At 44.0% G+C, this 115,343-nt stretch carries 85 protein-coding genes (2 of these 85 running past the window's edge); 67 read left to right on the top strand and 18 right to left on the bottom strand.

The features are described 5' to 3' along the window. The 6 genes from radC to H8S64_RS09955 form a co-directional block, all read left to right on the top strand. On the top strand, positions 1-303 hold the final stretch of the coding sequence (radC, locus tag H8S64_RS09980) for a RadC family protein (RefSeq protein WP_099291653.1). The gene continues 393 nt to the left of window position 1, outside the view; only the last 303 of its 696 coding nucleotides appear in the window; its start codon lies beyond the left edge, outside the window; its stop codon occupies positions 301-303. Positions 304-492: 189 nt separating this feature from the next. Then, positions 493-1,062 (top strand): nucleotide exchange factor GrpE, encoded by a 570-nt coding sequence (grpE, locus tag H8S64_RS09975; RefSeq protein WP_099291654.1) that lies wholly within the window; start codon positions 493-495, stop codon positions 1,060-1,062. A 17-nt stretch (positions 1,063-1,079) separates the two neighbouring features. Beyond that, positions 1,080-2,228, top strand: a complete 1,149-nt coding sequence (gene dnaJ / locus H8S64_RS09970; RefSeq protein ID WP_186975966.1) for a molecular chaperone DnaJ — start codon at positions 1,080-1,082, stop codon at positions 2,226-2,228. Between the two features lie 9 nt (positions 2,229-2,237). Next, complete coding sequence (locus H8S64_RS09965) at positions 2,238-3,182, top strand: LysR substrate-binding domain-containing protein (protein ID WP_099291656.1); 945 nt, start codon at positions 2,238-2,240, stop codon at positions 3,180-3,182. A gap of 23 nt (positions 3,183-3,205) precedes the next feature. Then, positions 3,206-3,781: a D-sedoheptulose 7-phosphate isomerase gene (gene lpcA / locus H8S64_RS09960; protein ID WP_099291657.1), complete on the top strand. Its 576-nt coding sequence runs from the start codon at positions 3,206-3,208 to the stop codon at positions 3,779-3,781. Between the two features lie 43 nt (positions 3,782-3,824). After that, a complete protein-coding gene (locus H8S64_RS09955; RefSeq protein ID WP_186975965.1) occupies positions 3,825-4,496 on the top strand; it encodes an inorganic pyrophosphatase in 672 nt (223 codons plus the stop codon). An 86-nt stretch (positions 4,497-4,582) separates the two neighbouring features. Here H8S64_RS09955 and H8S64_RS09950 read toward each other — a convergent pair whose 3' ends face one another. The 3 genes from H8S64_RS09950 to H8S64_RS09940 all read right to left on the bottom strand — a co-directional run bounded on the left by H8S64_RS09950 (position 4,583) and on the right by H8S64_RS09940 (position 8,137). Then, positions 4,583-6,118 carry a YifB family Mg chelatase-like AAA ATPase gene (locus H8S64_RS09950; protein WP_186975964.1) on the bottom strand — a complete coding sequence of 512 codons (1,536 nt, stop codon included), beginning with the start codon at positions 6,116-6,118 and terminating at the stop codon, positions 4,583-4,585. A gap of 72 nt (positions 6,119-6,190) precedes the next feature. Beyond that, a complete protein-coding gene (locus H8S64_RS09945; RefSeq protein WP_186975963.1) occupies positions 6,191-6,952 on the bottom strand; it encodes a UDP-2,3-diacylglucosamine diphosphatase in 762 nt (253 codons plus the stop codon). A gap of 24 nt (positions 6,953-6,976) precedes the next feature. Next, positions 6,977-8,137: a TlpA disulfide reductase family protein gene (locus tag H8S64_RS09940; RefSeq protein WP_099291661.1), complete on the bottom strand. Its 1,161-nt coding sequence runs from the start codon at positions 8,135-8,137 to the stop codon at positions 6,977-6,979. A gap of 171 nt (positions 8,138-8,308) precedes the next feature. On the opposite strand from H8S64_RS09940, the gene H8S64_RS09935 reads away from it, so the two are divergent. The 3 genes from H8S64_RS09935 (at position 8,309) to H8S64_RS09925 (ending at position 11,715) form a co-directional block, all read left to right on the top strand. Continuing rightward, positions 8,309-8,731: a hypothetical protein gene (locus H8S64_RS09935; protein ID WP_099291662.1), complete on the top strand. Its 423-nt coding sequence runs from the start codon at positions 8,309-8,311 to the stop codon at positions 8,729-8,731. 122 nt (positions 8,732-8,853) lie between these two features. Further along, a complete protein-coding gene (locus tag H8S64_RS09930; protein ID WP_186975962.1) occupies positions 8,854-11,139 on the top strand; it encodes a TonB-dependent receptor in 2,286 nt (761 codons plus the stop codon). 60 nt (positions 11,140-11,199) lie between these two features. Further along, positions 11,200-11,715, top strand: a complete 516-nt coding sequence (locus H8S64_RS09925) for a heavy-metal-associated domain-containing protein (protein WP_099291664.1) — start codon at positions 11,200-11,202, stop codon at positions 11,713-11,715. Between the two features lie 205 nt (positions 11,716-11,920). Here the strand turns inward: H8S64_RS09925 and H8S64_RS09920 are convergent, their stop codons facing one another. The 6 genes from H8S64_RS09920 to H8S64_RS09895 form a co-directional block, all read right to left on the bottom strand. Beyond that, positions 11,921-13,003, bottom strand: a complete 1,083-nt coding sequence (locus tag H8S64_RS09920; RefSeq protein WP_186975961.1) for a phosphotransferase enzyme family protein — start codon at positions 13,001-13,003, stop codon at positions 11,921-11,923. 34 nt (positions 13,004-13,037) lie between these two features. After that, a complete protein-coding gene (locus tag H8S64_RS09915; protein WP_099291666.1) occupies positions 13,038-13,940 on the bottom strand; it encodes a sugar phosphate nucleotidyltransferase in 903 nt (300 codons plus the stop codon). An 87-nt stretch (positions 13,941-14,027) separates the two neighbouring features. Beyond that, positions 14,028-15,350, bottom strand: coding sequence for a DNA recombination protein RmuC (locus tag H8S64_RS09910; protein ID WP_186975960.1), 1,323 nt, complete (start codon positions 15,348-15,350; stop codon positions 14,028-14,030). 40 nt (positions 15,351-15,390) lie between these two features. Further along, positions 15,391-15,954: a lipocalin family protein gene (locus tag H8S64_RS09905; protein ID WP_186975959.1), complete on the bottom strand. Its 564-nt coding sequence runs from the start codon at positions 15,952-15,954 to the stop codon at positions 15,391-15,393. Between the two features lie 209 nt (positions 15,955-16,163). Continuing rightward, positions 16,164-17,198, bottom strand: coding sequence for a dual-specificity RNA methyltransferase RlmN (gene rlmN, locus H8S64_RS09900; protein ID WP_186975958.1), 1,035 nt, complete (start codon positions 17,196-17,198; stop codon positions 16,164-16,166). Positions 17,199-17,325: 127 nt separating this feature from the next. Then, on the bottom strand, positions 17,326-17,859 hold the full coding sequence (locus H8S64_RS09895; protein ID WP_186975957.1) for an RNA polymerase sigma-70 factor: 534 nt from the start codon (positions 17,857-17,859) through the stop codon (positions 17,326-17,328). A gap of 220 nt (positions 17,860-18,079) precedes the next feature. Here H8S64_RS09895 and H8S64_RS09890 point away from each other — a divergent pair, with 220 nt between their 5' ends. From H8S64_RS09890 to H8S64_RS09730, 33 genes are all read left to right on the top strand, one after another. Next, entirely contained in the window at positions 18,080-19,309 is a 1,230-nt protein-coding gene (locus tag H8S64_RS09890; protein WP_186975956.1) for a FecR family protein, read from the top strand. A gap of 91 nt (positions 19,310-19,400) precedes the next feature. Continuing rightward, positions 19,401-22,868 carry a SusC/RagA family TonB-linked outer membrane protein gene (locus H8S64_RS09885; protein ID WP_186975955.1) on the top strand — a complete coding sequence of 1,156 codons (3,468 nt, stop codon included), beginning with the start codon at positions 19,401-19,403 and terminating at the stop codon, positions 22,866-22,868. An 18-nt stretch (positions 22,869-22,886) separates the two neighbouring features. Then, positions 22,887-24,851, top strand: coding sequence for a RagB/SusD family nutrient uptake outer membrane protein (locus H8S64_RS09880; protein ID WP_186975954.1), 1,965 nt, complete (start codon positions 22,887-22,889; stop codon positions 24,849-24,851). Positions 24,852-24,912: 61 nt separating this feature from the next. Continuing rightward, entirely contained in the window at positions 24,913-26,322 is a 1,410-nt protein-coding gene (locus tag H8S64_RS09875) for a DUF4959 domain-containing protein (RefSeq protein ID WP_222621172.1), read from the top strand. Between the two features lie 20 nt (positions 26,323-26,342). Beyond that, positions 26,343-28,031, top strand: coding sequence for a DUF4998 domain-containing protein (locus H8S64_RS09870; protein ID WP_186975953.1), 1,689 nt, complete (start codon positions 26,343-26,345; stop codon positions 28,029-28,031). A gap of 99 nt (positions 28,032-28,130) precedes the next feature. Then, the gene (locus tag H8S64_RS09865) at positions 28,131-28,787 is read left to right on the top strand and encodes a hypothetical protein (protein WP_186975952.1); all 657 of its coding nucleotides are present in this window, start codon (positions 28,131-28,133) and stop codon (positions 28,785-28,787) included. Between the two features lie 10 nt (positions 28,788-28,797). Continuing rightward, positions 28,798-29,430 (top strand): hypothetical protein, encoded by a 633-nt coding sequence (locus H8S64_RS09860; RefSeq protein ID WP_186975951.1) that lies wholly within the window; start codon positions 28,798-28,800, stop codon positions 29,428-29,430. An 83-nt stretch (positions 29,431-29,513) separates the two neighbouring features. Next, positions 29,514-30,110 carry a hypothetical protein gene (locus tag H8S64_RS09855; RefSeq protein ID WP_186975950.1) on the top strand — a complete coding sequence of 199 codons (597 nt, stop codon included), beginning with the start codon at positions 29,514-29,516 and terminating at the stop codon, positions 30,108-30,110. 23 nt (positions 30,111-30,133) lie between these two features. Beyond that, positions 30,134-31,747: a hypothetical protein gene (locus H8S64_RS09850; protein WP_186975949.1), complete on the top strand. Its 1,614-nt coding sequence runs from the start codon at positions 30,134-30,136 to the stop codon at positions 31,745-31,747. 8 nt (positions 31,748-31,755) lie between these two features. After that, positions 31,756-32,841 carry a TlpA family protein disulfide reductase gene (locus H8S64_RS09845; protein WP_186975948.1) on the top strand — a complete coding sequence of 362 codons (1,086 nt, stop codon included), beginning with the start codon at positions 31,756-31,758 and terminating at the stop codon, positions 32,839-32,841. A gap of 35 nt (positions 32,842-32,876) precedes the next feature. Then, entirely contained in the window at positions 32,877-33,962 is a 1,086-nt protein-coding gene (locus tag H8S64_RS09840) for a TlpA disulfide reductase family protein (RefSeq protein WP_186975947.1), read from the top strand. A gap of 114 nt (positions 33,963-34,076) precedes the next feature. Continuing rightward, positions 34,077-34,484 (top strand): LytR/AlgR family response regulator transcription factor, encoded by a 408-nt coding sequence (locus H8S64_RS09835; protein WP_186975946.1) that lies wholly within the window; start codon positions 34,077-34,079, stop codon positions 34,482-34,484. A 701-nt stretch (positions 34,485-35,185) separates the two neighbouring features. Beyond that, positions 35,186-35,803: a DUF6266 family protein gene (locus tag H8S64_RS09830; protein ID WP_222621171.1), complete on the top strand. Its 618-nt coding sequence runs from the start codon at positions 35,186-35,188 to the stop codon at positions 35,801-35,803. Positions 35,804-35,874: 71 nt separating this feature from the next. Continuing rightward, complete coding sequence (locus tag H8S64_RS22770) at positions 35,875-36,162, top strand: MerR family transcriptional regulator (RefSeq protein WP_186975944.1); 288 nt, start codon at positions 35,875-35,877, stop codon at positions 36,160-36,162. Further along, positions 36,147-36,521, top strand: coding sequence for a 3TM-type holin (locus tag H8S64_RS09820; RefSeq protein WP_186975943.1), 375 nt, complete (start codon positions 36,147-36,149; stop codon positions 36,519-36,521). Before H8S64_RS22770 ends, H8S64_RS09820 begins: the two co-directional genes overlap by 16 nt. 24 nt (positions 36,522-36,545) lie before the next feature. Continuing rightward, positions 36,546-37,145 carry an N-acetylmuramoyl-L-alanine amidase gene (locus H8S64_RS09815; protein WP_186975942.1) on the top strand — a complete coding sequence of 200 codons (600 nt, stop codon included), beginning with the start codon at positions 36,546-36,548 and terminating at the stop codon, positions 37,143-37,145. Between the two features lie 84 nt (positions 37,146-37,229). Further along, positions 37,230-37,856 (top strand): DUF6266 family protein, encoded by a 627-nt coding sequence (locus H8S64_RS09810; protein ID WP_186975941.1) that lies wholly within the window; start codon positions 37,230-37,232, stop codon positions 37,854-37,856. 424 nt (positions 37,857-38,280) lie between these two features. Next, the gene (locus H8S64_RS09805) at positions 38,281-40,008 is read left to right on the top strand and encodes a fimbrillin family protein (protein ID WP_186975940.1); all 1,728 of its coding nucleotides are present in this window, start codon (positions 38,281-38,283) and stop codon (positions 40,006-40,008) included. 149 nt (positions 40,009-40,157) lie between these two features. After that, positions 40,158-41,177 carry a class 1 fructose-bisphosphatase gene (gene fbp, locus H8S64_RS09800; protein WP_218014301.1) on the top strand — a complete coding sequence of 340 codons (1,020 nt, stop codon included), beginning with the start codon at positions 40,158-40,160 and terminating at the stop codon, positions 41,175-41,177. A 78-nt stretch (positions 41,178-41,255) separates the two neighbouring features. Beyond that, the gene (locus tag H8S64_RS09795; RefSeq protein ID WP_186975939.1) at positions 41,256-43,313 is read left to right on the top strand and encodes an acetate--CoA ligase family protein; all 2,058 of its coding nucleotides are present in this window, start codon (positions 41,256-41,258) and stop codon (positions 43,311-43,313) included. A 114-nt stretch (positions 43,314-43,427) separates the two neighbouring features. Beyond that, positions 43,428-44,114 (top strand): hypothetical protein, encoded by a 687-nt coding sequence (locus tag H8S64_RS09790; protein ID WP_186975938.1) that lies wholly within the window; start codon positions 43,428-43,430, stop codon positions 44,112-44,114. A gap of 74 nt (positions 44,115-44,188) precedes the next feature. Then, positions 44,189-44,824 (top strand): flavodoxin domain-containing protein, encoded by a 636-nt coding sequence (locus H8S64_RS09785; RefSeq protein ID WP_099291694.1) that lies wholly within the window; start codon positions 44,189-44,191, stop codon positions 44,822-44,824. 210 nt (positions 44,825-45,034) lie between these two features. Further along, positions 45,035-47,299, top strand: a complete 2,265-nt coding sequence (locus tag H8S64_RS09780) for a S9 family peptidase (protein WP_186975937.1) — start codon at positions 45,035-45,037, stop codon at positions 47,297-47,299. A gap of 169 nt (positions 47,300-47,468) precedes the next feature. Beyond that, positions 47,469-48,026 carry an RNA polymerase sigma-70 factor gene (locus H8S64_RS09775; protein ID WP_099291696.1) on the top strand — a complete coding sequence of 186 codons (558 nt, stop codon included), beginning with the start codon at positions 47,469-47,471 and terminating at the stop codon, positions 48,024-48,026. Between the two features lie 73 nt (positions 48,027-48,099). Next, entirely contained in the window at positions 48,100-49,260 is a 1,161-nt protein-coding gene (locus H8S64_RS09770; RefSeq protein ID WP_186975936.1) for a FecR family protein, read from the top strand. Between the two features lie 71 nt (positions 49,261-49,331). After that, on the top strand, positions 49,332-52,985 hold the full coding sequence (locus H8S64_RS09765) for a SusC/RagA family TonB-linked outer membrane protein (protein ID WP_255469499.1): 3,654 nt from the start codon (positions 49,332-49,334) through the stop codon (positions 52,983-52,985). Between the two features lie 11 nt (positions 52,986-52,996). Next, a complete protein-coding gene (locus H8S64_RS09760) occupies positions 52,997-54,388 on the top strand; it encodes a RagB/SusD family nutrient uptake outer membrane protein (RefSeq protein WP_186975935.1) in 1,392 nt (463 codons plus the stop codon). Between the two features lie 14 nt (positions 54,389-54,402). Further along, positions 54,403-54,609: a hypothetical protein gene (locus tag H8S64_RS09755; protein WP_099291700.1), complete on the top strand. Its 207-nt coding sequence runs from the start codon at positions 54,403-54,405 to the stop codon at positions 54,607-54,609. Positions 54,610-54,630: 21 nt separating this feature from the next. Further along, positions 54,631-55,917: a hypothetical protein gene (locus H8S64_RS09750; RefSeq protein ID WP_186975934.1), complete on the top strand. Its 1,287-nt coding sequence runs from the start codon at positions 54,631-54,633 to the stop codon at positions 55,915-55,917. Between the two features lie 3 nt (positions 55,918-55,920). Continuing rightward, positions 55,921-56,868: a hypothetical protein gene (locus tag H8S64_RS09745; protein WP_186975933.1), complete on the top strand. Its 948-nt coding sequence runs from the start codon at positions 55,921-55,923 to the stop codon at positions 56,866-56,868. Between the two features lie 83 nt (positions 56,869-56,951). Beyond that, positions 56,952-57,533, top strand: coding sequence for a 30S ribosomal protein S16 (locus H8S64_RS09740; RefSeq protein WP_186975932.1), 582 nt, complete (start codon positions 56,952-56,954; stop codon positions 57,531-57,533). 3 nt (positions 57,534-57,536) lie between these two features. Continuing rightward, a complete protein-coding gene (gene rimM, locus H8S64_RS09735; protein ID WP_186975931.1) occupies positions 57,537-58,061 on the top strand; it encodes a ribosome maturation factor RimM in 525 nt (174 codons plus the stop codon). A gap of 334 nt (positions 58,062-58,395) precedes the next feature. Beyond that, positions 58,396-60,957, top strand: coding sequence for an adenosylcobalamin-dependent ribonucleoside-diphosphate reductase (locus tag H8S64_RS09730; protein ID WP_186975930.1), 2,562 nt, complete (start codon positions 58,396-58,398; stop codon positions 60,955-60,957). Positions 60,958-61,185: 228 nt separating this feature from the next. Here the strand turns inward: H8S64_RS09730 and rnr are convergent, their stop codons facing one another. Further along, positions 61,186-63,468, bottom strand: coding sequence for a ribonuclease R (gene rnr / locus H8S64_RS09725; RefSeq protein WP_186975929.1), 2,283 nt, complete (start codon positions 63,466-63,468; stop codon positions 61,186-61,188). A gap of 239 nt (positions 63,469-63,707) precedes the next feature. Here rnr and H8S64_RS09720 point away from each other — a divergent pair, with 239 nt between their 5' ends. The 4 genes from H8S64_RS09720 to H8S64_RS09705 are packed head-to-tail and all read left to right on the top strand — an operon-like array spanning position 63,708 to position 71,473. Next, positions 63,708-65,156 carry a hypothetical protein gene (locus H8S64_RS09720; protein ID WP_186975928.1) on the top strand — a complete coding sequence of 483 codons (1,449 nt, stop codon included), beginning with the start codon at positions 63,708-63,710 and terminating at the stop codon, positions 65,154-65,156. Positions 65,157-65,198: 42 nt separating this feature from the next. After that, the gene (locus tag H8S64_RS09715) at positions 65,199-68,888 is read left to right on the top strand and encodes a SusC/RagA family TonB-linked outer membrane protein (protein ID WP_186975927.1); all 3,690 of its coding nucleotides are present in this window, start codon (positions 65,199-65,201) and stop codon (positions 68,886-68,888) included. Between the two features lie 13 nt (positions 68,889-68,901). Then, on the top strand, positions 68,902-70,449 hold the full coding sequence (locus H8S64_RS09710; RefSeq protein ID WP_186975926.1) for a RagB/SusD family nutrient uptake outer membrane protein: 1,548 nt from the start codon (positions 68,902-68,904) through the stop codon (positions 70,447-70,449). A gap of 1 nt (position 70,450) precedes the next feature. Further along, the gene (locus H8S64_RS09705) at positions 70,451-71,473 is read left to right on the top strand and encodes a hypothetical protein (RefSeq protein WP_186975925.1); all 1,023 of its coding nucleotides are present in this window, start codon (positions 70,451-70,453) and stop codon (positions 71,471-71,473) included. A 69-nt stretch (positions 71,474-71,542) separates the two neighbouring features. Here the strand turns inward: H8S64_RS09705 and H8S64_RS09700 are convergent, their stop codons facing one another. Beyond that, positions 71,543-72,511, bottom strand: a complete 969-nt coding sequence (locus H8S64_RS09700) for an NAD-dependent epimerase/dehydratase family protein (protein WP_099291712.1) — start codon at positions 72,509-72,511, stop codon at positions 71,543-71,545. Between the two features lie 109 nt (positions 72,512-72,620). Beyond that, positions 72,621-73,106: a ribonuclease HI gene (rnhA, locus tag H8S64_RS09695; protein ID WP_186975924.1), complete on the bottom strand. Its 486-nt coding sequence runs from the start codon at positions 73,104-73,106 to the stop codon at positions 72,621-72,623. Between the two features lie 90 nt (positions 73,107-73,196). Between rnhA and H8S64_RS09690 the strand changes: the two genes are divergently transcribed. Further along, positions 73,197-74,039 carry a helix-turn-helix domain-containing protein gene (locus H8S64_RS09690; RefSeq protein ID WP_186975923.1) on the top strand — a complete coding sequence of 281 codons (843 nt, stop codon included), beginning with the start codon at positions 73,197-73,199 and terminating at the stop codon, positions 74,037-74,039. A 67-nt stretch (positions 74,040-74,106) separates the two neighbouring features. Further along, positions 74,107-74,565 (top strand): DUF4405 domain-containing protein, encoded by a 459-nt coding sequence (locus H8S64_RS09685; protein WP_186975922.1) that lies wholly within the window; start codon positions 74,107-74,109, stop codon positions 74,563-74,565. An 11-nt stretch (positions 74,566-74,576) separates the two neighbouring features. On the opposite strand, the gene H8S64_RS09680 is transcribed toward H8S64_RS09685, so the two are convergent. Further along, positions 74,577-75,017, bottom strand: coding sequence for an N-acetyltransferase (locus H8S64_RS09680; protein ID WP_186975921.1), 441 nt, complete (start codon positions 75,015-75,017; stop codon positions 74,577-74,579). 456 nt (positions 75,018-75,473) lie between these two features. Between H8S64_RS09680 and H8S64_RS09675 the strand changes: the two genes are divergently transcribed. Further along, positions 75,474-78,221 (top strand): AlbA family DNA-binding domain-containing protein, encoded by a 2,748-nt coding sequence (locus H8S64_RS09675; protein ID WP_186975920.1) that lies wholly within the window; start codon positions 75,474-75,476, stop codon positions 78,219-78,221. Positions 78,222-78,287: 66 nt separating this feature from the next. Here H8S64_RS09675 and H8S64_RS09670 read toward each other — a convergent pair whose 3' ends face one another. The 4 genes from H8S64_RS09670 to H8S64_RS09655 all read right to left on the bottom strand — a co-directional run bounded on the left by H8S64_RS09670 (position 78,288) and on the right by H8S64_RS09655 (position 82,966). Further along, positions 78,288-78,605 carry a carboxypeptidase regulatory-like domain-containing protein gene (locus H8S64_RS09670; protein ID WP_186975919.1) on the bottom strand — a complete coding sequence of 106 codons (318 nt, stop codon included), beginning with the start codon at positions 78,603-78,605 and terminating at the stop codon, positions 78,288-78,290. Positions 78,606-78,616: 11 nt separating this feature from the next. Next, on the bottom strand, positions 78,617-79,024 hold the full coding sequence (locus tag H8S64_RS09665) for a carboxypeptidase-like regulatory domain-containing protein (protein WP_186975918.1): 408 nt from the start codon (positions 79,022-79,024) through the stop codon (positions 78,617-78,619). A gap of 50 nt (positions 79,025-79,074) precedes the next feature. Beyond that, entirely contained in the window at positions 79,075-82,389 is a 3,315-nt protein-coding gene (locus H8S64_RS09660; RefSeq protein ID WP_186975917.1) for a golvesin C-terminal-like domain-containing protein, read from the bottom strand. Between the two features lie 67 nt (positions 82,390-82,456). Beyond that, positions 82,457-82,966, bottom strand: coding sequence for an RNA polymerase sigma factor (locus tag H8S64_RS09655; protein ID WP_186975916.1), 510 nt, complete (start codon positions 82,964-82,966; stop codon positions 82,457-82,459). Positions 82,967-83,210: 244 nt separating this feature from the next. Here H8S64_RS09655 and H8S64_RS09650 point away from each other — a divergent pair, with 244 nt between their 5' ends. From H8S64_RS09650 to H8S64_RS09615, 8 genes are all read left to right on the top strand, one after another. After that, positions 83,211-84,437, top strand: a complete 1,227-nt coding sequence (locus H8S64_RS09650; protein ID WP_186975915.1) for a FecR family protein — start codon at positions 83,211-83,213, stop codon at positions 84,435-84,437. An 86-nt stretch (positions 84,438-84,523) separates the two neighbouring features. Next, a complete protein-coding gene (locus H8S64_RS09645) occupies positions 84,524-87,877 on the top strand; it encodes a SusC/RagA family TonB-linked outer membrane protein (protein WP_255469498.1) in 3,354 nt (1,117 codons plus the stop codon). Between the two features lie 11 nt (positions 87,878-87,888). Next, on the top strand, positions 87,889-89,379 hold the full coding sequence (locus H8S64_RS09640; RefSeq protein WP_186975914.1) for a RagB/SusD family nutrient uptake outer membrane protein: 1,491 nt from the start codon (positions 87,889-87,891) through the stop codon (positions 89,377-89,379). A 16-nt stretch (positions 89,380-89,395) separates the two neighbouring features. Then, a complete protein-coding gene (locus H8S64_RS09635) occupies positions 89,396-90,217 on the top strand; it encodes a DUF4843 domain-containing protein (RefSeq protein ID WP_186975913.1) in 822 nt (273 codons plus the stop codon). An 18-nt stretch (positions 90,218-90,235) separates the two neighbouring features. Continuing rightward, entirely contained in the window at positions 90,236-91,810 is a 1,575-nt protein-coding gene (locus tag H8S64_RS09630) for a PKD-like family lipoprotein (protein ID WP_186975912.1), read from the top strand. Between the two features lie 69 nt (positions 91,811-91,879). After that, entirely contained in the window at positions 91,880-92,815 is a 936-nt protein-coding gene (locus H8S64_RS09625) for an ABC transporter ATP-binding protein (RefSeq protein ID WP_186975911.1), read from the top strand. 6 nt (positions 92,816-92,821) lie between these two features. Continuing rightward, on the top strand, positions 92,822-95,122 hold the full coding sequence (locus tag H8S64_RS09620; RefSeq protein ID WP_186975910.1) for a Gldg family protein: 2,301 nt from the start codon (positions 92,822-92,824) through the stop codon (positions 95,120-95,122). Positions 95,123-95,140: 18 nt separating this feature from the next. Then, complete coding sequence (locus tag H8S64_RS09615) at positions 95,141-97,441, top strand: Gldg family protein (protein ID WP_186975909.1); 2,301 nt, start codon at positions 95,141-95,143, stop codon at positions 97,439-97,441. Positions 97,442-97,522: 81 nt separating this feature from the next. Here H8S64_RS09615 and H8S64_RS09610 read toward each other — a convergent pair whose 3' ends face one another. Further along, positions 97,523-100,591 carry a response regulator gene (locus H8S64_RS09610; protein ID WP_255469497.1) on the bottom strand — a complete coding sequence of 1,023 codons (3,069 nt, stop codon included), beginning with the start codon at positions 100,589-100,591 and terminating at the stop codon, positions 97,523-97,525. 567 nt (positions 100,592-101,158) lie between these two features. Between H8S64_RS09610 and H8S64_RS09605 the strand changes: the two genes are divergently transcribed. The 10 genes from H8S64_RS09605 to H8S64_RS09560 all read left to right on the top strand — a co-directional run. After that, positions 101,159-101,752, top strand: coding sequence for a DUF3575 domain-containing protein (locus tag H8S64_RS09605; RefSeq protein ID WP_436231463.1), 594 nt, complete (start codon positions 101,159-101,161; stop codon positions 101,750-101,752). Positions 101,753-101,763: 11 nt separating this feature from the next. Beyond that, a complete protein-coding gene (locus H8S64_RS09600; protein WP_186975906.1) occupies positions 101,764-103,176 on the top strand; it encodes a DUF3868 domain-containing protein in 1,413 nt (470 codons plus the stop codon). Positions 103,177-103,185: 9 nt separating this feature from the next. Further along, a complete protein-coding gene (locus H8S64_RS09595) occupies positions 103,186-105,111 on the top strand; it encodes an Mfa1 family fimbria major subunit (RefSeq protein WP_255469496.1) in 1,926 nt (641 codons plus the stop codon). 8 nt (positions 105,112-105,119) lie between these two features. Then, the gene (locus H8S64_RS09590; protein WP_186975905.1) at positions 105,120-106,127 is read left to right on the top strand and encodes a FimB/Mfa2 family fimbrial subunit; all 1,008 of its coding nucleotides are present in this window, start codon (positions 105,120-105,122) and stop codon (positions 106,125-106,127) included. Further along, a complete protein-coding gene (locus tag H8S64_RS09585; RefSeq protein ID WP_186975904.1) occupies positions 106,124-107,194 on the top strand; it encodes a hypothetical protein in 1,071 nt (356 codons plus the stop codon). The genes H8S64_RS09590 and H8S64_RS09585 overlap by 4 nt, the downstream gene beginning before the upstream one ends. 14 nt (positions 107,195-107,208) lie before the next feature. Further along, positions 107,209-110,316, top strand: a complete 3,108-nt coding sequence (locus tag H8S64_RS09580; protein WP_186975903.1) for a DUF4906 domain-containing protein — start codon at positions 107,209-107,211, stop codon at positions 110,314-110,316. Between the two features lie 329 nt (positions 110,317-110,645). Then, positions 110,646-111,752: an OmpA family protein gene (locus H8S64_RS09575; protein WP_186975902.1), complete on the top strand. Its 1,107-nt coding sequence runs from the start codon at positions 110,646-110,648 to the stop codon at positions 111,750-111,752. Between the two features lie 237 nt (positions 111,753-111,989). Then, positions 111,990-112,550 carry an RNA polymerase sigma factor gene (locus H8S64_RS09570; RefSeq protein WP_099291727.1) on the top strand — a complete coding sequence of 187 codons (561 nt, stop codon included), beginning with the start codon at positions 111,990-111,992 and terminating at the stop codon, positions 112,548-112,550. A 63-nt stretch (positions 112,551-112,613) separates the two neighbouring features. Next, positions 112,614-113,801, top strand: a complete 1,188-nt coding sequence (locus tag H8S64_RS09565) for a FecR family protein (RefSeq protein ID WP_186975901.1) — start codon at positions 112,614-112,616, stop codon at positions 113,799-113,801. 141 nt (positions 113,802-113,942) lie between these two features. Further along, a protein-coding gene (locus H8S64_RS09560; RefSeq protein WP_186975900.1) for a SusC/RagA family TonB-linked outer membrane protein crosses the window boundary here: on the top strand, positions 113,943-115,343 show its 5' end (the start). 2,220 nt of this gene lie beyond the right edge of the window; only the first 1,401 of its 3,621 coding nucleotides appear in the window; the start codon lies at positions 113,943-113,945; its stop codon lies off the right edge, out of view.

Raw genomic sequence — 115,343 nt, 5'->3', positions numbered from 1 at the left:
TTCTGGGTGGTTACCCTTTCGAGTGCCTGTCGGATAAAGTCATGTGAACGTTTGTTCTCCGGAGGTATGGAAAACACGATTATCGATATCCGGATGGTGTTCCGGAAAGTGTTGGAAGCCAAAGCGTGTTCTATCGTTATCGCGCACAACCACCCTAGCGGTAACAATCGTCCGAGTCCGCAGGATATTGCTCTGACGAAAAAGATTCAGGAAGCGGGAAGGTTGTTGGATATCATTCTGCTTGATCATATTATCGTTTGCCCCGATCGATATTATAGTTTCGCGGATAATGGGATGTTGTGAATTTTAGATTTGATGATTTTAGATTTTAGATTGAGGGCGTAAATCACTTAATTGTTATATCTTTGTGGCAGCATATTGTGCCACATTGACACTCGTTTTGTTTGTCAATGTGGCATGTTGACTTGTTGGCAGGGATTTTGCTTGAAAAAAGTAGCTTAATTTGTTTATTCATAAAAAAATATATACGATATGTCAGAAGAGAAGAGAGCGACTCACGAGGAAGAACTGGAGGAGTCACAGAATGTTGAGAATGAGGTAGAAGAAAAGTCTCACAAGAAGAAAGAGGATAAATCTTGCAAAAAGGAAGAGAGTAAATTGGAAGAGTTGGGACAAAAGCTGGCGGAGATGAATGACAAATATCTGCGGTTGTCGGCGGAATTTGATAATTACCGGAAACGTACTTTGAAAGAGAAAATGGAATTGACGAAGAGTGCCGGGGAGCAGATATTGACAAATATTCTGCCTGTGGTGGATAACTTCGAGAGAGCCTTGAAGAGTATGAGCGTGTCAAAGGATGTGGCAGCCTTGAAAGAAGGGGTGGATTTGATCTATGCTAATTTCAAGACGTTCCTAACGCAAAACGGTGTAAAGGAGATCGAGACGGACGGGGTGGATTTCAACACGGATATTCACGAGGCTGTGACCACTATTCCCGCACCGACTCCCGAATTGAAGGGGAAAGTGCTGGATTGTATCGAGAAAGGATATTATTTGAACGATAAGGTGATGCGTTTCGCGAAAGTGGTTGTAGGCGAATAAATTAAGATTGCGTGGTAATGGAAAAGAGAGATTATTATGAAGTGTTGGGCGTGTCTAAAAATGCCGATGCTACTGAAATAAAAAAAGCGTATCGCAAACTGGCATTGAAGTATCATCCGGATAAGAACCCGGGTGACAAGGAGGCAGAGGAGAAGTTCAAGGAGGCTGCCGAGGCGTACGATGTGTTGAGCAATGACGATAAAAGGCGCCGTTACGACCAGTTCGGACACGCCGGGATGGGTGGTGCCGGTGGTTTCGGTGGTGGAGGCATGAGCATGGATGATATCTTCTCTCATTTTGGGGATATCTTTAGTGGGATGGGCGGTTTTGGCGGCTTCAGTGGTTTCGGCGGGGGCGGACGTTCAGCCCGTAGGGTGAACCGGGGTACGAATCTGCGGGTGAAGGTGAAATTGAACCTGCAAGAAGTAGCTACCGGAGTTGAAAAGAAAATTAAGGTGAAAAAATACGTGGCTTGCCAGCATTGTAGCGGCACGGGTGCGAAAGACGGGAAGTCTTTCACTACTTGCTCGACCTGTAACGGTTCGGGACAGGTTACCCGAGTGCAGAATACAATTCTCGGTGCCATGCAGACGACTTCCACCTGTCCCACTTGCGAGGGTGAAGGAAAGATTATTAACGAGAAATGTACCTATTGTAACGGAGAGGGCGTGTTGTTGTCGGAAGAGGTGATCACGATTAATATTCCGGCAGGGGTGGCTGAAGGGATGCAGCTGTCATTGGGCGGTAAAGGCAATGCTGCCCGTCGCGGAGGTGTGAATGGAGATTTGATTGTGCTGGTGGAAGAAGACGAGCATCCTGATCTGGTAAGGGACGGCAATGATTTGTTGTATAACGTGTTTATCGGTTACCCCGAAGCGGTTCTGGGAGAAACGGTAGAGATTCCGACGATAGAGGGCAAGGTGAAAGTGAAAATAGAGGCAGGAACTCAACCGGGTAAAATATTGCGCTTGCGCGGAAAAGGTTTGCCGGACGTGAACGGGTACGGGAAAGGTGACCTGTTGGCGAAGGTGAACGTGTGGATTCCGAAGAACTTGTCGAAAGACGAGAAAAAGTTAGTGGAGAAAATGAAAGAAACGACTGGATTCAAGCCCGGAAGTAATGACAAGAAAAGCATATTCTCCAAGATGAAGGATTTTTTTGAATAGAACAAATTTATGATTACACTGACACAACTGGAATATATTGTAGCCGTTGACGAGCATCGGCATTTTGCCACGGCAGCGGATAGTTGCTTCGTGACACAGCCGACGCTGAGTATGCAAATCAAAAAGTTGGAAGACGATCTCGGTGTAATCATTTTTGACAGGAGCCGACAACCGGTGGTGCCCACGGATATCGGGGCAAAACTGATCGCTCAGGCACGGACGGTTTTATCGGCGACACAAAGAATAAAAGAAATTATCAACGAGGAAAAACAGGAGGTGGCAGGCTCTTTGAAGATCGGGATTATTCCCACGTTGGCCCCCTACCTGTTACCTATTTTTATAGGGGATTATATCCGCCGTTATCCAGCCGTGAAGGTCGAGGTTGAGGAGTTGGTATCCGAAGAGATTATCAAGCGATTGAAACGGGACACGTTGGACGCGGGCATTTTTGTTACGCCTTTCCATGACGAGAAGATCGTGGAACGCCCCGTCTTTTATGAAGAAATGATGATCTACGCTCACGCCGGTCATGAACTTTTGAAGAAGAAAGACGTAGAAATACAGGATATCGCCACTCCCGATATATGGATGCTGGGTGACGGTCATTGTTTTCGCGATCAAGTGGTGAACTTGTGCGATATGCACGACACGCAGCACAAGAACCTGCCCTTTGATTTCGAGAGCAATTCGTTGGAAACATTGATGAAGATCGTGGATAGGGAAGGCGGTTTTACTTTAATCCCGGAACTGGCATTGTTGTATATGACGGAGGAGAAAAAAAAGCAAGTTCGTTCGTTCACGACCTATAAGCCTTTGCGGGAGGTGAGCGTCATTTATTCGCGCCACTATACGAAGCAGAAGTTGATAGACCTGCTTTGCGAGGATATCAAACAGGTGGTCCCCCCGGGAATGTTGAAGAAGGAAAGAGGGAGGATCGTCGAATGGAAAAAATAAGATAAATGTAATACCCTAAGAAGATGGATAGTATCAAGAAGAGTTTTTTAGAGGCACAGCAGGTGTTGGCTGATTTTGTGGCGGATGACGAGAAGTTGAAACAGGTCGGGTTGGCAGCCGAGATATTATCCCGGATTCTGAAAAGCGGCGGTAAGGTGATTAGCTGCGGTAATGGCGGTTCCATGAGTGACGCCATGCATTTCGCGGAAGAACTTACAGGACGCTTCAGGGGTGACCGCCCGGCATTGCCTGCCGTGGCGATTTCCGACCCGACGCATTTGACGTGTGTAGCGAATGACTTCGGTTTTGATTATGTGTTTTCCCGGTACGTGGAGGCGCACGGGAAAGCGGGAGATGTCCTGCTGGCTATCAGCACGTCCGGTAATTCGGCAAATGTCGTGAATGCCGTGAATACAGCGCATGATCGGGGAATGCTGGTGATCGGGCTGACAGGTAAGGACGGCGGTAAGATGAAGAATTTATGCGATGTGAATATTTGTGTCCCGTGGAATGGTTATTCCGACCGGATACAGGAGATTCATATCAAGATTATTCACATCTTGATAGAACAGATCGAGTTGCATTTGTTCGGTGAATAGATATAAAGGTGTATGACACATATTTTTTTTAAACGAAATAGTTATGGGAAATAAAATTAATGACCCTATCGCCCGATTGATGGGGTTGAGGTACAAGTCACATCCGTGGCATGGGTTGGATATCGGGCCGGATTTTCCGGCAGTGGTGACAGCATTTATCGAGATGGTGCCTACCGATACGGTGAAGTACGAGTTGGATAAAGTGAGCGGTTATATCAAGATTGACCGTCCGCAGAAGTATTCAAACGTGGTTCCTGCGTTGTACGGTTTTTTGCCGCAGACTTATTGCGGGGATCTGGTTGCTGACTATTGCATGGAGCAAACCCAGCGGGCGGATATACACGGTGACGGCGACCCGTTGGATATTTGCGTGTTGACAGAGAAAACGATATCCCACGGGGATATTATTGCAGAGGCTCGCCCGATCGGGGGATTCCGTATGTTGGACAAGAACGAGGCTGACGATAAGATTATCGCCGTGTTGAAACATGATGCCACGTATAGCGTGTATAACGATATATCCGAGTTGCCACACGTGGTGATCGATCGTTTGAAACACTATTTCCTGACCTACAAGGATCTTCCGGGAGAAGAACGCCGCACGGAAATTACCCACGTGTATAATAAGGAAGAAGCCTACGAGGTGATTCGTAGAAGTGCGGAAGACTACAAAAATCACTTCCAAGGCTTGGAGGATATCTTGAGTCGGGTTTAAACGTGAATTGATTCTGTGATTGTCGATTGATTGATTTCGTGATTCTATAATCACCTAATCGTCAATCATAAAATCACTGAATTTTTTTATCCTCCCCACCCTTCGCGATCGAGGCTGCGATACTGTATGGCTTCGGCGATGTATTCGGGTTTTATTTTTTCACTGTGTTCCAAGTCCGCTATTGTGCGGGATAGTTTTATGATGCGGTCGTATGCTCTGGCTGATAGGCCGAAACGTTGCATAGCGATTTTCAGCAAGGCGGTGCATCTATCATCCAAAAGACAATATTTTTTCAACAGAGGTGACGTCATCTGGGCGTTGCAATATATGCCTTGATGCTCGCGGAATCGGGCAGTCTGTATTTCTCTGGCGGCAATCACCCGCTCGCGAATGGCGGCACTGGGTTCGCTTTCGGTGTTGCTGGTCATTTTATCCAGTTCGACGGGGACGACTTCGATATGTATGTCAATGCGATCAAGCAGGGGACCCGATATTTTGGACAGGTATTTATGCACGGCTCCCGGCGGACAGTTGCACTCTTTGGTGGGGTGATTGTAGTAACCGCAGGGGCAGGGGTTCATGGAAGCGATGAGCATGATATTTGCCGGGTATTCCACGCTGAATTTGGAACGACTGATGGAAATCATCCGGTCTTCCAGCGGTTGGCGTAAAACTTCCAGTACAGATCTCTGAAATTCGGGTAGTTCGTCAAGGAATAATATTCCGTTATGTGCCAGTGAAATCTCCCCGGGTTGAGGCCAAGAGCCGCCACCGACAAGAGCCACGTTCGAGATCGTGTGGTGGGGGGATCGGAAAGGACGGTTGACGATCAGGGAATTGTTGTTTTGTATTTTTCCCGCGACGGAGTGTATCTTGGTTGTTTCGAGAGCTTCTTCCGTGGTCATGGGCGGCAGGATTGTCGGTAATCTTCGGGCGAGCATGGTCTTTCCCGAGCCCGGTGAGCCAATCATGATCATATTGTGTCCGCCCGCGGCGGCGATTTCCATGGCTCTTTTCACGTTCTCTTGTCCCTTAACGTCTTTGAAATCCAATAATTCGTTGTCGGAGTGCTGTTCCATGATTTTCCGGTCGAACACCGCGGGGGAGAATGATTTTTCTTTTTTCAAGAAAGCAATGACCTCGTTGATATGCCGGAAGCCATATACCTCGAAATCTTGAACAACAGCGGCCTCATTGGCATTCTGATGGGGGAGGATGATTCCTTTGAATCCTTCTTTTTTCGCGTGAATGGCAATGGGCAGTACGCCTTTTACGGCTTGCAGGCTTCCGTCAAGGGACAATTCGCCCATGATGACGTAGTGTTCCAAGTCGGCATCAGGAAGTTGTTCATTGGCAGCCAGAATACCGATACCTATCGGGAGATCGTAAGCGGAGCCTTCCTTCTTCACGTCGGCGGGAGCCATATTGATAATAACTCTTTTACCCGGGATTTTAAGTCCTATTTCCCGGAGGGCGGAATCGATGCGTTGTTGACTTTCTTTCACGGCATTATCCGGTAATCCCACGATGATGAATTTAGCACCCCAGAGGATGTTTACTTCTATTGTAATTGTAATAGCATTGATGCCGTACACGGCACCGCCGAATATTTTGACTAACATAACTGTCGATCTTTATTTCACATACAGGCAGGTAAGTTAGGATTATTTTACACGGAAACAAAATGGATAGGGTTATTTTTTCTCTTCGAGTTTTTCCAGTGAAACTTTTTCTCCGTCGAATTTGGCATACGTGAAATGAGTAATCCAGTCTCCCGTGTTGATATAATAGCTGGATTCCGCCAGTTGCATAAAGATGGGAAGGTGGCGATGACCGAAAATGAAGTAATCGATGTGCCGTTCCTGCAATACTTTCTTGCAATACAGCACGATCTCTTCTTTGTCATCTCCCAAGTATTCTCTTGCGTCTATTTTCCCGTTTCCTTTTAGTCGGGAGTGTGATGACCATCTGTTTGCCAAAGCGATACCCCAGTCGGGATGAATCAGCCGGAAGCATCTTTGCAGGAAACGATTGTGGAAGGCTTTGCTGAGGAAAAGATAGCCTTTGTCATTCGGGTTGAGTCCGTCGCCGTGTCCGATAAGGAAGGATTTCCCGTTCATTTCGATTTCGAACATAGAGGTATGCAGGATCACCCCACATTCCTTTGCCAAGTAGTCGAACGCCCAGATGTCATGATTTCCGGTAAAAAAATGAACTTTTATCCCGCTGTCGGTGAAATTGGCGAGTTCTGCCAGAAAGCGCACGTGTCCTTTGGGAACCACGTGTTTGTATTCGAACCAGAAATCGAACATATCACCCAACAGGTAGAGCTCCGAGCAAACGGGTTTTATCTTTTTCAAAAAATCCACGAGCATCAATTCCCTTTCCCGGTTATTTTTCAATAGTTTGGCACCCAAGTGTGCATCGGAGAGGAAATAAACGTTCTTACCCTGCATGATGATATGTTCGTTCTGTTTTTATTATTTCTTCAATAAAGTGTTCAAACGATCTTCCAGACGACTGCCGTACAAGTTCTTGCCGACAATCTCTTTTTTCTGGTTGATGATATAGTTTGCCGGAATATTTTTGATGTTCCAGCTTGCGGCAGCTCTGCTTTGCAAACCACCTTCATCCCATACGCAAATCCAGTTGATCTTGTTCTGTTTTATGATTTCTTCCCACAGCAATCTGTTTTTATCCAGACAGACCATGTAGATTTCAACGCCCTGTTTCTTGAATTTGTCATATACCGTTTTCATCTCCTTGATGTATTCCTGACTTTCTTTGGCGGTGATTAGCCCGAAGTCGAGCACGATATATTTATCTTTCAGGGAGAGCAATGATACCGGTTTCCCCTCCGTGTTGGGAAGAGTGATGTCCGGCAGAGAACTTTCCGAGTTGTTGATCACGGCTGCCAATTGCTGGTTGCGGATCGCTTGGGATATTTCTTTCAAATGGTTCATGATCGCTTTCGTGTATTGCGATTCCGGGTACAAAGCGGTTAATGACGATGCCACTACCTTGAAATAATGAAGGTCTTCTATCTCGTCCATGATACCGAGATTTCCTCCGATTTTCTGGTACAGGGCGTAGTAGGATGCCGGAGAGGTTGCGTGTTTGATGATAAAATCCCGGGTGAAGTTGATCTGTTTGTTTATAGCCTCCTCCCAAGCTTTGGCGTATTCTTCTCTTTGTTTGTCGTAAGCAGGCTCCTGCGGCAGCGCCTGATAGGATTTTCTCAAGGAGTCGGTCAGCGTGATCGTGCGATCGAGTTGGAAGTTTAATAATTTGATCCACAATGAATTTTCCGATCCATCTACCCAATAGTTGTTCTTGATGTCATCGAGTTTTCCACTTATTTCTATTTTTTCTTCCGGAGTGGCGATGATTGTAACCTGCTCGTTATTAGCGAATTTTAGCGCATAGAAGGTCGGTAGGTCAACATTAATCTTGAAAGTAAACTCTCCTTTCTTGTTAATTTTTGTTGAGTCTATAACTTTCCGGGAACTCACGTCAATTTGTTCCAAGTATACTTTCGTGTTGTCCGCATCTTTGATGGCTCCGGTGATCTCGACATTCGTTTTCTTGCTGCAAGAAGCGATAAGAACTACAAATAGCCCGAATAGTAATATTTTTCTCATAGTTTGTTGGAATGATAAATAATCTACATCTATATTGAAATTCGAAAGTAATACTTTTTTTCGATTTTTTACATCAATAGAGAGAGAATTTGAATAAAAAAAACGTTAATAAATTGTTAATGCTCTGTTTTAGAGTATGTGGATTGAAATAAAGTTTTATTTTTGCAAACGATGAAACAGCAAAAAATGAATATACGCGCCCTTCTGTTATTGGTTGTTTTCCTTTTAGGGACAATCGGGGTAAATGTGAGTAAGGTGTACTGCCATCGTTGTCAGGAAACTTATTCGCGTTTGATATTCATTCCTGCTGATACGCCGTGTCCTTGTACGCACGGTTGTGTTTGTTGTCACTCGTGCCATAATATGCACAAAAAGAATTGTGATAACGCGAAACAACAGCATACATATTATAAGGTCTACGGCGAGTGGGCTGCTTCTCATTTCGAGGTGCAGTTCAGCGATATGGTGATGGAGGTGGATTCTGCCCCTGTCTTTTCCGATCGTGCTACATCTATTGTCAAATCATTTAATCCTGCCTTGACGTACACGGATAATTCTCCGCCATTGGAGTTGCTGTGTACATTCCGTTGTTGATTTATTTCTGTTCCGTGAAGAAGGAATCCCCGCGGGTCCCTTTCAGACTGGTCGTGCGTGTATGCTTGGCCGAGAAGTATTATGTGTGAATTGAAACTAAAATCAAGAGCGAAAGTAATTGTATGAGAAATCTTTTTATTATGGTGTGTTTGTTCGCGTCTTTCGGATTGCAGGCGCAAACAATTAAAGGCCGGGTTATGGAGGAAACAGCCGATGGCGAGGAACCGCTTGCCGGGGCAAACGTGTATTGGGTCGGAACGAGCAAAGGAGCCGTGACGGACGGTAACGGAGAGTTCAAGTTGAAGTGGGAGAAGGTGGGAAAGTTGGTAATCAGCTTCATCGGTTATCGGTCGGATACTATTCAAGTAAAATCGACGGATAAGTTTGTTACTTGTACGTTACAATCTGGGGAGTTGTTGGATGAAGTGAACGTGCAAGCCCGGAAGCAAAGTACGGTGATGACGACCAATCGCCCGTTGATCGAGCAATTGATTACCGGGGAGGAATTGTGTAAAGCCGCTTGCTGTAACTTGGGCGAAAGTTTCGAGACCAATGCGTCCGTGGATGTTTCTTACGCGGATGCGGTGACGGGAGCGAAACAGATTCAGTTGCTCGGGCTGACGGGAAAATACGTGCAGATGATGACGGAGAATATGCCTAATTTCAGGGGACTCGCTTCTCTGTACGGGTTGACTTATATTCCCGGTCCTTGGATGTCGGCTATTTCCGTGTCTAAAGGTACCGGTTCGGTTATCAACGGCTACGAGTCGATGGCAGGCCAGATCAGCGTGGATTACAAGAAACCCCGTGATCCGGAATTGTTTTCGGCAAACGTGTTTACCAGTAGCGAGGGGATGTACGAGTTTAACTCTAATTTCAGTATTCGTTTTAATGATAAATGGAGCACGATGTTCCTTTTGCACGGGGACTGGATGGAGGAGCCGCACGACGGGAATAAGGACGGTTTTCTGGATATGCCCGAAAAGACACAGTATAACGTGATGAATCGTTGGGCGTACAAGGATGATTCTTGGTTCCTTCAATTCGGCGGAAAGTTTATCGACGAAACTCGTGAGGGGGGACAAACCTCGCACGGGGGACATGCCGAGCCGAATCCGACCTACGGGCTTTACAAGATAGGTATCGATACGCGTCGTTACGAGGGATTCTTGAAGTTAGGGTATCTGATGCCTCAATACGAGAACACGAGTATGGCATTGCTGCTGAATTACACGGATCACACGCAGGATTCGTATTACGGGAAGAAAATATATAATGCGGGACAAAAGAGTTTCTTCGCTAATTATATTTATCAGTCCATATTCGGGAATAATCCGGGACAGATGTACTCGGCAGGTATTAGTTTTACTTATGACAAGTATGACGAGGATTTCCGCGATCAATTGGTCGTGGCGGACGGACTCGAGGGGGTGGATGCTACTTTCAAGCGCGAGGAGCGTGTTCCGGGGGCTTTCTTCCAGTACACGGGAGAGTTTTTGGACGAGCGGTTTGTCGTGATGGCGGGTTTGCGTTATGATTATCACAATATTTTCGGTAGTATCTGGACGCCCCGGGCTCATATCATGTATAAGCCGGATGAGTTCACGAATATAAAAGCTACTTTCGGGCGGGGATTACGCACGGCGAATATTCTCGCGGAGAATAGCTACCTCTTGGCTTCTGCCGCTAATTTTTACGTGGAAGGTAAGTTATTGGCTAAGAATCCTCACTTGTTGGACGAGTTGAAGATGGAAGATTCTTGGAATTTCGGGGCAAACGTGAACCGGAAGTTTACTTTGTTCGGACGCACGTTGAATGTTAATCTTGATTACTATCACACGAAGTTCAACGATCAAGTGGTAGTGGATAACGAAACGACATTCGATCAGGTGAATTTCTATAATCTGGAAGGGAAGTCCTATTCCAATTGCTATCAGGCAGAGGTGAAATACGAATTGATTCCTCGTCTGGAAGCGACGGTGGCATATCGTTATAATGACGTGAAGACCACGATTAAAGGAGAGTTGAGACGTACCCCGTTTACCAGTCGTTACAAAGGTATGGTGAACTTGTCGTATTTCACGAACCTGAAAAAGTGGCAGTTCGATTTCACCACGCAGTTCAACGGTTCCGGTCGTTTACCCGAACAGGGAGGCATTGCTGATGAGTTTCGGGTTGCACCTCGTTTCGATGCATTCCAGATTATGAACGCTCAGGTGACAAAATATTTCCGCTTGTGGAGTGTTTATGCCGGATGCGAGAATATCGGCGATTTCACGCAGAAAAATCCGATCGTGAACGCTCACGATCCTTGGAGCAGTACGTTCGACTCGTCGAAAGTCTGGGGCCCTCTTCATGGACGTAAATTCTATATCGGTTTGCGTTTTGCTTTAGACCGGAAAGGATGAGATAAAAACTAAAAGATAAAAGTTGAAGACTAAAAATTGATAATAAATAAATATTTGAATATGAAAACAATGAAGATTTTATTTACGCTGGTAGTGTTCGTAATGATGGGTTTAACCGTGAATGCGCAAGCAAAAAAAGATACGACTGTTATTTTCAAGGTGGGAATCCATTGTCCTTCTTGTAAAGCGAAGTTAGACAAGAATATGCCTTTCGAGAAAGGGATAAAGGATTACAAGTTGAATATGAAGGATTCTACCGTGTTGGTGACCTATCGTATGGATAAGAACTCCTTGCCGGGATTGAAAGCGGCTATCGAAAGACATGACGTGAAAGTTCTTGCTTTGTGTGACAAAGACGGTAAAGTTATCAAATGCGACAAAGGACACAAATGTTGCAAAGAAGGTGCAAAAGCAGAGTGCAAAGGAGATTGCAGCCAATGTGACCACAAGAGCGGAAAGCATGAATGTGAAGGCAAATGTGATCATCACAAAAAAGATCAAACGTGCAAGGGAGAATGCGGTGACAATTGCTGCTCTAAAACCGGAAAGAAAGAAGATTGCTGCAAAAAGAAATAAGAGGAAGGTGTGTCGAAACACACCTTCTCGTCCGTAAGGTCTGAAAGTCCATAATGTCGTAAGGCCAAATGTACGGGTGATGTATGTATTATGATAGTGTATATCATTGCGTTATGAAATAATGGACTTTATGGACTTTAGGAGCCGAAGGCTCGACTTTATGGACCTTACAGACTAAAATAGGGTGGCAAAGCCACCCTATTTTTTATTGTTCCTGAATGAATTGATTCATTTTCTCGAAGTGACGTTCCATGTCTTGTAGAAGGCGGACTTGCACTTTTGTCCGTTGCAGGTTGTGCTCCGGGTAGGTGATCGGGTAGTAATGATCACCGTCAAGGTAATCCGTCAGGAAACGTACCGCTTGCAAATAGGTCATCAGAATACATCCTTGTGCCAGTGTTTTTTTCTCTCTTAGGGTAAAGAGGTGTTTTGCCTTTTCCATGAATCCGGCAGTGAACGCCTCAAAAAATGCCATGTTGAATACCACTTCATCAAGGTTGCGGGTTTCTTCCCCGGCCGAGTTACAAGCGGAACGGATGGCATCCCCGAAATCATAATGCACGATTCCCGGCATCACGGTATCCAGATCAATCACGCATAGCGGGCGATCGTTGTGGTCGAACAAAAGATTGTTGGCTTTCGTGTCGTTATGTGTCACCCGAAGCGGAAGGAACCCGTCGTCTTTCAGCTGCTGTAATTCGAGCATTTGCTTGTCGAATTTCTTTAAATATTCGAGCAATTCTTTACTTGACTCGATTCTTTCAGGGCTGGCTTTTGCCAGTGCTTCTTTTAATTCTCGCTGGCGTCTGGGAACGTTATGGAATAAAGGAATCGTTTCCGTCAATAATCTGGCGTCAAAATCGGATATCCGGTTTTCGAATTCGCCGAACCCGATACCCACTTGATAAGCGATCTGGGAGTCCGGAATGACGTCGTAACTCTTTGAGCCTTTGATAAACAGGGAGAGAGTCCAGTAGTTCCCTTCGTAATCCTTGTGATACGCGTTTCCTTTGTCCGTGTAGAAATACGTGATGTATTTACGGGTGATATCGCTCACCTTGTGTCGGAGCAGACGGTTACGAATGTGTCCGCATACCAGTTCCTTGTTTTTCACGAGTTTTGGAATATCCTTGAATACGTTGCTATTGAGCCGTTGAAGGATATATTCAACATCCTCATCTACCTTGACGAGATAAGTGTCGTTGATGTGCCCGGACCCGTAAGGCGTGGCCGACACGAATCGACCGCTGGATACGAACGTGTCGTATATCTTCTTTAGTTTATCCATGGCGTTGTTTTTTATGTTTTTCCCGTTGTTTTTTTTATTTCCCCATGTCCGTGTACAGCCCTTCCCCGTCGAATTTTTGTAGGGCATTGTTCACGAGTTCCGTGTCTTCCTTGTAAGTGACACCAAACCATTTTGCACTGGTGTTCAGTACTTTCACTTTCACGGTCTTCTGCTTGATCAGTTCGTCTACCACGAACGGGATGTATATCTCCGATTTCGGGTTATTGCTGTTGGCATGATAAAAGTCGACAAACTGTTTTTCGATTTCCCCGAAAAGCATAGGCGTGAATCCCCAGAAATTCATGGATACCACATCGTCCTCGTGGAGGATAACACCGGAGTCCATGTCTTTGATAACCGTACCTTCACGTCCGATTTTGGTGCGTTCCGTGATGCTGGTCAGGAAGTTGTCTTTGTCCGCGGTACATACTCCCCGCGATACGGTACCGTTTTCCGACAGCGTGGCTGCTAACCGGTAACCGGCAAGGCTGAAACAGTTTTCGTCCGGATTATTTGCGATGAAATCATGCATCTTCACGAAAGCGTCACGACCGTAGAAGTCATCGGCGTTGATAGCGATAAAAGGTTCGTTGATACTGTCTTTTGCCGACCAGATAGCGTGTGCCGTACCCCACGGTTTCTCCCGTTCGATAGGAGGCATATTCCCGGGCAGCCGATCCATTTCCTGAAAGCAATACACGGTTTCCACCAGACTTTCGGCATATTTCCCCACGGCTTCTTTAAATTCTTCTTCAAAGCTGCGGCGGATGATGAAAACGATCTTGTCAAATCCGGCATGCACGGCGTCATAAATGGAGTAGTGCAATAATGTTTTTTTGTGCGGTCCCAACAACGCGAGTTGTTTCAGACTACCGAACCGGGAACCCATACCGGCTGCCATAATGAGCAGGGTGGTTTTGTTTTTCTTTGTTTCCATAAATATATTTAATTTCTTATGAATAATCTCTTGTTAGGGCAAAACTAATAAAAAGTCGGGAAAGAAGCTAGCAAGATGTATTTGTTTTTATACTTCCTCCGTGATGTCCGGTTCCGGAAGTTGAGTCGGGGCATCTTGGGTGGGCAATGCTTCCACCGAACGCAGGTGGCGTTGTATGGCACGGGTGCGTTTTCCCATGACTTCTTCAAGTTGGTTGTTTGCCGTCTGGAGATTCTTTTGAGCTTTTTCGAGCATCCCGCCGAATTTGTCAAACTCGGTTTTCACGGCGCTCAAGATACGCCATACTTCGCTGCTTCGTTTTTGGATGGCTAAGCTACGGAATCCCATTTGCAGACTGTTGAGGATAGCGGCAAGCGTGGTTGGTCCCGTCACGATGACATGATACTCCTGTTGTAACTGCTCCAACAGCGAGGAACGGCGAATCACTTCCCCGTAAATGCTCTCGAAAGGAAGAAACATGATACCGAAATCGGTCGTGTGGGGCGGGTCGAGGTATTTCTCCCGGATGTCTTTTGCCATACCCCGGATGGTCTGCTCTATATTGCGGGAGGCGGTTTCTACACGTTTCGGGTCACCGCTCTCGTGGGCTTCTAATAGTTGTTCGTAGATATCTTTCGGGAATTTGGCATCCACGGGGAGATAGACGGAGTCTTCGCCGTTGTCTTTTCCCGGTAGTTTTATGGCGAACTCCACCAGTTTGTCCGAGCCTCTCTTCGTTTTGACATTCGTGTCATATTGTTCCGGTGCGAGGATTTGTTCAAGAAGCATGGAGAGTTGTACTTCTCCTATTGTTCCGCGTATTTTCACGTTGCTGAGTACTCGTTTTAGTCCTCCCACGTCTTGGGCGAGGGTCTGCATTTCTCCTAATCCTTTCTGCACGCTTTCGAGTTGTTTGCTCACGAGTTCGAATGATTGACCGATGCGCTCGTGAAGTGTTTTTTGTAGTTTTTCGTCCACGGTGGCACGCATCTCTTCCAGCCGTTTTTCCGTGTTTTGCAGAAGCTCCTGTTGGCGGGTACTCAGCTCGCCCAGTTTCTCCCGTTGCAGGCGGTTCGAGGCGTTCATGCTTTCGGTGAAACTTTTCTGGAACGCTTCTATGGCGGCATTTGTTTGTGTCGTGATATTTTTTAGTGCTTCCCGGTGCTCCGTGCGAAAATTGTTGAGTGATGCGGCAAGTTCTTCTCTATCCTGTCGGGAGCGGTTCTCGTCCGCTTCCCGGTTATAGCGGAATTCCTCCCGAAATGCTTTTTCCACGCGGCCTATACTCTGTTCCAGTTGAACAAAAGATTCCCGGGCATCCGTGCTCTTTCGGGTGCGGAGCAAGATTACGAGCAGTATGATATTGAGGAGTAAAAGTGCTCCCCCGGTGATATACATGAATAATTCCATATTTCTGAGCCTTTAACGGTTCAAAAATATGGAAAATTACTCAGAGTTTGGTGAACTCCTGTCGGATTTGTTCCCGCTCGTGTGGAACGAAAATCAGTGCGGTCGTGTCATACCCCCGTTTCTGTGCCCTGTGTATAAGGTCTTGTAATTTTTGGGGAGGCAGTTTCGGCGTACGGCTCACGATCCAGAGGTGGTCGCATTGTGAACTGCCGATGAGGGCTGCACTGTAATCCTTTTCAACCTCCAGAATGTGGTAGTCCGTGTTGAAAACCAGAAAAAACGTGACTCTCAGCACCCCGGGGCGAGTGGTGTCCGGGATATGTACTCTCCCGACAATCTCTTTTTTCTCTCCCGATAGACTGTCCCGATAGCCGCATCCGATGACTTCTATGTCGCCGTCGGGTTTGACAACATAGTTGGTTGTTACTCCGACCAGCCCCCGCTCGAAAGGATGGTCAAAACGTGCAATTTCATACCATAGGCCGACATACTTTTTCAAGTCGAGTGAGTCGATTGCCCGGTTGTTAATCGTTCCGTCGGATTGCGCTGTTGCTGACGTGATATTGCATCCGACAAGCAATATCGCTACTAATAATGTTTTCATAGTACGAGTTGACAGTAAGGTGTTTAGTTGCTCGTAATACGTGAAGCAGGGAGGTGAGGTTAGTTTATAAAGTTTATAAAGTTCATAAAGTTTATAAAGTATTCTTTAGCGAGTTCGTAAGGGTGTAAAGCCCATAGAGTCACGGGTGTTAATTGTCCGTTAGTGCTGTTATAAATAAAGTGCCCGCTAGGGTTTATTACTTTATGAACTCATTTATTCTTGTTCGCCAATTGCCCGCAAGCCGCATCTATATCTTTACCTTTGCTGCGGCGGACGTTGACCACGATGTTTTTGCTTTTGAGGAAGCGGACGAATTGGTCCCTGTTCGCGTCGGGACTGTGGCGGTAGGGGGCGTTGTCGACTTCGTTATATTCGATGATATTTATTTTCACAGGGAATTGACGACAGAATATAGCCAGTGCTTTGGCATCTTCAAGACTGTCATTTACGCCTTTCAGTAATAGATACTCGAAAGTGGGGCGAGTTCCGGTTTTGTCGACAAAGTATTTTATTGCTTCTGCCAATTCCGGGAGCGGATATGCTTTGTTAATCGGCATGATTTTATCCCGTGTGGCATTCATCGCGGAGTGTAGAGAAATGGCGAGATTGAAACGTACGTTGTCATCGGCAAGGCGCCGGATACCTTCCACTATTCCCGAGGTGGATAACGTGAGGCGCGAGGGTGACATGCCCAATCCGTCGTTTCCCGTGATACGGTCTATCGCTTGCAGCACGTTGTCGTAGTTCAATAACGGTTCTCCCATTCCCATGAATACAATATTGGAAAGCGGTGTGCCTCTTTCTTCCGCCAGGCGTTTGACGGCAACTACTTGGTCGTATATCTCTTCCGGCAGCAGGTTGCGGGTGAATCCCAATCCTCCTGTGGCACAAAAACTACATTTCAGTTTACATCCCACCTGTGAGGACACGCAAGCTGTCGCTTTATCCCGGCTGGGGATAAGAACAGCCTCGATCAGATTACCGTCGGGCAACGTGAATCCTAACTTTGTAGTACCGTCGCTGCTTTCTTGCCGATGAGTAAGTGTACCGGTCTGTAAAGTGAATAGTGAGGCAAGACGTTCCCGGGTTTCTTTCGACAGGTTCCTCATGTCATCAAAATTCGTAACTCCCTTTTGCCAAAGCCATTGCCATATTTGCTTTGCCCTAAATGCCTTCTCCCCGTGTTGCACGAGGATTTCTGCCAACTCCTTTTGTGTGTATGCCCGTATATTTGTTTTTTCCATGTGTTGTCGTTTTCCACCGCGAAGATAAGGAGAAAACCGGAAAGTAGGAAACTATGCAGCTGTAATAGAAAATAGTTTCCAGTGACACTGAAAAATAGTTTCCAACGCTACTGGAAACTATTTTACCCTAAAACTCTATCCAAATATCATTCTCTGAAAAATATTCCCTCAATTTATGAATTGCTCGGCTTTTCAATACTTTGACGGTATTCACGGCAATGCCCAATTCTTCTGCGATCTCTTTCGTGTTGTTCCCGGCGAGGGAAAGGTCCACGATTCGTTTGCATTGAGGAGGAAGGGCATCAATGGCTTCGAGTAACAGTAGATTCGTTTCTTGCTCGATAATCGTGTCCCACACGGAATCTTCCTGTTCATTAATAAATGTTACCTGCTCGTAACGGTTCTTTTCACGGGCGAGTCCCCGGAGATAATTCAAGGATTCGTTGCGCACCATGATAAACAGGTAATTTTCGATGGATTCCAGATTCTCGTGTTGTTTTTTGTTTTCCCAAAATTTGATGATCACCTCTTGAGCTATATCCTGTGCGGCATCCGAATCTCCGGTTATTTTGAATGCGATGGCGCATAAAGATGCGAAGTACTCTCGGATAAAATCTCCCAGATCAAAATGATTGCCCGTGACCTTTTTATTACTTCGCATATAGAAATCTTTTACTAATCCAATGAAGCACCACTACAATATTGGATGAATAAATGTGCAACAAATATACACATTTTTATATGATTCCTGCAATACGTGGTTTTGTCTTTCTTGAAAAATCAAGGAGTACGATTGTGATTGTAAAATATTTTCAAAAAAATTATCCTCTCGTGTAATACCAAACGATAATCAGTGGTGTCTTTAGATAAAATGTAAAAGAATGAAAGAATTTCAGAGTCATCAAATCGCACGGATCATCTTACGCGTAAGATACGGCATCGCTACCGAAGAGGAGAAGCGGGTGTTTGAGGTCTGGATTAAAGGGAGCGAAGGGCGGCAGGCGCTTTATGACAAGATTGTTGCCGACGGGAGTTTGAAGGAACATTTGAATTTGAAATCGGGATACGATCTACAAACGGACTACGGGAAATTGCAGTCCGATATTTTGCGCTCTTTGACGAGGCGGAACAGGCAAAAGCGGGTAAAACGTTATCTCTTGTGGTGCGGTAGTGCCGCGGCAGTCTTCATACTGGGGAGTATGCTCCTTTTCGAGTACGTGCTAGATACCCCGAAAAAGGTACAACTCAAAAAAGTGGAAGTTGCCAAGGTGTTGCCTTCCGCGACGACAGTACAGGATAAGGTAATTCTGGTTTTGGCGGACGGGGAAAAAGTGGGGATGACCAAGATACAACAGGATTCCACTCGGGTGGGGACAGCGTTGGTCATGGGACAGGAGGACAAGTTGGTTTACGATTCCGACCGGATGCAAGCAGACTCGGTGATGCCGGATAAGTTGGAGATGAACAAGGTTATCACGACAACCGGGGGCTTCTATTCTTTGGTATTAAGCGACGGAACCCGGGTTTGGCTCAATTCCGAGAGTGAATTGGAATTTCCCGTTCTTTTCGGCAAGGGCGAAAGGGTGGTACGCTTGGAAGGCGAAGCGTTCTTCGAGGTAACCCCGGATGCCGCACGGCCTTTTATCGTGCGAACCAACGATATCCGCACGAGGGTGTTGGGAACCTCTTTTAATATCAAGGCTTACAAGAATGAAGCTGATGTGATTACTACACTTTTCACCGGGAAGGTAGACGTGGCGTCATTGGCGGATACCACTGGCAAGGTGGTGCTTTCACCCGGCAAGCAGGCGGACTGGAATCAACAAACCGGGAAATTGAGCGTGTCCGAGGCGAATCTGGATAACGTCATCGCTTGGAAAGAGGGAATGTTCATGTTTAATAAAGAAAATATAGAGGTTGTGACCCGGCAGATCGAGCGTTGGTATGGCGTGAAATTTATTTATGAAACCGGGGCAAAGAAGGATTACACGTTCAACGGTTACTTCAGCAAGGACGAGACGCTGAAGTCTATCTTGGAGGCGTTCACCTTCACGGGGGGACCTGAATTTAAAATCGAGGGAAATGTCGTGTACGTAAGAAGTAAATCATAATAAAAAGCAAAATGGAGCAACTTCGCGGGCGCTCCACTTTGACGACCTTGTTCAGCGACAAGGCTAATGTTAAATTTAATATCACAAATCTATGAAAAAAAGGACGAAACCAAAAGTCTTTTCAGGACTTTTATGCACGTGCGGAAAATCGTTTAGTGTTTTTTCACTTTTCGTGGCACTGTTGCTGGGGTCTGCCTCGCTTTTAGCGCAGCAGGCAAATCAGAAAACCATTTCAATTGACTTCAAGGATTTCAGCGTGTTGCGGGCACTGCACGAGATCAATCGATTGGGAGGAAACGTGGTCACCTTCCGGGAAGAGGTCGTGATGAAAGAGGCGAAAAAGATTACCTTAAAACGGGAAAATACCACCGTGTTCGAGGCGGTAAAGGCTTGTTTGGAGGGAACCGGATTAACTTGTTCACAACAAGCAAACGGTAAAATTCTTGTCGGGCCGAAACAGGAATCCAATTTGCTTAAAATCAGTGGTCGTATAGTGGACGAAAAGGGAAATCCTGTTGCAGGGGCTACGGTCATGATTGTGGGGACAACGCAGGGTGTTGCTTCCGATGGGGAAGGGCAATATACCATTGCCGCCAAGCCGGACGATGTATTGCGGGTTTCTTTCATCGGGTACAAGACCGTGACCGTTGATGTTAAAGGGAAAAGCAAGTTAAATGTTACATTAAATCCCACCGAGGAAAACCTCGAGGAGGTGACCGTTGTGGCATTCGGTGAGCAAAAAAAGGAAAGTGTGGTTTCCTCTATCACCACCGTTCGCCCGATGGATTTGAAATCATCAAGTAGTGATTTGACTTCCAGTTTTGCCGGAAAGATCGCCGGTATCATTGGTTGGCAAACGGGTGGTGCGCCAGGTGCATTGACCGAGGAAGAGATGAATACTAAATTTTACATCCGCGGTATCAGTTCATCCAACGGGGTTTCCGAGCCTTTGGTGTTGATTGACGGGGTAGAATCCTCTCGTTTGGATTTGGCCCGTATGGCACCGGAAGACATTGAAAGTTTCTCCGTGTTGAAAGATGCCTCCGCCACGGCGATGTACGGAGCCCGTGGGGCGAACGGTGTAATCCTCGTGACCACGAAGAAAGGAGAGGCGGGAAGCGTTTATACCTCTGTGCGTTACGAGGCTGTAGCTTCCATGCCGACGGATAAAATCGAGGTTGTAGACCCGAAAACGTATATGTTGATGTATAACGAGGCGTTGATTACTCGTAACCCGAGTGCCACTCCCGCCTATTCGTTGACGAAAATCGAGCGCACGGGAGATCCCAGGTATCCCTCGTGGCTTTATCCTGCTAATGACTGGTACAAGATTTTGTTTAAAGATGTATCTATCAACCACCGTGTGGGTGTAAACGTGCGTGGGGGCTCCGAACTGGTGCAATACTATGCTTCTGTGAATTACGTGAATGATGAAGGTATGTTGAAAACCGACAAATTGAATCAGTTTGACGTGAATATCAAGAATTCCACTCTTTCCTCTCGTTTGAACTTGAACGTGAACCTGAATGCCGGGATTCGTTTATTGGCAAATACCTCTTTTTCCGTGGACAAATATCATGGACCTAAAGCGGATGTGCATACGGCTTATGCTATGGCGTTTAACGCATCGCCGGTGGATTTCGCCCCCACTTACCCGGGCGATAAGGAAAATGGATGGCCTCATCTTCGTTTCGGGAACGTGAAAGGGCGAGATGATGTAGTTAACCCTTATGCTAGTATACAAGCCGGTTACACGGAGCGAGGACGGTTTTCCTTAACCTCTCGGCTCGAGTATATTCACAATTTATCTACCTTGTTGAAAGGTCTGGAGTTACGAGCCAGCGTATCGTACTCGAATTCCAATTATTTCCAAGAAATTTATGAAACCAAACCTTTTTATTATGCTTGTGATCCGGAGAACGGGGGATATGATTTTGAAACGGGCGAACATTTTTTGACTCCAGTGAATAACAATGGGCGTCGTACCTTGGGAAAACCAGAATTGGGAACAGGAATTAGTCGGAGTATCTCCACCCAATGGGTATACGAGGGACGTTTGTTGCACATGGCGGCATGGGGAGAGCACCAAACTTCTTTGACTGCTGTCTTTCAAGCTCGTCAGGCAAGTCATGCCCCGACTAAAGATTTGTATGATGGTATTGAAAACCGTAATTTAAGTTTTTCCATGCGTGGCAGCTACGGGTTCTTGGATCGCTATTTTGTAGAAGCCAGTTTCGGTTACAATGGTTCCGAGCGTTTCACGAAAAATAATCGCATGGGATTCTTCCCTTCCGCGGGAGCTGCTTGGATCGTGTCGAAAGAAAATTTCTTGCAAGGTGCAAGTAATATCGTTTCTTTCTTGAAATTGCGAGGTTCTTACGGGAAGGTCGGTAATGACGGGATTATCGCTACTCCGCGTTTCGTGTATATGCCACAGATTGGTAAGTCTGAATACGTGAATGCAGGTGTTTATCCGGAGGTTGGTAACGATGATGCTTTTAGAAGAAAACAAATTCAAAATTACGGGGATCCGGATGTGAAATGGGAAATTTCCGAACAGGTAAATTTGGGATTGGAATCTCGTTTCTTTAGAGATGTATTGGAATTGAATGTTGATATTTACCAAGAGATTCGCCATAATATTATCGCTAACCGTACGGTGATTCCTGCCAACATGGGTATCGAATTGTACCCGTTGGACAACATGGGTAAAGTGCGTTCTCGCGGTATGGATTTGTCAGCAAAAGTGCAACACGCTTTCTCGCCCGATTTCTGGATTATCTTGAATGGAACCTTCACTTACAATAAAGCGGTTTACAAGGAACTGGAAGAGGCTACCGACAAGCCTCGTTGGCAATGGAAAAAGGGACACGAGATTTCGCAACAGATCGGGTATATTGCTGAGGGATTGTTCCATGATCAGGCAGAAATTGATAACTCTCCTACTCAATCCACGGCGGAGCCGGGAGATATTCGCTATCGCGATATCAACGGCGACGGTACGATTGACGTGGAAGATGCCGTGCATATCGGGTTCCCCGAAACACCGCGTATCATCTATGGTTTCAGCGGTTTCGTCAACTATAAGAACTGGGAATTCAATTTCTCGTTTCAAGGATCCGGTAACCGGGGATTCTTCCTTAATCCGGGGGCACTCTCTCCCTTCGTGAACGATCATGCCATGTTGAAAGCGATATACGACAGCCATTGGACGGAGAAGAACGCAAGCGATCGTCCTTTCTGGCCGCGCCTTTCCACGCAGAGTATCACGGTCAATAACCCCCAGGAAGATTGGGATAACATTAATAACGGGGAGCGTAAATCCACCTATTTCATGCGTGAATGTCGTTTCTTGCGTTGTACGTCGTTAGAGGTGGCTTACAATCTACCCTTGAATTTGCGCACGAAACTTCGCATGCAAAACGTGAAATTCTTTGCTAGGGCGAACAATCCGTTTATGTTCAGTAACTTCAAGTTGTGGGATGTAGAGTTGGGTGAGAACGGGTTCAATTACCCGATACAAAAAACTTATGCCGTGGGTGTGAGTGTTAGTTTCTAATTTAAAAAGTATGACGATATGAAACGATTATTATCATCAGTTTTATTAATGCCGTTCTTCCTTTTTTCCGCTTGCGATAGTTGGTTGGATATCGTGCCGGAGGAAGATATGACAACCTTGGATACGGAGTTCGAGACTCGGAATGAGGCAGAGGAATGGTTACGAAGTTGTTACATCTTTTTGCAGGAGCCCGTTCCATCGATTATGGAAAACGAGGCATTCTTTGGTGCTGACGAGTTTGTGGCGTGCGATTACGTGCGAAGTATAATTGACGGCAATCAACGTCCCGTGTTCGCCGGATTGATGATTGGTAGTGCGATGCAGACTTCATTGGACCCGTATAGTGACCGTTGGTCGAAAAAAGTAGCTATAAATGGGAATTTAGTAGGTAGAACGGATTACTACACGGCGATCAATATGTGTAATCATTTTATCAGTAAGGTTGATCAGGTGTATAATTGGGACGATGCAGAGAAGCGTGAACGGAAAGGAGAGGTGATGGCGTTGAAGGCGTACTACTATTTTGAATTGGTGCGTCGTTACGGGCCTATTATTCTGGTTCCTGAGAATATCGACCCGAACGTGGACGTGCAGTCGATGAAAGTGCCGCGCAGTCACGTGGATACTTGTTTCAATGCAATTGTTCAATTGTGTGATGAGGCGGCGAAGTTACTTTTCCCGTTGGAGCAGAAGGAAGCCAGTCGGCGGGCTTATTTCGGCAAAGAGGCGGCCTTGGCACTGAAAGCCCGTGCGTTGGCGTATCAAGCTTCCGATTTGTTTAACGGGAACCCCGATTACCGGGATTTCACGAATAAAAACGGGGAACCCTTGTTCAGCACGACGAAAGATCCGGAGAAATGGCGACGAGCTGCTAAGGCTGCTGTCGAGGCTATCGAGGTTTGTTTAGAGAGCGGGAAAAAATTGGTCGACGGGCAATCCGGGACATCTGAATTATTGGGATACATGAAAAATATCGAAATGTCCACCACTACCTTTAATTTCCAGAGCGCTGAAGCCTTACTCATGATTAAACCCAATGGTGCGGCGGGAGAATTTTACCCTTATACTTTACCTCGTACCCCGACGGGAGAGAGCAAATTGCAAGGAGCTTGTATTAGCCCCAGCATGAAGATGGTGGAAATGTTCTACACGGACAATGGTTTGCCCATTGACCAAGACCCCACTTATGGTGGTGGTAACCCCTACCAGTTAATAAAAGTGACCGATCCGAAATATACTGATGTTATCATGTTGGAGGAAGAGATTCCTTATCTGCATACGCGTCGAGAACCGCGTTTTTATGCCGATATCGCTGCAGACCGCACGTACTGGCAATTGGGACCGACTACCGACCATCGTTACAAGGTGGAGGTGTACCAGGGTGAGGATTTCGGGCTAAAAGAGAATCGTGTCAATTCCTTGTTGCGCCAAAATCTGACCGGTTATTTCTTGAAAAAATGGATATATTCTTCCTGCGCTCTTCATGACTATGCAACGAGTCTAAATTCCCGGGGTAAAAGACCGTTCCCCTTGATTCGTGTGGCGGAGTTATATTTGTTGGCGGCAGAGGCATACAACGAGATAGACGATATGCCCAATGCTTACAAGTACTTGAATGAGGTCCGCAAGCGTGCCGGAATTCCGGATGTAGAGGTGTCTTGGGCAATGGCAAAGGATAAGAATAAAGTGAAAGATAAATCAGGCTTACGTGAAATCATCCGCCAGGAGTGGAACATCGAATTTGCGTTCGAGGGGATGCGTTTCTGGAATTTGCGTCGCTGGAAAACAGCTCACGTGGAGTTGAATGACAAATTGTATGGTTGGGTAGTCACGGGTAAAGACGCTCAAAACTTCTATAACCATGGCAAAGGTCCGGTGATTGTTAGCAATGAGAATAAATTCGTGGCACCGCGGGATTATTTCTGGCCTATCGCGAGTATGGAGATCATGAATTCCGGTTGCGTGCAGAACTTGGGATGGTAAATGAATTTATGATTGTAGATTTACGATTTTAGATTGTGAACTTAATTGAAAATTTTAAATTATGATACGAAAGATATTATTTTTGTTGGTATTGTTTTCCGGATTTTTTGCTTGCAAGGAGGACGAGGACTTGAGTTTCAACGTGCCCGTGGAGTTCCGTAAGCTCGATTTCCAGCCTGTTCCGGGAGGTGCCATGATGAAATATTACGTGAAAAACGCGGATGTTTACGGGGTACGTGTTCGTTACCGTGACGCTTGGGGGGAATTGCGTACCCGGGAGGGGTCTTACTTGGGCGATACGTTGTTGTTGACCGGTTTTACCGAGGCTCGGCAGAACGTGCCCGCGCAAATCTCGTTTTTCAATCGCTCCTTCGTGGAGTCGGAAGCCATCGAGGCGACTTTCAACACGGAGAATTCGGCTACCGTGGCTTTGTTCGATAGTTTGAGGGTTCAAGAGTTCTGGGGTGGATTCTCTGTGTCTTATACTGCCCCGGAAACCGTTACCGGTATGGTGCATGTATTCTACATGGGAACCAACCCGTTGACCGGGGAATTGGATTCGATTCTGATGTCCAGTACTCCCATTAAAAGTGGAGGAGACACGCTTAACTTCGAGATGTCGCAAGTGATGGAAACCACGGATGTTATTGTGCGGACGGATGATTTTGACGGGAAGCGGGTGAAACTTCAAGTGTATAAAAGCTTGCCTTGTCTTTCGATGGATACCTTGAAATACGAGGATGATTTCCTTTACGAGTTCGGGGGAAAGACGATCACTAATGCTACGCATGGGTTCGGGTTGGAATACCTGTTCGATGGCGATAAACGGGGTATCGGCTTCCGTAGAAATAAACTCGCGGGGGTTCAATACAAGTACGACACGTACGTGGTGGGACCGAATGCTTTTTATCACGAGGGGGCTAAAGAGAATCGTTTTATTATTGATTTGAAGCAGGAGCGGGTTCCGGCGGCGGTTTCTCTCTATGCTTTTTTGAATTATCAAACGTCTTGGCCTAAAAATGGAGAATCATCGACTGTTGTATTCCCTGATCTTGTGTCAGATATATGGAACGGTCAATATTATGCTCACCTTCCGGCGAAGGCGAAGTTGTATGGCACGAATAGTGACCCGAAAACGGTAGACCTTTCCTCGTGTGTGCTTCTTTACGAGTTGGATGATGATGTGGATAATCTTTGGGATTCTTGGGCTACCCGTACTGATTGTTTGGGTGGTCAAGGAGGAGCCGGTTGGAGAGAAGATTGGAGACAAGGAGACGAGAAAGACGTTTTGGCGGCTGATCCGGTGGTTTTACGGATGTTGTGTAATTACGAGGCAGGAAGAAAATTCCGTTATTTGATTCTGGTGGTTACGGATACTTATAATAATGTGAGGAATTACTATCAACCGGAAGCTAATGCCCGTGAGTACGTGACGTTCAACGAAATGGAAGTGTGTATAAAAGCGGAATAAATCAAAGAATGCTCAAAATGATGAAAAACAAATTATACTATATGACATGGTTTTTCGCGGCTCTCTTCGCGGTGAGTTGCGAGGACTTGGAAGACACGTACGATGAATTTAGCGGTGACGGGGTGATTCGATACACGGGCAAGTGTTCGGATTTGAATATTGCACCGGGTTGGGAGCGTTTGCGTGTTTCTTGGAAAGGGAATATCGATCCTGATATCGAGAAGGTAAAAATTGCTTACCAATCGGAACTTGATGCCGAGCCGATGGTGGTTTACGTGACGCCCAAGGATGTGTTGGGAGACGATTTAATGGATACAATCTATTTGGAGAACTTGCAGGATGCCGTTTATTCAGTGAAAGTGAGTAACGTGGCTGCCGATGGCACGGAATCACTCGTGGAAACCAATTACGGTCGTCCTTACACGGAAGTGCACGAGGATTTGCGTTCTTTTACCCGCGGTATTGTCAATTTCTACCCGGTAACCGATAGGCTGGTGGTGACGTTGGACGGGAAGAATGCCAATCTAAAAGAAATCAACTTGAGATACTGGGGTACCGATGGGAAAGAATATACTTGGAATATTCTTAAAAATATGGGGCGTAGTGTTCAATTTATCAACGATATTATGTTTATGTTGCCCAATGAGGACGGGAGTATCGCTGAAAGCGTGGGCGTTGATTTCAATAAGCCGCTCACGGTGGAGCGAAGGGGCTTGCTCGCGGGGTGTATTGACACGATTAAATTCGATCCTGTGACCTTGTCGCTGGAAGAACGGGTGTGGTCTTCCGGTTTCGTGAACGTGATGATGCACGAGTACGGGATTGATTGGCAAAGCAAGGTGGATGACGTGGAAGTACTCGAATTGGATTACAATTTGCCAACTTTTCAAGACTTATTCTATTTTCCGAACTTGAAAAAGGTGCTTTTGGGTAAAAATCGTTATATGTTGGACAACCATCAGGAAAACGTGAGTACAACAGATCCCTATCTTGCGTTAACTACTTTGTACTACTTAAGTAAGACGCGTGGCGTGGAGGTGGAATGCTATAACCAACACTATCTTTTCGCGAAATATTATGGCCAGTCGTATATTGATATGTTGTCAACAGATGATTCGGGATACCCACCGTATGTACCGGCTACCCCGGCAAAAATCGACATGAACTGGTTGAACGAGAAAGGAGGCGAGAATTTGAACGAGATGCCTGCGATTGAGCCGCTCGACACGGAAGGTTGGGAGTTGACTTGTTCGGATACCACGTACAATGGAGATAAGAAATATGGCGTGGCTTGTATGTTGGATGATGACCCGGCTAGCGTTTTTGAACCGGGAACGGATTTTGGCTTGTTCACGGTGACCGTGAATATCGACATGAAAAAGTTGCAACCCTTGCACGGGTTCAAGTTCGTGCAAGCTAACACGGGTTCAACCGATATCGAGAAAGAGTTGAAATACTTGCTTTCTTCTTTGAAAATAGAGGTTTCCGCGAATGGTTATAGCTGGGAACAAGCTACGTTCGACGAGGGAGGCGTTTCCCTGGGAAATGCTATCGGCGAAACCACGTTTATCAATATCCCGGTTGACAAGCGTAAGGATGTGCAATACATCCGCTTGAGCATGAACACGAAAGTCGTTGGTGAAACGACTTCGGGATTGCCCATATTCAGCCTTCGTATCGGCGATTTTATTCCTTACATCTATCGATAAAATTCACATGGTGACTTCCCCGCTCCGGCGGGGAAGTTCCTTGCTTGTTTGCAAGAGATTGTGGACGGGGAGGAGTATCATTTGTAAAATAATGAAACTATGAGTAAAATAAGATTTTTACAATTACTGTTTATATTCTATCTTCTTGGGAGTTGTACCCAAGAAACATGGAATGTAGAACAGGAGAATGTTTTAAGACAAGGGGTGCTTACCCGTGGGGTGGGACCAATGGAGGATGCAATGGAAGGCTTAAAGGGAACAACTTTGGGAAAGAAACTTATCGAGAGCTTAAGCATACCTGTGAAATTTGAATACGATCAATCAATGAAACCTGGAACGATGGGATATGTTGGTAGGGGCGTAATACGGTATAATGGTCTAAGTGATCCTTTTGGACCGCTTTTATTTCACGAGTTATTTCATGTGTATCAAATGAAAGAAATAGCTGTGGCATCAAGAAATCATGAGGTCGAGGCATACATGGCGCAATATTTATTGGTGATGAGTATTGAAGGTGCTGAAGAGAAGGATTTTTATGCCGTATCTACGAAATTTGTGGATTATATTAGAAAATTAGCAAAATATACAACTTGGAGTGTGATGGATACGAAGGGAAGTATTAAATTCCAACGACTTTATGAAAAGGCTTTGGTTGAACTTAGGAAGCATCATCTATATGGGACAAATACAAATTATACAGAAGAACCAGGACCGTATAGTTTTCAGAATTTATACAATTTTTTAAGTATTAAATAAAACATTGATTATGAAATATCTTGTATTATCATTTGTGTTTATGCTATTTTTTGGCATATTGTTTTCTCAAAATCGGGAAGAAACGAGAAGTGACGTGGTGAAAGGCAAAGAGTCGGGAGAAATTGTTAAAGGTAAGAATGTGGCTTATCGGGTCATGAAAGATGATTGCTTCTATAATATTAAAAATGTAGATATTCAGGATACTCTTTGGTATCATTTCGGAGGGGAACTAGCACCTGTGAAAATGAGAAAACAAATAAGAGAGATCGTGTATAAGTATGTTAAAATGGAGAATTTGCGTTTATCTCGCGAGGAGTTTGTTGCTGATGGTAGTCTTGTGATCAGTTTTATTTTGAACAAGGAATTTAAAGTGGAAAAGATCATGTTTTCTTTGAATCATGGTGAAGTTTTTGGAGAGGTTGGAGAACGTGATTTTTGGCCAACCCTTCCTATGGATTTCTATTACAAGATAGAGCAAGAGATAATGAAAATGGAACCCGTGATAGAGGAGAAAGATAAAAAATGGATTAACAGGATGGATTTTAAAAACGGAGAGTTTTTATGTCTAAGAGTTGATTATGAAAGAGTAGTTGAGGCATTGAATGCCAAGGAGCCTGAAACAAAAAATAATGCAATCGATTAATGGTTACTTCCCCGCTACGGCGGGGAGTCCCTTGCTTGTTTGCAAGAGGTTGCGAATGGAGGCGTGTGTTAAGAATTTTGATTATGAGATATCTTGAATTATTATTCGTGTTTATACTATTTTTCAGCGTATCGTTTTCTCAAAATCGGGAAGAAACGAGAAATGACATAGTGAAAGATAAAAAGTCGGGAGAAATCGTGAGAGGTAAAAATGTGGCTTATAAAGTGGTAAAGGGTTATGTTTATAGTGAAATTACCAATGTGGTTATCACGGATTCTGTTCGGCGTTTTGATCGTTTTGACTGGTTGCATGTACCCAAGAAAATGCGTGAGCAAATAGAAGAAATCGTGTTTAAGCATATTAAACCCGAGGATTTGCGTTTGCCTTGCATGGGCGATTGGCTTCTTGTAAATTTTATTTTGAACGAGGATTTAAAGATAGAAAAAATCTCGTTTGGTGTACAGCATAATGAAGGTGATTTCTGGATTAATCTTCCCGTGGATCGTTACCACGAGATAGAGAAAGAAATGATGAAATTGGTTCCCGTGATAGAAGAGAAGGATAAGAAATTAATTCGAGAAATGGATTTCAAGAATGGAGCGTTTTGTACCCTAAAAATAACGTATGACAAGTATTTGTATGAAAAATTGAAAGCGGAAGAATCCGTGAAAAAGAAATGATACAGTAACTACTAATATAAACTATGAAAAACAAGATATTTATCGTGGTGTTCCTCGTTCTTTGTAGCCTTAGTACTTTGGTACAGGCAACGGGACAGATCGGGGAGAAAATCATTATCGGGCGAGATACGCTTTGGATGTTAAGTTGTCCTCTCAAAGCGGATACAACTCTTTCGAGAAAGGTGAGTGAGCGGCTTGACCCGAAAGTCATGTGTACGGCTCTTTGGCGAGGGTATATCGGGACATGGCGGTTAGAAAACGAGACCTTGTATCTTGAAGCAATTCATTTGTTTAATGGGAAGCGGGTGAATCTGGATGGTATTTTTGACGCTTATTTGGAGAACGGACGAATTGCTGCCCGCTGGTTTAGCGGGGAGATACGCGTGGTAAGGGGAGAGCAAGTGTATTACGAGCACATGGGATTTGCCCAGTATCACGAGCATGAAACTATCTATTCGTTGTGCGATGGCGTGGTGACGAAGGAAAAAGAGATATACAATAGTTTGAAGAAAAGTGGAAATGATGAAAGCGATTATACGCTGGACGTACTTTTTAACGGTAAGGGAATGACCTGGGAAGGCGATTCGAGCTTGAATGTTCAAATCATTCCTAAACCTGATGGGACGACGGGGCAAGTGAAGGTGTTGTCATGGTATCGTTATCCCCAACCGAATCAGGACACCATCTGCATGTGGGGGGATTTTGAAATAAAGGAAAAAGAATACGACGAGAATCATCCGTACGTGCAGGAAATCAAGAGGTGTCTTGCCCTGATGGATGATTGGAATGTACTCACGCTTGATGGGAAAATTCAACCCGTGCAACTTCGGGTGAAGTGGGGACGGGATAGATCGGCACCTTATAAATACTGGTTGCCCGGTAAATTGAAACAATTGGATTCGATAGAGATAGATGGTAGGAATTACGTTTTGATTGTCAATCCCCTGCAACAGGATCCGGACGTGATGACCCGCTTGCGTCCCCGGTTGAAAGGAGCGTTCACGACGAGAAATCCCCGGGGGTACGTTGCCCGGTGGAAGATAGCGGACGGGTGTTTATGGTTGACTGAAATTCGTCATGGTCGCACGGGGAAGCGAATTCCTTTATCGACACTTGTGCACGGCAATCACCGCAAACCGGTGGTGGCATCGTGGTACTCGGGTTCGTTCAAGGTGGACGAGGGCGATCCGGTGGGCGAGGAGTACCCGTGGGCCTGGATTTCTTGTCGGGAAATTGTTTTCGAGGTGAAAAACGGTGAAGTGGTTTGGAAAAATGTTTATGATAATTACATTCAACCCGGGGACACCGCCGCTTACAATCAATTCATTCGAACCGTTCGTTCGCACGACTGGGATAATTACCCTGAGTTAAAGGATCGTGTCCTGCACGTTACTTTCATGGTCTATCCCAACCGGAATGGCGTGGCGGATTCGATACGGGAGATTCGTCTTGATGTCTATAATGAACACGAGGCTCGGGTCATTACTGACCCCACCGACCCGTGGGTGATGCTGGTGCGTCGTGCCGTGGAAGTTGTTCCGCGTTGGGAAGTTCGATTTATCAAGGGAGAAGTGCAGCCCTTGGAAATATCTTTTGATATAAAGCAATTCGAACCGAAGAGTATCAATAAATTGTAAATGTAAATATGATGAAACTTTTAAATTTGTTTATAATCATGTTATCTCTGCTCGGGAATATTCGGGCGCAAGAGAGTTTTAAAATCACGGGACACTTGGGGGGTACCCTCGGTGGGAATCTCGTGTTGGCGGCGAGTGGTCCGGGCGGTTTGGTCAAACTGGGTGAGGCGGTAATGGTGAACGGGGAATTCGAGTTCGCGGGAACCGTGGAGGGGATTATCCCCGCGTATATCCTTGCCGGGGAACAGCAGCAACCGATAGCCACGCTCATGCTGGAAAACACGGGATACACGCTGGTCGCCGGGGAAGCCGGGATAGAGGTGCAAGGGGGTGGCGAATCCCAGCAGATATGGGGCAAGTTCGATGCCATCAACCAGCGGATTCTTCGAGAGAAGATGAAGATGGAACAGGAGGCCCGTGCCGCTTATGCCCAACAAAACCAGATGAAATTGCAGGCGTTACAACAGCAATTCGAGAAAGTGGCGGCGGAAGCGGAAGCCCAACAGTTGGAGCTTTTCAAGACGTACAAAGACTCGTTCGTGTCCGCGTACGTGATTGCCGCCGGGATGGGACAGATGAATTACACCTCTTTAAAAGCTCTTCACGATATGCTGGGAGAACCTGCCCAAAACAGTCCTTACGGGCAGATGATCGTCCGGCAGTTGGACGTGTTCAAGCAAGTGGAACCGGGTTCCATTGCACCCGATTTCTCGGGAACCACGGCAGAGGGGCAAGCCGTTTCCCTGCATGGTATCAAGGCGAAAGTGAAACTCGTGGACTTTTGGGCATCGTGGTGTGCCCCCTGTCGTCAAGAGATGTCGAACGTGTGCAAGATTTACAAGAAATATCGTGATGCCGGGTTGGAAATCATCGGCGTGTCGCTCGACTCGAAACCCCAAGACTGGGTGAAAGCCATGCAGGACGAGAAGATGACTTGGTCTAACATCATGGACCAGAAACAAGAAATCTCTTCCCGTTATCTCGTTCGAGGCATCCCTCACACCATTCTTCTTGACGAGAACAACCGCATCATTGCCAAGGATCTCCGGGGAAAAGCCTTGGAAAAAAAGATAGCGGAGTTGCTGGGAAAATAAAGGTAATAAAAGTGTAATATTATAACGTTTAGATTATGAGAAAAATTTCATTATTGATTGGTTTGGCGATACTCTCGACGTTCGCTTGTAAAGCCCAGCAGGGTTACCAGATCAGTGGCAAGGTGAGCGGGATGACAGACGGAACTCTTCTGTTAATCGCTAACGAATGGGAGAAGCCCGATACGCTGGGTTCCGTGACGGTTAAAAACGGCGTTTTTGTCTTCACTGGCAAGGTGAACGCTCCCGTGGCGGCTTACCTCGCTCCTTCTGACGGGAACGGCATGATACCGTTGATTCTCGAGAACGCCAATTTCATGGTGAACGTGAGCGACAGGGGTGCGATGATACAAGGCGGCAAACAACAGGAATTATTGACTCGCTTCACCCGTATCAGTCAAGCTTTCTTGGCAGAACAAGCCAAGGTCGCGGCAGAGGCGCAACAGCCCGGGGCGAACGTCCAAGCCTTGCAAGACCGCGTGAACAAGGCCTACGAGGCATCGGTGAACGCCACTATCGAGTTAATCAAGGCGAATCCCGACGAGTACGCCACGGCGCACGTGATCGCCCTTGGTATCAGCGGTGAAACGGAAGAGGGCTTGCGCTCGAAGTATGACCTTCTCGGTGAGGCTGCCCGTGCTACTATTCCCGGCAAGCGGATTGCCGCAGCGTTGGAACAGTACGAGAAACTAGCTATTGGCGAGGTGGCACCGAATTTCACCACGGAGAAGCCCGACGGGAATACTTTCTCGTTGTATGACCTTCCCGGCAAGTTGAAGCTGGTGTACTTCTGGGTTTCAACGAACCCTCTCTGTCGTCAGGACAACACCGACCTCGTGAAACTTTACCTGCAATACCGTCCGCTGGGGCTGGAAATCGTCAGCATCTCGCTCGACGAGAACCGTGGTGACTGGCGTAACGCCGTTGGGCAAGATGGAATGGTATGGATAAACGGCTCGGACTTGCAAGGCTTCGCTTCCCCGAACGCTCGTCTTTACATGGTACACGAACTCCCGGCAACGTTTCTCGTTGACGCGGAGAACCGTATCGTGGCGAAAGGCCTCCGCGGGGATGTCCTTCGTGACACGGTGGCGAAATTGCTGAAAAAGAGCAAGAAAAAGTAATCGAGTTTTATAAATTTGGTGCGTGCTAGGGGGGAGTCGAGAAAAATGGCTCCCCTCTTTTTTATTGTCTACGCCCGTCGGTGATTTTTTCATGAGGCATAAATTTAATTGTCTATGAAAACAGATTTATCGGGTGCAAGTGCACCTTTGAGGGTGTCACCGCTGGTGGCAGATGGCTTGCTTATTCGTCAGGACGAGTATTACAAGAAATATTTTTATGCCGAAATCCTTTGGATAGAGGCATCGGGTAATTATTGCTATTTTCATTTTAAAGATAACTCCCGGATTACCGTGGCGTGCCGTTTGGGTAGCGTGGAGTGGCAACTGCCGGACGCCTATCTTGTTCGTGTACACCGTGGTTTTATCCTGAACCTGCGTTATGTCGATACGTGGGCGGGCAACTCCTTGCGGGTTGGGGAGAAATGGTTCCCGGTGGGGGACTGTTACCGGAAAAGCGTGTTGGCTTGTTTCAATATACTGGATACTTCCCGGGAAAACCCGAAAACGGGGAACGGGGAGTAATCGTGTAATTTAATATTCACCGGTCTCGTGGATAAATTTATCGACGGGCTCCGGTGGATGTTTTATAATATCACATCATAAGCAAACATCATAATAATGCATCGTTATGATGATTCTGAAATTTTGGTTGTGTGTTGCGACTATTTTGTCTATACAAAAATGCTTTTTTCCTTTAAACTGACCAAAAATGCAATAATAATTGAATGTTTTTCAAGTTGATATAGAGAATGTCTTCAATAATAAGAATTATTCGTCAGTATATTGATGAATAATTGGTGATTTTGTTTCAGTATAATGAAAGATTTTTTTCAGAGAGAGCCGTGAAGCGGTTAAAACTGTTTTTACGGGGAAAATGAATCTCGTGTTTTAGGCGTCTGTGTCAGGTTACAAGGTGTTTATACAGTTATTTGGCTGTCTGTGTCATTTCGTTGGCGGGAGGATGTGGGGGAAATATCTTTGTATCGTTGATTTAAAAATAAAAGATGATGAGAATTTTAAAGAACGCGGTACAAGAGGTCGGAGATACCTGAGGAATTCTTCGGGAAGACGGGGAGTAATCCCGGGGAAGACAGGGAACAAAGTCCTTTTAAACTCCTTTCAAAGTCCTTTTAAAGACCTTCGGGAAGGTTTTTGAAAGGAGAGTGATAGGAAAGAGGAACGAACGAGAGTGTTTATTAGTTATTATTTTCAATTTAATCAGTATGGCTAAAACAGATAAGTTGATATCGGGAAAAGTCGGGAACACGGTTTTTTATCGGGTAGGAGCGGATACCCGGGTGCGGAGTACCCCGGCGGAATACTCGGACGCGAAGACGCCGGAACAGATGGATTGCCGTTCTCAGTTTATGGTGGCGATTTGTTTTTATCGGCACATGGTGGTGACACCCTTGCGGGAAGTGTGGCGTGTGGCGACAGGGGGAATGTCCGCGAGCGGTTACAATTTTTTCATGAGGCTGAACATGAAGGTTTTTAAACCGGACGGGAAGATTGCCGATTTTTCACGTTTGCAGTTGGCGGTGGGGATGTTGCAAAAGGTGAATAATCTTCGGGGTGAGGTGGATGACCGGGACGTTGTAACCTTGACGTGGGAGGAAAATGCCGGGTTGGCTCCGGCAAGGATGGGCGATGAGTTAATGGTGGTCGTGTTGTACGGCGATCGCTCGTTTACTCCCGTATTTGAAGAAGTGCGTGCGACGAGGGGGGAGGGAAGAGCTACTTTTCGCCTATACCGGCGGCGAGGTACGGTAGCCCATCTTTATTGTTTCTTCAAGGAGAAGGACGGAAAGGCGTATTCGTCGAGTCAATACTTACGATTTTAGATTTTAAATTTTAGATTGAGTGATTTTAATTTTCAGTTTTCAACTTTCAATTTTCAATTAAAATGAAGAACATGGTTAACAAAATCGAAAAAGGGGAAGAGATAACCCTGTTGTTGTTGCGGCAACTTAAAGAGTATCAACAGGAAGTAAGGTTGGCAATAGAAACGGCGGCGAACGTGTCGCACAGGTTGATGACTGCGGCGGAGGTTTGCAAGGCAATGAATATCTCCGCCCACACCTTGCGCCGTTATGAGAAGCTGTTCGCTATTCCCGTGCGGAGAGTAGGGAACAAGAAGTTTTACTTCGAGGCAGAGATCAAGAATAGTATCGTCACGGGATTGAGGTGGTGGAAGGAGTAAAGAACGTGGTCAGTGCGGTTGGCGAGGTGATCGACCGCCTGACTCTCCCGGCGAGGGAGAAGCGGCAACTGGAATCGGATTTGTTACAGGTACTCGCGGAATGGGAACGGGCACGGGTAGAGGCGCAATCGGCGGTGTTGGTGGAGGAAGCGAAGGGAAGTTGGTTGCAGCGATCGTGGCGACCGTTGGTGATGTTGGTATTTGCGGTAATCGTGTTGGTCGGAACGTTCACGAACCTGCCGATTCTTGACGATACTTCCCGCTTTTGGGACTTGTTGGAAATCGGTTTGGGCGGTTACGTGGTGGGACGAGGCGGAGAAAAAATTCTGCAAGTCTTCACGCGAAAACGACGTTTTTAATTTTAGATTTATAATTTACGATTTATGAGTTCATTTTCAATTTTCAATTCTCAATTGTCAATTGTCAACCATCGGTTGATGGGCGATCGGGTACGTCATTTGGTTTGCGCGAAGAATACCCGGAAGCTGGTGGGACCGGACATGATTGTCTTGCACTATACCGCCGCATGGGGAGCCGAGGTTGCCGCGATTTACCTGACAAGACCTGACGTGGGGGCTTCCGCTCATCTGGTAATCGGGCGGGACGGGGAGATCATTCAACTTGTGCCGTTTGACACGGAAGCGTGGCACGCCGGGCGTAGCTGGTACGCGGGGCGGTCGGGATTGAATCGTTATTCCATAGGGATCGAACTGGATAACTTGGGGAAACTTCGTTTGTCGGGGGGAATGTTCGTTGCCGAGTGCGGGCGGATTGTTCCGGCGGAAGACGTCTTCGCGTACGAATCGGAAGGGAAGTTGACTTACTGGCATCGCTACACGAGGATGCAGGTGCAAACTTTGGCGAAAATTTGTAGCGTGCTGGAGGAGTACTACCCGATCAAAGATGTCGTGGGCCATTCTGCGGTCACGAACCGGAAAATCGATCCGGGACCGGCGTTGGAGGAAGCGTTTAAAAATTTATGATTTATGATTTCATGATTTTTGATTCATGGATTTAAGTGTTTACATTTTCAATTTTCAATTTTCAACTTTCAATTTTCAATTATTATGGCAGAATTTAATTCTTATTTGTTAGGTAAAGCGAGAAAGTCAGTAGGTAACATCACGTTGTGTTACACGAGGAGTAAGAACATCGCTAAAGCGAAAGTATTCACGAGGAAGGATAACCCGACACCGGAGATACTGGCACAGCGGGCGAGGATGAAAGTGTTGGTACAGTTGTCCCGGAGTCTTTTACCGGTGATACGGAAAGGCTTCGTGGGGATCGGGAAGGGGTCTACGTCAAATGCTTTCGTGGCGGCGAACATGAAGGCGGTGACGGTGAACGAGAAGAACGAGGCAACCGTTAATTTTGAACAATTGTTGGTGGCTGCCGGGATTATCAATCCGCCGAAGGTGACTGTGACGTACAGCGAGGAAAACCAAAAATTCATTTTCGAGCAAGAGGGGCAGGAAGAAGAGGACGGGTTTGCGTTGGCTGACGACCAAGTGTACGGCGTGTTGTACGAAACGGAACGGGAACGGGCAAGGCTGGTAGCGTTGAGAGCCCGGGGTGAAAGTGGCAGTACCAGTTACGCGCTCCCGGACGAGTGGGATAACACGAAAGTGAAGGTGTATTGCTTCGCCACGTTGAAGAACGGGAAAAGATCGTCGGACAGCTTATTGATTCAGTGATTTCCGATTTATGATTGAGTGATTCCAGCCGCACGGGGCTACGCTTTTGATTTGCGATTAATAATTGAGTATTCCGGCCACCCAATCTTTATTTAGGGTAGTCGGAATACTCGTTTTATAGTTGGGATAAGTTTTTCTAAAGGAAAAAGAAAATAATATGGAAAAAGTGTTGGTTAGTTGATTTTTTGGTTTTTATTATATATTTTTATGGAGCGTGAAATAACGTTTTTTGTTTCTACGGGATAGAACATTGGGAAAATATATTAATGGTGGGGTGTAATTGATTTATTGTCAGGTGTAATTACGAGAATGGCGTGTAAAGATAACCATTTAATATTTTCGAGTCTTTGAAAGATTGAAGAATCTAGTTTAATGATATGTGCGGAGGAGAAATTATAATCTAAACATTTAAAAATTACAGACTATGAAATTATTTGGTTTTCTCTTATTGGCAAGTGTCTTGTTGAGTTGCGTTCGGAATGTTTCGGAAGAAAGTGTTGATGGACAGGAAATACGTTTTCGTTCTAATATTCAAGATTTGAAACCCGGTAGGTTGTCTCGGGTGGATGGGTTTAGTGAAGGGGATAAAATATTTCTTTACATTGCTAAGCGGGAGAGTGCGGATGTTGTTGCTGTTCCTGCAAGTGAAGATCTTTGTAAAATGAACTATGGGCAGGAGGGCGATTTGACTTTTGCGGATGGTGGTGAGCATTATTATCCCGATGGGCGGATAGACGTGTACGGGTATTATTGGGAAAAGGAACATTCGGAACCACAAGAATTGGCCCGAATGAATGTTAGCGTGGAAACAGATCAATCTAACGGTTTGGATAAATCGGATTTTTTGTATGTGAAGGCGGCGGAGGGATATGCAAAAGATGCTGAGCCGATAAAATTGGAGTTTGAACATCTGTTTTCCAAGATCGTGTTGAATATTACGACGGAAACACCTGCTATTATTGATTTGACACAATTGGAAAATGTGAAATTGCATGATGTAGTTACTATCGGGATTCTTAATTTAGGGACGGGTGAAGTTGAGAATGGAGGAACGAAAGATGAAATTGTAATGCCGAAATCTAGCAATTCTTCTGTTATTATTTTGCCGCAAGAGCTCGAGGATAATAAGAAGTTATTCTCGTTTCAAGTTGCGGGGATTGAAGAGCCGTTTGAAGTAGAAGTTCCTGCCAATAATTTCGAGCAAGGGAAAGAATACACGTATAATGTGAAAGTGAATAAATACCCGGGTATGGGACCTGTTGAAATGCAGTTTTCGATGTCAGTAAAAGATTGGTATTCGGAAGAGCCTTATGAGATTGTAATTGAAAAAGGGGAGGAAATTGAAGTTTTGTTGACGGAGGTTGCTGTGGAAGTGAATATTAGTAAAGCAGATCTTTATCTGGCCTCGGGAGAAGTGAAACGGGAATTGAAAGGGATTGCGGTGGTGGATAATAAGATGAAGTTTGTTTTCCCTCGATTGGTGGAAGGAGAAAGTTTACGATTGGAGAAAGCGATTTTTTACACTGATAATAAAGAGTCTTTTGAATACTACTTTGAGAGTGAGGAGTTAAGAGGTAATAATTATGATCGAGTTGCTTTGCCTGCCCCGAAGGTAGGGGATGCTTGGGCAGGAGGAACGATATTTGTAGTAGGAAAAGTGACGGGATATAATACAGCTACTGCCGAATTTGAGACGAATATGAAAGGAATCAACGTTTATCGGGGAAGAGTGGTGGCGAATGAGTCGTTGGGTGAATTAGAATGGTGTGATTTGCATGTTAAAGGCTATGCTAGAGAAGTTGGGGCGACAGATAAGAATAATGGGGCAATTAATACTGATATTGTGAGAACCTTTATAGAAAACCAAGGTGAAGATGTAACTAAGTATCCCGCTTTTAATGCATGTTTAAATAAAGGTGAAGAATGGTATCTTCCCGCAATAAATGAAATAAAATATATCGTATCGCAGTTAATAATATTGAATCCTAATATAGTAAAACAAGGTGGAGATTTGATAGATGATGGTATTGTGTATGGAAGTTCTACGGAACGAGGGAGAGATACGGAATATAGCGTTAAAGATTATCATCGAACTACTGGAACCGATGCTAAAGATAATGCTGCAATAGTTCGAGCGGTCCGTGCCTATTGATAAAACCTTTTGAACTATATGCCGTAATTCTGAAAGAGACCCGTTTGTTCGGTAAGGAATGGATGGGTATCTTTCAGAATTTAAGTTCGTAAACCTTTTAAATTACAGTTTATAAGTCTATATTTGCAAAAAAATTAAAACACAGAACCATGATAATGCATAAAGTTACAACTTTAAATCAATTTATTATTGAGCGGCAGGCGGAGATTCCGGGTGCTACCGGGGAGTTCTCGAGACTTTTACATCATATTGGTATAGCTGCTAAAAAAGTTCATCGTGAGGTGAATAAAGCTGGTTTGGTAGATATATTAGGTAAGGTGGGTTCCATCAATGTCCAGGGTGAGGACCAGCAAAAGTTGGATGTCTATGCCGACAATACTTTTATGGATGAATTAAGGGCAAGTGGTGAGTGTTGCGGGGTTGCAACAGAAGAAAATCAAGATATAGTGGTTTTCGAGGAAGGCTTATGTAGAGATGCCAAGTATGTTATATGTATGGACCCGTTGGACGGCTCGTCGAATATTGACGTGAATGTGTCCGTGGGGACTATTTTTTCAATTTATAAACGTGTTTCTTCGCTCGGGGAACCCTTGACAATGGAGGATTTCTTTCAACCCGGGACGCAGCAAGTGGCTGCCGGGTACGTGATTTACGGGTCGTCGACTATGTTGGTGTACACTTCCGGTAACGGGGTGAACGGTTTCACGCTGGATACGTCTATCGGGGAGTTTTGTTTGTCACACCCGAATATGCAGACGCCGGAAAACGGAAAAATCTATTCTATCAACGAGGGTAATTACGTGAATTTCCCCGTGGGAGTGAAGAAATTTATTAAATATTGTCAAGAGAAAGATGATGCAACCAAGCGTCCGTATACTTCTCGTTATATCGGTTCTTTGGTGGCCGATTTCCACCGGAATATGTTGAAAGGGGGAGTATTCCTTTACCCGCAAACCAGCTCGCACCCGACAGGTAAGTTGAGATTGTTGTACGAGTGCAACCCGATGGCATTTATTGCAGAGCAGTCGGGAGGTATGGCGACGGACGGGGAAAGGCGAATCCTTGAGATCGTGCCGGAGGCGCTGCACCAGCGGGTGCCTCTCTATACAGGCTCGAAGAAGATGGTACAGAAGGTTCAGGAGTTTCTGACTTTCTTCAACAATATCTAAGAAACAGAAAGTTCAAATGGATGATGGCACTAGCAATCATCCATTTGAAATTAAAAGAGAAATAAAAATTTATGCTATATGATAACGAAACAGTTAATTGAACCGAAGAGTATCGTGGTCGTGGGCGGCTCGGATGATATACATAAACCGGGCGGAACCGTGTTGAGAAATTTGCAAGATGGTAATTTCAAAGGAGAACTTTACGTGGTAAATCCTAAAATGGATGAAGTGCAAGGTGTGAAGTCTTATCGTGATGTGAAGGATCTTCCGCAAGTGGATTGCGCTATTTTAGCGATTGCCGCTAAATTCTGTCCCACCGCAGTAGAGGTACTTGCCAAACAAAAAAATACAAAAGCATTTATTATTTTGTCTGCCGGGTTCCACGAGGAAAACGAAGAGGGTGCTAAATTAGAGCGTCAGATCGTGGATACGATTGATTCCGTGGGTGGAGCATTGATAGGTCCCAACTGTATTGGGGTTTTGACTAACCATTATAGCGGGGTATTTACCAGTCCGATTCCGGAGTTGAACCCGCAAGGAGTGGATTTGATTTCCGGTTCCGGGGCAACGGCCTTGTTTATCATGGATTCGGGGATGCAGAAAGGTATTAAATTCAATAGCATGTATTCTGTCGGGAACTCTGCCCAGATGGGTGTTGAGGAGATTCTGGAATACATGGATGAATCGTTTGATCCGGAAACGAGTTCCCGCGTGAAGTTGTTGTACGTGGAGAGTATCGAGAAGCCGGAGAAGTTATTGAAGCATGCTTCTTCATTGATTCGTAAAGGTTGCCGTATCGCGGCGGTTAAGTCCGGTGGTTCGGCTGCCGGGAGTCGTGCCGCTTCTTCACACACGGGTGCGTTGGCTAGTTCGGATGTTGCTGTTGAAGCTTTGTTCCGTAAAGCCGGAATCGTGCGTTGTAACGGACGTGACGAGTTGATGACGGTTGCCGGAATCTTCATGCATCCCGAGGTGAAAGGAAAGAATATGGCCGTGGTGACTCACGCGGGAGGTCCTGCCGTGATGTTGACCGATGCGCTCTCCAACGGCGGAATGGATGTGCCGCATATCGAGGGAGAAAAGGCAAAGGAGTTGTTGTCTAAATTATTCGGTGGTTCATCTGTCGGGAATCCGATAGACTTCCTTGCCACGGGTACGGCAGAGCAATTAGGCTTTATTCTGGATGCTTGTGACAAGGATTTTGATAATATCGACGGGATGGCTGTTATTTTCGGGAGCCCGGGATTGTTCCCTGTTTTCGACGTGTACAACGTGCTTGATGAAAAGATGAAGACAAGCAAGAAGCCGATTTTCCCCATCTTCCCGTCATCCAAGATCGTGAAGGCCGAGATCGACGAGTTTGTTTCTAAAGGACGGGTGTATTTCCCTGATGAAGTGTTGTTCGGAAATGCCCTTTGCAAGATATACAAGACTCCCGCGCCTCAACCGGAGCATTTCGATATGCCGGATATGGACGTGAAGAAAATCCGGGAAGTGGTGGATAACGCGCAGAATGGTTATTTGTCACCGGAAGAGATTCACGCTTTGTTGGATGCGGCAGGAGTAGCCAGAGCGAAAGAAGGCGTGTCCGATAACGAGGAGGAAATCGTGAAGATGGCGAAAGAGATCGGGTTCCCGTTGGTAATGAAAGTGGTCGGACCTATTCATAAATCGGATGTCGGCGGAGTCGTGATGAACGTGAACGACGAGGAAACTGTGCGTCGGGAGTTCAAACGGATGATGCAGATCAAAGATACTTACGCTATTATGTTGGCTCAACAGTTGAGCGGTACGCAAGTGTTTATCGGGGCGAAACGCGATGATAAGTTCGGACACATGGTGCTTTGCGGACTTGGCGGAATTTTTATCGAGGTGCTGAAAGACGTGAAAGCAGGGTTGGCTCCGATGTCCAAGTCAGAGGCTCACGGGTTGATTAAAGAACTGAAATCCTACAAGATTATCCAAGGAGTGCGCGGGCAAGAGCCTGTGAACGAAGACAAGTTCGCCGAGGCTGTGATGCGTATTTCCGCGTTGGTAAAAGTAGCCCCGGAAATCTTTGAGATGGACTTGAACCCGCTTCTGGGTAACAAAGACAACGTGGTTGCCGTGGATGCCCGTATTCGGATTGAAAAATAAAGAAATGAGGGTGTGTGTTAATACACCCTCTAGTTCATAAGGTCTATAGAGTCTATAAGGTCGTAAGGTCAGGCATTATGGACTTTATGGATCTTACGGCTAAATTAATATATAATGAAGAAGAAGGATTTTATTGTTCTGGGGTGTGTGATTTTGTTTCTGCTCCCTTTTTTCGTGTCGGAAACGGTTTATTCCTTTTACAAGACGTTTAATGCCGAGCACGGTATGATTATGAGTTTCCTGAAATTTGGTATTCTGTCGACTTTCGGGGAGTGTATCGGGTTGCGTATCAGCGCGGGCGTTTATAATCGCAAGGGATTCGGGGTGTTGCCGAGAGCTATCGTGTGGGGAATCCTCGGGATGGGAATCAGTATGGCGATGACGATATTCGCGAACGGTGTTCCTGCGTTCTTGAAAACGATGGGTATGGAGAACGCGACGACCGTGATGGGAGAGGCTTTGTCCGGGCAGAAAGTATTCGTTGCATTCTGTATTTCCGTGGCGATGAATACAATATTTGCTCCCGTGTTTATGACATTGCACAAGATTACCGATACGCATATATTGAGTCATGGCGGTACGTTGGCAGGTCTTTTTACCCCGATACAGATGGGTGAGATTATGGCAAATTTGAATTGGCGGGTACAATGGAATTTCGTGTTCAAGAAGACGATACCTTTTTTCTGGTATCCGGCTCACACGATTACTTTCTTGCTGCCGGGAGATACGCGGGTATTGTTTGCCGCTTTATTGGGTGTCGCTCTCGGAATATTGCTGGCGATCGCCACGCACAAGAAATAAGACGAATATAACTTTTAGACATTTTTGCCGTATAGTTTATAGTTGATACAATAATCACTATAAACTATATTTTTATGGATAAGGTTACAAGGAAAGGTAAAAAGGAGGTCGAAAGACAAGAAGAACCGTTGCGCTTGACTGCTGATCTTGAAGGAAATTATCTTTTGGATGAACGGACAAGTGAAATGAAGTGGTTAGGGATATTTTATTCCCCGGCGGGTGGAAATGTTCATCGGGTGGCTAAAATGCTGAAGAATAAAATCGGTGCCGGTAAAGTGGATATGTTTTGCGTGAATGATGTCCCCGCGGGGAAATTGTTGGATTACAAGAATATGATTCTGGTTTGTTCTTCTCTTGGCAGAAGTACGTGGGAACGGGAGCAGAGAGATCAATGGGCGAAGTTTTTCCCGCAGATGCGTAAGATTTCGTTAAAAGATCGTTTTGTCGCTCTCGTCGGGCTGGGCGATCATATCACGTATCCCAAGAATTTCGTGGACGGGATGGGATACATGGCAGAGTTGGTAACCGGACTCGGTGCGACTTTAGTGGGTAAAACCACCACGGACGGGTACGTGTACGAGGATTCAACTGCCGTGGTTGATGATCTGTTTGTCGGACTGCCTTTGGATGAGGATTTCGAGCCGGAGAAGACGGATGCCCGGATAAACAAATGGTTGGATATGGTGATGCCGGAGTTTGAGGGGGTATAGGTTTTAAGCTGGAAGTTAAAAACTAAAAAGCTAAAAACTAGAAGTGCGGAAAATACGTCAACTTTTAGTTTTTAGCTTTTAATTTTTAGTTTTCTTTGAACGGTGGGTATTGTTTTCATTAAAAATGTTTACTTTTGAGGCAAATGACTTCATGGTTTATTGGTCTTTACCGTGATGATCGTTATTTGTAAAACGCAAAATATTATTGACATGACGAGATGTATTGTATGGATACTGCTCCTCTTGATTGGGAGTAGTGTGTTTGCCCAAAAGGCTGATTTTAAAGCTTGTTCGAGGTATTCGGAAAAAAATCTAAAAAGTCGTATTCACAGTTCATCGGTTTATCCTTCATGGATAGGGAGGACGGATTTCTTTTGGTATTATTACACAACGGACGAGGGGATAAAGTATTATCTGGTGGATGCCGGGAAAGGGAAAAAGCAGGAATTATTTTCAATAAAGGAGTTTGCCGCTAAATTGGCTGAGTTGACGGGAAAGACGGAAGATGTGAAGAATCTTCGGTTGGCGGGTTTTCAATTTGAGGGAGATAATCCCTATCGTTTTACTTTTTCAAAATACGGGAAGAGTTTCGAGTATAACGTGAAGACCGGAGAGCTGAAGGAATTCCGGAAAGAAGAAGTCAAGAGAGAGTTCGAGAGGAAGATTTATTGGCAAAACTGGTCGCCTGACGGGAAATATATGGTATACGCTTACAAGCATAACGTGTATTTGCAGGAGAAAGACGACACGACGGCTTTTCAATTGACGACGGACGGGGAGCGTTCTTATTCTTACTCTTACCAGCGGGATAAGGATTCGGATAAGAAGGAGAGTGCTGCCATCACGTGGTCGGGAAATTCCAAGGTGTTTTATTGTTTGCGGCAGGATCGCAGAAAAGTTGAGGAGGGATGGTTGATAGATCATCTGGCACAGCCTCGTCCGACATTGAAATCTTATAAATTCCCGATGCCGGGAGAGGAACACGTGTTCACGTATGATTTGCATTTGTTTTACCCGGAGAAGAAATTGCATGTCAAGGTGGATATCGGGAAATATCCGGATCAAGAGGTGAAGATGATGCTTTTCGATTTTAAAAAATACCCGGATTATCTTTATTTCACGCGCAAAAGCAGGACGTGTAATCAAATGGATCTTTGCCGGGTGGATGTGAATACAGGAGAGGTGTTCGAGGTGATACATGAAGTGTGTGATCCTCATTTCACGGAACAATTGTTCGAGTGTCGTATTTTGAATGGTGGGGAAGATATTGTATGGTGGTCGGAGCGTTCGGGTTGGGGACAATATTATCTGTATAATAAGGACGGGAAGTTGAAGAACCGGGTTACTTCCGGTGATTTCGTGGCAGCCCGAATTTATGAGATGGATACGACAGGACGGAGTTTTGTTTTTGAAGGCTATGGGCGGGAGGAAAGTATTAATCCTGAGTACAGGCTTTTTTACCGGGTGAATTTTGATGGTTCCGGGTTCACGTTGTTAACCCCGGGTGACGGTTATCATTCAATAGATTTGTCTAAGAACGGCAAGTATCTGGTGGATAATTATTCAAGAGTGGATATGGCTCCGGTTGCAGAATTGAGGGATGTGCGAGGGCGTAAAATCATGGCGCTGGAGAAGACGGATTTGCGATTGTTATATGAAACCGGATGGAAAGAGCCCAAGAGGATAAAAGTGAAGGCTGTCGACGGGATCACGGATCTGTATGGGGTGATGTACCAACCGTTTAAGATGGACTCGACTCGTGGTTATCCTGTCATCGTGAATGTTTATCCCGGGCCACAGGAGAATCTGGTTCCGCAGGCTTTTAGTATTGATGATAACGGCAACGAGACATTGGCTCAGTTGGGGTTTATCGTGGTAAATGTCGGTTTCCGTGGCGGATGTCTCACGAGAGGGCGTAATTTCCATTGTTTCGGTTACGGGAATTTGAGGGATTACGCATTGGCGGATTGTAAGTTTGTTGTCGAGCAGTTGGCTGATAGATATTCTTATATAGATATCGATAAGGTTGGTATTTACGGTCATTCCGGGGGTGGATTTATGGCGGCAGCTTCTATTTTGACTTATCCCGATTTTTATAAAGTTGCCGTGGCTGCTTCGGGGAATCATGATAACAATATATACACGAAATGGTGGGGAGAGACTTATCATGGCGTGAAGATGAACGATAAGAACGTGTTTGAATCCAAGATTCCCACTAATATTGAATTGGCGAAGAATCTGAAAGGGAAGCTGTTGCTGATAACGGGGGACATGGATATAAATGTACACATGGCTCACACGATCCGGTTGGCAGATGCTTTGATAAAAGCGAACAAACGTTTTGATTTGATGATACTGCCGGGGGCGGATCACGGTCTGGCAGGCGATTACTACCTTAATTTGATAAGGTATTATTTCGTGGAGAATCTAATGGGACAGAAAATGGATAATATCAATATGGGGGACGTGGATTGACTATGAATAAACGATCCTTTTTTGAGTTTCGATTAAATGAAGAGAACCTAAGACAAGTACAAAAATACTCTAATACCAACTATTTGATAATTAGCATAAATAAAAAATGATATATTTTGAATATTAATTAAATTCTTCGTATTTTGAAAACTCAAAAAAGGATCGTTTAATGACAAGAGAAAGTCACGGGAATATTGAATTTTTGAACGGGGAAGTGATTGGTTTTGAGTGCTTTTTTAAAGAGTGTTTTGCCAAGTATAACGCTTTCGCGTCCCGTTTTGTGGATGATGTTTTCGTACGGGAAGATGTCGTGCAGGAGGCTTTTGTCGCTGCTTGGTCGAATCGTTCGGGACAATTTGAATCGGAATTGGGACTACACTCTTTTATGTATAAGATGATCCGGAATAAATGTATTGATTATTTGAGGCATGAAAAGGTGAAAGAGCGTTTTTCCAGTAAGTATTCGAGTGAACAGGAAATTGAAGAATATTCCATGCAGGCGATCATCGACGAGGAGAGTCGATTCTTGATTCATAAAGCGATACAAGCTTTAACTCCTCAGGTACAAGCCGTGATTAAATTGCACTTAGAGGGGAAAAAGAATAAAGAGATCGCGGAGGAACTGGAAATTAGCGAGGCTACTGTAAAGTTTCACAAGTCTGTTGCCTATAAACGATTGTATCATTCGTTGAAGAGTTTAATCCTGTTTATTAGCGTGTTAAAATAAATTTCAAAAAAAATCAATTTTTCACCTATACTGTTTTTCATCTCAACCGTTTTTCTTTTAAACAGCAAAAGGAATGGAAGATATAAAACAGTATATAAGTGTAGCCAAGCTGATTTGTAAAAGGAAGCTTTTTAGGTTGAGCGATTCGGAAGAAAAGCTGTTAGATGCGTGGAGACAGGAGGCAGAAATAAAGGAGCGTGTGTTTTTGAATTTGCAGAATATCTCTGTCGATGAACTGGAGAAGCGTTACGAATTACCGGATGTGGATGAGAAATGGGAACATTTCAAAAAGATCCGTTCAAGGAAACAAAGACGATTGGCATGGGGTTTTGGTGTTGCGGCAAGTATCTGTTTGTTAGTGGCGGTTGCTTTGGGATACTGGACGCAACGTCCCGTTGAGAAAAAATCATTATTGGTGGAAAACGAATGTCCGAATCGTGTCCGTCTTATCTTGTCAACCGGGGAAACGGTTGATGTTTCTGCCGAGTCGGAGAAGATCGTTGCTTTGAACGAGGGAACAAAGCTTTACATGGAAGGGCATTTGAAATATGTACATGATTCTGTACCCGTGAAAGAATTGGAGTATAATGAGTTGATTGTTCCGCGGGGGACATTTTATCATTTAGTGCTTTCTGATGGGACGAAGGTGTGGTTGAACGCGGATTCCCGGATAAGGTATCCGATAGCTTTCGGCAGCGCGGAGCGTAAAGTGGAATTGTACGGAGAGGGGTATTTTGAAGTGGCGAAAGAGGAAGGACGACCTTTTATCGTGAACACGGATAGGATGGATGTTCGGGTGTTGGGAACAACTTTTGACGTGAATACCTATGAAGATCGGGGGATGGTGTATGTCGTCTTGAAGGAGGGGCTTGTGGAAGTGGTGGCGGGAGGAAACGGCTCTCGGATTATAACTCCCGGATATATGGCATTATTGGATGTAAGTGATCCCCGGGGACAGATACAAGTGGAAAAGTGTGATGTGGATGTGTATACCGCATGGAAACAAGGAAGTTATAGTTTTCGAAATATGCCGTTGACAGAGATACTAAAGCAAGTGACAAGGTATTATGATGTAACGATTGTGTACGAGCAAGGATTTGAGGAGGAGTATTACACGGGCGATATATCACGGGATATTTCCTTGGAGTCGTTGTTGTCCGTGATAGAGGCATCAACATCCGTGTCATTTAAAGTGGAACGCAAAATGGTCTATATACAAAAGAAAAGAGATTAGGCTAATTGGTCTTTCCCTAATCTCTTTAACGCAAAATGTTATATAGACATAACATACAAATATAGATAAAAATGATGGTAGAAAAGTTTTTTTTCAGGAAATTCAACAAGAGTTGTGCTTTTTTGGTATTGCTGTTGTTCGCATCAAGTCCCCTTTGGGCGGGACACGTGTCGGAAAAGATTACATTGAAGGTAACGAACGAGAAGTTGGTAAAGGTGCTTGAGGAGATTAAACGTCAGTCCGGGTACAGTTTCATTTACAACGAGAAGTACGTGAAAGATTTAGGCGGGATTACCGTGGATGTAAAAGAAGTATCGTTGGATAGTGTGATGACGCTGGTGTTGAAAGGTACGGATTTACGTTACCGGATACAAGATCGGATTATTATGCTGGAAAAGGTATCTTTGGATGATGCCGTTCAAAAGTTTAAGGTTATCAAGGGTGTGGTGAAAGATGATCGGGGAGAGCCATTGCCGGGGGTAACCGTTTTGGTAAAGGGAACCACAATCGGCGTATCGACAGATGCCAATGGAAATTTCGCTTTGAATATGCCGGAAGGTTATTCCATTTTGCAGTTTTCTTTCATTGGTATGGAAACAAAAGATGTGAAGCTGGCAGAGGATCAAACCGTTGTAAACGTGGATATGAAAATGACCGTGGGGGAGTTGGATGAGGTCATTGTTTCTACCGGTTACACGCAGACAACGCAAAAACGGACGACAGGTTCTGTGGCGGTAGTCGGTAGAGAAGTTTTCGAGAACAGGGTACCCACGAGTATTGACCAATTATTGCAAGGTCAAGTGGCAGGAGTCAGTATCGTGGCTAAATCCGGTCGTCCGGGAGAATCGGCAAAGATTCGGATCCGGGGAACAAACACGCTTACCGGGGATGCCGAGCCTTTGTGGGTAGTTGATGGGGTACCTTTGCAGCGCAATATCCCAAGTATTAGAGGGGGGCAGATTAAAGCAGGAGATTTTAATGATATTTTTGCTAACGGTATAGCGGGAATAAACCCGAACGATATAGAAAATGTAACTATATTGAAAGACGCTTCTGCCGCTGCAATTTATGGTTCAAGAGCAGCGGGAGGTGTGATCGTTGTCACAACAAAGAGGGGTAAAGCGGGAAAAATGTCTGTTAATTATTCTGCAAACTTTTCTGTCGTGATGAAACCTCAGCGTGATGGTAATTTAATGAACTCGAAGGAAAAATTGGCTTGGGAACAAGAATTGTGGGATGAGTTTTCAGTAAAGGGATATAATTCTCCTGAAGAAGATAAAGAATGGTATCCGGTGATCGGTATTGTTGGAATGTTGCGTGCCAATAAACTAGGGAAGGATGGTAAAGTTTGGACAGATGAAGGTTTTGAACCCATGAATACGGCGGAGCAGGATGCATATATTGCCGATTTGTCCAAAACAACAACGAATTGGTTTGATGAATTGTTCCGGACTGCATTTTCTATGAATCATTACCTTTCCATGTCCGGAGGGTCGGATATTGCAACTTATTATTTGTCTTTAGGATATTCCAAAGATAACGGGATTTTGAAAAAGACTTCTTATAACCGGTATAATGTATCGGCGAAAATGAATCTAAAACCTCATGCCCGGGTTACAGTGGATTTTGGGGTTGATTTTTCACAACAGAAATCAGATGGCTCTTCTTTAAATGTGAATCCATTTCAATATGCTTATTTTGCAAATCCTTACGAGAAACCTTATAATGAAGACGGGTCATATCGTCCGGACTATACTTATTTTAATTTGAATCAGATTAATGGTGGAAGAGAAGCGATACTCCCGCCGAATGGCTATAATATTATGCGGGAAATTGATGAAACTTCAAGTGTCGCAGAAGATTATTCGGCCAATTTGCAATTAAACCTGAATTACACGATTTCATCAAAATTCCGTTTTTCCGGTTTGGTTTCTTATAGTTTTATAAATAATAAGTCGGACAATATTAATGGAATTGAAACTTATGCGGCTTTTGTGGATAAACCGAGTGTTTTGGATGGATGGAATAGCCGGAGAACGTATGGTTCTATCACCCAAGCGTCTGCTAATAATACAAATTATAGTGCGAGAGGACAGTTGAATTATTCGGATATTTTTAATTCGATACATCGATTGCAGATTTTAGCAGGGGCAGAAATTCGAGGTTCAAAGGCAAAGAGTATTCAAGAAAAGCGATATGGCTATGACCCTGTTACAGGTAATTCATCTACTCCGGCTCCCGAGAAGAAAGGGGAGCAGGTGGACTATACAGAATTGGTAAGCATGTCTACTTTTATAGATGGACTCTCGGGGCAAAGCATAGAAGAAACTCGTTTCGCATCATTTTATGCTTCATTGGATTATAGCTTGTATGATAAATATATTGCCAGTCTTTCTTTTCGGACGGATGGTTCCAATAATTTTGGTAGTGATGAGCAATTTAACCCGACTTGGTCTTTGGGATTGGCATGGCATGTCGGGGATGAGTCTTTTATGGATAGATTACGACCTGTGTTGAGCCGATTGAAATTGAGTGTAGCCATGGGATACACGGGAAACGTGAATAAAAGTGAGAAGCCAGAATTAATCATGTATTATTCAACATCTTATAGAAAAACCGAAACTGAAAATTTACGGATTGGTAATGTAAGGGCTGCCCCTAATCCGCATCTACGTTGGGAAAAAACACGAGATATGAAGGTCGCTTTGGATTTCGGACTTTTCGATAATCGGATTAATGGATTGGTAGAAGCTTACTATCGTTTAAGTAAGGATCTGGTAACTTCAGTTACAGTTCCATATGTAACCGGATTCTATAATCAGGGGTATAATACTTCAGAAATGGAGAATAAAGGGATTGAGGCTACTTTACAAGCGGTTGTTGTGAAATATAAGGATTTTAAATTTAATGTTTCTGCGAATATTGCTTGGAATGGTAATAAATTGAAACGTTATACCTCTCCTATTAGTTATGTTGCAAATAATGTAGTGGGTTACCCACAGGGAGCCGTTTTTGCAGGAAAGTCACTAGGTATAGATCCTCAAACCGGGTTATACAAATATAAATTACGCTCGGATGCAGATATACTGAAGCCATCAGATTTGAGTGATGTGAATAATTATATTTTTTATAAGGGGACCATGACAGCTCCTGTGACCGGAGGTTTCAATTTTAATATTTCATATAAAACACTTACCTTGAGCGTCGGAGGAGTGTACTCGTTAAATGGAAAGATTGTGGATGAAATAACTTCTCCGGTGAGTTATAATACATTAAGTGCCGGAACTTCAGCTGGAGAAAAAATTCCAACGAGTCAAAATGATTTGTATGTAAATCATTTAAATGTACGAAAGGATGTAACCAATCGTTGGACTGAAGAACGTAGGACGGGAGTGAAATATCCCAGAATTATTGATTATTACAAGGCTCTTACTGATCATGACGGGAAACCTCTTAATTATAGTTTGATATATCCAACTTCAAGTACTATTACGCGAGCATCTATGATGGAGAATCTTTCTTACTTAAGAGTAAAAAATATGTCATTGTCTTATGCTTTGCCACAGGATGTAGTAAAAAAGATGGGAGTGTCTTCATTGAGTTTCTCTTTCATTTTGACGAATTTATTCACGATAACGAATTATTCGGGGATAGATCCGGAAACACCGGGAGCGACTTATCCTTTGGCTCGTTCCTGTTCGTTTGGACTTAGTTTGGGCTTTTAATTTGTACGATTATGAAAAAGATAAAATATATAAGTTTAGTGATGATGGTATTTTTTGCATGTGTTTCTTGTAAAGAATATTTGGACATAAAACCTAAAGGAGAGGTGATCCCCAAAACTGCAGAAGAGTTTGCAGCTTTGTTGAATGGCCATTTGGAAGAAATCGATAATGGTTATGACGAATATATTTTGGGGAATGCAATGGAAAAATACGAATTTGAATGTTTTGGAGATAATTTGGAAAATAGTTTGACCAAAAACGTGACCGGAATGGGTGCGGTTCCGAAATATATAGGGGATAGACTGAATTCGTTTAGAACACAATATAGTAAGTTATATGTCTTAATCAGGTCATGTAATTTAGTTATCCACGAGATGAAAGAAGATGACACTGATATGGCAAACGCTTGTTATGCTACGGCTTATGCCATGAGAGGAATTGCTTACTATAATCTGATGCGTCTTTTTTGCGAACCTTATAATAAAGAGAAGGCGGATGACCAGTTGGGGCTTTCTATTGCAACGCGCTTTGATATGGAGGCTCGTCCCAAACGCTCTAGTTTGCGAGAGGTGGCATCGCTTATCGAGGAGGATTTGAAGAAAGCGATTTCTTACAATTCAAAATCAGAAATCTTTCGTTATACCGTGGATGTCGTGAAAGCATATTTGGCGAGGTTGTATTTCTGGACGCAAAATTGGGAACAAGCAATCCCTATTGCTAAGGAGATTTTGGATGCTTACCCGTTGGTTGAAGGGACAGCATATACGGATATGCTGTCGGCACAACATGCCCAAAAGGGGAATATTCTTTTGCGGGCATATTTATATTCAAATTCAAGTGGCGATCAAAATTATAAGTCGGCACAAGGGTATTTGACGGTAAAACCTATTAGTAAGCGGTTTGTTGATTTATTCGTGGAAAAAGACAAAGATATTCGTTATGCGTTTTCATTTGATAATAAGCGAGTAGCAACGAAAGTACCGATGGCTTGTGTCAGAAGTGCGGAAATGTGTTTGATTTTGGCTGAATCACATGCTTATTTGAATAATACGAAAGAGGCCCTTGAATATTTGAATTTGCTTCGTTCGAAACGAATATCGGATTATACGCCTTATACAATGGGAAATTTGCCTGCCGTGGATGAAAAAGCTCTGGTTCGTGAAAATGCAGAGGGAAAAGCTTTTACACCTCTGTTGTGGGCGATACATGTTGAACGGCAGAAAGAATTATTTATGGAGGGAGATCGTTGGTTTGAATTGAAAAGGAATGGGTGTCCTGAATTTTGGTGTGCCAAAGATGGTTTTAAATACGAGACAAAACAATTTATGTATACGGCTCCAATCCCTTCGCAAGATATTGATTTGATACCGGGTATGATTCAGAATGAAGGATACGTGAAATAAAAAAGGAGGTAGTTATGAGAACAAGAATATTATTGGGATGTTTAGGATTTATGTTATTGATTTTTTTAGGTGGATGTGATAAACCGGATGGAGAGCCCCCTCGCATATTATCCGAGGGGCAGGATTACCAACTGCCGGAAATAAAACTTCTAACATTGGAAGAACGGGAAGAAATCCGCTTGTTGAAAGAAGAATACAAGAATGCGATTAAAGACTTGTAATTGTTTAAGATATAGTGAAATATGATGAGAAATATATTTATATTGTTTACTTGTCTGACCTTTTCGACGTGCTTTGTTGCATGTCATAGTGATGATAAGGAGGAAAAAGGTCCACAATTGGCTTTTTCACAATTGATTTATACATTGGAGGCTGAAAATCCTTTGGAAATAGAAGTGCAAGTTTCTGAACCTGTGCAAGTAAATACCTCTATAAAATTTAATATACGAGGGGCTGCCATACAAGGTGAAGAATATGAACTTTCAGCTGATGAATTCGTGATTCAGGCAGGAGAGAGTAAGGCGACTATAGCGGTAATTCCTAAAAATAATTATGATGCAGGAAAGACAATAAAGTTAGAATTGTTTCCTGTTGAGGGATATATATTGGGAGAGTTTAGTTTTACATTGATTGAAGTGCAGACAAAAGGACAGTTAATTTGTTCTTTTGCCGAGGAAAATTATGTGTTACCGGGAGAGATCACAGTTCGGATGGATGTAAAAGATGCAAATACCGGTAAATATTTTTCAGCAAATACGGATACTAAAATTCCTTTTATTGTCGGAGAGAATTCGACGGCGATAGAACATGTACATTACGAATTTGTAGATAATCTCGATAAGGAATTTGTTGTCCCGGCTAAGAGAAGTTATGGTACGATAAAAATTAAATTTTTAAAGTGGGAAGAAGGTAAAACAACTTTGTTTCTACTCGTACCGGAGGGGAGTAATCGTTTTTTGCCTGGTGATGTTGACCAAACGGAGGTTTATATAAAGGGAATGACAATGCCGGATCGCTTGGAAGGAAAGTGGGCTTTTAAAGAGGCAACATCAATAGATTATTTGAGAGTAAATAATTGGTACGGAGGACCGGAAGAGGTTGAGCATTTACCGGAAAATAATCTGCCAACCGATATGTTAGAGTTTGTAAATGGCGGAACTCAATTGAAAGTGCATGCAACAGGAGATATGGCACATTATTTTAGAGATTGTAATGTGAAATTCTTGAAAGAGCAACAATTGTATCTGTATGAATCTGCTGGAATCGGTAGACCGCCTCTTGTAACGGCTTCTATGTTTGAATTAAGTCAAGCAAATGTAAACTTCTCCGGGGCACATGAAAAGCTTAGAGCTGTTCAAGTAGGATTCAGGTTATTGGAGGATAACGAAACATTAGAAGTTACAGTTTTGGATTATGAACCTACGGACTTCTTATATGATACATATGAAAGTTGTGCTGCCTACGCTCAAGAGGGGGAGTTCCCAATGGATTTCCACATGGTTCGATATCATTTTACAAAAGTGAAGTAACAGATGAAGTGGGGTATATTTTTATGGATTGCATGCCTGTGGGCGTGCAATCCTAATAATGAAGTAAAGATTGCGGGAGATTTACTGAATTATAAAGGAAATAAGTTGTTTTTTGAGATTTGTACTCAAGACACAACGATATCAGTGGTGTTAGACAGTACCGGTTTTTTTAAGGTGCAACTGCCTTTAAAAGAGGCTGGATATGTGCGGTTGGTGAATGGTAAAGCTGCCGTGCCTCTTTATTTGAAACCGGGGGACGATGTTAAAATAAAAATGGATGTGAAGAGAGTACAGGAAGGGAATTATGAGTCCGTTGAATTTCCCGAAGGAGATCGTGCGGAAACACGTATGATGCTTGATTATTACGGGAAACAATGGTTCCCGTCAACACAAGAGATGTTCGTGTTACCACCCGTCGAGTTTAAAGAGATGATGGATTCTATCGTGCGATATAATGATGCGATAATTTCCGAATTCGTGAAGAAGAATCCTTGTGATCCGGAATTCGTGCGTTTGTTTCGTATTCAGGTGAAAGTCCCTTTGGCTGCTTCTTATTTTTATTACCCTATGTACCATTCTTTATTGAATCGGGAAGATCAAAGTGAGGAACCCGATGATTTCAATATCTTTGACAAGACACTGCCCAAGAATGATATTGAGGTCTATCGGAAAGTGTATCGCTATAAAGTCTACGAGGTTTCCTATTGGAATAATCTGTTAGGGGGGAAATTGGCAGGCTTGATGAGCGAGCCCGTGCAATTCGTGAATGCCTATATTGACGAGTTGAATAAATTAGGTTTGAACCAACAGATTCGGGATGATATCGGGAACAATTTTGTAATGCAGTATTATAAAGAATTGCCGACGGAGGCTCAGAATGTTTTAAAAGACAGGTATAAAGAAGTTGTCGAAAATGTAAAATACCGTTCTGTGATAGAGAAAATGATCTAGGAAATTTCAATTTTTCAATTAAATCACTATCTTTGCGCCGCCTATCGAGAATAGGTAGTAATTAATAAGTTAAAAGTAAAAGAATGGCAACTAAAATTAGATTAGCAAGACATGGTCGTAAAGGCCGTCCGTTCTACCATGTAGTGGTAGCAGATAGTAGAGCGCCGCGTGACGGTCGTTATATTGAGAGAATTGGTTCTTACAATCCGATGACTAACCCGGCTACGATTGATTTGAATTTTGACAGAGCATTGTATTGGTTACAAACCGGTGCGCAGCCGACCGATACCGCGAAGGCAATATTGTCTTACGAGGGTGTTCTTTTGAAGAAACACTTGTTGGAAGGAGTGAAGAAAGGTGCGTTTGATATGGCTGCTGCTGATACGAAGTTCGAGGCTTGGAAGAAAGAGAAAATCGCTAAGATTCAGGCTAAGATCGCACGTTTGGCTAACGAGTCTGAAAGTGAATACAAAGCTCGTTTGGAAGCTGAGGCTAAAGTAAAAGAAGCTAAAGCAGAGATTGTAGCTAAGAAACAAGCTGAAATTGCAGCGGCAAAAGCTGAGGCAGAGGCTGCAGCAAGAGCAGAAGTAGAAGCTGCCGCTACAGAGGCTGTTGCAGCGGAAGTAGCTCCGGAGGCTCCGGCAGAAACTCCAGCAGCTGAATAATTTATGATCAAGAGGGAAGATTGTATAAAGATCGGCGAAATCGGTAAGACTCATAACTTACAGGGTGCGTTGATTGTTTACACGGGAAATGATCTTCTTGAACAATACATGGATGAACCGGTGTTTCTTCTTCTGGAAGGAGCACCGGTTCCCTTTTATATCGCGGAAGATGGTCTGACGGCACGGAACCATACTTCTTATATCGTCAAATTTGATTTTGTTGACTCGAAAGAACAGGCGGACCGATTGGTGGGGAGTGATTTGTTGATGGATAAATATCTGCTTGAAGAGGAGGATATGCCTTTGGAACTTTCTGATCTGATCGGGTTTTCCGTGGTTGACGAACCGACAGGTGAAAAAGGGGAGGTTGTGCAGGTTGATAATTATTCGGGAAATGTAGTTCTTTCTATCCGGATATTCTCGAAAGAAATTCTTCTTCCGGTATCCGATGAATACGTGACAGACATTCTTCATGATGAAAGATTGTTGCATGTAAATATTCCTGAAGAAATCAAAGAACTTTATTAAACCTTTTTAGGAATACAAACGTAAACAGATGTGATTTTTCAATCATCATAGTGTCTTATTGGTACTTCCTTGATAGAGTCGAACTCTCTAAAACTTCAATTTTTATTAAACCAAAATTTTCTACGATTTTTATTTCTACTTTAGAACAAATTTATATTTGGAAAATTTTTCAAGAAAAATGGAATTATTAATCGTTTTATTATCAGTGTTATGACTGATGATTTTGGAAAACTTGCAACAAGTGTTAGTAAAAATATTTTTCTAAGAAGTTTTTTTTCCATAGTTTTGTTCTGTTGGAAAAGGGACCAAAAAGAAAATTTATTATATACGCTAAATGGAACAAACTACAAAGAAAGTGGAGAAACAGAAACAGGCTGTAAACCAAAAGAAAGTGTACACGCAAGAAGAAGCTTATAGTAGTTCTCTTGATTATTTCAAGGGTGACGAGTTGGCTGCACGTGTTTGGGTGAGCAAATATGCTTTAAAAGACTCTTACGGGAATATTTTTGAGTTGAACCCGAATGATATGCACCGTCGTTTAGCTTCAGAAATCGCACGCATCGAAAAGACTTACGCCAACCCGATGAGTGAGGAGGAGATTTTTGAAGTTTTACGTGACTTCAAGTATATCGTACCGCAAGGAGGTCCGATGACCGGAATCGGTAACGATTATCAGATTGCTTCATTGTCTAACTGTTTCGTGATCGGTCACGACGGGCCTTCTGACTCTTACGGGGGAGTGATGAAGATAGATCAGGAGCAAGTACAATTAATGAAGCGAAGAGGCGGGGTGGGACATGACTTGTCGCATATTCGTCCCAAGGGCTCGCCGGTAAAGAATTCGGCTTTAACGTCAACAGGTATTGTTCCCTTTATGGAACGTTACTCTAACTCTACGCGCGAGGTTGCACAAGACGGTCGCCGGGGAGCTTTGATGTTGAGTGTGTCTATCAATCACCCGGATTCCGAGAGCTTTATCGATGCCAAGATGACGGAAGGTAAAGTGACCGGAGCAAATATTTCGGTAAAGATTGACGATGAATTCATGAATGCCGTTGTTGAGGAACGTGATTATATACAAAAATACCCGGTTTATTCCGATGAGCCGAAGAACGTGAAACAGATCAATGCCGTGAAGTTATGGAATAAGATCGTGTACAACGCTTGGAAATCCGCTGAACCGGGAATCTTGTTCTGGGATACGATTATTCGGGAAAGTATACCGGATTGCTACGCGGACTTGGGATATAGAACGGTATCTACCAATCCTTGCGGGGAGATTCCTTTGTGTCCGTATGATTCTTGTCGTTTGCTGGCGATTAACTTGTATTCATACGTGGTAAATCCTTTCACGAAAGAGGCTTATTTCGATTACGATTTATTCAAAAAGCACGTGGCTATCGCTCAACGGTTGATGGATGATATTATTGATCTGGAGCTTGAGAAGATTGATGCTATTTTGGACAAAATTAGTGCGGATCCGGAAGACGACGAGGTTAAGGGTGTTGAAATCCGTTTGTGGGAGAAGATTAAAACGAAAGCCAGAGAAGGACGTCGTACCGGAGTGGGTATCACTGCCGAGGGCGATATGCTGGCTGCTTTGGGTTTGCGTTACGGTAGCGATGAGGCTGTTGATTTCTCCGTGGATATTCACAAGCGATTGGCTATTGCCGCTTACGGTTCTTCTGTCGAGATGGCAAAAGAACGCGGGGCTTTCAAGATTTTTGATGCCAAGAGAGAGGAAAACAATCCGTTTATCACTCGTTTGAGAGAAGCTGATCCGGAGATGTACAAGGATATGGTGAAATACGGACGTCGTAATATTGCTTGTTTGACGATTGCACCCACGGGAACGACCAGTTTGATGACGCAGACGACTTCCGGTATCGAACCGGTGTTCTTGCCCGTTTACAAGAGAAGAAGAAAGGTAAACCCGAATGATAAGAATGTGCGTGTGGATTTCGTTGATGAGACGGGAGATGCTTACGAGGAATTTATAGTATTCCATCATAAGTTTGCCCTTTGGATGGAGAAAAACGGGTATGATGTACGCGAACGCTATACGGATGAGGAAATCGATGAGATGGTTGCCAAATCTCCTTACTACAAGGCTACATCCAATGATATCGATTGGGTAGCTAAAGTGCGTATGCAGGGGCGTGTGCAGAAATGGGTAGACCACTCTATCAGTGTTACCGTGAATCTGCCGGCAGACGTGACGGAGGAATTGGTGGGACAGCTTTATATCGAGGCTTGGAAGAGCGGTTGCAAGGGATGTACGGTTTATCGCGACGGTTCTCGTGCGGGAGTACTGGTTTCCAATAAAGATAAGAAGGATGAGGGAGCGATGCCGTCAAAACGTCCGAGAGAGTTGGATGCGGAGATCGTGCGTTTCCAGAACAACAAGGAAAAATGGATTGCTTTCATCGGTCTTTATAATGGCCGCCCTTACGAGATATTCACCGGTATTGCTGATGACGAGGAAGGTATCATGTTACCGAAAGCCGTGACGGATGGTAAAATTGTCAAGAATACGGACGAGGAAGGTAATAGCCGTTATGACTTCCAATTCTCTAACAAGAGAGGTTTCAAAACAACGGTTGAAGGGTTGTCTTACAAGTTTAACAAGGAGTACTGGAATTACGCCAAGTTGATTTCGGGAGTCTTGCGTTACGGGATGCCGATCAATCAAATCGTGGATTTAGTGGCAGCCATGGAATTTGATAACGAGAATATCAACACGTGGAAGAATGGTGTCGAGAGAGCTTTGCGGAAATTCATTCCGGACGGAACCGAGGCTACTGGTTCCGTGTGTGAGAATTGCGGTTCAAAATCTGTCGTTTATCAGGAAGGTTGTTTGATCTGTAAAGTTTGCGGGTCATCCAAGTGCGGTTGATGCTTGATGATAGAAAAATAAAACGAGGGCGTGTCGGAACATGCCCTCTTGTCCATAAGGTCTGAAAGTCCATAATGTCGTAAGGTCAAATGTACAGGTTGTTAATGTGTTATAGAGCTGAATACCATTGTGTTATTGAAATACAGACTTTATAGACTTTAGAGCCGAAGGCTCGACTTTATGAACTTTATAGACTAGAGGTGTGTCAGAACACACCTCTTTTATTTTTTATTTCTTTTTGCGGTTTCCTTTTCCACTTTTCCGGCCGGAAGCTGCATCTCCCCGTCGGCCTCGGCGGAATTTACGTTCCGGTTTTTCACGTCGGGAGGCAGGTGTTTGGGGGGTAACGGCAGGAGTGGTATTTTTACTTTCGCTTTCCACGAGGGCAAAATCGAGTTGGCGGGCAACGAGATTTGCTTTGGCTACTTTCACGAGTACTTGGTCCCCAAGCTGGTAAACTTTCCGGTGGTGGCGTCCCACGATACAGTAGTTTTCTTCGTCAAATTCATAGTAGTCACCTTCCAGTTCATTGATGGAAACCAGTCCCTCGCATTTGGTGTCATTCAGCTCCACGTAGAATCCCCATTGCGTGACACCGGAAATCGTTCCCATGAAATTTTCTCCTAATTTGTCACTCATGAACTCGACCTGCTTGTATTTGAACGAGGCTCTTTCCGCGTTAGATGCCACTTGTTCCATGTCGGAACAGTGCTTGCACATCTCCTCGTATTTTTCGGCATTGGCAGAACGTCCCCCGTCCAGATACCGTTGCAACAGTCGGTGAGTCATCACGTCGGGGTAACGACGGATGGGTGACGTGAAGTGCGAGTAATAATCGAAAGCCAGACCGTAGTGTCCCACGTTTACCGTGGAGTAAACGGCTTTTGCCATGGTACGGATAGCTAGTGTTTCGATCATGTTCTGTTCCGGACGGTTTTGTACATCTTCCATTAATTTGTTCATGGAAGAAGATAGTTGCCGGGGAGAGGTCGTGCGTATTTTATACCCGAATTTTGCTATGAAACGACCGAAGTCTTCCAGTTTTTCGGTATTGGGTTGCTCGTGGATACGGTACACGAAAGTTTTTGCTTTTTGCCCTTCTTTTGTTTTGCCGATTCTTTCGGCTACTTTTTTGTTGGCGAGCAGCATAAACTCTTCGATCAGCTTGTTGGCTTCTTTCGAGCGTTTAAAATATACTCCCGTGGGTTTACCTTTCTCGTCAATGTCGAAGCGTACTTCAATGCGGTCAAACGCGATAGCGCCGTTTTGGAAACGGGCAGCCCGTAGCTTCTGGGCAAGATCGTTCAGCGTTATTATTTCGGTTTTGAAATCGCCGTCTTCGCCCTCGATCATGGCTTGCGCTTCTTCATACGTGAAGCGTCTGTCCGATTTGATAACCGTCCGTCCGAACCATTGTTTAATCACTTCAGCGTTCTCGTTCAGTTCGAAGACTGCCGAGAAACAGAGTTTCTCTTCATTCGGACGCAGGGAACATAGCCCGTTGGATAAATGTTCCGGTAGCATGGGTATCGTGCGGTCCACGAGGTAAACAGAGGTTGCGCGGTTATACGCTTCTTTATCCAAGGTCGAGTCGGGTGTCACGTAAAAGCTGACGTCGGCAATGTGTATGCCTACCTCGTAGTTCCCGTTTTTTAATTTCCGGAACGAAAGGGCGTCGTCAAAGTCTTTGGCGTCTTTCGGATCGATCGTGAATGTTGTGATACCCCGGAAATCTCGTCGGTTTTTGATTTCTTCCTCGGGAATAGCGTCTTTTATTTTTTTCGCGGCTTTCTCCACCGTGGCGGGGAATTGAACCGGAAGCTCGAATTCTGCCATGATGGCGTTCATTTCGGTATCATTATCTCCCGGGGTACCCAGTACTTGGAGCACTTTGCCTATCGGGTTCTTTTGGTTTTCCGGCCATTCGGTAATCTTGACGATGGCTTTCTCCCCGTCTTTTGCCCCGTTCAATTCGTTCAACGGGATAAAGATATCGTAAGGCAGTTGTTTGCCGGTCGGTACAAGGAACGCGTATTGTTTGGAGCATTGGATGATACCCACGAAAGTTTCTTTCTTGCGTTCCAGAATCTCTACCACTTCCCCTTCCGGGCGACGTCTGGAACTTCGAGCGTAGAGCAAGACCTTTACTTTGTCCCCGTTCAAGGCATGGTTCAAACCGACCTGCGGGATAAACACGTCTTCCTTGCATTCGTCGGAAACCAAGTAGGCTGTGCCCTTGGCGGTCAAGTCGATGATTCCCGTGACGTAAACGGTACTTATTTTGAATTTAAATTGTCCGGTTGATTCTTCCGAGAGCATATTGTCGTTTTTCATCTCGTAGAGAACCGTCATGATCAACTGTTTCGCGTTCATGTTTTTGATCCCCAATCGCTGCGCCAACTGTTTGTAATTAAAATGTTCGTTGGGGTTCGCGGAGAATATATCGTATAACATCCGGCGTATTTCTTTTTTACCGATGTCTCGCTTTGTTTTTTTTTCTTTTCTTGGCATATTTTGAATTTAAATATAGGCTTGATTCCTGATCGTTGATTAAAACGAGGCTACTAATATACTAACTTTTTGTTTGAGTTTATACGTTTCTTCACGAGAGAATGATCCGTGTATAACTCTTTTCAGTGCTTTAATTATTATGAAATTTAAAAAATACTGAATTGTTGTACCCATTTTTTGTTTTTCTTTCGTTATGGACATGAACTTAATGGATTTTTTTACCAAAAACAAACATTTTTATGAAGAAAAGTATTGGATATTTTTTATGGGTGTCTTTTATCTTTATGCTGTTTGGTTGTGCTGAATTGTATAAAGGTGATGAGGATGAGCAAGTGGAGGTGATACTTCCTCCGGGGCCGACTTACACGACTGAAACAGAGCATACTTTAAATGTAGTGTATTACGTGCCTGCCGATGAATACGATAGGGAATATTGGCATTGGCGTCTATCCGGCTTCGCTCTTGACATGCAGAAGTATTTCGAATTGTGTTTGCAGAGAAACCGGATTCCCAACAAGAAATTCGGTTTGATCGTGAACGAGAATCCCGATTACGTGAAGATGCACTACATCAAGAGCTCTCTACCTACCGACCAGATGATAGAAAAGAACATGCCCAAGATGGCGGAAGAGGTGCTAGCTTATTTCGAGCAGCATCCAGAGGAAAAAACTAGCGATAACTACTTGGTATTTATGCCTAAATACACGGGTAGTTTTTGTGCGCATTATAGTTTGGGTACTTATTCCGGTATCGCTTTCTGTGGCGTGGATCATGAGAAATTTAAAGTACGTTATTTAACTTCAAGCCGGGGACGTGAAGCGCATTTGGCTTCTTACGGGGAGGTGCTGCATACTTTGGCACGTTCTTTCGGGGTTCCATTGGAATCACATAAAATGAGTAGTGCGACGTTTTCTCTCGTGGGAGCGGTAAAGTCAAAAGCTGTTAGTAAGATTTACAGGTGGGAGTGGTTTTACACGCGATATTGTAGTAACTCTGGAAATACACTAAATTTGCCTAAGGGGGGTATTTTGGATAAAGTGATTCTACCGGAAGCTGCGGCACGATTCTTGGAAAAACATCCATTGTTTAGTAATGTCGCTCCCGTGGAACCAGAGCCGTTGGAGGTGACGATCGACGAGTGGGATATAAGGAGTTTACCGGGTAATCCGGCGCTTGAGGAGGATTCTGTTTTTGTTGCTTGTACATTCCATAGTAATAAGCCTGTTGACGGGATAATTCTTTACAACGATCCGTGGGCTTCCCACGATGTCACCGTTTCGTATGAACCTATTAATGCTGCAAGTTATGCTGCATACCAGGCTGCAAGTGAGGCATTGGAACGCAATGAAACTTGGGATGGGGGTAACGATGCTTATGGTGTTTATAAAAATATATTGTATGCAGAGGATTTAGGGAATAACACCTATCGTGTCACTTTTGACATTGCCATGGGGGATTTATTTCTCAATAAACCGTTTTTTGGAACATGGTCTAAATCCTTTGGAGCGGAGTTACGGTTTAGATTTATTGGGAAAGATGGATCCCGCTGTCCGTCCTATCCCTCGGTAAAAGGATCTTTAACCTGTGAAACAGGGGGAGATTATAGGCGTTTGTATAGATTGTCATATACCGCATCAAATTCTCCGATTACGCATAATATTGCTACACTTTACGGTACTAAAGAGTAGAAATAATAGATGGCATTGATTTTTAATTATCAAATACAGATTATGAAAGAATTGAGTTTTCGTTTCAGGTTTAGAGGGAGTCCGAAATCGATAGAATGGATACGGGTGATAAAACTATTCGTTTTGTTTGTCATGTTGTCTTCGGAGTCACTTTTTGCTACCGTGAAGGCACAGCAGGTGAGATTGAATTTAGAGATAGAAAACAAGTCTTTGGTTGAGGTCATGGATTTGTTGAAAGAGAAAGCCGGGGTACAATTCGTGTATTCGGGTGCGGATGTGAAAAGTGTGAACAATATCTCGGTATCGATAAAAGATAAAAATGTGGTTGAGATATTGGATATCGTGTTGAAAGGAACCAATCTTACGTATGTGCAGGAAGGAAATTTGATTATCTTGCGCCATGCGACTCTAGTGCAGGCGAAAGACGAGAAGCCAAGAGTCGTGACGGGTACTGTGACAGGAATGGTGAAAACCGATACCCTTGCGGGTGTGACTGTGCAAATCAAGGGTACTACAGTGGGAACGGTTACCGACATCAAAGGACGTTACAAATTGACTCTACCTGTTAGTAATGATGTGGAATTGATTTTTTCGTTTATCGGGAAAAAAGCTAAAACGGTAAAATACACTGGACAAACCGAATTGAACGTGATTTTGGAAGACGATGCTGAAGCTTTGGATGAGGTGGTTGCTTTGGGATACTTGAACACGGATAAAAAGAAATTGACCAGTGCGGTAACCACCTTGAAAGCGGAGGACATCATGATGCCGGGGGTATCTTCTATTGACAAGATGTTGGAAGGACACGTACCGGGATTGATCTTCATGCAGAACTCCGGGCAGGTAGGGGCCACACCTCGTTTACGTATCCGGGGAACTTCCACCGTGTTGGGAAGTCAAGAACCTTTGTGGGTATTGGACGGTGTTGTATTGACTGATCCGGTGAATGTCGACCCAACTGACATCAACGATTTGGACTTCGTGAACTTGTTGGGAAACGCTATTTCCGGTTTGAATCCCTATGATATCGAGGACATCAACATATTGAAGGATGCCTCTGCCACTGCTTTGTATGGAACGAAAGCTGCCAATGGGGTAATTGTCATCACCACGAAAAAAGGGAAAGTGGGTCCCTTGCGCTTGAATTACCACGTGGACGGGAGTTTTGCCCGCCGCCCGCGTTATTCGGATCGGGCGATTTACTTGATGAATTCTCGAGAACGTGTCGATTACTCCCGCGAGGCAATAGAGAAAGGAATGAAATATAATAGTACTGAAGATGGATGGACTGGTTACGAGGCTTTGGTCGAGCAATACAAAAAAGGCTTGATTAGTTTCGATAAGTTCCAAGAAGAGGTTACCCGGTTTGAAACTATGAACACCGATTGGTTGGGTGAGATCACGAGAAACTCGTTCTCACACAATCACACACTCTCCTTCTCCGGGGGATCCGAGAATTTCAGGTATCATGCCTCCCTTGGTTATGGGCGGGAAAATGGTGTATTGGTCAAAGAGTCGGCTGATCGCTACAATTCGGTATTAAACTTGAATTTTACGCAAAATAAATTCAGTGCCCAATTTAAGTTGTCAGCTAATGTGCGCGAGCAAGACCATACTCCCGCAGATGTAGGTTTGATGGATTATGCTTATGGAACCAGTCGTGCAGTACCCTTGTACGATAAAGACGGGACGTTGCATTATCATCAGGTACAAAAAAACCAAAGACCTGTTTATTTTAACGTGTTGAATGAACGAGATAACTCTTATAATAAGGTGAAAGGCCACACGGTAAGTTTTATGACTAATTTGTCTTATGAGATTATCCCTCGTTTGAAAGCGCAGGCAACTCTCTCGTATTCACTGTCCGATACGGATAATGAAACCTATCACGCTGAAAATACTGCGTATGCGTACGGTTATTCTTACTTTCAGAAAGATCCGCGGTACAATGATTTCGTATCTAATAGACAAGCAACATTGCCTTTCGGGGGAGAATTACAGAAGGATAACACGAAAAACAATAGTTATACCCTGCGTGGGCAAGTTAATTACTACCATTATTTGGATGAGTACGAGCAGCATATGCTGTCTGTAGACGTGGGGGGAGAGTTGAGTTCTTCCAAATATACAGGATTTGCTAAAACTATCCGTTGTTATTTGCCGGATCGCGGTATGACGGTAAATAAGGTGGATGAAGAAGTGTACTTTAAGTATGCAGAGTGGTTAGCCTCTGATCCCAATGCTTTGGGTAAATTGAAAGATAGAACCTCCAACAAAGTCGGGTTGTATGGGTCATTGACTTATAGTTTCCGTAATGCTTATATTTTCAACGTGAATGCCCGTTTGGATTTCTCTAATGAATTCGGTAATCTGACAAATGACAAGATTCTCCCGGTCTGGTCGTTGTCCGGACGCTGGAATTTGAAAGAGAATGTGCTTGCTAATGTGAATTGGATTAACAACGTGGCGTTGCGTGCTTCTTTTGGTTACCAGGGAAATATCACCAACGAGGCTACTCCGGAATTGATTATTCAAAAGGGTGAGGTAAATCAGGTATTCAACGAATATCAATCCACGATTAAGACTTTCCCGAATCCGGATTTGGGATGGGAGAAGACGGCTTCGTTCAACACGAGTGTCGATTTCTCTTTGTTTAACAACTCGTTGAAAGGTATGGTTTCCTACTTCTACAAGAAAACCAAAAATGCCTACTTGACCAAAAAGGTGTCTCGCGTAAATGGGGTTGCTTCTTACAAGGTGAACGAAGGTACAGTGGAGAACTCCGGATTCGAGTTTAGTTTCAATATTGTTCCGATGAATCGCATGCTTTCCGATATCAGCTCCAGCGGTGAGCGGAAAGGATTCCGTTGGAGTATCGACCCGCAATTGGGGCAGGTGGTGAATAAGTTGATCAATAAATTGGGACGAGGTAGCGATTTCGATCCTTTGCATGACGATTTCAACTATCAAGACTATTTGAATGGAAACGCTTACGTGAATGGGCGTCCATTGAATTCTTTCTTTTCTTACGAATTCACTGGATTGGATCCGGCAGATGGGCGTCCCACTTTTGCCCGAGTGGAAGAGGATCTTTGGGATCAATATATTGATATGCCAAAGAGTAAGGTGTTTACTACCATCATGCAATACTCCGGGTGCCGGGTGCCTTACTTGCAGGGAGGGATTTCTAACACGTTTGAGTATAACAACTTTATCTTGAGTTTTAACCTTGCTTACAGCATCGGTTCCAAGGTGCGTTTGTTAAAATTGTATGATAATGTTAGTGGTTCCAGCGTTCCACAACCGATCAAAAATATGCGCAAGGAATTTGTGCATCGTTGGAAACGTCCCGGGGATGAAAAAAACACCAATATTCCGGGAATGTTGAAGGCTGAAGATTTTTCGGCTTCTATAAATAGCCCTTGGTGGAAAAACGAACCGTTTAAGTTTGCCGATCACATTTGGCAGATGTACGATTTCTCGAATATTCGAGTAGTGAGTGGTAATTATCTGAAATTACAATCCATGAGTTTGCGATACGTGATGCCGCAAAAGATCTGCAAGCACTTGCACGTGAAGAATATGTATGTGTCCTTGTCGGGATCGAATCTATTTACTTGGAGTGCGAAGGAGTTGCGCGGACAGGATCCGACCTCGCAGTCTGGGTCTGCTGATCGCATTAACTTGTCCGTGCGTCCCACTTATTCTTTTAGTATAGATGTATCATTCTAAAAATTGTAAACTTATGAAAAAAAGATATATATTTCTGATTTGCTTGTTAGGTTGCCTGTGGGGGGCTTGTGGCGATTTTCTGACAGAAGAGTCCCACGAGTTGATGTATGCCCGCGATTGTAAGGATATGGAAGAGTTGTTGATCGGTAACGGGTACATGAAAGCGGATTTGGTATTCAATGCTGCTGGTTTTGATATGAAACTACCTAAATCCTATTATTCTTGGTTGCACGTGATGGACGATGATGTGCAGGCGGCTATCGCCGGTCAGGAGTTGATCAAGGGTGTTTTTACCAATAAAATGCGTGCCTTTTACTGTTGGGAAGCTTCTCCGTTTAATATCAAGGGAGATGCTTTCGAGGATAAAAACTGGGCTACACTGTATGAACACATTGCGGTGTTGAACGTGATCCTGAATAAGGTGGAGGAGTTCACACACGATAAGGAAGAGGACCGTAACAGCGTGCGGGGGCAATGCCATTTTCTCCGGGCGGCGTACTATTACTTGTTGGTGAATCTCTATGCCAAGCCTTATGACCCGGTGACGGCATCTAGTGATTTGGGTGTTCCCCTGAAATTATCTCCCATTGTGGAGGACAAGAATTTCACCCGCACCCCAGTGGATTCCGTTTACAATCAAATCGTGCATGATTTGCAAATGGCAGTCGATTACTTGGAAGGAATCGAGATGCCTTCTGTCAATCGGGCGAACCAAGATGCGGCACGCCTCTTGTTGAGTCGCGTGTATTGCTATATGGGTAAATGGGATTTGGTTCCGGAGCTTTGCCGGGAAATCTTGAAAGGGAAGTATTCCTTGATGAACATGAAAAGTTCGGGGCAAGCAACATGGTTGTATAACGGTTGTCCTGAGATTATTTTTACCCAGGGACAAAGTTTTGGAGCGGGGGTATTCTATCAAGAAAATCACGCTGATATGGTGGATGCCATTGCGATTTCTCCGGATCTGTTGGAAGTGTTCTCGGAAGAGGATGGCGATGTGCGTAAAAATTTGGTGTGTAGAGAGCATAAGTATGGTGGATTTTTGTTGCCGGCAAAGTTAACGGGGAAGGATACTGCAACCTTGAATTCTATGAAAACCTACATCTCGGATTGTTTCTTGTTGCGTTTACCTGAAGTACATTTGAACCTGGCGGAGGCATTGGCGATGATCGATCAGGATGGTGAGGCAAGAGTAGTGTTAGCGGATTTGATGAAAACCCGGATTCCCAATTTGAGAACCTTGACGGAGTCCGGCGAGGCTTTAGTGAAATTGATCCGTAAGGAGAGAAGACGGGAGTTATGCTTCGAGTGCCAACGTTGGTTTGACTTGCGTCGTTATGCGGTCAGTCCCAAGTATCCGGAAGCACTCTCTATCCGTCACGGCATGTTTGAGCATAATGCAGGTGATGCAGAGGATAAGGGGACCTATATTGGATATTACGAGTTACCTGCTTATCCGGATGGAGCTTGGGTGATGCCGATCCCCACGTATGAGATCGAGCAGACCGAAGGTGCTATTATACAAAATGAACGAGTAAATTGTATTTTTAAAGAAGAATAAGATGATGAAAAATATATTATTAAGCCTTTTCTTGGCTTGTGGCCTAATTATGGCTTGTTCCGATGACGAAACACCAAGTCCCTCCTATGAGGAGCGGGATTGGTGGGTACTTACCTACGATCCGAATGCTGATGAATTGGATCAATTGATTTATAAGATATACGATGAAACTGGTTTACGGTTTTTCTATAACGATACCATAGGTACGGAAACTCGCTATACTTATGGAGAGCCTTATACTCATTATCAAACCTATATGATGGGGTACGATTTCAAACGTTCGGGAAAAACAACTTCTGCCAATTATCGTTTGTCTTACGACCGGGGAATAATCAAGGATTTTATCGATTATTATTTCTTGGTCGTCGATCCGGTATTGAATACATCGTCTTTTTTCTATAAACATTTTTTTATTGTAGATACAGTATTTAATAGTACGGGGAACTCTACTGTATTGCCTTATTGGAACGATGTAGCCAATGCTACTGTTGTGGTGAGTATGACCGATGTAACCAAGAAGCATTTCAACACGTTGACGGAGGATGAAAGAAAGGGGTTGATGATTAACGTGTTGTTGAAGCAGGTGTACGATTTGTTCGGTGGGGATGGTGCTGGAAACAATGAAGAGTTGCAAGGTTTCTTCGATATAACTAACAACTCGGCGGAATGGCCGACGACATTGACCGGTGCTCCTTACGCTAAAGGTTTTAAATTGACAACTTCTACCCCCGATCGTTTCCCCGATGGAAAACTGATTACAGAATACGATAATCTTCCGTATAGATTTGGCGTCTTGTCAGTTCGAAGTGTTACTTCAACATATTATAATTTTATATTTAAGCAGGTTGATTTTATGGATTATTTGACTCTGGTTTTGACTCATACAGATGCTGAAATTAGGGAAATGTATGGACATCAGGAACTGATAATGCAGAAATACGAGTACTTGAAAGCTGTATTGGAAAAAAATGGTTTAGGAAAGTTTTTAGGTTATGAAAAGAAATTGGGTGAAGTAGAAGATTAATCGTGAACAGATAAACAATAAAAAATCCGGATTCTTAAACCCGGATTTTTTATTTATTGAGAAAAGGTTTTATTTAATTAATCCCTTGTCAAATTTCTCTTTCACTTTTACCAACATATCATTGGTCATGCTGGTAAGGTCGTATTTCGGTGCCCAGCCCCATTCCTCACGGGCGCAAGTGTCGTCCATGCTGTTTGGCCAACTGTTGGCGATAGCTTGTTTTACCGGGTCGATTTGATAATCCATTTTGAAGTCCGGGATATGTTTGCGGATTTCTGCCGCAATTTGTTCCGGCTCGAAACTCATGGACGCGATGTTGAAGCTGTTCCGGTGTTTCAGTTTGCTGGGGTCGGCTTCCATCAAAGTAACCACGGCGTTCAAGGCGTCCGGCATGTACATCATGTCCATGTAGGTGCCTTCCTGCACGTTGCAAGTGAATGAACCTTTCCGGATGGCGTCATAGTAGATTTCCACGGCGTAGTCCGTGGTTCCCCCGCCGGGAAGAGTCACGTATGAAATCAATCCCGGGAAGCGTACGCTACGCGTGTCTACCCCGAAACGGTGGAAATAATAGTCGCTTAGAAGTTCCCCGGTTACCTTACAAACACCGTAAATCGTGGTGTTTGAACGTTGCAGGGTGTCCTGCGGGGTTTTGTCTTTCGGGGTGTCGTTACCGAAAGCACCGATAGAACTCGGCGTGAACACGGCGCAATTGTTGTCCTTCGCGATATACAGGGAGTTGGTCAACGCCCCGATGTTAATATCCCATGCCAGTTTCGGGTTTTTCTCTCCCGTGGCAGACAATAAGGCAACCAGGTTGAAGATGGTATCAATATTGTATTTTTTCACGATGGCACTGAATCCCTCTCCGTCAAGAGCGTTCAATTCCTCGAAAGGACCCGCTTCTGCCAATGCTTTACATTTTTCAGCACTGATATCGGCTGCCACTACATTGTTATCTCCATAGATAGATCTCAGATAAGGAACCAGTTCGGAACCGATTTGTCCCCCTGCACCAACGATTAATATTTTCTTCATCTCGATAGTTTTTTATGACGAACGATGTTATTTTTCTATATTAGATTGTAGCGCGAAAATAATTAATTTAAAACGTTAGAGAGTAACAAACGGGAATTTTTTTTGCCTTTTAACTGAAAATTTGTTCGTTTGAACGCCCTTCTGCTTCATAATATTCATCTATCTGTAAGTTAGGGGCTTTGTAGGCGGCAACGGCGAGTTGGTCGCAGCGTTCGTTTTCAGGTATATTGGCGTGTCCTTTTATCCAGACGAACTTCACGTTGTGTTTGCGATAGAGTACTAAAAATTGTTGCCACAGGTCGGGATTCTTTTTATCCTTGAATCTTTTTTTCTCCCACCCGAACACCCAACCTTTTTCGACGGCGTCGACGACGTATTTCGAATCAGAGTATATCGTGACGTTGCTTCCCGGGAAGCGCAGGGCATTCAGCCCGATGATAACGGCAAGCAATTCCATGCGGTTGTTCGTCGTGAGCCGGAAGCCTTCCGACAATTCTTTCCGGTGCGGTCCCGCCATAAGCACGACCCCGTATCCCCCGGGACCGGGATTCCCGCTGGCTGCACCGTCTGTGTATATCGTGATATCTTGTGGCATATGTAATATTTGAGGACGTAAAAGTAAAAATTTAGTTTGATATTATCCCGACCTTTTCCGGTAATTTGCTAACTTCGCAAAAAACATTGAATGACAGGTATTCCTACACATAAAATGGTTTGGCAATCCGATTTCGGGATATTCGCGAAGGAACTTTCTCCTTTTTCAGCGAAACGACCTATTGATTATACTCATCGGGACGAGTATTACATATTTGGTATGGTAGAGAGCGGGACGTGTCGTGTCGGTATTGATTTCAATGATTGTTGTTTGTCGGCAGGCGATGTGATTTGTATCCAGCCGAACCAAGTCCACCATGTTGTCGATGCAGGTGACGTGAAGGCATTTCTTTTATTCATGGACGGGGTGTTTATAGATATTCCGACGAAACAAGTCCTCGCTGAATACGCGCTATCGCCGCTATCATTCAAAGTGAATGACATGCAGCGTGTCGAGTTGACTCAACTCTTTTCTATGATTTTCCGCCGAATCGATGAGCGGGAGTGTGATGAATCGAAAGCTACTCTGCAAAATTTGTCATGCGCGGTCGTTGGAATAATAACGGATGCCATTCGGAAAATTGTCAAGCAACAATCTAAAAAAAGAAGACGTGTCGAAATTGCGTTGGCTTTTAAAGAATTGCTTTCAAAAGAAAGGGTGATAAACAGGGGTGTATCTCGTTACGCGGAATTGTTGTGCGTATCCCCGGTGTATCTGAATGAAGTGATTAAGGACATTACAGGCGTGAGTGTAAGCAAATATATTCAAAACGAACTCCTATTGAGGGCTAAACGGATGTTGATATATACATCTATGAATATAAGGGAGATAGCTGTTTGTCTGGGAGTGGACGATTATGCTTATTTTACCAGATTATTTACAAAAGTCGTGGGCGTGAATCCTACTTCCTACCGGAAGAAATACCTCGAATAGTACAATTTTAACCTTGTATATTCTATTTTTCTGTTTGTCAATTCATTGTAGTTTTGGAGCAAAAAAGATGAATAGAAGTAAATTTATTTACTTGACGGATTTGATATTGGTTTTCGTGTTCGTCCTGTCGTTCTATACGGGTGTAGAGTTGCATATCGCGGGGCATGGCATCAACCATGCAACGTGGCATAACTGGGCAGTATTTCATACGATTGTCAGCTTGTTGTTTATGGCGTTTGGAATTATTCATATCAGGAGCCATTGGGGGTGGTATGGAGGGTTGAAAAGGAAAGGCTGTAAAGGCAAAGGAAAAGTAGTTTTGTTGTTGTCAATTGTTTTCGTGTTGGTTGTCGTGTCCGGGTTAGTGGTACTGTTTTTCGTGAATGGCGCTAATTCCTCGATAGGATTGTTGCATTACAAAACCGGTATTGTTGTGGGGGCATTGGGAGTTCTTCACGTGTTGGAGCGAAAGCGGATGCTGTATAAAGGTGTTTTGACTTGTGTATTCGGTAAAAAGAAAGAATGAGAATAGTTATTTTATCGGTCTTGAATTTGGTACACCATGACATATTCCTTCTGCCCGGTAGCCTCGTCTTCCTGTTCTCGTGTAATTTTGAAGCCTTGGTGTTTATAGAACGTGACGGCTCGTGTGTTTTCCCGGTAAACGTTTAGCTCCAGTTCGGGTTTTAGTGTTTTCGCGTAAGTCATCAATGCTTGCCCGATTCCTTTACCTTGTCGGGCGGGAGCCACGAATAGGGCGGCGAGGTAATTTCCCGATAGGGAAATAAATCCGGTGATTTCTCCGGTTGTATCATCCGTGTGAACGAAAGTTTCGCTTCGGGGTATATATGTTTCGCGCATGCTTGCCGTGTTGTTTTCCCAGTAGGAACGGGGAATGAAATAGTGGGCGATGGCAGATGCTTCCAGCCATATCCGGATAACGGCATCTTCATCTCGTGGTTGGAACTTTCTAATCATGGACTTTCGTGTGTTATGCGGGAACAAATGTATATAAAATAATTTGTAATCGTTGATTATCCTTTAAGCATGGGTTTTACTATGGCATTGCACGGGTTTTGGGTGACTTTTGGGCGAGGTTTAGGCGGCATCGCCTACTCTTCGCCCGTACTTCACCTACACTTCGCCCACGTTTTAGTAAAGAATATGCTTTTTTAACACACGCGGGAGGAATGTTGTTCCCGGCATTAGAAATGCGGGAAATAGGCGAGCTTTACGCTTTATCATAGGCTATCCCCTTGAAATGTTTAGTATAACTCTTTATCATTTCATGATGTTTTTATGCGTATGAGAGCATATTTTCGAAAAAAAGTCCTTTCTTTGCATAGTGGTTAATCGGGAGGGGGTGATTTCATGTGCCTTATTATCATGAAAAGTTGATGTTCACGAAAGTGCGCTTGTTTAAATGTATTTACGATGATGAATAAGATTGTAAAAGATAAGTCGATTGATATCGTGACTCTTGAGCGTTTGTTTGAAGAGGTATGTTTCACGGGGGAGGAAGCGGAAGTTCTTGAGAAGTACACTTGTGATTATGATTTTACCTCTGTCGAGAAACAGGGGCCGGAGTGGATTTTTTCTTTGTTGAATGTCATTCGGTCGGAACTGGCGGGAGAGGAAATCGTGATAGAGGATTATCGTTACCTGAACGGCGTGTTTATTCGTGTTCTGGAATGGTTGATCGAGGGGTCGACTTATTTAAAATGTTACGAGGGCGTCAAGTTGAATGACCAGCGGATGCTGGTGGAACGTTACTTGGATGAGGCTCTCGCGTCGAGAGAGGCGATCCGGCTGATAGACACGGAGGGCGAGGGGGATTACGTGACGGATAAGTTGCGGAAGTTGACCTTGTCGGGCTATCTGTTTAAAAAGTCGTTGGTGTGGATTACCCTGTCAACAATCGTGCGTTTCAGTCCCCGCTTGCATCTTTTACCGGCAGAAGGTTTTGTGCTTTTGGTGTATCACACGTTGAACAAGAATTTCCCGCGGGTGACAGAATGCATGAACGAGCGGGTGGCATTGATGCGGGAACAAGATGATATTTTAAGTTTCGAGGGTAGGACGGAAGAACAGCTTCAAGATACGGTTTGGATTCTCGGCGCGAAATTGTTGTCGGGAGTTCCCGTGCAGGAAGAATTTGCCTGCCTGCGTTCCATGTTTTTCAGGTACCTGTATATTTTAGGGGAGAAAAAAGAGGAGTTGTTCCGGGAGAACGCTTTCAATTCCCTCTTGTTTAACCAGAAGAATCCGGTTTTTGCTTGGGAGGATTTGTTGAAATTCTCGTTTGACGACTTGAAAGCCGTGATAGAGGAGAAGTCGGTTGCGGCTTTGAGAAATTGTCAAGGACGGATGTTTGACGGGAAGGGACAGGTACTGGTAGACAACAAGGCAATCACTTTATCTGCACCGACTTCCATGAAATTCGACATGGTGGCGGAGATTAACGGGATGGCGTTGAAAGTCGGGAGTAACAAGAGAAAATTAGTCTTCGACGGGGAACTTGCTGAAGTGACAAAATCATGGAGAGGCGTGTTCGCCGATTTCTCGGATGAACTCAAGAAGAATGTTTTGAAGAAAAGACGTCCGCCCGTGGGCGTGAGCGTGACGATAAAGATAAAATTGATATATAACCAGAACCCGACGTTGGCGTTCGTGTCGGTCGTGGACGACCAGTACGAGGGGGACGGGGTGCTGCACGTGAGCCATATTACACGGGCAAAACTGGATACGATTGAAGATATTTTGCATCCCGGCGATTTGTTGCAGGCGACCGTGGTCGAGTCGAGCGAGGAGAAGCTTCAATTTTCGATTTGGGAGGAGTTGAATCGTTCGGCAGCCGTGCGTCTGGATGCCGGGGACGAGTGCAACGCTTTATTCCTGTACGAGAAAAACGAATTGTTGATTTGGCTTTCTGAAAACGGGTATATCGTTTACACGAGTGTCCCGGAAGGAATGGAGATAAAAGAGAATGATTGTTATTTATTGAGAATAACCGAGATACCGACCCGGGGACGGATAAGGGGAGAAATGGTACAGGCCTCGACCGAGTCTTTTGACCGGCATGATGCCGTGTCGAACCTCGTGTATGAATACTTGGGTGATTGTAAACGTTTTAGGGAAGGCGACGTGCAGGCGAATTTTAACATGGGCAAGATAGAACGGTCTGTGGATATTTCGCACGGGTACGTGAAGGAATTGATTCGTTTGTTACAGTTCTATTTGACACGGGAGGTTAGTCTGGGTAATCTTAATTTGCTTTATTTTATTCGGTTGCTCTCTCACGTGTTGGGTGATAATCGGCTGAAGACTTATTATGATTGCTTGATAAATTACTTGATCATAAGATACGAGTTCGTGGAAGAAGGGGATGTCAGGAAGATCGATTTGGATTTTTTGGAACGTGATTTCCAACGTTTCCCCGCTTTGGAGCGACAGTGGACAATTATCAAGATTCTTGCGGCATGTAAAGACGGTTCGTGCGCGGATGAGCTGGTGCGTTACTCTCGTTCGGGAGATGAAGATGTCGCGAATGTCGCGAAATATATACTGGAAAAGGAGTTGCCGGGGCATACGGTTGGGACTTCCCGCTTGATACATGATGAACTTCTGGCTTTGCTATCTTTCAAAAAGGAAGAACAGGAAGAATTGACGTTTGGCGAGCGGAATTTCGTGCGGGAGTTTATGGAGTCAATCGTGTATCCCGCGGGTTCGAGAGGTGCGGACGTGGAAGCGCAAATCGATATAATGATGTGCGCGATATGCGGTTTCTTGAATGAACAGGGCGGGGTGGTCTATATCGGGGTGAATGACGAGGGCGAACCTGTCGGTGTACACGGCGATCTGGAGTATTTGTATTGCGTACCGGACAAGTACGAATTATTCCTGCATAAGAGAATTATTGAGGCATTCGGTGCTAATATAGATAGCTTGACTTTGATTAGATACCGGGAGGTTGATGATTGTCTGGTTTTCGCTGTATCAGTCCCGCCTTATCATCAGGTGGTAAAGTATGATTCTATTGTTTGGGAAAGAAGAGGGGAGGAGCTGTTGGAAATGCAGGGGGAAGACGTGAAAGTTTTGGAAGAGAAGCGGAAAACGGTGGAACCGGGTATCATGGCAAGAGAACCGTTATTCCCGGGGGATAAAGGGTATAATAGTTTGTAGATTCATATTTCCGGCGGAGAAGCTGATAAACATACAGTTTCCCCGCCGGAAAGTTTCTTGATAGGTCTACTTTTTAGCTTTTTGCAGAACAATATCGATTTGTGTTTTCTGACCTACGGAGACCTCTTGTGTTTTCATTTCTTTTTTCGAGAAAACCAGTGTGTCTGCGTTTGTCACGAAAAGAACGTAAGTTCCTTTCGTGTTTGTGCGTGTGCCAACTTCTCTTCCTTTAATCATAATCGTAACATCGCTCAAAGGTTTTCCCGTGGTATCTGTTACTGTACCAGTGACTTTTTTCTGGATGTCAAGTGCATTTGTCGATAAATGATTACCGAGGATAATTCCACCTAAGATAAGGAGAATGAATACAATCTTTGTTCGCATAATAGAGGTTTTTAGATAATGCTTTTAATAATCTGTTCTTTCGTGTAATTTAGAGTAGTATTTGGTATTGTCTGCTGGTTTTGAAGTTGGGGGGATTTTTTTGAAATCTCTCCTTGTAAGATAACATTAATTACAGTTTGATTTTTTACTTGAACTTTTTGAGTTTGCATTCCAATGAATGAAAATTCGAGAACATTTTTTGAGGTGACATAGATAGTGTAATTCCCCTCGGCATCTGTAATAGCACCGGTGTTAGTACCTTTGATTTTAACTGTTGCTCCAGCTATTGGTTCACCTTGGGCGTTAGTGACTTTTCCTGTTACTTTAAATTGTTGATCTACAGCCATTGTAATAAGACTAATTCCTAATAGTAGGGTAAAGAGCATTGTAGCCTTTCTGATAAATGTTTTTGTTTTCATGTTTTAAAATTTTAGATTAGTATTAGAAATGCCGAGTTATTTGCGACTTGTTATTGGCCGATATATTTCCATTTCACGGCATCTGCATAGATGATTTGATCCGGATTAGTGGTTTTATCGCTTAATGTAATGGTGTTTGCTCCGGCAGGGAAATCGAATGTACCAATAGATACCCAACCCTCGTCCGCGGGTTCTATTCTTAAAGTGACCTTTTCCTCTCCGTTTTTTGTTGTTAGCGTGTAATATTGTTCCGAGTGTCCTTCAGCGGGAGCTTGGTTTTCGACGAGGTAAACGAAAACTTCGTATCGCCCTTCTTCGGGCAATTCTCCCGTCCACGCTACCGGGGCATTGCCTTTCCCGGCTTTTTTGAATACCATGCTTTTGATGATGTCGCCGTGGAAACCTTGTGTTCCGGCACAGTATGTCCATTCTGTCGGGGCGGCCTCGTTGATGATAAAAAGCATGTGTTGGAAAATGTATGTTTTCTCTTTCTTCGGGGAAAGTAACGTACCTAGTTTTTTCTTCCGGGAGGTAACGCCTATCCTGAAACCGTTGTCTTCGTTATCGACGATAATTTCATCCGAGGGAGGAAAGAATTGTTGATTATCGATGGCAAATTTGCCGCGTGAGGTGTCTTGGGTGATGCTTGCGTCTTCATGAATTTTATACGAGATGCCGTTGGGTATATTCCATGATAGATTCAGGTTAATTTCAAAGTTCGGGATACGTTCTATTTCCCTTGTTTCTTTAATTTCCCAGCTTGTTCCCGCGGGAATGCGGTAAGCTTGTTTGTTCTTTCCGGTTTCTGTTGTTGTTGATATAATACCTTCTGTTTCACTATTGTTGTATATTTTGAAGGATAGTTGGTACAATTCACTTTCATCCGATTCTATTTTTTGTGCTTTTATATCTTTCACGATATAGCTCGGGATTGACTGCGCATTATACCATAGAGGAATGAAATCGTTAAGATGGATATTGTAATGATCGGCTATTTCCATGCATAAAGAATCGAAGGATAATTCTTGGAAATGATGTTTGTTCCGGTAAACATTTATGAAACGTTGAATTTCTTCCGGTGGTATTTGCAAGTTAATGTGGTTTATGAATTCGAATGTTTTAAGTTGGAGTATACTTTCTAGGGTTGAAAAGTGAAGCGTGTCGTCATTCAGTGCTTCTCTCAGGCTATGTGATGAAAGATAACGGTTTGCCTTGAGTGATTCGTTATTTCCCATGAAGTGGATGAGTTGGCGTTGTTTTTGTGTTTCAAAAACATATAGAATTTTATCCATGACAGGATAATCTTTTGAATAGAAGTAGCTGGAATGATTAAAGAATAGAGATGTTAGGTCGTGATAATTGTTTATCATTTCCGGTGTTTTGCTAGCTCTCCCGAGAGAGGGTACGAAAATATTCCGGGAGTCGCGTATTGTTGATGGTTGGAATAATTTACGAATAATAAAATCGAGGTAGAGTTCTTCTCGTGTTTTATTGTAGGGGAGTCCCATGTTGATTCTATTTTGTATACTTTCTTCAATTTGATTCCGGAAGTGACGAGAGAATGTAGTGTATGACGTGATCCATTTTTCCGGAAACAGTACGATTTCCGGTTGAATGAACTCGCTCCCGTTACTCCATTTCCGGGAGAAGGTGGTGAACGACACGGGTGTTTCGGTCAACGTGAATTTCGTGAACGGGTATTGTTTTCGGATGCGTCCTTCCATGTTTTCTTTATTTTCCCGTAAAGTAGCTTCCAGTTTTTCTCTTGTTAGGTTTTTGAGTAGTTTTTCTAGGTGGTTATGACCTTTGAACGTGTATAGTTCCATGGTCACGGAATCTACTTCAATGCTCTTTTTCTCGTAGTCCCCGATGCATAGCGTGAGTCCGGTCAGGTTATACTTGTTATTGAATAATATGGTGTCCTGTTTATGTTCCGGTATTCCTTGGGATATGACGGTTTTATTTTTTCCAGTGATAACTTTCAGGGAAAAACGGGTGAAGTCTTTTATCACGGCATAGGGAGTGCGTAAATTCACGGGAGGGATAGTCGCGGGATACCATAGACATTCCGGTGTCAGCAGGGTATAATCGTCCCCCACGTATGCGTAGCGTTTGCCGAAGTGTAGGGGGGAGTTCTGGTATTGGTCGTTCCAGTATTCCCGTGTATTTACATCCGGGTAACATACACGTTCATCGATTTTCCCTTGATAATTTATTCGTAGTGATAGCGAATCCCCGGGTAATAGCGGATGGGACAGGGTAATTACTTGATTTTCCCTGCTGAATTTGACTTCTTTCCCATTATCGAGGGATAGCCGCGTGAGTTTCAGCGTTGGATTTAGGTACAGTAAGATTTCGGGGATTGGGTTCTTTGTGGTATTCGTGATTAGCAATTGGCTGTAGCAAAAAAGTTGATCGGCATTTTGACGCACGCTAAGTTCGTGTCGGGTAATGTGTGTCGGGGGATAATCGTTGTATTTTAATGCCGTTTCCCGATATCGATTCCGGGTGACCTCATCCGTTCGGAAATGGTTGTAATAATTTAGACCGGGGAGAATACTCGCGAATAGTATTCCTGTCGCGATGACACGAATATGCGGATTTACACGGGGATTGTTTGGAAGTCGTTTTTCCAGTCCGATAGAATAAATGATGCAAGCTATTCCTAAAAGCAGGAAACATGTTCGTTGCGTCAAATAATTCGATAGGGCGACGTGTCCGGTGATATCCGAGAACACGTTGGGTAAACAGGTTGCCCGAAAATCAAAGAGCCCGTGTTGTAGAGTCGGTATATAATACAAGGACACGAGCATAAATATAAATAAGAACAACATGGATATTCCCCCGTTTCTGACTAGAGCGGTTGTCAATATAGACAGTCCGGTCAAGAATAAGAGGGTGGGGAATGACAACGTGAACCAATAAAAGATGTACGGGAAAAGTTGAAAAGGGGAATCACTGTCGAAAATGTGTATTCCCACGGCAGATACAATAGATATTGCATTCAGTATAAGTAAAGTGGTAATAATTCCCATGCTTTTCCCGATGATATATTCCGTGTTGCTTGCATTTTTAGTTTGTATTGCGACTAGCGTGTCCGCGTGTTTTTCTCGTCTTCTCCATTCACTGACGGCTAAAATGATTAAGACTGATTGGAGTATGGTGAACAGATACGTGTTCACGAAAGGCACGGATGACGGCAGGGCAATCATAAACCAATAACTGGCTTGTTCTTTGCTTTGTAGAGAGTGTTGAAGAAGAAAAATTGTGATTAATCCCAGCAAGGCTATTCCTTGGAATACCGTGTTTCTCCGGATAAATTTTCTCTCATAACGAGTGATAGTTCTAATGTTTTGAAGGTTCATGGCAGTCGTTTTATATAAATAAAGACACCGCTGAAACCTTCGCGGGATGAATGAAGTGGGATATATTTTATTCTATTTCGTATTTTCCTGAATTGAAATATTCCCGGAGTTTACGGATTGCGGAGTATTTCAGGGTTTTTATCGTGTTTATCGAGATACCCATGATTTGTGCGATTTCTCTGTTTTCATAACCGGATAGAACGAGACGCATAATTCGGGCGCTTTGAAGTGGTAACGTGTTGATAGCGTTGATTAAGGCTTGGTTTGTATCTTCCGCGATCAGTAGGTTTAGAACTTTCGGATCTTCAGATTCTTCCATTTCCAATTTATTGTATCTCTCGTTTTCTCGTCGTTGTCCTCGTAGATAGTTTAAAGATTCGTTCTTTACCATCGTATAGAGAAAATTGTCTATTAGGTTGATCTCTTGTAGATTATGCTGGTCTTCCCAAAACTTGATAATCACCTCTTGTGCTATGTCTTGAGCCACATCCGGAGAACCGACAAAACGAACTGCAACAGCGCATAAAGGGGCATAGTGCTCTTTGATAAAAGTTTCTAATTCAAGGTTTTTCTTCATATCAATAATCGTTCGTTTAAAACGATTCGAGAATGCCCGGATACAGCCGATATTTGGCTGTTGTAATAGGTTAATAATGAATGTTGTAAAAATAACCGAAAATAAATCTTGTGATGATTTGGTAATATAAAAAAACGAAGGTTAAATAATATCGAGTGCAAGTATAAAAATAATTTTTGATTTTTTCCTGTTTTCATTCATCCCGTGACTCTTTTTGTGGTGTCTATATAGAAACGAAAGAAAGATGATGACATATAGTAGAGCGGAAATACTGGCACAAATTATTATCCGAGTGAAGTTGGGAACGGCCTCCGCGGAAGAAAGAGAGGTATTGGGAAGTTGGCTGGACGAGAGTGAGGATAATCGCCAATTGTACAAGAATATTATTCGTTGGAAATGTATTCGGGAGAGGTTGAGATTGGAAGATGAAATTAACCAGACGACGGACTTCAAGCGGGTACACCGGGTCGTTTCAAGACGTTTGGTTCATAAGGATTTCGGACAGAAGCAGTGGCGGCGGATCGGTTGGGTTGCCGGGATTGCGGCAGTATGTTTATTCGGGGTGTTCTTGACGTGGAACTCCAAACGGCAGCCCGATACGCTTGTTGGCGTGAATGAACGGCAGGATATCAGGAAAATACCCATGCAGCCCACGAGAGAAAAAGTGATGCTGGTACTTGAAGACGGGCGTCAGTTCGGGTTGGTTAGTCATGCGTCGGATAGTATAAAATTGTCACAAGTGACCCTTGTCGGCGAAGGAAATGGTTTATCATATAGATTGCACGCGGATTCCGTTCCCCGGCAGGAATCCCGACATAGAATTTATACCACGGTCGGGGGTGATTATGCATTGGTATTGAGTGATGGAACACGGGTTTGGTTGAATGCGGAAACAGAGTTGGAATATCCCGTGCAGTTTATCGGTAAAGAAAGGGTGGTCAGACTGAAAGGAGAGGCTTATTTTGAGGTGGAACACGATGCAGAGCGGCCATTTATAGTGGAAACGGGAGATATGCGGACGCGGGTACTTGGTACTTCGTTTAATATCAGCGCTTACGCGAACGAGGACGCCGTGTACACTACGCTATTATCGGGAAAAGTGGAAGTAGGTTTGGCGGATAACGCGGAGCATGGGATTGTTCCTGTTTTGTTGAAACCCGGAATGCAATCCCAGTGGGAAAGAGGAACGGACGATTTCGTGGTGCGTGAGGTCGATCCGGCTAATTACGTGGCATGGAGGTACGGGGTATTCGTGTTTAATGAAGACGATCTGGATGTTGTTACCCGTATGCTTTCCCGGTGGTACGAGGTGCGTTTTATCACGGACGGCATACGCGTGGGACATCATACATTTAGCGGAAAAATGAGTAAAGACGAGAAACTTGAATCAATCTTGAAGATGTTGACTATGGCAGGAGGACCTGAGTTTAAAATTGAAGGAAATATTGTACGTGTTATAGAGAAACGATAATAAAACCGGAAATGCGTTGCAGGCATTCCCGGTTAATTAACCTTGTTGACAGCAAGGTACTTGTTTAATTAAAACAGAACAAAACTATGAAAAAAAACTACAAGACAAAAGTGTTTTGTAGACTTTCGGTGATGCGGGTGGCGTTTTGCGGCATTTTACTGCTAGCATTAAACGCTTTTTGGATAAGCTCATCGGTCTACGGGCAACAGAATGTTAAAAGAATTTCTTTAAAACAGGAGCAGGTAAGTGTGCTTGACGCTTTGAGGGAGATCAATCGACTGAGCGACAATATGGTCGTGTTTAAGAAAGAAGAGGTAGAGAAAGAAACGAAACGAGTGACGATTGACTTGAAGGACGTGACTGTCTTGGATGCAGTGAAAGCTTGCGTGGAGAGTACTAACCTGACTTGCGTGGAATACGCGGGCAGGGTGGTGGTAACTCCGAAAAAAGAAGCACTCTCGTTGACTATCACGGGAGTTGTGCGTGACGACAAGGGGGAACCTTTACCGGGGGCAACGATTGTTTTGAAAACCGATTCCTTGCAGATTGGTACGAGTGCCGACGTGCAGGGTGCGTATCGTTTGACTGTCCCGACGAGTGCGACAACATTGGTATTCTCTTTCATGGGATACAAAACCAAGGAGGTAGCGATCAAAGGACAAACGACGATTAACGTGGTACTGGACGAAGACGTGATGAATGTCGAGGAAGTTATCGTGACGGGTATTTTTACCCGGAAAGCCGAGAGTTATTCGGGTTCCGCCGTAACTATCCGGGGTGAGGAATTGAAACGTGTCGGGAACCAGAATCTGTTCCAGAGTTTAAAGAATCTGGATCCCTCGTTATTGATTATGGATAATATCGCTCAAGGGTCGAACCCTAACGCGATGCCGAATATGCAATTGCGCGGCGCATCTACTTTTCCTACTGACGAAACTTCTTTGAAGAGTCGTTTTCAAGATGATCCGAACACCCCTTTGTTTATTTTGGACGGGTTTGAAACTACCACGGAGAAAATATTCGACATGGATATGAACCGGATCGAGAGCGTGACCATTTTGAAAGATGCGGCGGCAAAAGCGATTTATGGTTCAAAAGCGGCGAACGGGGTGGTCGTTATAGAAACGAAAAGGGCGCCTCAAGGACAAACGCTCGTATCCTACGTGGGAAGTCTTGATTTGGAGATGCCGGATCTTACCAGCTATGATTTGACGAATGCTTTGGAAAAGCTGGAAGTCGAGAGAAGAGAAGGGTATTACGAGAGTTTGGGGACGTTCGTGGACGATAAAGTTGATTACATGCAATTGTACAATGAGCGCTTGCGGAGAGCTAAGGAAGGACTGGACACGTATTGGTTATCCAAACCCTTGCGCACGAGCGTGGGGCAGAAACACTCCTTGCAGGTGGAAATCGGTACGGAAATGTTATCCGCTATAGGTTCTTTTTCTTACAACGACGTGAAAGGAGTTATGAAAGGCTCCGACAGAAGGGTTATCGGCGGTGATTTGAACTTATCCTATCGCGCGGGTAAAGTCCTGTTCCGGGATATTATGAGTGTGTCGAGTATGAAAAGTAATGATTCTCCTTACGGTGATTTTTCAACTTACGCGGCATTGAATCCTTATGTTTCGCCTTATGACGAGAGCGGGAATTTGGTGCAATATCTGGATGATTTTACTACTGGTAGTTCAACATTGGGAAATCCCTTGTTCGATGCGAAACTGGGTGTGAAGCAAACGGATACTTATCTGGATTTTACTAATAATTTTTACGTGGAAATACAACCGTACGAGGGGTGGAAACTCATGGCTCGCTTGGGAATGACTTCAAAAAGAACGGATAGTGAGGATTTTTATCCGTCCGATCATTCGAAATTTAAGGATTATTCCAGTGATGAGGATTCTCAATTGAGAAAAGGAAGCTACGAGATGAGTAACGGGAAATCGTGGACGATATCGGGCGATTTCTCCGTGCAATTCAGTAAAGCGATTAAGAAACACGATTTGTTCGCGACAGCACAATGGTCGGTAACGGAAACAAAATATTCGGAAGTTACCCATTACACGGAGGGGTTCCCGAATAAACGAATGAACAGTATCATATTTGCCCGACAATACGCGAAAGAATCAACCCCGACGGGGAGTAATTCGATACAACGGGAGTTAAGATACGTGGTTTTGGGCGGATACAGTTATGACAATCGTTTCCTCGCCGATTTGACCCTACAGGGAAGTGCGGCTTCTGTTTTCGGGACGGATAACAAGTGGGGAACATTTTGGAGTCTTGGTTTGGCATGGAATATTCACAACGAGAAGTTTATGGAGAATAGCAATATCCGGCAATTGAAATTGCGGGGATCTGTTGGAACTACCGGAAATCAGAATTTTGCCAGTAATTTGTCGATGTCTGTTTACAACTATTACATGAATAAATATTATCAAGGTTTCTCCGGAGCTTATTTGGCAAACATGGAGAATCCTGATTTAGGCTGGGAAGAAAAGGTGGATTACACTATCGGTTTGGATGCCAATGTCGGGAATCTACTTTTGAAATTCGATGCTTATATCGCTGATACGAAAAATATGGCGTTTAACCGTAGTTTGGTTACTTCCACCGGATTCTCTGTCGTGCGTGATAATTTGGGGAAGGTGAGAAACAAAGGTATTGAATTATCCGCTACTTATTCGGTGATCCGGAAAAAAGATGCTTTCCTGAATGTCTATTTCAAAATTGCCACGAATGATAATCGGGTTAAGAAAATTTCCGATGCCTTGAGATCTTATAACGAACAGATGAAACAGGCAGCTATTGACGAGAAACAGACTATGCCCGTGGCGATCTATCAGGACGGTAAGCCTCTGAATTCTATCTGGGCAGTGAAGTCCTTAGGAATTGATCCGAACACGGGGCAGGAAGTATTTCTCGATCTCGACGGGAATAAAACCTTCACGTGGAGTGCGGCAAACTTGGTGTACTGTGGTTCTTCCGATCCGAAATATAACGGTAACTTCGGTTTTAACGGGGAATACAAGGGATTGGGATTGAGTGCCGTATTTACTTATTACGGGGGTGGAAAAATGTATAACAACACGCTCGTGAGTCGGGTGGAGAATTGCTATATCGGAAATAATGTCGATCGTCGGGTTTTCTCCGATCGTTGGTATTATTCGGGACAGAATGCACAGTATATAAACGGGTACAAGAATGGCGGAACGCAAGCTACTTCTCGTTTCGTGCAGAAAGATAACGTGCTTACGATTTCTTCGTTGAGTTTATATTACGAGATACCGCAAGATATAGTGAAACGAATGTATTTACAGCGTTTGAAATTGGGTGTGTACATGAATGACGTGGCCACTTTTTCATCCATAAAAGTAGAAAGGGGAACCAGTTATCCGTTCGCCCGGACGCTTTCATTCAGTTTGCAAGGAACATTTTAAATAGGAAAGACATGAAAATAAAAATATGGTATATCGGAATCGTGACGTGCATGATGTTCATGACAACGGCATGTAACGATTGGTTGGAAACAACTTCGGAGACTCAGGTGGAGGCATCGGATTTGTTAAATTCCGAGGATGGGTTTAAAGATGCGATCATCGGTGTTTATATTAACATGGGAAGTGAAGATGCCTACGGTAAAAATTACACGTGGTTTGCCAACGATTTGGCCGGCTCCCCTTATAAAATACAAGGAACTCTGGCAGAGTACGAGGTTTGGCAGAAACACAGGTATTCCACGGTAAGAGGATACGCTACTTTCAAAAAGATGTGGGCGAGGAGTTATAACGTGATTGCCAACGTGAACGAGATATTGACTTATCTGGAAAAAAACGGTAGCAAACTGGATAGTCGGGTGTATAACTTGATGAAAGGTGAGATGTTGGGAATACGGGCTTTTGTTCATTTTGACCTGTTACGGATGTTCGGTTTGCCTGATTGGGTAGCTAATGCCGATAAATATACGGTTCCTTACGTGACTGCATTCACGAAGGAGCAAACTCCGCAACGTACTTACAAAGCGACAGCCGAACTGCTGTTCGAGGACATAAAAAATGCCTTGGCTTGTTTGGAAAAAGACCCGGCGCGTAAAGAGGTAAGCGAGAGTGATTATGAGGATATTAATTTGGACGGATTCTGGGATGACCGGGGAAAGCGCATGAATTATTACGCGGTGGAGGCTTTGGCTGCCCGTGTTTGTATGTGGGAAGGAAGTGACGAGAGGTTGGAAGAAGCTCTTGGGTACGCGCAAGATGTTATTGATCATAGTTTTGCCGAGTGGATTGATCTGGAGGCTTTTTTAGCAACATCTGTGAACGATTATCGTGATTGGACTTTCTCGACGGAACATTTATTCTCGTTGGAAGTCATGGGGTTGACAGATTTGACACAAGGGTATTTGCTAGTGACCAGTACGGATTATCAGGGGATTAAATTGAGCGAGGATGCCGTATTGGAGGTATTGTTCAAACTTTACGAGGGATCTGAAATATTGCCTTCGGCGAACGACGTGCGCTACAATACGTTGTTAGTTCCGGTTGACGGGGGGGCGGCTTACAATTGCCGTAAATTATACCAGTCGGATAATTATAACCGGAATTATCGGAATAGAATCCCGATGATGAAAATCTCGGAGATGTATTATATCGCCGCGGAGTACTATATCAATAAAGGGTTGAATGATAAAGCATTGTCCATGTTGGATATCGTGCGGGAACACCGCGGGGTTATCGAAACGTATGACCCGCTGACAGCGGATGCCCGTGAAGAATTGACCTTGGAATACATACGCGAATTTATGAGTGAGGGACAGACTTTCTATTATTGGAAACGAACGGGTATTGCTTGTCCCGTGACCGAGTTTGAAGTATCGCCGGAAGATTTGATTTACCTGTATCCGCAGGAAGAGGTATCCGAGGGTGGAAGACATCAGGATTTATAATTTAAAAAGAATAAAGATGAAAAGTCTGATAAAATATGGATTGGGATTTGTAGTGTGCCTCTTTTTCGCGAGTTGCAGCGACGAGAAGGTGGAGTTCTATAATGCTAAGGATTGTGCGTTGAATTTTTCAACAAAAGAAGTTCAATACTCTTACGCGAAGAATTTGGAGAAAAACGATGTGGTTGTCCAAGTGCCGATCACGGTCGTGGGACCAACGACGGATTTTGACAGGGAAGTTTCTTTTACAGTTTTGCGGGATAGTAGTCGCAACGTGGCGGAAGGGGATTACTCTATCGCCCCTTGTGTGGTGAAAGCCGGGGAATTGTCTTCGCGTCTTGATGTGACGATAAAATATAGCGAGGAACTGGCGGATACTTCTAAGTTGTTATCCTTGCAATTGGTGGAAAATGATTACTTCGGAGCCGGAATGAAAGGCAATGATATGGCTTCTGTCTTGTGGACGGACTTGCTGGTTCGCCCGCACCAAACGACGATATGGAGAACGTGGTGGTTCTGGTTCGGAAGAACGTATAGCCGGAATTTCCACGAGTTGCTGATTACCGTGTTTGGTGACGAGGTGGAGATTACCAGCTATTATGCCGTAACTTCCGTTATCGAGGAGCATCCGGAATTTGTCCGTGTTGCGACATTGCCATACTGGTATGCGGCAAATCGCAAGTTGCGCGATTACGTGGAGGCTTACGATAAGGCACATCCGGATGCGCCGTTGATGCATAGTGATGATGCGCAGTACTATTCTTCTTATGCTTTGGGAGTCGGACAGGGAGTTTCCCGTGCCGGTTATACCATAGCATCGACGTTGGACAGAAGGTATTAATTTAAGAATTTTATGACTATGAATAAAATGATATACGTGTTGCTTGTCATACTGGTAGGAGGGATTGTATCCTGCTATGACGACAAAAGCAAGAAGGCTAACAGGGAAATACCCGAGGTAACCATAACGACGGACAAAGAAATACTGGAGGCTGTCTATGGAAAAGAGTTGATCGTGAAGCCCGTGATAAAGAAAGGCGATCAGGGGAGTGCCAATCTATCGTATCAGTGGCAAGTAAATCTCACTCCCCGGGGACATGAATTGATGGACATCGGTGAAGGGGCTGAATTAATTTACGAGGTGGCGAATGAGCCGAGTGGTAATCCTTATTTGTTGGTATTGAAAGTGACTGATAATGACGAGGGGATTGATTATTACAAGATGTGGGATTTGTACGTCAGTAATTCTTTTGGTGAAGGTTTGCTTGTTGCTCACACGGGAAACAGTGGGGAGACTTCCGATCTGACTTTTGTTAAAGCTCCGCAGGTGACATACGGTTACGAGGAAGAGCCGGAATATACCCGCGATATATATTCTTTTGCCAACGGGGGACTTATTGAAGGACGTGTCAATTCGGTTGTTGCCAATATAGCGACTAATGGGGCTACATACAATTTGTCCCGTTTGGTTATTGGTACGGATAAGGAGATATTTTCTGTGGATCCGGTAACTTTCGGGCGTACGATGTCGAATGAAGATTTGTTTTTTCAAGCACCAACCTTGTTTAAAGTGGAAACAATAAGTACGGCTGTGGGTAATTGCTTGCTTACCATTATTGATGGAAAAGCCTACGGGCAGATAGGTAACGGAGCTTATCAATTTTTCTCCCCGATGAACTATGCCGCCGGTTCTACCCAAGTTTTTAACGGGAAATTGGCAGTGGAAAAAACTACTAGCGTGATGACGGCTGCGTTCACTTGTTATGACGAAACGAACGGTTATTTCGTTTATGGTGCTAACTTTTTGGTGTTTAATAACGGTGCAACTTCTATACTGACGCAACAGTTGGGAGAAGGGCAGTATGTTTTTGATCCGGGTAATTTGCCGAATAAAAAAGCAATAGCGGCAGGAGTGGGTAATAATTCGGAACACTTGCACTTGTTACGGGACTTAAACTCAGGTTTGGATACTTTGTTTAAAATATCGTCGATAAGTTATGTTCCCGGCGGAACCGGAAAGATCTCCATAAACGAGTGTACGGATATCACTCAGGCTGTTGATTACGCTTTTTGCGAAAACATGGATGTGATGTATTACGCCACGGATGACAAAATCTATCCGGCGCTATTAGCCGGAAGCAGTGCCCGGAGCGGCACACCTTGGAATTTGCCTTCAACAGGCGAACGTATAACGAGAGTTCAGGTATATCAGCAGGCATGGTATGGAAATAGTGCTTATTCTTCGGAAGATTACGAGTTTATACATGCTCAACACCAGAAGCAATTGTTGGTATCGACGTATAATTCGTCCACGGGTGAAGGAAAAGTATATATTGTGCCTATTACCACTTTAGGAACAGGAGCACTTGGAGAAGCCTCGCAAATATTGACAGGTTTCGGGGAAATAACAGCAATAGGAACAACATTAAAATAATCATCTTACAGAAGGGGAGAGATGGTGAAATGCCGGGAAACCTCTCCCCTGTTTATTAATTACATCATTATGGAGCAACCAATAGTAAAAGTAGAGCATCTGTCTCATCGTTACAGCGTGCAGTGGGCGATTCAGGATATTAATTTTGAAATTTACGAGAAAGGAATATTAGGTCTGTTAGGTTCAAACGGGGCAGGGAAGTCTACTACCATGAATATCATGTGCGGCGTGTTGAATCAGACGAAAGGTGAAGTGTACATTAACGGGATTAACTTCCGGGAAGACCCTATCGCCGCGAAAATGAATATCGGCTTCTTACCCCAGAAACCGCCGCTGTACACGGATTTGACGGTAGACGAGTATTTGGCGTACTGCGCGGAATTGCGGTCTGTGGAACCGAAGAAAATTAAGTCTGCCGTGCTGTCAGCCATGGATAAATGTGGTATATCGCATTTTAGCAAAAGGTTGCTGAAAAACTTGTCGGGCGGTTACCAGCAACGAGTAGGGATAGCTCAAGCTATCATCCACAATCCCAAATTCGTCGTGCTGGACGAACCGACCAATGGTTTAGACCCGAATCAGATACTTGAAATCCGGGATTTAATCAAAGAGATAGCGTACGATCGCTCGGTATTGCTCTCGACACATATTCTCTCGGAGGTACAGGCGACTTGCGACCATATCAAGATGATCGAGCAGGGACATCTTGTCTTTTCCGGAACAATGGATGAATTTAACAATTATATACAACCCCAATCATTGTTAATCACGTTGAAAAATCCTCCGTCAATCGAGGAATTACAACAAATACAAGGTGTCGTGCGTGTGGATTCGGTGACAGCGAAGAACTTTAGAGTGTGGTTCGAGCCGGAGGAAGACATCAATAACCGTATCGTCAATACGAGTGTTGCACGAGGATGGATGTTGAGTGAGATCACGGTGGAACGGAGTTCTCTGGATGAAATATTTGCCCGCTTGTCCGGTAAAAGTAAACTTGAAGCGTAATCGGTTATGAGAAAAATATTAAAAATTGCCGCGACAGAGTTATGCACTCTGTTCTATTCCCCCATAGCTTGGTTAATCCTGATTATTTTCACGGTACAGGCGGGAATGCAGTACGTGAAAGTAATAGATATCATGTTGATGCAACAGTTCTCCAGACCGTTATGGTACAGTATCGCTAAAGAATTGTTGACCGGGGCGTGGGGAATATTCCCGAATATGCTGGGGCATCTTTATTTATATATCCCTTTGTTGACCATGGGATTGATGAGTCGGGAATTTAGCAGTGGTTCTATCAAATTGCTTTATTCCTCGCCGGTATCCAGTTTCCAGATTATTTTCGGGAAATATCTTTCCATGATGGTATATGCTTTGATTCTGGTAGCGATCGTACTTGTGTTCGTGGGTTTCACCATTCTGCACGTGCCTCATTTTGATATATCTTTGTTACTCTCCGGTATTTTGGGCTTCTATCTGGTCGTGTGTGCTTATGCCGCAATCGGTTTATTCATGTCCTGTCTGACGTCTTATCAAGTCGTGGCGGCTGTCGCCACGTTGGCGGTTCTGACTTTCTTGAATTACGTGGGGAACATTGGGCAGGGGATTCCGTTCGTGCAGGATATCACTTACTGGCTGTCCATTTTCGGTCGTTCAGATCAATTGATCGACGGTTTGATTTGCAGTGAAGACGTGTTGTATTTCTTGATCGTTATTGCGTTATTCGTCACGCTCTCTGTGATGAAAATTCAAGCTGGGAAAACGAAGAGAACCAAGAGTGTGGCTGCCATGCGTTACGGGGGTGTAGCCGTCGTGGCGATGTTATTGGGGTATATCACGTCCCGTCCGGGATTGATGTGTTATTATGATGCCTCTTCCATTAAGGTTAATAGCTTGACTGCCGAAAGTCAGGAAATCATGAAACAACTGGACGGGGGAATGACGATCACAACCTACGTGAATCTGTTGGATGATGAACGCAATCTGATTTTCCCCGCTATGGCGAATAGTGATAAAGCCAAGTTCAAAAAATACATTCGCTTCAAACCGGAGATCGAAATGAAGTATGTCTATTACTACGCTGATGCTGGGAATGAAGCATTGAATGAGTTGTACCCGAATCTTGATTTGAAACAAAAGGCATGGAGGGTTGCCACGCTGAACGGGCAGAATATCGAGCGTTTTCTTACCCCTGAAGAGATCGACAAACAGATTGATCTGTCGGGAGAAGAATACCGTTTCGTGCGGCAAATCGAGCGGGCGAGCGGTGAAAAAGCCTTTTTGCGCATCTTTGAAGACGGAAGTCGTGATCCGAGAGAAGCAGAACTATCTGCCGCGATGAAACGTTTGGTGATGAAATCCCCGAAGGTGTATTTCCTTACCGGACATGGCGAACGGGATATCAACAAAGCCGGGGATAAAGATTATCGTAGTTTCACGAAAGATCGTAGTTTCCGCTATGCATTGATAAATAACGGTTTTGACGTGGTAAGTCTATCTCTGGCAGAAATTCCCGTTATCCCGGAAGAAGTAAGTGTTCTGGTGATAGCGGATGTGCAATCACCTCTAAGCGAGGATGAATTACAAAAAATCGATCAATACATCGGGCGAGGTGGAAATCTTGTTATAGCCGGAGAGCCGGGAACGTCCGGAGTGATGAATCCTATCACTCGTCCCTTGGGCGTGCGCTTTGAACAAGGAACTTTGGTACAACCCACGGGTAGTTATGCCGACGATCTATTGATCTGTCGTTTTGTAGAACCGGGGGTCAACGTGATGACCGCATACCGGGGATTATTCCGGAATAATTACGTGATCACGATGCCCGGAACAGCCGTAATGAGCTATGATACTACCGCGGGATTCCGGGTTGCCCCTGTACTGTCGACGTATGACAAGGGCAGTTGGAATGAGTTGGAAACTGTGAACTTCACGGACGAGAAAGCGGTGCTGAATGTCCGGGCGGGCGAGGTGGAACAGACATACCCGACTTTGCTGGCTCTTACCCGGCAAGTCGGTGACCGGGAACAACGGGTGGTTGTCCTTGGGGATGCCGATTGCATGAGCAATGCGGAATTGTTGATGAATCGGCGTGGCGTGCGTGCGGCGAACTTCAACTTGATCACGGGAATGTTCCGGTGGTTGAGTTACGAGGAATTCCCTTTGGTGTTAAGTGCGATTTCTCCTCAAGACAAAGTGTTGGAACTCACGAAGGACTCCATGACGTGGGTGCGTGTCGGGTTGTTGTGGGTACTTCCCGGGTTATTCGTGTTGGGATATATCGGGATTTGGTTAAAAAGAAGACGGAGATAATACGGTAATTTTTAGAGTATGAGAAAAATATTAAAAATAGCGGGGAACGAGTTAAAAGCTCTTTTCTATTCACCCGTGGCGTGGTTTATACTAGTGATATTTGTTTTTCAAGCGGGTAGTAGTGGCGTGCAGTGGCTTCAAGCTTTTCTTCGTCAACAATTTCTGGGTGATCCGATAGAATACAGTATCACGACGGCATTGTTGACCGGGATGACGGGAATGTTCACCGCGATCCAGCAGAATCTGTATCTCTACATCCCGCTTCTCACCATGGGATTGATGAGTCGGGAATTGGGAAGTGGTTCCGTGAAATTGTTGTACTCCTCTCCGGTGACGGCGGGGCAGATCGTTTGGGGTAAATTCATTTCGATGATGGTTTACGGTTTGTTGCTGGTAGGTGTGCTGCTGGTAATTAATCTTTTCGTGGCTTGTATCGTACCTTCCTATGATTTCGGTTTACTCTTTTCCGGTTTGCTGGGTTTATTCCTGTTGATGTGTGCTTATGCGTCTATCGGTTTATATATGTCGTGCCAAACCTCTTACCAAGTGGTGGCGGCGATGGGAACACTGGCCGTGTTAATCGTGTTGAACTTTATCGGAGAGGTGGGTCAGAGTGTAGAATTTGTACGGGAAATCACCTATTGGTTATCCATTAAAGGGCGTGCGACACAATTTATCAATGGTCTGGTATGCAGTGAAGATTTGCTTTATTTCGTTATCGTGATTGCTTTTTTCCTGACACTCTCGATCATGAAAATCGAGGGACATCGGGCAAAAAGGAGCAGATGGGTTTCCATCGGGAGATATTGTGCCGTGGTAGCTGTCGTTGTCGCTGCAGGCTATCTGACTTCCCGTCCGGGATGGTTGTTATATCACGATATGACGGCGGACAAAACGCAAACTCTGACGAAAGGCAGCCAAGATATACTGGCAAACATGAAGGGAGATCTAACCATAACTACTTACGTGAACCTGTTGGGAGTGAATAGTACCTACGGGATGCCGGAACGGGTAAAAGGTGACATGGAGAACTTCAAACAATATATACGCTTCAAATCGAACATTGAATTGAAGTATGTCTATTACTATTTGCTTGATAATGAAAATATCCGTGTTCGTTATCCGGGATTGAGCGACCGGGAAGTTGCCATGAAATACACTGACATTCAGAAATTGAATATCGATATGTTTTTGTCGCCGGAAGAGATTAAAAAACAGATAGATTTGGCTCCCGAGGGGTACCGTTTCGTGCGTCAACTGACTTTGGATAACGGGGAGAAAGTCTTCCTTCGACTTTTCGAAGATCAACTCGTGTTCCCCCGGGAAGCTGAAATTTCGGCTGCCATGAAACGTTTGATCGTGAAACCTCCCAAGGTGGCTTTCCTCACCGGTCACGGGGAAAGGGATGTGAATAATGTCGGTGACCGGGATTATTTCTCTTTTGCGAATAACAAAACTTTCCGTTACGCTTTGATTAATCAGGGATTCGATGTTATTTCTCTTGATCTGTCCCGTGGAGGGACTATTCCAGTGGATGTCGATATCCTCGTGATTGCGGATATGCGGATTCCTTTCACTGAGCAGGAACAGCAAGCGTTCGACCAGTATATTGCTAGAGGAGGAAACCTGATTATTGCCGGAGAGCCCGGTCGACAGGCTGTTATGAATCCCTTGGTAGAACCGTTTGGTGTTCGTTTTATGCCGGGAATGCTCGTGCAACCCACGAAAGATTTTAACGTTGACCTCATCCAATGTGATGTGACAAAGGCCGCCGCGGAGATGACGTACGCTTACGAGAGATTGTTGAAGAAGAAAAATAAAATTACTATGCCGGGGGCGGTCGGTTTGGATTACACGACCGACAAAGGATTCCGGGTGCAACCGATTTTAACCACGGCAGACTCCGGTTGTTGGAATGAACCGAGTGTACAACGGGCGTCTGAACTGAAAGCCCCCCTTTCTCTCGGAACAGGAATCGTCGGACAGGCTTACCCGACAGCCTTGGCGTTAGATCGGCAAAGCGGCGGTAAAGAACAAAGAATCATAATCCTCGGTGATGCCGATTGTATCAGCAATGCAGAATTAATGATGTTCCGCAAGGGTATCGATGCTTCGAATTACTCCCTGATCACGGAATCTTTCCGTTGGCTCAGTGGCGGAGAATTCCCAATTAATACCCGCCGTCCCGATCCGCAGGATACTTCCGTTTCCATGGAATTACCTTCCATGATTTGGGTAAGAATCGGATTCTTGGGCGTTTTCCCCTTGTGCTTTATTGTATGTGGTATTGTTGTCGGGTATCGAAGGAAGAAGAGATAATTAAAGTATCAAGATGAAGTATAGGACTATTCAACTGTCCCTGTTTGCGGGGGAGGGTTGAATAGTCCTTTTTCGTTGTGTTTACACCAGCGTGAAACTTGAATTTAGTGCTGTTTTGAGTTCTTGTATCAGTTTATTCGCGTTTAGGGGTTTGGATACATAACTATTGAATCCGTTTTTCATGATTCGTTCCTTATCCGAGGCGAAAGCATATGCCGTGACAGCGATAATGGGAACCGAATCAGAGAATTTCCTTATCTCTCGCGTGGCTTCGTAACCATCCATTTTGGGCATATTGATATCCATGATGATGATTTGAGGTTTGTGTTGTTGGTATAATTCAACTGCTTCCTGTCCGTTCCACGCATGGATAAGTTTGTATTTTGAGCCGAGAATAGATTGAAACAGCAAATAATTGCTTTCATTGTCTTCCGCTATCAGTATTGTGATATCTTTCTGTTTTATGCATTCTTTCTGTATTTCTATAATAACAGGTTTGCTTTCTTCGGTAGTGGCAGTCAGGTATGGGATGGTGAACCAGAAGGTGCTGCCTTTGCCTTCACCATCAGATTCTACACCGATACGACCTGACATTTTTTCAACGATGCTTTTGCAAATGGAGAGACCGAGCCCGGTTCCCTGTGCGAAATCGTTCAGTTTGGTGAAACGTTCGAAAATACGTTTTTGTCCTTCTTGTGATATGCCTAATCCGGTGTCGCGGACGAAGAAGCGGATTTCATCCTCTTGCAGTTCATAACCGAAAGTGATACATCCTTTGGGGGTAAATTTGCAGGCGTTTGTCAGTAAGTTTATCAATACTTGGGACAAACGATTGGGTTCTGTTTGGATGTAACAATCGGCAGCCCCGAGAGTGAAGTTCAATATTACCCCCGGCTGAACTCGCAGGCGTACGGTGCTTTCCACGGAACGAATGAGTTCATTCAAGTCGGTAGATTGGTAATTGAAATCGAGCGTGTTCGATTCTACTTTTGCCAAATCGAGCACGTCATTAATCAATTGTAGCAGTAATTGATTGTTATTCTCGATGATTCCTATAAATTGTTGTTTCTGTTCTTCGTCTTCAGTCGTGGTCAACAGGTTTGAGAATCCCACGATAGCGTTTAATGGCGTGCGTATCTCGTGGCTCATGTTGGCGAGGAAGGCGGATTTCAGACGGTCGGATTCTTTCGCTTTTTCCCTTGCCGAGATAAGAGCCTGTTCTTGTTTTTTGCGTTCGGTAATTAATAGCAATGAGCCGATAAGAGCGGTGGGGTGCTCGGTATTATCGCATTGGGACACGGCGGCGTTGATTTCCAGCCAATCAATGTGTTCTTTTCCCGCTTTTTGAGAAACAATGCGGAATTCTGCCTTGGTGTATTGTAATTTCCCGTTTAAAAAGTCGTGGTGTATTTGCTTTACCCGGGCAACGTCCTCCGGGTGTATTCTTTGGAAGTATTCGCTTTCTTCGATGATATGTATCGAGTGAGTCGAGCCTTCCTGCTTGGTGAAGTTCATGTGGCTCAGTACACGTTGTACCTCGCAGGCTATTTTGTGATTTTTCAAATCCCAACGCCACGGGATAATACGTGCCACGCTCAATGTCATATCCAATTTTCTCGCCGATTCTCTTAAATCATTCTCTGCTTTGCTTCGGCTTGTGACATCTAGCCCGAAGATATCAATCACGTTTTCTTCTGCCGACTGGCAAATGATGAATTCATAGAAAGTATTGGTTTGTTTGAAATAATGCGTGAACGTGACCGAACTTTCTTTTTGGAAGACGGTTTCGATGAAAGGTGAAATATATTCCACGGGGAAAAGCGGATGCTGTTGGTCGTTATCCGTGTTTTGCTTGGTTAGCGTGTTGAATGACTCGTTCGTGGAATGGTAAGTCAAGCGTGTCACGTGACGGTCTTTGTTGAAATTGATGGCGGCTTGTGCGTAACAGATGGGCATGTTGCGTACCAGTATGTTGTGTGTCTTGAAGAGGGCGAGTTTCTTGCGTTGGAACAAGGAGTTCAAGATGGCAACGATAATCAGCGACACGAGGATAATGATACCGATGATGATCTGCCAGCTATATTGTTGCCATAGGGTTTTCGGTTTGTTGATAAACTTTGTTCCCGGCAGACAATTTTCAATGGAAAGGTGGTCTTGGACTAGTTGAATGTAGTTGACCACGGGGTGGGATTTTGTAGAATAGATAAAAGGAATGTTGCGCATGGATTTCCCTTCCAGCATTTTGATGACAAGTGCCGGAAGAGCTTCTTGTGTTTGTTTTCGCTCGGGGAAATAACCGCCAAGAACACCATCTTGAAGATAGGCACTTCGTAGGGCGAAAACGGGATGGGGGGATGCGGAAATCATACGTGTATCCCCGGAAATGAGCGTGGGGAAGCCGTGCACGTTTTTGCGTTCATAGAACCAAGTGGAGAAAAGTAAACCGATTGTCAGATCCCGGCTGACCAAGTATTCTTGCAAGTGTTCGGCGTTTTGATCGTTACCCACGAGCCACTCGTATTCGAGGGTAGGGTATTTTGCTAAAATATATGCGTGAACAAGTCTGTCCAGATAACGATTCGTGTAAAGTTCGTCCGCGATGAAAACGATTTTCTTTATTTGTGGCTGCATTTGTACCATCATGTCGATGGTTTGTTCGTATAGGAGCGGTATCTCGATATACGCGAAATTGTATTGCTCTCTGACTTGGGATAACGGGGTTAATTTACAGTCCATTAAATTTAGAGTGCCACCCGTGTAATAATATTCGTTCGGTGCGAATGAATCCTCGTTACCGATTAATATCATCGGGATATCTCCCCATTCTTGTTTGATACGATCTCTTAAAGTAAAAGCCATGTTACCGATCAGTACCAGATAGTCAGGTCTTTTATTTTCGAAACGGGTGAAAATGCCGTCTTCCATCTGTTTGAATAATGTCTTGTTACGGATGAACGTGCCGTTCATGTGAATTATTTCGGCAGACACTCCCGCGGTCTGGGCTGTTTGCATTGTGATAGGAGTGATCAATTCCTGACTCCATGGAGCTCCTTCGTTATAGGAATTGATAATAAGTAGACGTCGCTGCTCTTTGGCTTCTGTTGTTTGGGGTATGAGTGCCGATGTAAATCCCAAGTATGCAAATAGCATAACCACGCACTTGAAAATAAGATAGGATTTTTCGTGTATCATTATGGCAATATATTTTCTTCGCTTGTAAAATTGTATAGAATTTCTATCCTCGTAATTTGATATTTTATGTGTCTGCAAAAATATTAAAATCTGCAATGATGATCAAAAAAAAGTAGGTTGTTTTTTGATTTGTTAAAACATTATTATTCAATAATACTCCTATATTGAAGCATTATTGACTGATATATAATTGTGTTTTTGGGGAGGCTATTTTTAAACCATCGTTTTATGATACAAAATTAATACGTTCCTATGACAATGCAAAATTTTCATGTAATAATTTGGTACATACACGAATATAGATATTTTATAATTATTAAAACCACTTCTTTTAAACCCTTTTTTTTCAATCTCTTTTAACGATCGTTTAATGCGATTCGAGTTGTGAGTTTAATTTGATTGATAAATAGATGTTTAACATGGGTGCTGAATGGCGTTATTTATTTTGTTAAGTATGCCTTGTTAAATTGGGTTACAGTTCGATGAGGTTTACGTTGGGTGTATAAATTACGATGAATCTTGAATATGGGAAAAATGAGTTTAAAGCTTTGCGTGTTTTTGCTTTTTGGGCTTTTTTTCAGCACGGGAGTGAAATGCCAAAAGATGGCGGTAAAGAGTAACTTGTTGTATGATGCAACGGCAACGATTAATGCCGGTGTGGAGTTTCGTTTAGCCACGAGGTGGACGTTTGATCTTTCGGGTAATTATAACGGGTGGACTATATCGGGCAACCGTAAGTGGAAGCATTGGATGATGCAACCGGAAGCCCGTTACTGGTTTTGTGATCGTTTCGCTGGACATTTTTTAGGTGCACACGCGTTAGGGGGAAAGTACAATATCGGTAACTTGAAAAACAGCATCTCTTTTCTGGGGACTGATTTCTCCAAGTTGACGGATCGTCGTTATCAAGGTTGGTTTATAGGTGCCGGGGTAGCTTACGGTCACTCGTGGATACTTTCCAAGCATTGGAATTTCGAGGCGGAAATCGGTGTGGGGTACATTTACATGCGTTATGACGTGTATCCTTGTGCCGAGTGCGGGACGAGATTGGCAAAAGGGCGGTCGCATCATTACGTGGGACCGACAAAAGCGGCGTTGAATTTGGTTTACTTGTTTTAAAAAGGACGGTTATGAGAAAGATATGGTGTTTTATCATGTTGATATTATTCGGGGCAAACGTGAGTGGGCAGAAACTTGCCGACGGGCAGGTCGTGGTGAGGAATCTCGACGTGGTGCGCGGAGAGAATGCCTTGTTTGTTTCGATGGATTTGGATGTATCCGCTTTGGATATTGCCACTAACCGGGAATTGCTTTTTGTTCCGGTATTAAAAGGCGATCGGGATAGCGTTCAGTTACCCTTTGTGATAGTGGCGGGACGGAACCGTTATTTCTATCATTTGCGCAATACTCCCGTGTCGGATGGGGATATGCTGGAACGCGCCGGACAGGCAAAAGTGATTCGTTATCGGGCCGCATTGCCGCTCGAGGGATGGATGTCTAAGGCGACGCTGGTGATAGACGAGAGTGCTTGCGGTTGCCGTGGCGAAGGGGAGGACAGTCGGGTACCCTTGTTGCGGATGGAACCGAAGGTTTATACCCCGGTGTTCGTGTACTTGCCCCCGGAGGTGGAGACGGTGAAGACGCGGGAGGTGAAAGGTTCCGCTTATATCGATTTCCCGGTGAATCGCACGGAGATTTACGAGGACTACCGGAAAAACCCGTCGGAATTGCGGAAGATCAGGCAGACGATAGACGTGGTGCGGAATGATCCGGATGTCCGTATCACTTCGTTAAGCATCAAGGGATACGCTTCGCCCGAGGGTACTTACGCGAATAATACCCGTCTTGCCAAGGGAAGAACGGCAACATTGAAAACGTACGTACGGGAGTTGTATCACTTCCCGGATAGCGTGCTCTTGACTTCCTATGAGCCGGAAGATTGGGCAGGGTTGGAGGCTTACGTGGACAGCACGAATTTGAGAAATCGTGATGCGATACTGGCGCTTATCCATTCCAGTGTGGAGCCGGATGCTAAAGAGAAGATGATAAAATCGACTTATCCGGAGGAATACCAGTTCCTACTGAAGAACGTGTATCCCGGTTTGCGGCATTCGGATTACGTGGTGCGATACGTGGTACGTACTTACACGAGTGCTGAAGAGATACGTCGAATCATGAAAACGCAACCGCAGAAATTGAGCCTTCGGGAGTTGTATATTGCCGCGCAAGGTTTGGAGCCGGGCGGTGACGAGTACAACGAGGCTTTCGAGATTGCGGTGCGGATGTTCCCGGGGGATGAGGTCGCTAACTTAAATGCTGCCAATGCCGCCATGGCGAAGGGCGACTTGAAGGGAGCTGCTCGTTACTTGGATAAGGCGGGTGACCGTGGGGAAGCAGTTTATGCCCGAGGGGTCTATGCCGCACTATTGAAAGATTATGAAACGGCGATGAGGTTTTTCGCCGAGGCAGCCCGAGAGGGCATAGCCGAGGCTGAAGATGCTTTGCGCCAAGTAGAAGAAGTAAAAAATGACCAATTTAAATAAAAAGGAAAGATGAAAAAAATGTGGAATTATTTCGCGAGCATTCTCGTGATGGGTCTGTTCGCCGGGTGTAGCAATGACACCCTTACAGGTGACGATTCAGACGGGGATCTGAATGGATCTAAAGATGCCGTTTACATGAATGTTTCGGTACAACTTCCTGCCGGGGGAGGGATCGGTGCTCGCAGTGAAACAAAACCGGAAGGAGGTAGTACTGATGGAGAGGAAATGGGGAAGGATTACGAGAACAAGGTGGGAGAAGTTTTGCTCGTGTTGGCAACAATAGATGACAAATTTATCGCTCAGAGTATAGTGGAAGAAACGGATAATGCCATCAAAGTATTGCCTTCGTCGTCTTTCAACACGACCAAAAAAATTAGTAAATCGACCTTAGCTAATTATTATAGTAAAAATACAGATCCCAATAAGGATTTAGTAAATGATAAAATACACGTTTATGTATTCTGTAATCCCACGGAAGCTTTAAAAAATACGATTGCAAAGGCACAAGAGGGATCTGTAGATTGGGTAAATGAGAGTGCCGAAATAACGAAAGAGGTTTGGGCAGAAAATAAATTTTTGATGTCTAATGCCATAATAGCGGAAAAGAAATTACCTAAAAAATTGGAATATTGGGATGATTATACAGCCGAAAGTAACGCGTTCGATTTATCTGGGAGGAACAATTATGGTAGCGACAAGGAAGTTGATAATAGTCGAACTGGAGCTATCAAAGTAGAACGTTCTGTTGCTCGTTTTGATTTTAAAGATGGAAGTAGAAATAATAATACCTATGATGTTGTCAAACAAGAAGGAAATACCATTATGCAAATTCAATTGCAAAAGATTGCATTGGTGAACATGAGTAAAAACTTTTACTACTTGCGTCGCGTGTCCTCAACCGGATTGGATGCAGACTGTGATATGTGTGGTGTGGAAACTGCGACGAACTATGTGGTAGACACGGATGCCGAGTATAAAAACGGTGATAATATAGATATAAATAGCTATAAAGATCATTTTGATTATTGCCTTGGTGCTGTGGTGGATGGAACGTGGAAAATAGACCAAAATGCACGTGCCCAATGGGATGTTCATGATATTGCTAAGATATTGGCTGATAACGCTGAAAAAGACGAGTATAAAGATAAAGAATATAAGATTTGGCGTTATGTGACGGAAAACACTATTCCCGGAGCATTAAAACAAAGACAGGGAATTACTACTGGAATTGTTTTTAAAGGGAAGATGATCGTTCCCGAGAGTGCGCCTGAGACTTCTTTGACTAAAGCTCTTGCCAAGGTTACGGGAGAGTCCATGAAAGATGATATTCTTTACACGTATTTGACGAATATTTATGTGACTTGGAAAGAAGTACGTGCTGCTGCTTTAAGACCCGAAGCTAATAAAGAATTTTACAAGGCTGTATTTGGGGTGCCTGAAAACGCTGAGGAAATTTGTGTAGAGGAAGTGGGGAATGATGGTAAGGTAACAAAACCTGCTGTTTATAGTAAAGATATAAATAGCCCAGATTATTTATGGAATGCATGGCATGAAGAAAATAATCATGCCAATATAAATGACATGAAATATTGGGAAAAGTTTAGAGCAGCTGCAGTAAATTCTCTGTTTACTATTTACCAGTCTAGTAAAGAGGGGGATGACCCTGCCGGGTATTATTGCTATTATTTCTATTGGGTTCGTCATAATGATAACGTGAATAACGGGATTATGGGGCCAATGGAGTTTGCCGTGGTACGTAACAATGTATATAAGCTTGCTGTTACTAAAATTGATCGTCTTGGTCACCCGCGCATTTCGGATAACGATCCGGACCCTGTTGACCCGGAAGATCCTGACGAAAAAGGCGATGTTTACCTGACGCTTTCCGTTGAGGTGTTGCCTTGGGTAGTTCGTGTAAATAATATCGAATTTTAAGAAACGACATGCAAAGTAGAAAACGAAATATAGTTTCAAGAATCATCGGTGCGACGCTCTGTGTCGCATCGATGAACTTTGCCTTCTCTTCGTGCGAGAAAATATATGAAGATCTTGATCCATGCGCACACGGGGTATCGCTTCGTTTTATCTACGACTACAACATGGAGTTTGCCAACGCTTTCCCCAAGAAGGTGGATTGCTTGACACTTTATATATATGACGAGGAAGGCAATCACGTGGGTACCCGTGTGGTGACAGGACCGGAACTGCGTGACGAGGGTTTTCGGATGACGTTGGACCTCGAACCGGGGAATTATCGTTTCGTGGCTTACGGGGGGATGGCTTGCGGGAAAAGTTCTTTTTCCATGGTACGGACACCGGAATCGGGGTGCAAGTATAGCGATGTGCGGGCAAAGATGGATGTGGATTGTTTGACGAATCCCGACCGGAAAAAGTTGCACGATATGTACTGGGGGCAGCTAACGCTTGCCACTGCCGACTTGTATCAAGAGGGCGTGGTAGAGATGATGAAGAATACCAACAATATCCGAATCATGTTGCAACAGATGAACGGAGACCCGGTAGATGATAAGGATTTTGATTTCGAGATCACGGATGATAACACCTTGTTTGCTTGTGATAACGATTTGATCCCGAACGGAGTCGAGACGTATACCCCTTGGGCTCGAGGACAAGCTTCGACGGGAGTGATGGAGGGAAGCAAGGAGGTTATCGAGGCGTACGCGGAATTTTCGACTTCACGGCTGATGCTTAAAAATAGCCCGAAACTCGTGATTCGCCGGAAGGATGGCGAGGAAGTGGTGAACATCCCGTTGAACAATTACTTGCTTTTGTTCAGGAGCGAGTTTCATAAAGATATGGACAAACAGGAGTTCTTGGACCGAAGGAGCGAGTGGTCGATGCTGTTTTTTCTTGATGAGGATCACACGTGGCTGAAAACGAAGATAAAGATTAATGATTGGACGGTTAGAATCAATGATGCAGAGATATGATAATGAAAAAGGTTGCGTATGTTATCATATTGTGGTTAACGGCATCCTTGTTAGCAGGAGGGTGTAGTCGGGATACGAAGGAAGATGCCGGGGAAGAGGTTCTAGTGAATCTCGATATCAGTGTGGCGTTATCCGACGTGGCTCAAACCTTGGCTCGTGGTGTTAAGGAAGATGCAGGGCCTGCAAATGATGACGAGAAGATGCAAAAGTTGCGTGTTGTCGTGGTGCGAGAGAATGGTATAGTCGAGAAAAATGGCCTTATGAATCTTTCTCAGCCAGCCGTAATGAATGAACGCTTGAGCGAACGTTTGAAGGTGGTTAGCAAGGAATGGAAACAGATTTACCTTTTCGTGAACGAGGATAACGAGAAAATCAAGGTCGGTCATGGAGATAGCGATGAATCGGTTTCTTTAACAAGTTTTCTTGAAAGCATGGCAGTTGGGTCAGTATTCCCGACAGAAGAGATTTCCGAATTGACTGTCCGGTTGGACATGCCTTCCGGGCAATTGGAGGGGGCTTTGCCTATGAGCGAATGTCATTGGGTGTATGTACCCAAAAAGGATCATGAGTGTGAGCTTTTCGTGACGAGGAGTGCCGTGAAATTCTCGTTCCGAATCACGAATAAAGGTTCGAAAGATAGCAAATTAACCGAATTGACTATCAAAAATATGATGGACAAGGAGTATTACTTGCCGCGTAACGCGAAATACGAGAACGAGGAAATTGATGGCAATAAATATTTAGCGATACAAACTTATGATATACCTTCGTTTGCCAAAGAATACGATTACAAACAAGAGGGGCTTGAGATTTCTTTACCTGTTAATAAAGAGGTCGCTTTGAAGCCTATTTATTTGCTGGAGGGAAAACACGAGGGAGCGTATTCCGTGGGAATCAAGGTGAACGGAGCCAACATGGAAGGGGTTCTCGAAAATTTACCTCGAAAACTCCCGAGAAACACGCATGTCGTGGTTAATATCACGATTAATAACAAGAATTTAGAGTTCGAGGTAAATGTTGAACCTTATAGAGAAGTTGAACTCGAACCGGGTTTCGGGATAAACTGAAAACTTAAGGAGATATGAAACGGGATATAATATATAGTCTTTTATGTATGTTGTTCATCTTTATTACCGCTTGCGAGGATGAACCGTTGGGAGAAGAAGATGATTTTACTCCCGGAGCCAAGAGTGTGGTGACTGCTACCGTGGAATTTAAACCATTGGTTCCTGCCTTAAATGGAGCGAGTAGAACAGCGGGGAATGCGATAAAAGAGATTAGCAGTTTATGGATGTTGTTGTACTCGGAGGATGGAATGTTGGTCGAGAAGTACAAGATTGAAGGTTTCACGGAGACAACAATTGGCAGGAATGACCTTACAACAGGTGGACCCTATGCTGAATCGAAAACCTCTCGTGCAGCATTTAAACGGGCTGTTCCTCAAGGACGGTACTATGTTTATGCGGTTGCCAATCTGGATCTGGAACTTGATATTTATAAAGACGCTATTCAGACTCGGGATGGATTGAAAGGAATATCTTTTAACTGGGTTGCCGAAGATGTGGCAAAGAACAGTCAAATGTTCGGTCACTTTTCAGAGGATGGAAAGATAGATGCCACGGATGGAACGGTGCTTATTAATAAAAATACGACGAAGTTGTACGCATGGGTGCGTCGTGCGGCATCGAAAGTGACCGTGGCTTACGATGGGACGGATCTTAACGAGAACGTGTACATTTATTTAAAATCAGTACAAATCAAGGATATTCCGGCTACTTGTTTTTTAGGAAAAGAGAATGCTCCCGATATTACAAAAGATAAAGCTGCTCTTATAAAGGATGGGGAGTTAATCGATTATTCCGAAGGCAACACCACTTATAACTCTAATTATAAAGCGAGAATCACGAAAGGAACTCCTAAATACAGTAGCGCAAATCCGGATAAAAATGAAAAAGATCCTCATGGAGAGACTGTTGAGGCGCTTTACTTCTTCGAGAATATGCAGGGAGAGGGAGAGGAAGGAACTGAAAGTGATAAGCGGCAAGATGTAAGTGGTAACAATTCCTCGGTAAGCTACCCGACAGGAGGTAAGGAAGATGATAAGGCTTATAAAGATGCGAAGCCCTCGGGAACCTATATAGAGGTAAGGGCATATTACGTGTCCTCTAATGAAGAACGCGTGGGGAGTGGCGATATAGTCTATCGTTTTATGCTAGGAAAAGACGTGATCAAGGATTATAATGCTGAACGAAACTATCATTATAAATTAACTCTCAAGTTCAATAAGTTTGCGAACGATGTGGATTGGCATATCGAGTATGAAGAGGAAGTACCCGGTATTGAAGTGCCGCAGCCTTATTACATTTCTTATCTTTATAATCGTACCATGGATTTCCCTCTAAAAATCAATACTGCCGGGGCTAAACTTTTGTCTTTGGATGCGAGAATTATATTCAACAATTGGGCTCCGGAGGGGGCTTCAACACTGGATTATGCGAGGCAGTATGATTGTGCGGTGACGTCCAGTGCTGAAAATGCACCTTGGAATGGTTTTCTGTCGCTTCGCAAGACCACTGCCAGAGTGCTGACAATTGATTCTGACCAAGCAAATGAGGCGGCTGGCGTGGAGTATGTTGGAACTAAGGATAATACTGCTGGTAATGAACACTACTATAATAGTAAAGAAAGGGGAAAAAGGAGTTACACTATAAGCGAGGGACAAACAGAGTACGTTGATGATGATAATGGTAATTATAGTATAAAACCTACCGAAGGGAATAAAACCGTCAATGTGAAGATTCCGTTGTATACCCGAGCTAAACAGATGATTATTAGTACAGCTTATACCGGTAATAATCCTTATGTAGCCTATCAACGCCGTGCAGAAGTGGAATTTACCGCGAAAATCAAGTTTGATGACGAGAGGGGTGAAAAGATATTAAAAGATACGGCAAAGATTTTTCAGGTGCGACGTGTTGTCAATCCCAAGGGAATTTATCGAAGCGCGGAGAACACGACTTCCTTTCACGTGAAATTGATGAGATTGCCTAAAGAGGAGGCTACCGAGTTTGAAGTTTTCCCATCCGAAGGACCTTGGCGGGCTTATATTCCCCAAGAGGTGGATGGAGTTTCTTTTGAAGGGGATGATTTTATTACACTCAATGGTGGTCAGGAGGTGGTAGGAAAGACGGGAAGTCCTATCGAGTTCACCGTGAATTTTAAAGGGAAACTCAAAGAGGGTGAGGCTCGTCACACGATTATTCGTGTAGACTATCATAATTATACTTGCCAACACTTGATTTTCGTGACGCAGGGAGATGCCCCGGTGCAACTTGTGAGCGATGGTGCGAAGTGGCATACCCGCAATTTAGTTAGCGAGACGCGAGAGGCTGCTAATCCTCTTGACGAGGGATCCTTATTCCGTTTTGATAACTTGGAGCAGCCCATTGCGGCATCCAATCAGGTAAATTCTCGAACCCCGTGGACTAATGTTAAAAAAGAAGATTTTGAAGATGCTAAAGATAAGGAATTTACAATAGTGGGGAGTGAAAAAAAATTGCTGTGGGGAGAGATAGATGCTGGAACTTCTGACACATCTCCCACGTGGAAGGTGAATTTAGGAAATGGAGCAAGAATTGCAAAGTACGAGGATTACCAAGCTCTTTTTGATGATGCAAATATCCAACAGGGGTATGGGGTGCTTTATGGTGATGAGGCTAATGATACTCGCGCAAGTATTCAGGACGTTTATGAATACCGTATCGGTGCAGATGGGCAAGCTAGCGGCTATGGAATGAGAGGATGTTTCGTGTATAATAAGACTAATGGTAAGCATGTGTTTTTTCCTGTAGGAGCATCGGGATATGGGCACCGAAGGAACTATGATTATGAGCCGTGGGGTGGTACTCCGTTTAATGAGAATACTAATGGAAGAGGTGTACTTAGATATGCTTCCGGGAGAATAGATTATTACCCCAATCCCAAAAATAATCCTTTATTCTATGATCTATTCCGGCGACCGGGGGCGGTTTATTGGTTGAATAATAAAGTGGAACCGGGTTCTAAAGTTGCTTGGGATATAAATTATTTTACTTTTGATTTTAACTCATTAGATGACGCTAATGTCTTTGCGAAGAAAGGAGGGGATAAAAAAAGTGATGCTTGTTTTATCCGTTGCGTGGAAGATTAACTGCTTTAGACATATCGAAAACCTACTGTACTCCTACCCAAGACCTAGGGTAATAAGTACATGGGGATGCTTTAGGTGTTGTCAATCTCCGGGGTTTCTATATGGGAGATAATAGGATGTCCATAGAATGAACGGGGAACGCACGGGGACAGGGTATGATTAGGGTATTATTTGGGTAGGATTGCAGTGGGTTTTCGGTAGGTGTAAAGTTTTTTAGTTGTTTTATTCGTGGTATTGAGAAATGAATGAATTTTATTAATTTTGCGGCGTTTTTTCGAATTTTGTATATGAGGAATGTTACACGAATAGACACTTTAATTATTTTAAAAATGAAAAAGAATTTATTGTTTGCATGTATGTTGATGTTGTGCATCTCCACGTTTGCACAATCTAATCAAGAAAAGAATTTACCCGGTTACAAAACATCTTTTGAAACCAATAATTTTTGGGATAATTGGTTTGTTTCTATGAATTTTGGCGCTCAGACTCTTTATGCAGAAGGTTCTACTGATGCTAAATTCGGGGATAGGTTGACTTTTATGCCGGCATTGTCTGTCGGTAAATGGTTTGCACCTTGGTGGGGAGTGAGAGTACAAGGTTTGGGAGGTGCGTTACACGGCTTCCAGAATAACGGGAAAACCATGTTGCACAAGCATTACGGGGCTGTTCACGGGGATTTCATGTTCGGGTTGTTGAATTTCTTCGGTCGATACAACGAGAATCGTTGCTTTGACTTGGTTCCGTTTGCCGGAATCGGTGGTGCGTTCATTGGCAGTGACCAGTCTTTCACGATTAATGCCGGAGTACAGGCTCGTTTCCGCTTGTGCGAACGTTTTGATTTGAATCTGGAATACTCCGGGATAATTTTAGATGATGACCTTGTGGTTCGCGGAGGATTTCCCAATGATGGAATTATGGGGTTAAGCGTGGGTGTTACCTTTAGATTTAAAAATCGTTCTTTCAAGAAAGCCGTTAGCCACAAACAATATGCGGAGCTTCAGAGTTTGACAAAAGCGCAAGAGGCACAAATTCAGGAATTGTTGAGAAGAGCCCCGGATACCGTGGTGAAAATTGTAAAAGAAGAGGTGCCGACAACGAAGACGGATGTTGAATACAAGGCATTGCCGACGACGATTAATTTCGCTTTCAATAGCTACAAGATTGATGCAACCCAAGAGGTGGGTATTTATAATTTAGCTCAATTCTTGAAAGAGAATCCTGACGTTCGTGTTCGTTTGACCGGTTACGCTGATAAACGCGGAACCCAGAAAGCGAATATGTACATTTCTGAAAAACGCGTAAATGCGGTTGCGGATATGTTTATCGATAAATACGGGATTAACAAGAAACGTGTCGTGAAAGACCATAAAGGTGTTAGCTCCCGTTATGACAAGGATGAATGGAATCGTTGCGTTCTGGTAGAGATAATTAAATAAGATACGATAGTGATTTTAAAGAAGCCCGGCGGATTTGTCCGCCGGGCTTCTTTGTTCGTCTAGCATGGGTATATTCTAACGGGTACAAGCTAACCAGTGCCAAAGGTGTCCACCAGTTTGGCTTCCGTCTGGAAATCCAATATTTTAATATTAAAACATTAGAATGTTAAATTGAGAGATAATTAGAGGAAAAGTGTTCTGCATTCTCTATATTTGCCTCGGAAGAATGTTTTTTGTATGGAGAGTAATAAGAAATTAATCGTGGGAATAAATTGTAAAGCTAAAAAAGCATGGGAAGAGTTTTACAAGACTTATTATGAACCTTTATGTAATCATGTTTATCGTATTTTGCTAAATAAGGAGGTTACAGAGGATATTGTGCAAGAAATATTTTTAAAGATTTGGGATTCTGAGGTCATTTTTGAGAATGAAAAAGCATTGATTAGTTATTTGTATCGGGCAGGAACGAATAATTCGTTAAAATATTTACGGGAGCAGAATACGGAGCAGGAGAGATTGAAAATGTGGTGTGATATGGAACAGGAGATGACCGAGGATGATTTCTCAAGTGTTGTTAGAGAAGAAGTGTTGCGTAAGTTGCGTCATTTAATTGATCAATTACCTGCGGAGCGGCGAAGAATTATATTGATGAGTATGGAAAATATGAGTGGGGAAGAGATTGCCAAGCAATTGGGGGTTACCATTAATACTGTAAAGCAGCAAAAATACAGGGCATATAAATTTATAAAAGAGCAACTTGGTGATCGTTGGATCATCGCTCTCTATTTTTTCTTGTAATTTTTTTCTTTTTTCCTGTTATGCTTTTTTTCTTTTTTGGATTTTATATACAAAAAAGAATGTATGAAGCGTTGCGGATTTACAGTATTTGAAATTGTAGAGGAAGTTCTTCGGAACTTTTTAAATGAAAATGATGAGAAAAAGAGAGAAGAGTTTCAAAAGCTAATTAATGAACCCGCTTTATTAAATAATGGGAAGGAATTAGCTGATCGTAAACAAGTGGTTGCTTGGTTGAAGGAACCGTCTCGTTTTTCTTCTCAAAAGGCATACAGTGAGTTTAAAGTGTATGTGCGCGGGCAACAGCGTCAAATCTGGAGAAGGCGGATAAGATATGTTGCGGCTGTTTTGATATTGCCATTTTTAGTGGGGGGCATTTATTATTGGCATGTTATTAATTCCGAAAAAGAAGATCAGAACTCGGAGACTCAATTAATACACCCGATTGCTTTTAAAGCATCTATCGAGTTGGATGACGGGAAGCGAGTGTATTTAGGTGCCGAAGAGGGAAAAATAACCTTGAGTGATCAAACAGAAATAATTCGAGATCAAAAACAAGTGGTGTATGCGGCTTCTGATTCGCTAGATGTGCATAAAATGATTTATCATGACCTTTGTGTACCTCGAGGAGGAGAGTATGCATTGGTTTTGTCGGATAGTACTAAGATTTGGATTAATGCGGATTCAAAATTACGATATCCGGTTCAATTTAACGGGAAAGAACGGGAGGTATTTTTACTGGAAGGAGAGGCTTATTTCGAGGTAACCAAAAATAGTGAAAAGCCTTTTTTGGTGCGTACTTCACGGGGAACTGTAAAGGTATTGGGGACGGAATTTAACGTGCGTAATTATAAAGATGAGGGATGTGTGGTAACAACATTAGTCAATGGTTCCGTTCAATTTGGAAGTAATCAAAATCCTGAAAGTAATACCGTTTTGCGTCCCGGATATCAAATTATAGCCGGTTCTGTTATAGAGGATTGGATTGTTCAAAAAGTGAATTTGAAAGAGTATGTAGGTTGGAAAGAGGGACTATACGTGTTTAATAATATGACATTGGAGGAGTTAATGAGAACGGTGGAACGTAATTATGATGTGACGGTGTTTTTTGCTAGTGAAGAGTGTAAGTTTTTGCGTTTTTCGGGTGATTTGAGAAAATATGATGATGTTCGAAATTTTTTGCGTTACATTGAGATTGGTGGGGATGTTCGGTTTGTTATTAAGGAACGTGTAATTACAATATATAAAAAGTGAAAAAGGGAGCCCTTGGCCCGGATACTCCCTTGTTATTTGTGAATAATTACTTGGAATAATTAAACATTCAAATCTATGAAAAAAAATTGGATTAATAGGCGTGATATACCTATTCGTGTTTTAAAAAAAGCATTTTTGGCTATGAAATTAACTTTCTTATTAACAGTGTTGTTGAATGTAAACGTTTGGGCAACAGTTTTTTCTCAAGAACATAGGGTCTCTCTGCAGTTGCAGAATGTTTCTTTGGAAAAAGTAATCATGGAATTGCGTAAACAAACGGAAATTCGTTTTTTCTATAGTATTGATAAGATTAAAGCTATAGAGAATGTTTCCGTGGATGCGAAAAACGAGACGTTAAAAAGTGTGCTAAGTAGCTTGTTGGTTGGTACGGGACTTACTTATACTCTTTTAGATGATGTCGTGGTAATTAAGGATGAAGGGGAGGTCGTTGCCAAAGATTCGGTACAAGGTACTCTTATTAAAGGAATCGTGAAAGACAAGGAGGGGATTACTTTACCCGGGGTGTCGGTTACGTTAAAGGGAACTTCAGTTGGGGTGGCTACAGACGTGAAAGGTGCATTTGCTTTACAAGTGCCTTCCAAAGACCGGATTGTGTTGGTTTTTTCTTTCGTGGGTATGCAGACGAAAGAGGTGCTTTATAAAGGAGAAAAGTCGTTGGAGGTAGTTCTGGAGGAAGAAACACAGAGTATTGACGAGGTGGTTGTTACCGGTTACCAAGTGATTGACAAACGAGAGTTGACAAGCGCTATTTCTACGGTGAAGGCAGAACAGTTGGAGCGGATGGGTGCTTTGACGATCGATCAGATGCTGGAGGGTAAGGCTCCCGGGTTGATGATTATGAATATAAGTGCGCAACCGGGAGCAGCCACGAAGATGAGGGTTCGTGCCGGAGCTACTTTCACGGGAACCCGTGAGCCGTTGTGGGTTATTGACGGGGTTATTTACGAGGATCCTGTTCCTTTGACTCCTGCAGAGATCAATAGTTTGGATAACGTGAATTTGATTGGTAATGCCATCACGGGTTTGAATCCTCAAGATATTGCCCAGATAGATATTTTGAAAGATGCTTCTGCCACGGCTATTTATGGAACTCGAGCAGCGAACGGGGTTATTGTCGTGACCACGAAGCGTGGGAAGAGCGGATCGTTGTCTCTCAATTATAATGGATCGATAAGTGTGGTGGATCGTCCGCGTTATTCGGACCTTAATTTGATGAATTCAAAGGAACGTATTGATGTTTCGAGAGAGATTGCGGAGAGGAATCTGTATTATCCTTCTCAAATTCACCAGTTTGTCGGGTATGAAGGGGTGTTGAAAAAGTATTATTTCCGGGAGATTGATTATGCTCAGTTTCAAAAGGAGGTCGCAAGATTGGAAGCGTTGAACGAAGATTGGTTCGGGGAGCTTTATCGGGTAGCTCTTACGCATGCGCATTCCGTTAATTTATCCGGGGGTAATGAAAAGATGAGGGTTTACGCGGGTTTGAGTTATGATAATCAACGCGGAACGGAGCTCAATGTG

It is taken from the genome of Butyricimonas hominis, assembly GCF_014287455.1.
Taxonomy (GTDB): Bacteria; Bacteroidota; Bacteroidia; order Bacteroidales; family Marinifilaceae; genus Butyricimonas; species Butyricimonas muris.
The sequence above is the reverse complement of the archived record's forward strand: the minus strand, read 5'-3'. Positions and strand labels throughout refer to the sequence as shown.

Coding starts and splice junctions, on each gene's coding strand:
- grpE (WP_099291654.1), top strand. CDS start 493: ATGTCAGAAGAGAAGAGAGCGACTCACGAGGAAGAACTGGAGGAGTCA.
- dnaJ (WP_186975966.1), top strand. CDS start 1,080: ATGGAAAAGAGAGATTATTATGAAGTGTTGGGCGTGTCTAAAAATGCC.
- H8S64_RS09965 (WP_099291656.1), top strand. CDS start 2,238: ATGATTACACTGACACAACTGGAATATATTGTAGCCGTTGACGAGCAT.
- lpcA (WP_099291657.1), top strand. CDS start 3,206: ATGGATAGTATCAAGAAGAGTTTTTTAGAGGCACAGCAGGTGTTGGCT.
- H8S64_RS09955 (WP_186975965.1), top strand. CDS start 3,825: ATGGGAAATAAAATTAATGACCCTATCGCCCGATTGATGGGGTTGAGG.
- H8S64_RS09950 (WP_186975964.1), bottom strand. CDS start 6,118: ATGTTAGTCAAAATATTCGGCGGTGCCGTGTACGGCATCAATGCTATT.
- H8S64_RS09945 (WP_186975963.1), bottom strand. CDS start 6,952: ATGCAGGGTAAGAACGTTTATTTCCTCTCCGATGCACACTTGGGTGCC.
- H8S64_RS09940 (WP_099291661.1), bottom strand. CDS start 8,137: ATGAGAAAAATATTACTATTCGGGCTATTTGTAGTTCTTATCGCTTCT.
- H8S64_RS09935 (WP_099291662.1), top strand. CDS start 8,309: ATGAAACAGCAAAAAATGAATATACGCGCCCTTCTGTTATTGGTTGTT.
- H8S64_RS09930 (WP_186975962.1), top strand. CDS start 8,854: ATGAGAAATCTTTTTATTATGGTGTGTTTGTTCGCGTCTTTCGGATTG.
- H8S64_RS09925 (WP_099291664.1), top strand. CDS start 11,200: ATGAAAACAATGAAGATTTTATTTACGCTGGTAGTGTTCGTAATGATG.
- H8S64_RS09920 (WP_186975961.1), bottom strand. CDS start 13,003: ATGGATAAACTAAAGAAGATATACGACACGTTCGTATCCAGCGGTCGA.
- H8S64_RS09915 (WP_099291666.1), bottom strand. CDS start 13,940: ATGGAAACAAAGAAAAACAAAACCACCCTGCTCATTATGGCAGCCGGT.
- H8S64_RS09910 (WP_186975960.1), bottom strand. CDS start 15,350: ATGGAATTATTCATGTATATCACCGGGGGAGCACTTTTACTCCTCAAT.
- H8S64_RS09905 (WP_186975959.1), bottom strand. CDS start 15,954: ATGAAAACATTATTAGTAGCGATATTGCTTGTCGGATGCAATATCACG.
- rlmN (WP_186975958.1), bottom strand. CDS start 17,198: ATGGAAAAAACAAATATACGGGCATACACACAAAAGGAGTTGGCAGAA.
- H8S64_RS09895 (WP_186975957.1), bottom strand. CDS start 17,859: ATGCGAAGTAATAAAAAGGTCACGGGCAATCATTTTGATCTGGGAGAT.
- H8S64_RS09890 (WP_186975956.1), top strand. CDS start 18,080: ATGAAAGAATTTCAGAGTCATCAAATCGCACGGATCATCTTACGCGTA.
- H8S64_RS09885 (WP_186975955.1), top strand. CDS start 19,401: ATGAAAAAAAGGACGAAACCAAAAGTCTTTTCAGGACTTTTATGCACG.
- H8S64_RS09880 (WP_186975954.1), top strand. CDS start 22,887: ATGAAACGATTATTATCATCAGTTTTATTAATGCCGTTCTTCCTTTTT.
- H8S64_RS09875 (WP_222621172.1), top strand. CDS start 24,913: ATGATACGAAAGATATTATTTTTGTTGGTATTGTTTTCCGGATTTTTT.
- H8S64_RS09870 (WP_186975953.1), top strand. CDS start 26,343: ATGAAAAACAAATTATACTATATGACATGGTTTTTCGCGGCTCTCTTC.
- H8S64_RS09865 (WP_186975952.1), top strand. CDS start 28,131: ATGAGTAAAATAAGATTTTTACAATTACTGTTTATATTCTATCTTCTT.
- H8S64_RS09860 (WP_186975951.1), top strand. CDS start 28,798: ATGAAATATCTTGTATTATCATTTGTGTTTATGCTATTTTTTGGCATA.
- H8S64_RS09855 (WP_186975950.1), top strand. CDS start 29,514: ATGAGATATCTTGAATTATTATTCGTGTTTATACTATTTTTCAGCGTA.
- H8S64_RS09850 (WP_186975949.1), top strand. CDS start 30,134: ATGAAAAACAAGATATTTATCGTGGTGTTCCTCGTTCTTTGTAGCCTT.
- H8S64_RS09845 (WP_186975948.1), top strand. CDS start 31,756: ATGATGAAACTTTTAAATTTGTTTATAATCATGTTATCTCTGCTCGGG.
- H8S64_RS09840 (WP_186975947.1), top strand. CDS start 32,877: ATGAGAAAAATTTCATTATTGATTGGTTTGGCGATACTCTCGACGTTC.
- H8S64_RS09835 (WP_186975946.1), top strand. CDS start 34,077: ATGAAAACAGATTTATCGGGTGCAAGTGCACCTTTGAGGGTGTCACCG.
- H8S64_RS09830 (WP_222621171.1), top strand. CDS start 35,186: ATGGCTAAAACAGATAAGTTGATATCGGGAAAAGTCGGGAACACGGTT.
- H8S64_RS22770 (WP_186975944.1), top strand. CDS start 35,875: ATGGTTAACAAAATCGAAAAAGGGGAAGAGATAACCCTGTTGTTGTTG.
- H8S64_RS09815 (WP_186975942.1), top strand. CDS start 36,546: ATGAGTTCATTTTCAATTTTCAATTCTCAATTGTCAATTGTCAACCAT.
- H8S64_RS09810 (WP_186975941.1), top strand. CDS start 37,230: ATGGCAGAATTTAATTCTTATTTGTTAGGTAAAGCGAGAAAGTCAGTA.
- H8S64_RS09805 (WP_186975940.1), top strand. CDS start 38,281: ATGAAATTATTTGGTTTTCTCTTATTGGCAAGTGTCTTGTTGAGTTGC.
- fbp (WP_218014301.1), top strand. CDS start 40,158: ATGATAATGCATAAAGTTACAACTTTAAATCAATTTATTATTGAGCGG.
- H8S64_RS09795 (WP_186975939.1), top strand. CDS start 41,256: ATGATAACGAAACAGTTAATTGAACCGAAGAGTATCGTGGTCGTGGGC.
- H8S64_RS09790 (WP_186975938.1), top strand. CDS start 43,428: ATGAAGAAGAAGGATTTTATTGTTCTGGGGTGTGTGATTTTGTTTCTG.
- H8S64_RS09785 (WP_099291694.1), top strand. CDS start 44,189: ATGGATAAGGTTACAAGGAAAGGTAAAAAGGAGGTCGAAAGACAAGAA.
- H8S64_RS09780 (WP_186975937.1), top strand. CDS start 45,035: ATGACGAGATGTATTGTATGGATACTGCTCCTCTTGATTGGGAGTAGT.
- H8S64_RS09775 (WP_099291696.1), top strand. CDS start 47,469: ATGACAAGAGAAAGTCACGGGAATATTGAATTTTTGAACGGGGAAGTG.
- H8S64_RS09770 (WP_186975936.1), top strand. CDS start 48,100: ATGGAAGATATAAAACAGTATATAAGTGTAGCCAAGCTGATTTGTAAA.
- H8S64_RS09765 (WP_255469499.1), top strand. CDS start 49,332: ATGATGGTAGAAAAGTTTTTTTTCAGGAAATTCAACAAGAGTTGTGCT.
- H8S64_RS09760 (WP_186975935.1), top strand. CDS start 52,997: ATGAAAAAGATAAAATATATAAGTTTAGTGATGATGGTATTTTTTGCA.
- H8S64_RS09755 (WP_099291700.1), top strand. CDS start 54,403: ATGAGAACAAGAATATTATTGGGATGTTTAGGATTTATGTTATTGATT.
- H8S64_RS09750 (WP_186975934.1), top strand. CDS start 54,631: ATGATGAGAAATATATTTATATTGTTTACTTGTCTGACCTTTTCGACG.
- H8S64_RS09745 (WP_186975933.1), top strand. CDS start 55,921: ATGAAGTGGGGTATATTTTTATGGATTGCATGCCTGTGGGCGTGCAAT.
- H8S64_RS09740 (WP_186975932.1), top strand. CDS start 56,952: ATGGCAACTAAAATTAGATTAGCAAGACATGGTCGTAAAGGCCGTCCG.
- rimM (WP_186975931.1), top strand. CDS start 57,537: ATGATCAAGAGGGAAGATTGTATAAAGATCGGCGAAATCGGTAAGACT.
- H8S64_RS09730 (WP_186975930.1), top strand. CDS start 58,396: ATGGAACAAACTACAAAGAAAGTGGAGAAACAGAAACAGGCTGTAAAC.
- rnr (WP_186975929.1), bottom strand. CDS start 63,468: ATGCCAAGAAAAGAAAAAAAAACAAAGCGAGACATCGGTAAAAAAGAA.
- H8S64_RS09720 (WP_186975928.1), top strand. CDS start 63,708: ATGAAGAAAAGTATTGGATATTTTTTATGGGTGTCTTTTATCTTTATG.
- H8S64_RS09715 (WP_186975927.1), top strand. CDS start 65,199: ATGAAAGAATTGAGTTTTCGTTTCAGGTTTAGAGGGAGTCCGAAATCG.
- H8S64_RS09710 (WP_186975926.1), top strand. CDS start 68,902: ATGAAAAAAAGATATATATTTCTGATTTGCTTGTTAGGTTGCCTGTGG.
- H8S64_RS09705 (WP_186975925.1), top strand. CDS start 70,451: ATGATGAAAAATATATTATTAAGCCTTTTCTTGGCTTGTGGCCTAATT.
- H8S64_RS09700 (WP_099291712.1), bottom strand. CDS start 72,511: ATGAAGAAAATATTAATCGTTGGTGCAGGGGGACAAATCGGTTCCGAA.
- rnhA (WP_186975924.1), bottom strand. CDS start 73,106: ATGCCACAAGATATCACGATATACACAGACGGTGCAGCCAGCGGGAAT.
- H8S64_RS09690 (WP_186975923.1), top strand. CDS start 73,197: ATGACAGGTATTCCTACACATAAAATGGTTTGGCAATCCGATTTCGGG.
- H8S64_RS09685 (WP_186975922.1), top strand. CDS start 74,107: ATGAATAGAAGTAAATTTATTTACTTGACGGATTTGATATTGGTTTTC.
- H8S64_RS09680 (WP_186975921.1), bottom strand. CDS start 75,017: ATGATTAGAAAGTTCCAACCACGAGATGAAGATGCCGTTATCCGGATA.
- H8S64_RS09675 (WP_186975920.1), top strand. CDS start 75,474: ATGATGAATAAGATTGTAAAAGATAAGTCGATTGATATCGTGACTCTT.
- H8S64_RS09670 (WP_186975919.1), bottom strand. CDS start 78,605: ATGCGAACAAAGATTGTATTCATTCTCCTTATCTTAGGTGGAATTATC.
- H8S64_RS09665 (WP_186975918.1), bottom strand. CDS start 79,024: ATGAAAACAAAAACATTTATCAGAAAGGCTACAATGCTCTTTACCCTA.
- H8S64_RS09660 (WP_186975917.1), bottom strand. CDS start 82,389: ATGAACCTTCAAAACATTAGAACTATCACTCGTTATGAGAGAAAATTT.
- H8S64_RS09655 (WP_186975916.1), bottom strand. CDS start 82,966: ATGAAGAAAAACCTTGAATTAGAAACTTTTATCAAAGAGCACTATGCC.
- H8S64_RS09650 (WP_186975915.1), top strand. CDS start 83,211: ATGATGACATATAGTAGAGCGGAAATACTGGCACAAATTATTATCCGA.
- H8S64_RS09645 (WP_255469498.1), top strand. CDS start 84,524: ATGAAAAAAAACTACAAGACAAAAGTGTTTTGTAGACTTTCGGTGATG.
- H8S64_RS09640 (WP_186975914.1), top strand. CDS start 87,889: ATGAAAATAAAAATATGGTATATCGGAATCGTGACGTGCATGATGTTC.
- H8S64_RS09635 (WP_186975913.1), top strand. CDS start 89,396: ATGAAAAGTCTGATAAAATATGGATTGGGATTTGTAGTGTGCCTCTTT.
- H8S64_RS09630 (WP_186975912.1), top strand. CDS start 90,236: ATGAATAAAATGATATACGTGTTGCTTGTCATACTGGTAGGAGGGATT.
- H8S64_RS09625 (WP_186975911.1), top strand. CDS start 91,880: ATGGAGCAACCAATAGTAAAAGTAGAGCATCTGTCTCATCGTTACAGC.
- H8S64_RS09620 (WP_186975910.1), top strand. CDS start 92,822: ATGAGAAAAATATTAAAAATTGCCGCGACAGAGTTATGCACTCTGTTC.
- H8S64_RS09615 (WP_186975909.1), top strand. CDS start 95,141: ATGAGAAAAATATTAAAAATAGCGGGGAACGAGTTAAAAGCTCTTTTC.
- H8S64_RS09610 (WP_255469497.1), bottom strand. CDS start 100,591: ATGCTATTTGCATACTTGGGATTTACATCGGCACTCATACCCCAAACA.
- H8S64_RS09605 (WP_436231463.1), top strand. CDS start 101,159: ATGGGAAAAATGAGTTTAAAGCTTTGCGTGTTTTTGCTTTTTGGGCTT.
- H8S64_RS09600 (WP_186975906.1), top strand. CDS start 101,764: ATGAGAAAGATATGGTGTTTTATCATGTTGATATTATTCGGGGCAAAC.
- H8S64_RS09595 (WP_255469496.1), top strand. CDS start 103,186: ATGAAAAAAATGTGGAATTATTTCGCGAGCATTCTCGTGATGGGTCTG.
- H8S64_RS09590 (WP_186975905.1), top strand. CDS start 105,120: ATGCAAAGTAGAAAACGAAATATAGTTTCAAGAATCATCGGTGCGACG.
- H8S64_RS09585 (WP_186975904.1), top strand. CDS start 106,124: ATGATAATGAAAAAGGTTGCGTATGTTATCATATTGTGGTTAACGGCA.
- H8S64_RS09580 (WP_186975903.1), top strand. CDS start 107,209: ATGAAACGGGATATAATATATAGTCTTTTATGTATGTTGTTCATCTTT.
- H8S64_RS09575 (WP_186975902.1), top strand. CDS start 110,646: ATGAAAAAGAATTTATTGTTTGCATGTATGTTGATGTTGTGCATCTCC.
- H8S64_RS09570 (WP_099291727.1), top strand. CDS start 111,990: ATGGAGAGTAATAAGAAATTAATCGTGGGAATAAATTGTAAAGCTAAA.
- H8S64_RS09565 (WP_186975901.1), top strand. CDS start 112,614: ATGAAGCGTTGCGGATTTACAGTATTTGAAATTGTAGAGGAAGTTCTT.